General features: G+C 69.5%; 95 protein-coding genes and 2 pseudogenes (2 of these 97 running past the window's edge). 44 read left to right on the top strand and 53 right to left on the bottom strand.

Annotation, left to right across the window (positions count from 1 at the left end; genetic code table 11):
* The 6 genes from BLU81_RS14575 to BLU81_RS14600 form a co-directional block, all read right to left on the bottom strand.
* Positions 1 to 10,441 carry the 5' portion of a LamG-like jellyroll fold domain-containing protein gene (locus BLU81_RS14575; RefSeq protein ID WP_172890550.1) on the bottom strand. The gene continues 623 nt to the left of window position 1, outside the view, so 10,441 of the gene's 11,064 nt are visible here — the first part of the coding sequence; the start codon lies at positions 10,439 to 10,441; the stop codon falls past the left edge of the window.
* A gap of 280 nt (positions 10,442 to 10,721) precedes the next feature.
* Complete coding sequence (locus tag BLU81_RS14580) at positions 10,722 to 11,204, bottom strand: type 1 periplasmic-binding domain-containing protein (protein WP_157751574.1); 483 nt, start codon at positions 11,202 to 11,204, stop codon at positions 10,722 to 10,724.
* 51 nt (positions 11,205 to 11,255) lie between these two features.
* The gene (locus BLU81_RS14585) at positions 11,256 to 13,709 is read right to left on the bottom strand and encodes an FtsX-like permease family protein (protein ID WP_092545120.1); all 2,454 of its coding nucleotides are present in this window, start codon (positions 13,707 to 13,709) and stop codon (positions 11,256 to 11,258) included.
* Positions 13,706 to 14,464 (bottom strand): ABC transporter ATP-binding protein, encoded by a 759-nt coding sequence (locus BLU81_RS14590; protein WP_092545122.1) that lies wholly within the window; start codon positions 14,462 to 14,464, stop codon positions 13,706 to 13,708. Before BLU81_RS14590 ends, BLU81_RS14585 begins: the two co-directional genes overlap by 4 nt.
* Positions 14,465 to 14,557: 93 nt before the next feature.
* A complete protein-coding gene (locus BLU81_RS14595) occupies positions 14,558 to 15,211 on the bottom strand; it encodes a response regulator transcription factor (RefSeq protein WP_092545124.1) in 654 nt (217 codons plus the stop codon).
* Positions 15,199 to 16,419, bottom strand: coding sequence for a sensor histidine kinase (locus BLU81_RS14600; protein WP_092545126.1), 1,221 nt, complete (start codon positions 16,417 to 16,419; stop codon positions 15,199 to 15,201). The genes BLU81_RS14595 and BLU81_RS14600 overlap by 13 nt, the downstream gene beginning before the upstream one ends.
* A gap of 111 nt (positions 16,420 to 16,530) precedes the next feature.
* Between BLU81_RS14600 and BLU81_RS49200 the strand changes: the two genes are divergently transcribed.
* On the top strand, positions 16,531 to 16,704 hold the full coding sequence (locus BLU81_RS49200; protein WP_172890551.1) for a hypothetical protein: 174 nt from the start codon (positions 16,531 to 16,533) through the stop codon (positions 16,702 to 16,704).
* Here the strand turns inward: BLU81_RS49200 and BLU81_RS50640 are convergent.
* From BLU81_RS50640 to BLU81_RS49205, 3 genes are read right to left on the bottom strand one after another with little or no spacing between them, the layout of a single operon-like run.
* Entirely contained in the window at positions 16,689 to 16,835 is a 147-nt protein-coding gene (locus tag BLU81_RS50640) for a hypothetical protein (protein WP_231954527.1), read from the bottom strand. The genes BLU81_RS49200 and BLU81_RS50640 overlap by 16 nt on opposite strands.
* A 21-nt stretch (positions 16,836 to 16,856) precedes the next feature.
* Positions 16,857 to 17,333, bottom strand: a complete 477-nt coding sequence (locus BLU81_RS14605; protein ID WP_231954529.1) for an alpha/beta hydrolase — start codon at positions 17,331 to 17,333, stop codon at positions 16,857 to 16,859.
* 9 nt (positions 17,334 to 17,342) lie between these two features.
* Complete coding sequence (locus BLU81_RS49205) at positions 17,343 to 17,489, bottom strand: hypothetical protein (protein ID WP_172890552.1); 147 nt, start codon at positions 17,487 to 17,489, stop codon at positions 17,343 to 17,345.
* A 195-nt stretch (positions 17,490 to 17,684) separates the two neighbouring features.
* Here BLU81_RS49205 and BLU81_RS14615 point away from each other — a divergent pair, with 195 nt between their 5' ends.
* Positions 17,685 to 18,605, top strand: coding sequence for an alpha/beta hydrolase (locus BLU81_RS14615; protein ID WP_092545130.1), 921 nt, complete (start codon positions 17,685 to 17,687; stop codon positions 18,603 to 18,605).
* 141 nt (positions 18,606 to 18,746) lie between these two features.
* Here BLU81_RS14615 and BLU81_RS48270 read toward each other — a convergent pair whose 3' ends face one another.
* Positions 18,747 to 18,938 (bottom strand): hypothetical protein, encoded by a 192-nt coding sequence (locus BLU81_RS48270; protein ID WP_157751575.1) that lies wholly within the window; start codon positions 18,936 to 18,938, stop codon positions 18,747 to 18,749.
* 891 nt (positions 18,939 to 19,829) lie between these two features.
* Complete coding sequence (locus tag BLU81_RS14620; protein WP_307833775.1) at positions 19,830 to 20,489, bottom strand: ion transporter; 660 nt, start codon at positions 20,487 to 20,489, stop codon at positions 19,830 to 19,832.
* Here BLU81_RS14620 and BLU81_RS50650 point away from each other — a divergent pair.
* Positions 20,379 to 20,612, top strand: coding sequence for a hypothetical protein (locus BLU81_RS50650; protein ID WP_231954530.1), 234 nt, complete (start codon positions 20,379 to 20,381; stop codon positions 20,610 to 20,612). The two genes, BLU81_RS14620 and BLU81_RS50650, sit on opposite strands and share 111 nt — an antisense overlap.
* Before the next feature lie 34 nt (positions 20,613 to 20,646).
* Here the strand turns inward: BLU81_RS50650 and BLU81_RS14625 are convergent, their stop codons facing one another.
* The 4 genes from BLU81_RS14625 to BLU81_RS14640 are packed head-to-tail and all read right to left on the bottom strand — an operon-like array spanning position 20,647 to position 25,429.
* A complete protein-coding gene (locus BLU81_RS14625) occupies positions 20,647 to 21,468 on the bottom strand; it encodes a carbohydrate ABC transporter permease (RefSeq protein ID WP_231954531.1) in 822 nt (273 codons plus the stop codon).
* Positions 21,465 to 22,337: a carbohydrate ABC transporter permease gene (locus BLU81_RS14630; RefSeq protein WP_092545134.1), complete on the bottom strand. Its 873-nt coding sequence runs from the start codon at positions 22,335 to 22,337 to the stop codon at positions 21,465 to 21,467. Before BLU81_RS14630 ends, BLU81_RS14625 begins: the two co-directional genes overlap by 4 nt.
* Positions 22,337 to 23,740, bottom strand: coding sequence for an N-acetylglucosamine/diacetylchitobiose ABC transporter substrate-binding protein (gene ngcE / locus BLU81_RS14635; protein WP_172890553.1), 1,404 nt, complete (start codon positions 23,738 to 23,740; stop codon positions 22,337 to 22,339). Before ngcE ends, BLU81_RS14630 begins: the two co-directional genes overlap by 1 nt.
* Before the next feature lie 15 nt (positions 23,741 to 23,755).
* The gene (locus tag BLU81_RS14640; RefSeq protein WP_092545136.1) at positions 23,756 to 25,429 is read right to left on the bottom strand and encodes a serine hydrolase domain-containing protein; all 1,674 of its coding nucleotides are present in this window, start codon (positions 25,427 to 25,429) and stop codon (positions 23,756 to 23,758) included.
* A gap of 109 nt (positions 25,430 to 25,538) precedes the next feature.
* Between BLU81_RS14640 and BLU81_RS14645 the strand changes: the two genes are divergently transcribed.
* The gene (locus tag BLU81_RS14645; protein WP_092545138.1) at positions 25,539 to 27,221 is read left to right on the top strand and encodes a glycoside hydrolase family 3 protein; all 1,683 of its coding nucleotides are present in this window, start codon (positions 25,539 to 25,541) and stop codon (positions 27,219 to 27,221) included.
* On the top strand, positions 27,218 to 28,450 hold the full coding sequence (locus BLU81_RS14650; protein WP_092545140.1) for an exo-beta-N-acetylmuramidase NamZ family protein: 1,233 nt from the start codon (positions 27,218 to 27,220) through the stop codon (positions 28,448 to 28,450). The genes BLU81_RS14645 and BLU81_RS14650 overlap by 4 nt, the downstream gene beginning before the upstream one ends.
* Here BLU81_RS14650 and BLU81_RS14655 read toward each other — a convergent pair.
* Positions 28,429 to 29,406: an N-acetylglucosamine kinase gene (locus BLU81_RS14655; protein WP_092545142.1), complete on the bottom strand. Its 978-nt coding sequence runs from the start codon at positions 29,404 to 29,406 to the stop codon at positions 28,429 to 28,431. The two genes, BLU81_RS14650 and BLU81_RS14655, sit on opposite strands and share 22 nt — an antisense overlap.
* Positions 29,407 to 29,454: 48 nt before the next feature.
* Between BLU81_RS14655 and BLU81_RS14660 the strand changes: the two genes are divergently transcribed.
* The 5 genes from BLU81_RS14660 (at position 29,455) to BLU81_RS14680 (ending at position 33,915) form a co-directional block, all read left to right on the top strand.
* Positions 29,455 to 30,348, top strand: a complete 894-nt coding sequence (locus BLU81_RS14660) for a MurR/RpiR family transcriptional regulator (RefSeq protein ID WP_092545144.1) — start codon at positions 29,455 to 29,457, stop codon at positions 30,346 to 30,348.
* Positions 30,345 to 31,313 carry an N-acetylmuramic acid 6-phosphate etherase gene (murQ, locus tag BLU81_RS14665; RefSeq protein ID WP_092545146.1) on the top strand — a complete coding sequence of 323 codons (969 nt, stop codon included), beginning with the start codon at positions 30,345 to 30,347 and terminating at the stop codon, positions 31,311 to 31,313. Before BLU81_RS14660 ends, murQ begins: the two co-directional genes overlap by 4 nt.
* A gap of 97 nt (positions 31,314 to 31,410) precedes the next feature.
* Positions 31,411 to 31,818: a YciI family protein gene (locus BLU81_RS14670; protein WP_092557086.1), complete on the top strand. Its 408-nt coding sequence runs from the start codon at positions 31,411 to 31,413 to the stop codon at positions 31,816 to 31,818.
* Positions 31,815 to 32,948 (top strand): RNA polymerase sigma factor, encoded by a 1,134-nt coding sequence (locus BLU81_RS14675; RefSeq protein ID WP_092545148.1) that lies wholly within the window; start codon positions 31,815 to 31,817, stop codon positions 32,946 to 32,948. Before BLU81_RS14670 ends, BLU81_RS14675 begins: the two co-directional genes overlap by 4 nt.
* Positions 32,949 to 33,066: 118 nt before the next feature.
* Complete coding sequence (locus BLU81_RS14680) at positions 33,067 to 33,915, top strand: CAP domain-containing protein (RefSeq protein WP_231954532.1); 849 nt, start codon at positions 33,067 to 33,069, stop codon at positions 33,913 to 33,915.
* A gap of 170 nt (positions 33,916 to 34,085) precedes the next feature.
* On the opposite strand, the gene BLU81_RS14685 is transcribed toward BLU81_RS14680, so the two are convergent.
* The 3 genes from BLU81_RS14685 to BLU81_RS14695 all read right to left on the bottom strand — a co-directional run bounded on the left by BLU81_RS14685 (position 34,086) and on the right by BLU81_RS14695 (position 37,050).
* Positions 34,086 to 34,994, bottom strand: a complete 909-nt coding sequence (locus tag BLU81_RS14685; protein WP_092545150.1) for a LysR family transcriptional regulator — start codon at positions 34,992 to 34,994, stop codon at positions 34,086 to 34,088.
* Between the two features lie 13 nt (positions 34,995 to 35,007).
* Entirely contained in the window at positions 35,008 to 36,015 is a 1,008-nt protein-coding gene (locus tag BLU81_RS14690; protein ID WP_231954533.1) for a YeiH family protein, read from the bottom strand.
* A gap of 219 nt (positions 36,016 to 36,234) precedes the next feature.
* Positions 36,235 to 37,050, bottom strand: a complete 816-nt coding sequence (locus BLU81_RS14695; RefSeq protein ID WP_231954534.1) for an SAM-dependent methyltransferase — start codon at positions 37,048 to 37,050, stop codon at positions 36,235 to 36,237.
* A 54-nt stretch (positions 37,051 to 37,104) separates the two neighbouring features.
* On the opposite strand from BLU81_RS14695, the gene BLU81_RS14700 reads away from it, so the two are divergent.
* The 5 genes from BLU81_RS14700 (at position 37,105) to BLU81_RS14720 (ending at position 43,839) form a co-directional block, all read left to right on the top strand.
* Positions 37,105 to 37,998, top strand: coding sequence for an aldo/keto reductase (locus BLU81_RS14700; RefSeq protein WP_231954536.1), 894 nt, complete (start codon positions 37,105 to 37,107; stop codon positions 37,996 to 37,998).
* Between the two features lie 124 nt (positions 37,999 to 38,122).
* Entirely contained in the window at positions 38,123 to 39,442 is a 1,320-nt protein-coding gene (locus tag BLU81_RS14705; protein ID WP_092545158.1) for an acetamidase/formamidase family protein, read from the top strand.
* A 25-nt stretch (positions 39,443 to 39,467) separates the two neighbouring features.
* On the top strand, positions 39,468 to 41,066 hold the full coding sequence (locus BLU81_RS14710; protein WP_231954538.1) for a xylulokinase: 1,599 nt from the start codon (positions 39,468 to 39,470) through the stop codon (positions 41,064 to 41,066).
* Positions 41,067 to 41,209: 143 nt separating this feature from the next.
* Entirely contained in the window at positions 41,210 to 43,189 is a 1,980-nt protein-coding gene (locus BLU81_RS14715; protein WP_157751576.1) for an IPT/TIG domain-containing protein, read from the top strand.
* 86 nt (positions 43,190 to 43,275) lie between these two features.
* Entirely contained in the window at positions 43,276 to 43,839 is a 564-nt protein-coding gene (locus BLU81_RS14720; RefSeq protein ID WP_157751577.1) for a hypothetical protein, read from the top strand.
* Positions 43,840 to 43,885: 46 nt separating this feature from the next.
* On the opposite strand, the gene BLU81_RS14725 is transcribed toward BLU81_RS14720, so the two are convergent.
* The 3 genes from BLU81_RS14725 to BLU81_RS49210 are packed head-to-tail and all read right to left on the bottom strand — an operon-like array spanning position 43,886 to position 46,760.
* Positions 43,886 to 45,064, bottom strand: coding sequence for an ABC transporter permease (locus tag BLU81_RS14725; RefSeq protein ID WP_092545166.1), 1,179 nt, complete (start codon positions 45,062 to 45,064; stop codon positions 43,886 to 43,888).
* Positions 45,061 to 45,726 carry an ABC transporter ATP-binding protein gene (locus BLU81_RS14730; protein ID WP_172890554.1) on the bottom strand — a complete coding sequence of 222 codons (666 nt, stop codon included), beginning with the start codon at positions 45,724 to 45,726 and terminating at the stop codon, positions 45,061 to 45,063. The genes BLU81_RS14725 and BLU81_RS14730 overlap by 4 nt, the downstream gene beginning before the upstream one ends.
* On the bottom strand, positions 45,723 to 46,760 hold the full coding sequence (locus tag BLU81_RS49210) for an RND family efflux transporter (protein WP_172890555.1): 1,038 nt from the start codon (positions 46,758 to 46,760) through the stop codon (positions 45,723 to 45,725). Before BLU81_RS49210 ends, BLU81_RS14730 begins: the two co-directional genes overlap by 4 nt.
* A gap of 99 nt (positions 46,761 to 46,859) precedes the next feature.
* Between BLU81_RS49210 and BLU81_RS14735 the strand changes: the two genes are divergently transcribed.
* Genes BLU81_RS14735 through BLU81_RS14745 form a run of 3 tightly spaced genes read left to right on the top strand, consistent with a single transcriptional unit; the run spans position 46,860 to position 50,279 of the window.
* The gene (locus tag BLU81_RS14735) at positions 46,860 to 47,531 is read left to right on the top strand and encodes a response regulator transcription factor (protein ID WP_092545168.1); all 672 of its coding nucleotides are present in this window, start codon (positions 46,860 to 46,862) and stop codon (positions 47,529 to 47,531) included.
* Entirely contained in the window at positions 47,528 to 49,303 is a 1,776-nt protein-coding gene (locus tag BLU81_RS14740; RefSeq protein ID WP_092545170.1) for a sensor histidine kinase, read from the top strand. Before BLU81_RS14735 ends, BLU81_RS14740 begins: the two co-directional genes overlap by 4 nt.
* Positions 49,304 to 49,322: 19 nt before the next feature.
* Positions 49,323 to 50,279 carry a pyridoxal-phosphate dependent enzyme gene (locus BLU81_RS14745; RefSeq protein ID WP_092545172.1) on the top strand — a complete coding sequence of 319 codons (957 nt, stop codon included), beginning with the start codon at positions 49,323 to 49,325 and terminating at the stop codon, positions 50,277 to 50,279.
* Here BLU81_RS14745 and BLU81_RS14750 read toward each other — a convergent pair.
* Positions 50,276 to 50,662 carry a hypothetical protein gene (locus BLU81_RS14750; protein WP_157751578.1) on the bottom strand — a complete coding sequence of 129 codons (387 nt, stop codon included), beginning with the start codon at positions 50,660 to 50,662 and terminating at the stop codon, positions 50,276 to 50,278. The genes BLU81_RS14745 and BLU81_RS14750 overlap by 4 nt on opposite strands.
* Positions 50,663 to 51,112: 450 nt before the next feature.
* On the opposite strand from BLU81_RS14750, the gene BLU81_RS50655 reads away from it, so the two are divergent.
* Positions 51,113 to 51,550 carry a YunG family protein gene (locus BLU81_RS50655; RefSeq protein ID WP_231954540.1) on the top strand — a complete coding sequence of 146 codons (438 nt, stop codon included), beginning with the start codon at positions 51,113 to 51,115 and terminating at the stop codon, positions 51,548 to 51,550.
* 237 nt (positions 51,551 to 51,787) lie between these two features.
* On the top strand, positions 51,788 to 52,225 hold the full coding sequence (locus tag BLU81_RS14765; RefSeq protein WP_231954541.1) for a TrmH family RNA methyltransferase: 438 nt from the start codon (positions 51,788 to 51,790) through the stop codon (positions 52,223 to 52,225).
* Position 52,226: 1 nt separating this feature from the next.
* Here the strand turns inward: BLU81_RS14765 and BLU81_RS14770 are convergent, their stop codons facing one another.
* From BLU81_RS14770 to BLU81_RS14815, 10 genes are all read right to left on the bottom strand, one after another.
* On the bottom strand, positions 52,227 to 52,796 hold the full coding sequence (locus tag BLU81_RS14770; protein WP_092545178.1) for an SMI1/KNR4 family protein: 570 nt from the start codon (positions 52,794 to 52,796) through the stop codon (positions 52,227 to 52,229).
* Between the two features lie 58 nt (positions 52,797 to 52,854).
* Positions 52,855 to 53,802: a hypothetical protein gene (locus BLU81_RS14775; protein ID WP_092545180.1), complete on the bottom strand. Its 948-nt coding sequence runs from the start codon at positions 53,800 to 53,802 to the stop codon at positions 52,855 to 52,857.
* Between the two features lie 10 nt (positions 53,803 to 53,812).
* Positions 53,813 to 54,427: a hypothetical protein gene (locus BLU81_RS14780; protein WP_092545182.1), complete on the bottom strand. Its 615-nt coding sequence runs from the start codon at positions 54,425 to 54,427 to the stop codon at positions 53,813 to 53,815.
* An 11-nt stretch (positions 54,428 to 54,438) separates the two neighbouring features.
* Positions 54,439 to 57,510, bottom strand: a complete 3,072-nt coding sequence (locus BLU81_RS14785; RefSeq protein WP_092545184.1) for a family 43 glycosylhydrolase — start codon at positions 57,508 to 57,510, stop codon at positions 54,439 to 54,441.
* A 13-nt stretch (positions 57,511 to 57,523) separates the two neighbouring features.
* Positions 57,524 to 61,966, bottom strand: a complete 4,443-nt coding sequence (locus tag BLU81_RS14790) for an Ig-like domain-containing protein (protein ID WP_092545186.1) — start codon at positions 61,964 to 61,966, stop codon at positions 57,524 to 57,526.
* A 59-nt stretch (positions 61,967 to 62,025) separates the two neighbouring features.
* Positions 62,026 to 64,626: a beta-L-arabinofuranosidase domain-containing protein gene (locus tag BLU81_RS14795; protein ID WP_092545188.1), complete on the bottom strand. Its 2,601-nt coding sequence runs from the start codon at positions 64,624 to 64,626 to the stop codon at positions 62,026 to 62,028.
* A gap of 166 nt (positions 64,627 to 64,792) precedes the next feature.
* Positions 64,793 to 66,655: a glycoside hydrolase family 127 protein gene (locus BLU81_RS14800; protein WP_092545190.1), complete on the bottom strand. Its 1,863-nt coding sequence runs from the start codon at positions 66,653 to 66,655 to the stop codon at positions 64,793 to 64,795.
* A gap of 25 nt (positions 66,656 to 66,680) precedes the next feature.
* A complete protein-coding gene (locus tag BLU81_RS14805) occupies positions 66,681 to 67,487 on the bottom strand; it encodes a carbohydrate ABC transporter permease (protein ID WP_092545192.1) in 807 nt (268 codons plus the stop codon).
* Between the two features lie 3 nt (positions 67,488 to 67,490).
* Entirely contained in the window at positions 67,491 to 68,330 is an 840-nt protein-coding gene (locus tag BLU81_RS14810; RefSeq protein WP_092545193.1) for a carbohydrate ABC transporter permease, read from the bottom strand.
* Between the two features lie 60 nt (positions 68,331 to 68,390).
* On the bottom strand, positions 68,391 to 69,710 hold the full coding sequence (locus BLU81_RS14815; protein WP_231954542.1) for an ABC transporter substrate-binding protein: 1,320 nt from the start codon (positions 69,708 to 69,710) through the stop codon (positions 68,391 to 68,393).
* A 183-nt stretch (positions 69,711 to 69,893) separates the two neighbouring features.
* Here BLU81_RS14815 and BLU81_RS14820 point away from each other — a divergent pair, with 183 nt between their 5' ends.
* From BLU81_RS14820 to BLU81_RS51790, 3 genes are all read left to right on the top strand, one after another.
* A complete protein-coding gene (locus BLU81_RS14820) occupies positions 69,894 to 70,241 on the top strand; it encodes a hypothetical protein (protein ID WP_092545194.1) in 348 nt (115 codons plus the stop codon).
* Positions 70,242 to 70,327: 86 nt separating this feature from the next.
* On the top strand, positions 70,328 to 70,603 hold the full coding sequence (locus BLU81_RS14825; RefSeq protein WP_092545195.1) for a hypothetical protein: 276 nt from the start codon (positions 70,328 to 70,330) through the stop codon (positions 70,601 to 70,603).
* An 8-nt stretch (positions 70,604 to 70,611) separates the two neighbouring features.
* Positions 70,612 to 70,983 (top strand): helix-turn-helix transcriptional regulator, encoded by a 372-nt coding sequence (locus BLU81_RS51790; RefSeq protein WP_307833774.1) that lies wholly within the window; start codon positions 70,612 to 70,614, stop codon positions 70,981 to 70,983.
* Positions 70,984 to 71,034: 51 nt separating this feature from the next.
* Here the strand turns inward: BLU81_RS51790 and BLU81_RS14835 are convergent, their stop codons facing one another.
* Positions 71,035 to 71,544 carry a GNAT family N-acetyltransferase gene (locus tag BLU81_RS14835; protein WP_092545197.1) on the bottom strand — a complete coding sequence of 170 codons (510 nt, stop codon included), beginning with the start codon at positions 71,542 to 71,544 and terminating at the stop codon, positions 71,035 to 71,037.
* Between the two features lie 53 nt (positions 71,545 to 71,597).
* Here BLU81_RS14835 and BLU81_RS14840 point away from each other — a divergent pair, with 53 nt between their 5' ends.
* The 3 genes from BLU81_RS14840 to BLU81_RS14850 are packed head-to-tail and all read left to right on the top strand — an operon-like array spanning position 71,598 to position 73,394.
* Entirely contained in the window at positions 71,598 to 72,188 is a 591-nt protein-coding gene (locus tag BLU81_RS14840) for a TetR/AcrR family transcriptional regulator (RefSeq protein WP_092545199.1), read from the top strand.
* Positions 72,185 to 72,403: a hypothetical protein gene (locus BLU81_RS14845; RefSeq protein WP_157751579.1), complete on the top strand. Its 219-nt coding sequence runs from the start codon at positions 72,185 to 72,187 to the stop codon at positions 72,401 to 72,403. Before BLU81_RS14840 ends, BLU81_RS14845 begins: the two co-directional genes overlap by 4 nt.
* Before the next feature lie 31 nt (positions 72,404 to 72,434).
* On the top strand, positions 72,435 to 73,394 hold the full coding sequence (locus tag BLU81_RS14850) for an NAD-dependent epimerase/dehydratase family protein (RefSeq protein WP_092545204.1): 960 nt from the start codon (positions 72,435 to 72,437) through the stop codon (positions 73,392 to 73,394).
* Here the strand turns inward: BLU81_RS14850 and BLU81_RS14855 are convergent.
* Complete coding sequence (locus tag BLU81_RS14855; RefSeq protein ID WP_092545206.1) at positions 73,389 to 74,300, bottom strand: pectate lyase family protein; 912 nt, start codon at positions 74,298 to 74,300, stop codon at positions 73,389 to 73,391. The genes BLU81_RS14850 and BLU81_RS14855 overlap by 6 nt on opposite strands.
* Complete coding sequence (locus BLU81_RS14860) at positions 74,300 to 75,850, bottom strand: pectate lyase family protein (RefSeq protein WP_092545208.1); 1,551 nt, start codon at positions 75,848 to 75,850, stop codon at positions 74,300 to 74,302. The genes BLU81_RS14855 and BLU81_RS14860 overlap by 1 nt, the downstream gene beginning before the upstream one ends.
* Before the next feature lie 221 nt (positions 75,851 to 76,071).
* On the opposite strand from BLU81_RS14860, the gene BLU81_RS14865 reads away from it, so the two are divergent.
* A complete protein-coding gene (locus BLU81_RS14865) occupies positions 76,072 to 77,250 on the top strand; it encodes a right-handed parallel beta-helix repeat-containing protein (protein WP_092545210.1) in 1,179 nt (392 codons plus the stop codon).
* A 45-nt stretch (positions 77,251 to 77,295) separates the two neighbouring features.
* On the opposite strand, the gene BLU81_RS14870 is transcribed toward BLU81_RS14865, so the two are convergent.
* Both BLU81_RS14870 and BLU81_RS14875 read right to left on the bottom strand, forming a co-directional pair.
* Positions 77,296 to 77,715, bottom strand: a complete 420-nt coding sequence (locus BLU81_RS14870; RefSeq protein ID WP_092545212.1) for a DUF6188 family protein — start codon at positions 77,713 to 77,715, stop codon at positions 77,296 to 77,298.
* A gap of 87 nt (positions 77,716 to 77,802) precedes the next feature.
* Positions 77,803 to 78,687 carry a LysR family transcriptional regulator gene (locus BLU81_RS14875; RefSeq protein WP_092557096.1) on the bottom strand — a complete coding sequence of 295 codons (885 nt, stop codon included), beginning with the start codon at positions 78,685 to 78,687 and terminating at the stop codon, positions 77,803 to 77,805.
* Between the two features lie 84 nt (positions 78,688 to 78,771).
* On the opposite strand from BLU81_RS14875, the gene BLU81_RS14880 reads away from it, so the two are divergent.
* Positions 78,772 to 79,944 carry an MFS transporter gene (locus BLU81_RS14880; protein WP_092545214.1) on the top strand — a complete coding sequence of 391 codons (1,173 nt, stop codon included), beginning with the start codon at positions 78,772 to 78,774 and terminating at the stop codon, positions 79,942 to 79,944.
* Here the strand turns inward: BLU81_RS14880 and BLU81_RS14885 are convergent, their stop codons facing one another.
* Positions 79,945 to 80,907, bottom strand: a complete 963-nt coding sequence (locus tag BLU81_RS14885) for a hypothetical protein (RefSeq protein WP_157751580.1) — start codon at positions 80,905 to 80,907, stop codon at positions 79,945 to 79,947.
* A gap of 206 nt (positions 80,908 to 81,113) precedes the next feature.
* On the opposite strand from BLU81_RS14885, the gene BLU81_RS14890 reads away from it, so the two are divergent.
* Entirely contained in the window at positions 81,114 to 86,255 is a 5,142-nt protein-coding gene (locus BLU81_RS14890) for a diguanylate cyclase (protein WP_092545216.1), read from the top strand.
* A 40-nt stretch (positions 86,256 to 86,295) separates the two neighbouring features.
* Here BLU81_RS14890 and BLU81_RS14895 read toward each other — a convergent pair whose 3' ends face one another.
* The 3 genes and pseudogenes from BLU81_RS14895 to BLU81_RS14905 all read right to left on the bottom strand — a co-directional run.
* Positions 86,296 to 87,339, bottom strand: a complete 1,044-nt coding sequence (locus BLU81_RS14895) for a M15 family metallopeptidase (protein ID WP_231954543.1) — start codon at positions 87,337 to 87,339, stop codon at positions 86,296 to 86,298.
* 151 nt (positions 87,340 to 87,490) lie between these two features.
* Positions 87,491 to 88,729 (bottom strand): glycoside hydrolase family 16 protein, encoded by a 1,239-nt coding sequence (locus BLU81_RS14900; protein ID WP_092545217.1) that lies wholly within the window; start codon positions 88,727 to 88,729, stop codon positions 87,491 to 87,493.
* Positions 88,730 to 88,867: 138 nt separating this feature from the next.
* A pseudogene (locus BLU81_RS14905) lies at positions 88,868 to 91,267 on the bottom strand (ATP-dependent Clp protease ATP-binding subunit); the annotation flags it as partial.
* Between the two features lie 211 nt (positions 91,268 to 91,478).
* Here BLU81_RS14905 and BLU81_RS14910 point away from each other — a divergent pair.
* A complete protein-coding gene (locus tag BLU81_RS14910; RefSeq protein ID WP_157751581.1) occupies positions 91,479 to 92,306 on the top strand; it encodes a hypothetical protein in 828 nt (275 codons plus the stop codon).
* Between the two features lie 93 nt (positions 92,307 to 92,399).
* On the opposite strand, the gene BLU81_RS14915 is transcribed toward BLU81_RS14910, so the two are convergent.
* Positions 92,400 to 92,894: an NUDIX hydrolase gene (locus BLU81_RS14915; protein WP_092545220.1), complete on the bottom strand. Its 495-nt coding sequence runs from the start codon at positions 92,892 to 92,894 to the stop codon at positions 92,400 to 92,402.
* Positions 92,895 to 92,913: 19 nt separating this feature from the next.
* Between BLU81_RS14915 and BLU81_RS14920 the strand changes: the two genes are divergently transcribed.
* Positions 92,914 to 93,582, top strand: a complete 669-nt coding sequence (locus BLU81_RS14920; protein WP_092545221.1) for a hypothetical protein — start codon at positions 92,914 to 92,916, stop codon at positions 93,580 to 93,582.
* A gap of 71 nt (positions 93,583 to 93,653) precedes the next feature.
* On the opposite strand, the gene BLU81_RS14925 is transcribed toward BLU81_RS14920, so the two are convergent.
* Complete coding sequence (locus BLU81_RS14925) at positions 93,654 to 94,406, bottom strand: SIMPL domain-containing protein (protein ID WP_092545222.1); 753 nt, start codon at positions 94,404 to 94,406, stop codon at positions 93,654 to 93,656.
* Positions 94,407 to 94,501: 95 nt separating this feature from the next.
* Between BLU81_RS14925 and BLU81_RS14930 the strand changes: the two genes are divergently transcribed.
* Positions 94,502 to 95,272: an aminoglycoside adenylyltransferase domain-containing protein gene (locus BLU81_RS14930; protein ID WP_092545223.1), complete on the top strand. Its 771-nt coding sequence runs from the start codon at positions 94,502 to 94,504 to the stop codon at positions 95,270 to 95,272.
* On the opposite strand, the gene BLU81_RS14935 is transcribed toward BLU81_RS14930, so the two are convergent.
* Positions 95,220 to 96,128, bottom strand: coding sequence for a LysR family transcriptional regulator (locus BLU81_RS14935; protein ID WP_092545224.1), 909 nt, complete (start codon positions 96,126 to 96,128; stop codon positions 95,220 to 95,222). The genes BLU81_RS14930 and BLU81_RS14935 overlap by 53 nt on opposite strands.
* 78 nt (positions 96,129 to 96,206) lie before the next feature.
* On the opposite strand from BLU81_RS14935, the gene BLU81_RS14940 reads away from it, so the two are divergent.
* The 10 genes from BLU81_RS14940 (at position 96,207) to BLU81_RS14985 (ending at position 104,248) form a co-directional block, all read left to right on the top strand.
* Positions 96,207 to 97,382 carry a thiolase family protein gene (locus tag BLU81_RS14940; RefSeq protein ID WP_092545225.1) on the top strand — a complete coding sequence of 392 codons (1,176 nt, stop codon included), beginning with the start codon at positions 96,207 to 96,209 and terminating at the stop codon, positions 97,380 to 97,382.
* On the top strand, positions 97,379 to 98,065 hold the full coding sequence (locus tag BLU81_RS14945) for a 3-oxoacid CoA-transferase subunit A (protein ID WP_092545226.1): 687 nt from the start codon (positions 97,379 to 97,381) through the stop codon (positions 98,063 to 98,065). Before BLU81_RS14940 ends, BLU81_RS14945 begins: the two co-directional genes overlap by 4 nt.
* Complete coding sequence (locus BLU81_RS14950; protein WP_092545227.1) at positions 98,065 to 98,676, top strand: 3-oxoacid CoA-transferase subunit B; 612 nt, start codon at positions 98,065 to 98,067, stop codon at positions 98,674 to 98,676. Before BLU81_RS14945 ends, BLU81_RS14950 begins: the two co-directional genes overlap by 1 nt.
* A 92-nt stretch (positions 98,677 to 98,768) precedes the next feature.
* Entirely contained in the window at positions 98,769 to 99,437 is a 669-nt protein-coding gene (locus BLU81_RS14955; protein WP_092545228.1) for a SprT-like domain-containing protein, read from the top strand.
* Between the two features lie 51 nt (positions 99,438 to 99,488).
* Positions 99,489 to 100,187 (top strand): HEAT repeat domain-containing protein, encoded by a 699-nt coding sequence (locus tag BLU81_RS14960; protein ID WP_092557100.1) that lies wholly within the window; start codon positions 99,489 to 99,491, stop codon positions 100,185 to 100,187.
* 102 nt (positions 100,188 to 100,289) lie between these two features.
* Entirely contained in the window at positions 100,290 to 101,441 is a 1,152-nt protein-coding gene (locus BLU81_RS14965; RefSeq protein ID WP_092545229.1) for a MerR family transcriptional regulator, read from the top strand.
* A gap of 85 nt (positions 101,442 to 101,526) precedes the next feature.
* Positions 101,527 to 101,904, top strand: coding sequence for a hypothetical protein (locus BLU81_RS14970; RefSeq protein WP_092545230.1), 378 nt, complete (start codon positions 101,527 to 101,529; stop codon positions 101,902 to 101,904).
* Positions 101,901 to 102,803 (top strand): hypothetical protein, encoded by a 903-nt coding sequence (locus BLU81_RS14975; protein ID WP_157751582.1) that lies wholly within the window; start codon positions 101,901 to 101,903, stop codon positions 102,801 to 102,803. The genes BLU81_RS14970 and BLU81_RS14975 overlap by 4 nt, the downstream gene beginning before the upstream one ends.
* A 129-nt stretch (positions 102,804 to 102,932) precedes the next feature.
* Positions 102,933 to 103,226, top strand: a complete 294-nt coding sequence (locus tag BLU81_RS14980; RefSeq protein WP_092545232.1) for an ArsR/SmtB family transcription factor — start codon at positions 102,933 to 102,935, stop codon at positions 103,224 to 103,226.
* Between the two features lie 20 nt (positions 103,227 to 103,246).
* The gene (locus BLU81_RS14985) at positions 103,247 to 104,248 is read left to right on the top strand and encodes an LLM class flavin-dependent oxidoreductase (RefSeq protein ID WP_092557102.1); all 1,002 of its coding nucleotides are present in this window, start codon (positions 103,247 to 103,249) and stop codon (positions 104,246 to 104,248) included.
* A gap of 41 nt (positions 104,249 to 104,289) precedes the next feature.
* On the opposite strand, the gene BLU81_RS14990 is transcribed toward BLU81_RS14985, so the two are convergent.
* Entirely contained in the window at positions 104,290 to 107,553 is a 3,264-nt protein-coding gene (locus BLU81_RS14990) for a PAS domain S-box protein (RefSeq protein ID WP_092545233.1), read from the bottom strand.
* A gap of 63 nt (positions 107,554 to 107,616) precedes the next feature.
* On the opposite strand from BLU81_RS14990, the gene BLU81_RS14995 reads away from it, so the two are divergent.
* Complete coding sequence (locus BLU81_RS14995; RefSeq protein WP_092545234.1) at positions 107,617 to 108,276, top strand: SDR family oxidoreductase; 660 nt, start codon at positions 107,617 to 107,619, stop codon at positions 108,274 to 108,276.
* A 51-nt stretch (positions 108,277 to 108,327) separates the two neighbouring features.
* Positions 108,328 to 108,780, top strand: a pseudogene (locus tag BLU81_RS15000) (aquaporin); the annotation flags it as partial.
* A 282-nt stretch (positions 108,781 to 109,062) separates the two neighbouring features.
* Here the strand turns inward: BLU81_RS15000 and BLU81_RS15005 are convergent.
* From BLU81_RS15005 to BLU81_RS15035, 7 genes are all read right to left on the bottom strand, one after another.
* Positions 109,063 to 110,271, bottom strand: a complete 1,209-nt coding sequence (locus BLU81_RS15005; RefSeq protein ID WP_092545235.1) for an ABC transporter ATP-binding protein — start codon at positions 110,269 to 110,271, stop codon at positions 109,063 to 109,065.
* Positions 110,272 to 110,283: 12 nt separating this feature from the next.
* Positions 110,284 to 111,114 carry a carbohydrate ABC transporter permease gene (locus tag BLU81_RS15010; RefSeq protein ID WP_092545236.1) on the bottom strand — a complete coding sequence of 277 codons (831 nt, stop codon included), beginning with the start codon at positions 111,112 to 111,114 and terminating at the stop codon, positions 110,284 to 110,286.
* On the bottom strand, positions 111,114 to 112,019 hold the full coding sequence (locus tag BLU81_RS15015; protein ID WP_231954547.1) for a carbohydrate ABC transporter permease: 906 nt from the start codon (positions 112,017 to 112,019) through the stop codon (positions 111,114 to 111,116). Before BLU81_RS15015 ends, BLU81_RS15010 begins: the two co-directional genes overlap by 1 nt.
* A 9-nt stretch (positions 112,020 to 112,028) precedes the next feature.
* Complete coding sequence (locus tag BLU81_RS15020) at positions 112,029 to 113,327, bottom strand: extracellular solute-binding protein (protein ID WP_157751583.1); 1,299 nt, start codon at positions 113,325 to 113,327, stop codon at positions 112,029 to 112,031.
* Positions 113,328 to 113,491: 164 nt separating this feature from the next.
* Positions 113,492 to 114,127: a fasciclin domain-containing protein gene (locus BLU81_RS15025; RefSeq protein WP_092545238.1), complete on the bottom strand. Its 636-nt coding sequence runs from the start codon at positions 114,125 to 114,127 to the stop codon at positions 113,492 to 113,494.
* 81 nt (positions 114,128 to 114,208) lie between these two features.
* Positions 114,209 to 114,922: an anti-sigma factor gene (locus BLU81_RS15030; protein ID WP_092545239.1), complete on the bottom strand. Its 714-nt coding sequence runs from the start codon at positions 114,920 to 114,922 to the stop codon at positions 114,209 to 114,211.
* Positions 114,876 to 115,343, bottom strand: the 3' portion of a protein-coding gene (locus tag BLU81_RS15035; RefSeq protein ID WP_092545240.1) for an RNA polymerase sigma factor. 111 nt of this gene lie beyond the right edge of the window; the window shows 468 of its 579 coding nt (coding positions 112-579); the start codon falls outside the window, past its right edge; the stop codon is at positions 114,876 to 114,878. Before BLU81_RS15035 ends, BLU81_RS15030 begins: the two co-directional genes overlap by 47 nt.

Here is a 115,343-nt window from a genome sequence, read left to right on the forward strand (position 1 = left end):
GCAGGGTGGACTTGCCGGGTTCCAGGTCTCCCGCGCCGACCCACTGCTTGGCGGTGTCGTCCCAGAACGGGTGGTTCCCGGTGGTCTTGAGGACCGTCGGGCCTCGGGTGGAACGGCCGCCCTTGCCCTCGCCGGTCTCCGCAGTGACGTTGGAAGGAGTGTCGCTGACGGTGACATCGGCGAGCTCGGTGTCCAGGTTGTGGTGCAGCACCGTCACCGGCTGGGACGTGGTCTCACCGGTTTCCGGGTCGGTCGTCTTGACCTCGTCACCGAGTTCGACCTCGGCGATCGGCTTGGTCGTGCCGTCGGCCATCAGCACCCGGGTGACGGGGTCGAAGCTGTGCCCGGGGCAGGTGCCGTAGTCGGTGCGGTTGTCGTAGCCGATGTCGTTGCCGTCGAGGACCCGGGCGGTGGGCAGTTCGAGGCGCGGCTCGGGGGCCGTCTCCTTGACGGGGGTCGACTTGACCGGGGTCTTTCCGGTGCCCTTCGGCTTGGTCGTGGTCTTCTTCGGGGTCTTGGTCTTGGCCTTGGTGTTCTTCTTCTTGCTCTTGGTCTTCTTGGTGCTGTTCGAACTCTTCTTCTTCTTGGTGCTCTTCTTCGTGCTGTTGGAGCTCTTCTTCTTGGTCTTGGCCTTCGTCTTCTTCTTCTCGGACTTCGGCTTGCTGGCCTTCTTCGGCTTCTTGGTGCCGCTGTTGCCGCTGCCGCTGCTGCTCTTCTTGCGCCGGTCCGGTAGGCCGAACCGTTTCAGCAGGCTGGTGATCCGGTTCGCGACTCGGGAGACGACCGCGCCGGCCCCGACCGTGACCAGGGCTTTCACCGCGTCGGCGAGGAGGCCGCCGACGGCTTCGGCGCAGCCGTTCTTACCGCCACTGTTGTAGTTCAGACAGTCGTAGATGATTTGGCAGACGCCGCTGAGGGCGCAGGCCCAGCCACCGACGGTGGCCACCTTGCTCACGATGTTGTTGCACGTCGACTCCCGCATCGGCACCCACCAGGCGCCGCAGTCGAACTTGTCGTGAATGACGTTGCTGATCGTGGTCTTCCAGTTGTTGGCGTCGGTGACCATGCCGCCGATGAAACGGTTGATGGTTCCGCTCAGGTCACCGAAGGCGTCGATGACACTGCTGGCCATGCCGATCACGTCGAACGAGTTCACGAACCCCTGTACCAGGCAGGTCCACGTGGTGTTGCAGCCGCTGATCGACATCGACCAGTGGCCGGTGGGGTCGATGTTGGAGAGCGGGTTGGCGTTGCCGTAGCCGTAGCGGTTGGCGTTGCCGGAGTTGCCGACCGGGCTCAGGCCGGCGGTGTCGCGGGTGTCGAACTGGCCGGTCTCCGGGTTGTACCAGCGGGCGTGCATGTTGACCCGGCCGGTCGACTGTTCGGTGTATTCCTGCTGGAAGCCGAGGTTGCCGATGACACCGGCCCGGGTGACCACGTTGCCGAGCGGGTCGTAGGTGGTGGAGCCGGAGAGGCTGGCGCCGGTGGCGGTGAACTGGGCGACCAGGTCGGTGTGCCGGTCGGTCCAGGCGTAGAGGCCCTGGACGCCGAGCAGGCCGCCGCCGGGGTCCCGGGTGTAGGTGGAGGTGCCGTCGGTGGCCAGGTCGTTCTCGAGACCGGTGTAGGCGAAACCGGTCTTCACCACGCGGCCGAGACCGTCGTACTGATAGTTCTCGAAGGTATTGTCGCCGGACTGCTGACGGATGATCTGCCCGAACGCGTCGGCGGTCGTCTCATAGCCGACGGTGCCCGACAAGGTGCGGCGCAGGGTGCCGCGGGCGGTGTACTCGTAGCTGTCGCCCTGCGACGAGGTGAGCAGGCGGTTGCGGTCGTCGTAGGTGAACGTCTTGGTTCCGGCCCGGGTCCGGTTGCCGGACCGGTCGTACTCGTACCCGACCGTGGTCGTCCCGTTGTTCCAGCTGGTCAGCCGGTTAGCCAGGTCGTAGGTGTAGGAGTTGGCGGTCGCTCCGGCGAACCCGGTGGTGGTCTTCGACGTCAGGTTCGAGTTCTGGTCGTAGCCGTAGGAGATGCGGGCGACACTCGCGCCGGCCGTCGTCTTCAGTTCGTCGGTGGTCAGACGGTGCAGGCTGTCGTACCCGAGGTTGCGGGTGTTGCCGTTCGTCCCGTAAGTGACCTTGGTGACCTGGGACAGCGCGTCGTAGCCGACGGTCTCCTGGATCCCGGTCGACGGGTTGGCGATCGTGGACAGCCGGCCCGCCGGGTCGTAACCGTAGGTGGTGGTGCCGGCCGCGTCGACGCGGGTCTTGGTCTGCCCGTCACCGGTGTAGGTGAACGAGCTGTTCCCGGACGGGCCGGTGACCGAGGTCAACAGGCTCCGGTCGTCCCAGGCGAGCGTGTTGTCGCCGCCGGGACCGGACAGTTCGGTGACCCGGCCGGCGAGGTCGTAGGCGTACTCCCGGTCGGTGGTCTGCGCCTCGGCCCCGCTGCCGGACGAACGGGTCACCTGGCCCATCTCGTCGTAGGTGTTGACCACCTCCACCCCGCCCGGCTGGATCTGCCGGACCGGCAGCCCGGCCAGGTCGTAGACGGTGGTGAAGGTGCGGTCCGCCTCGGCCGGGTGCGCGGTGGTGGCCGGCTCGATCGTGGACTCCGGCAGACCCCATGTGTTGTAGGTGGTCCAGAACGCGTTGCCGCGGCCGTCGGTGAACCGGGTCGGCCGGCCCGCCGCGTCGTACCCGAACGAGGTGCCGATCGACGTGGTACCGGCGACGACCGGCTCGTCCTGCGCGGTCAGCAGACCCGCCGCGTCGTAGGTGAACTTGGTGGTAGCGCCCCGGGCGTCGGTCGCGGCGACCACGTTGCTCGCCCGGTCGTAGGTGACCCCGGTGCTGGTCAGCAGCGTGCCCGCCGCGTCGTAGCTCTGCGCCGCGGTCGGCCGGCTGGCCAGGTCGTACGTGGTGGTCTGGTAGGTGTTGTCGGCCAGCGTGGTGCGCAGCAGATCACCGGCGCCGCCGTACTGGTAGGTGGTGGTCGCGTTCGCGCTGTCGGTGCTGGTCAGCGTCTCGCCGAGGGCGTTGTAGGTGTACTTCTCGGTCGCCTTGTCCGGGCTGGTCGCCTGAGACAGCCAGCCACCCGGGCCGTACGTGTAGGTGCTGGTGTGGGCGGCGCCGGTCTGCCGGACGATCTGGGTCTCGGTCTCGGTGCGGCCGAGGTAGTCGTAGGTCGACGTCTGCTTGGCGCCGGTCGGATCGGTAACCGACAGGACGTTGCCGAGCCGGTCGTACGTGTACCGGACCAGTCCGCCGTCCGCGTTCGTCACCTTGGTGACCCGGCCGAGGGCGTCGTAGGTCAGCGACGTCTCGTTGCCGGCCGCGTCGATCACCTTGGAGACCTCACCGGTGACCGCGTCGTACTGGGTGGTCTCCTCCGGCCACAGCGCCGTGGCCGAGCCCTTGGCGGTGTAGGACGGGTAGATCGTCTTCACCGGCCGGCCACCGGCGTCGTACCGGGTGGTCGTGGTGTTGCCGGTCGGGTCGCGCTCCTCGGTCAGTTCACCGAACGTGTTGTAGCCGGCGTAACTGATCGACCGGGTGGTGACCGGCGCGCTGTCGTACCGCTCGGTGGTCGTCGGCGGGTCGATGGTGAGGGCCATCCGCCCGGCCTCGTCGTACTGGTAGTAGGTGCGTTCGCCGTTCGGGTCGAGTTCCGAGGTGATGGTGCCGTCGGTGTCGCGTTCGAACGACTCGCGGATCAGTTTGGCGCCGGCCCAGGTGGAGCTGCCGTCGTAGACCGCGGTGACGTCGGCGTCGGAGAGGACCCGCTGGTACGCCTGGACGTCGGCGAGGTTGCCGGCCCATTCGGCGGTGAGCCAGCCGTCCCACTTGCTGCCGCCGATCGCGAAGGTGCCGTTGACCGTGTTCGCGGCGCAGCACCAGGCGACGGTGTTCTGCAGGGTGCCGTTGACGTAGAGCTTCACCGTCTTGGCGGCGGCGTCGTAGACCCCGGTCAGGTGGGTCCAGGCGTCGGTGGCCGCGGTCTGGGTGGACTCGGCGGAGGTGCAGTTGACACCACCGTTGTCGCAGACCGCCATCCACCACGACTTGCTGTCGTGGGTGTAGCCGAGCACGAACGCCGACGACTGGCCGCTCTCCTGCGAGACCGCGGCGTGGTTCTGGGTCGGGTTCTTGAGTTTCACCCAGGCCGAGACGGAGTAGGAGCGGGCCGCGTCCACCACCGGGACCGGCGTGGTGAGCTGCTCGTACGTGTCCGCTTCGGTCATCTGCACGGAACCGGTGAGGTCGGTGCGGGACGCGGGTTTGTCGGTGGACCACTGGGTGGCCGCCCAGCTCGGGAACTCCGCCGGGGTGTTGCCGGCCGTGTCGGCGCCGACGGTACCGGTGGTCTCGCCGAGTTTCCAGCGGCCGGCCGGACCGTTCGTGGAACCGGAGAAGGTGGTGTTGACCAGGTCGTTCCCGGCCGGGTCGTAGATCGTCTCGTTCTGGGCGACCACGGTGCCGGCGCTGTCGCGCACGGTGCTGGCGAGGACCAGGTCGTCCGGGCTGAGCACGTTGGTGACCTTGCGGTTCACTCCGGTCGGGTCGACGGTGACCTGGTAGGGACGGGCCGCCGCGTCGATGGTGTACGCCGTGGTGGTCCGGCCGTCGTTGGTCACCTGCTTGAGCAGGTTGCCGGCGAGGTCGTAGGTGTTGTCCTCGAGGACGAACCGGGTCGCCGCCGTCGCACCGATCTGGGTCGCGGTCTTCAGCAGGTTGTTGCTGGTGTAGGCGTACTCGGTCGACCAGCCTTCGGCGTCGGTGCTGCGGATCAGCCGGCCGCCCGGGTCGTACGCCCGCGATTCGGTGACGACGTCGGCCGCGGCCTTCGGGTCGTCGGGATCACCGGTGTAGTTCTTGAACCGTACCGACAGGATCTGGCCTTCGCTGTCGTACTCGGTGGCCACGGTGGTGCCCGCGTCGTCGGTGGCGGTCAGCACCTCACCGAACAGGTCGTAGGTGTAGGCGGTGGCCGTACCGTCCGGTTCGGTCTCCCGTTTGACCTGGCCCAGTGTGTTGTATTCGGTGGTGGTCTGCCGGGCGGTGTCACCACCGGTGGTGTCCGTGACGCTGATCGCCGTGGACTGGCCGTCGACGTTGTACTGGTAGGTGGTGACGGCCGTGTGGGTGGCCCCGGTGACCCGGTTCAGCACGCCGGGCTGGGTCAAGGTCAAGATCCGACCCAGCTTGTCGTACGTGTAACCGCTGGTCAGCCCGTTCGGGTTGGTCTTGGAGACCTCGGTGCTGGTGAGGACCCGCCCGAGCTGGTCGTACGTCAGCCGGGTGATCTTGCCGGCCGGGTCGGTCACCGCGGTGATGTCCCCGTTGGCCGCGAACTCGGTGGTGGTCACCGACCCGCCCGGGCTGACCTGCCGGGTCGCCAGGCCGGCGGGCGCTCCCGTGGTGCCGTCGGAGTGGACCGTGGTGGTGACCCGGCCGAGCGGATCGGTCACCGCCGTGGTGTTGCCGCGGGTGTCGTAGGTGTACGTCGTGCGGTAGGTGCCGTCGGTCCGGCCGTCCTGCACCGTCAGGATCTTGTCGTTGCGCGGGTCCGGGGCCGGGTTGGTGCTGGTCGCGTCCGGGAAGTAGGTGAACCGCGTGGTGGACCTGGTGGCGGTGTCGGTCTGGTCCGGCCAGGTGGTCTGCGACAGGACGTTGCCCCGGACGTCGTACGCCAGCTCGGTCTTGTTGCCGTTGGGGTCGACCTTGAGCGTCATCGCGCCGGTGGTGCCGTCGTACCCGAACTGGGTGAGGTTGCCGAGGGTGTCGGTGTCGGCGATCTGCTGCCCGGTGTACAGGTTGAACAGCTGGGTGCTGTTCTTCGCCGTCGGCCCGGTCACCGCGATCGACTTCGCCGGCATGGCCACGCCGGTGGCACTGCGGTCGGCCGAGTTGAACTGGGCGAGGATCTCGGCGTCGGTGAGTCTGGCCTGGTAGGTGGCGATCTCGGCGACGCGGCCCTTCCACAGGTCGCAGTTCACCGCGTTGTGGAAGCAGTGACCGGCGACCAGGGTGGAACCGGCCCACAGCGTGTGTGTCAGAACGGCCGTCTTCTCCAGCACGCCGTTGACGTAGAGCCGCATCGTCTTGGTCGGGGCGTCGAACGTCGCGGCCAGATGCGTCCAGGTGTTGGCCACCGGTGTGCTGGTGGACGCGGTCCGGGGACACGTCGAGCCGGTGACGTCGGCGGAGCACATCACCGCCGCCCACTTGTTCGTGGCCTTGTCGTAACTGAGCATGAAGGCCGTCGACTGGGCCGCGCCGGTGATCGCGACGGCGGCCCGGTTGACGGTCAGGTCGGCGGCGTTCAGCCAGGTCGAGACGCTGAACGACTGGGCGGTGCTGACCGAGGCGGTGTCGCCGGTGATCTCGCTGCCGGCCACCCCGCTGAACAACGGGGCGGTGGTGTCCTTGAACGGTCCGTCGGTACCGGGGGTGCCGCCGAGGGTGACGCTGGAGTAGGTGGCGGTGTTGCCGTTGACCTCGTTGTACGGCTCGGTGGTGCCGGGCAGGTCGTTGAGACGCCAGTAGTCGACCGGATTGTCACCGAGCACCGCGGACGCGTACACCTGCGACGAGCCCTTGACCTGCGGGTCGGCGAGCGTCCAGGAACCGTTGTCGCCGTCGGTGACCTTGCGGACCCGGCCGGAGACCGGGTCGTAGGCGACCTTCGCGGTGACCGCGCCGCTGGGCCGGGTGATCTGTGACAGCAGCTTGCGTGAGGCGCGGGCACCGTAGAGTTCGGTGACCCGGTCGGCGGTCAGCGGCTGGTCGAAGACGGCGACGTCGCTGAGCGCGCCGCTGTAGTAGTCCGGGGAGCCGTTGTTCTTGTAGGCGACCGCGTTGTCCTGGGCGGTCCAGGTGCCACCGAGGTGACCGGCGCCGAGGTACTGGTAGCGCGGCTGGATGTCGGTGACCACCACCCCGGTCTGGGTGGCCTTGGCGACACCGTCGACGTAGAGGGTCTGCCGGTCACCGGCGGCCGAGAGCACCGCGTGGTGCCAGTTGCCGTCGTTGACCGCGGTCGCCGAGGCCAGCGTCGAATGGTTCTGGGTGGAGAAGGTCTGGACCGCGGTGTACGGGCGGCCACACGGCCAGATGGTCATCACCGTGCCGTTCACGGTGCCGTTGCCGTACGGGTTGACGCACATGCCGGATTCCTGCGACACGATCCGGCCGTCGCCGGTCAGGCGCCACTTCTGGTTGGCCGCCGTCGCGCTGCAGTCCTGCACGTCGACGCCGGAACCGGCCTCGGTGCCCTCCTCCCGCATGCAGCGGGTGGCCAGCCCGTTCTGGTGCAACTGGCCGGCGGCGGTCAGCTTCCAGATCTGCTTACCGGCGCCGGTGCAGTCCTGCAGGATCACGTTGGAGCCGTTGCTGAGGCCGTCGTTCTCGGCGTCGAGACACCGGCCCGAGGCGCTGCCGAGGAAGGAGCCGAGGGTGGTTCCGGCGGCCGGCAGGGTCGGGAAACTGCCGTAGAGCTGGCCGTTGGTGCCGACATAGAGCACCGGCTGGTACGGGTTGGCGGTGCTCGCCGTCGTGATCGGATCCCAGCTCTGGCTGTAGAGCACATGATCGCCGGCGGCCGACGTCTTGAACCACATCGACACCGACTGGTAGCCGGCCTGCGACACGGTCTTGGCCGGCAGCGCGGTCCGCGAGGTGGTGCCGTTGTAGGTGGCGGCCGTCGCGGTCGAGCCGGGCAGCGCCCCGGAACCGGCGGTGCCGAGCGTGACGTTGGTGTGGGTGCCGTAGTCGGCCTTCATCCGCTCGGTCGCGGCGCTGGCGGCCTGCGCGACACCGGACGCCTCGCCGAGACGCCAGTACGAGTAGGCGTCCAGGTTCTCCACCGTGGTCGGGTAGAGATTGCCGTCGGTGTAGGTGTACTGGGTGCAGGCGGTCGCCGAGGTCGGCGGGCACACCTTGGCCAGCTGGTCGCCGCTGTAGGTGTAGGACCAGGTGGCCGCGGTGGCCGCGTCACCGGCCACGGCCGGGTCGGTGACGACACTCGCGACGTGCGCACCGGACCAGGTCAGGAACAGGTTGCGCTTGCTCGCCGCCGACGTCACCTGGGTGACCTTGCCGCCGGTCCAGGTCAGGTTCAGCGGTCGGCCGTTGGTGTCGGTGACCGAGGTCAGCCCGTACACCCCGGTCGTGCCGGTCGCGCTGGTGAACAGGTAGCCGACACCGGACTTGTCGGTGAGCTGGTAACCGCCGGTGACCGCGGCGAACTTGGCGTACCGGCCGAGTCCCGCGGACCAGGTGCCGTCGGCGTTACGGCCGTAGGCGACCGTCTGCCCGGTCGGGTAGGTGACCTCGGCGACGGTCAGCGCGCCGGTGGCGTCCTTGCGTTCGGTCACCTTGGCGTCCACCAGCGACGACCAGCCCGCGCCGAACGCCCCGGACAGCCGGGTGTCGACCGAGTTGTAGGTGCGGGCGATCTCCAGCGCCGGGCCCACCGAGCTGACCTGGGCGTCGACGGCCGAGCTGGTGTAGGTGCCGGAGCCGGGCGCGAAGCCGGCGTCACCGTGCTGTTCCAGGCTCGCGGTCAGCGGTGACTGTGGCACCGGTGTGGTGAGCAGGAATCGCCAGGACGGTGACCAGGTGTAGGAGGCGACGCCCTCGTTGTTACGGCCGTCGTTGAGGGTCACCTGCCAGCGATAACGCCCGCCCCATTTCAGGGTGCCGGCCGGCACGGTCCACGTCTTGTCGGTGCGCCACCCCGACTCCTTGATCTTCGTCTGGGTGCCGGTCGCCGACTCCTGGAAGACCTCGAAGTTGTACTCCAGGGTCGCCGGGAAACCGTCCGGGTCGTAGCCGTCCGCGATCAGCTGCGGCGTCAGTGACGGCGACTGCGTGCCGGACGGCGGGAACAGCGTGTTGACCTGCGGCGCGACGTTGTTCGCGTAGGTGACTTCCAGGTACGCCTTGTAGGCGTCGCTGTAGTTGCCGGAGGTGAACCGCTTCCACGAGTTGGTCGCCACCTCGTCGCCGGTGATCGCCAGGCCCTGGTCCCAGTTCGCGCTGCCCCGGTTGGTGGCCCAGTCGTGCAGCGTCGTCGGGTCCAGGGTGACCGCGTGCCACTGGCCGACCGAGCGGTCCTTGACCGTGTTGGTGCAGCCCGGCGTGTGGTCGGTGATCTTCAGGGTGCCGATCGGCGCGGTCACCGACGGCCCGGCTGCCAGGGCCGCGGTGTCCAGGTCGCCGACCAGCCACGGGGTGGTGACCTTACGGACGTAGATGTTGCTGTAGACGTCGCAGGTGTACGCGTACGTCAGGTACGCCCACAACTTCGCCCCGGTGATCCGCTTGCCGACGAACCCGTCGGTGTCGAAGTCCTGGAACTTCATGTACGAGCGGGCGATGACGTTCTCGTACCGGCCGACCGCGATCGAGCTGCCGTTCTGCTCGTCCGCGCCGGTGGTCGTGTCGTTGTCGACGTAGACGTCGCCCTCGTTCATCGTCTTCGCGGTGTAGACCGTCGGGTCGATCTCGATCGGCCAGACCCGCTTCGGGTCGTCGATCCACGCGTCGTCGGCGGTGACCTTCAGCGCCGGAGTCCCGTCGACGTCGATCAGGGAGTACCCGATCGCGTACGACTTGGGCCGGCTGCCGGTCCCGTCGAGCGGGCTGGAGTCCTCCATGAACGGCCGCGGCACCGTCAGCACGACCTCGTTCGCCGCGTCGCGCAGTGCGAGCCCACCGTCGGCGGTGAGGTCCGCGGTCAGGCCCGTCAGCTCCAGCGGGAACACGAACTCCCGGGTCGCCGCCGGGCTCTTCAGGACGATCGTCTCCTTGACGCTGTTCGTCAGCGTCTGGAGCCGCACGTCGACACCGGGAAGGATCTCGGCGTAGGTGCTCTTGTCGCCGTCGACCGCCGGGGTCACCGCCAGCGCGTCCTGCAGCCGGTAGGCGAACACCTCACCGGTCGGGAGCGTGATCCGGGCCAGGTCCTCGGCGGCCTGCCGGGCGGCGCTCTTGGCTTGCGGCGCCGCGAGGGAGACCCCGAAGGAGTTCGCCTTGGTCTTCAGCCGGCCGTCGGTGCCCCGGCTCAGCGAGGTGTCGATCGGCCGCCACTTGCCGTCCGCACCCCGGTAGTTGACCCGGCCGGTGGAGACCTTGGCGGTCTGCGAGCCGTCCGGGTTCTCGAACACGTCCGTCGTGGAACTCGACCGGCCGGTGACCTTCTTCGAGTCCGCCGGGTCGAACGAGTCCGCGCCGACGGCCTCGTCCGCGGTCCAGGGCTTGCGCTTGACCGGTTCCGGCTGGGTGAACCCGGCCTTCTTCCCGCCGTAGTGCCCGTCCGCGCCGGGGCCCTGCTTCTGCACCGGGAGACTGACGTACGCTGCGGCGGCCTGCGTCCAGGACAGCCGGAAATCCAGCCAGCCCAGGGGGAGGTCACCCTTCAGCCCGCTGGGGATCCCCATCGAGGCGACGAGTGTGAGGACGAGAAAGACCGCGAGGCGACGGGCGTGGCGACCCACTGTTCCCCCAAGATCGAGCGACAAGATCCTGAGGAACATAGGTGAAGATCATCGATCTCCGATATACCCGTTCTCCACACTGGATGCGCCGGCCGAGACACTGGACGACCGAGCCGAGCGCAACCTCACAGCATCTCCACAGCCCAAGGCCCTTGCAGGTCCAAGCTGGAGCCCGTCGATCCCGGCCAGAATATGACCGAGATCACACAGCGTTCCGGGTTTACTACTCCTCGAACTGGTCGGTCAACAGCGCGTAGACGGCCCCTTCCGCTCCGTCGACCACGGCGACGTTAGCCGCCGTAGCCGCACCGCCGACCACCACGAACCGCTGCTTCGGGTACTTCGCCGCCACCGCGGTCACCGCGGTCACCGGCGCCTCGTCGACCGCGATCAGCAGATCGCACTGCTGCTGCAGCAGGCCGCCGAGATACGTGGCGGCGTTCTGCGCCGTCGGGGCACCGATCGCCGCCAGGTACGTCACCTGCACCCGCGTCTGCGCCGACGCCCGTTGCATCCCGGCCCACACCGGCACCGCGGCCGGGCCCCGCAGCCCCTGATCACCGGTGAACAGACAGGCCGACTCGGCGCGGTACCGCCGTTCCCGCACCGGGTCGTCCTCCGGCCCGAAGACCAGCCACCCGGCCGTACCCAGAATCCCCAGCCCCGCCACCGCAGTCGCGGCCCAAACCATCCAGCGCTTCCGCACGCTCACCCCTCTCAAGCCGCGACAGCCTACCGACGTCGATGTCGCCGCGGGTCACTCCTTGATGCCCATGTGTTCGATCGGCGGGATCCGCAGCAGACGGGCGACCGGCAGGATCGTGGTGGCCAGGGCCAGGATCGTGGTGCCGCCGAGGACGGTCAGCCAGCCGAGCGGTGGCACGTACGGCAGGAAGCTTCCGGTCAGAGCCCGGACCACACAGCTCAGGGTGAGTGCCGCGATCGTGCCACCGAGGAGGACCGCGGTGCCGAGCAGCCCCACCTGTTCGGCGTTGATCATGCGCTTGACCTGGCGGCTGGTGACGCCGGTCAGGCGCAGCACGGCCAGTTCGCGGCGGCGGGCCAGGGCTGCCATCACCATCGTGTTGGCGGCGGCGACCGCCGTGTAACCGACCATCACGGCGATCAGCAGCCGGTTCAGCCAGGCGCTCAGGGCCAGATCCTCGGCGAGGCCGCCGGTCAGGGCATCGGTGCCGACCAGAGTGGCGCCGGGGATCTTGCGCAGCACGGCGTCAGCCGACGGGGACGCGCTGATCAGCATCTCGTCGTCGAGGCCGCTCGCGGTGTGACCGTCGACGGTGGCACGGGACAGGATGACATCACCGAAACCGAGGCCGCGCTGGTAGACGGCGACGATCCGCAGGTCCACCGGAGTGCCGTCGCCGAGCCGGACGGGGACGCTCGCACCGATCTCCCCGCCGAAGGTCTCCGAGACGGCCATCGTCGTGGCATCCAGGGCGGCCAGGTCACCGGCAGTGACCCCGAGGTCGAGGGTGTCCGCCAGGCCGGCCGGGTCGACGGCTCGGGCGCCGACGACCTCACCGTCCCCCATCGTGGACACCACGATGCTGGTGTGCCGGACGGGAGTCGCCGCCCGTACCCCAGCGATCGCCCGGACCTGAGCCACCGCCGACTCGGGCAGCCCGGCGACCGAGACCAGGGCCCGCGTCGCGAGAAGCCCCTCCCGGGTCTGCGTGACCGCTTGTCGTTCCAGGTTGTCCTGCAGGAACCAGACCGAACCGCCGAAGCCGACCGCGAGAACCAGCGAGGTGAGCACGGTGGCGGTGCCACGGGCGTTGGCCCGCAGGTTGGCGGCGGCCAGGTACCCGCTGACGCCGAAGACCGCCCGCAACGGCCCGGCGAGCAGCCGGGCGGCGGCGGTGATGATCCAGGGGGCGAGCAGAGCGACCGCGAGCACGAACAGGTAGAGCATGCCGAGGGCGGCACCGAGCGCGGTCTGCCCGCTGACGGAGACCGCCGCGCCCGCTGACGCACCGGCCGCGACCAGGGTGATCAGACCACTGATCAGGCGGCCTCTGCCGGCGGTGCCGGGTTCGATCGCGGCCTCGCCGAGGGCTTCGGCGGGCCGGATGGCGGTGACCCGGCGGGCGGCGAGGAGCCCGGCGAGGACGGCCGACACCACGATGATCGCGGCGGCGGCCGGGGCGGCGAGGGCTCCGGGCCGCATCGGGAAGGCGCCGGGCAGGAAACCGCGGCTGGTCAGTTCACCGGTGAGCCAGCCGGCGGCGGCCAATCCGGCGGGCACACCCAACCCCGAGGCGAGCACGCTGAGCAACGCGGACTCCACCATGATCATGCGGCGGACCTGGCCGGGCGTGGCGGCGACGGCCCGGATCAGGGCCAGATCGCGGCGGCGGTGGCGCACGCTGAGGCCGACGGTCGCGGCGACCACGAAGACGATCAGCATGATCACATAGCCGCCGAACGACGCGCCGACCTGTACCAGCAGGGTCGCGGCGGCCCGATCGGCGGAGCGTTCGGCCACGCCGCTGCCGGCGCCGGTCAGCACTTGCGCGTCACCGGCGAGCCCCTGGATCCGGCTCTGCAACGCGGCTAGATCGGTACCGGGCTCGGCGATCACGCCGATCGCGCGGACCGTGCCGCGATGCGGCGAGAGAGCGGCGGCCTCGGCGTCGGCGAAGAAGGCCACGGCCGGACCCCGGACCACACCACTGACTGTGTACGACCGCAGCGTCCCGCCGATCAGAAACTGCACCGTCTGCCCGGCCTCGGCGGGGCCGGCACTCAGCACGACCTGCCCGGCGGACTTCGGCGGCGTACCGGAGACCAGCTCGTAAGGGGTGAGCACCGCGCTCCCCCAGCCCCGGCCCGGCACGGTGACGCCGGTGGTGGTGACGACCGGGATGTCCTCGTCCACCGCGACGGTGGCGACCCCGTCGACGCCGAGGATCTCGCCGGTCAGGTCGAGCGGCACGGTGCCGCCCTCGGGCAGCGCGACCGTGCTGGTGTAGACCTCGCCGTCGAACTCCTTACTGGTGAACGTGGTGTCGGGCCGGGCCACCACCAGGTCGGCGGCGGTGTACCGGACCGGCGCCGGGTGATATCGGAGCCCCGACTCGACGAGGATCCCCATCGCGGTCAGGATCAGCGCCCCGAGGGCGAGCGCCAGCACTGTCGCGATCGACGAGCCGGGCCGATGGCGCAGCAGACGTGCGGCGAGCGCGGTCATCGGACGGCCCCCGCCGGGCGGCGGCCGAGAGCGGCCAGGTGTTCGGCGATGCGGCCGGCGCCCGGCTGTGGCATGTCGTGCACGAGGTGCCCGTCGGCGAGGACCAGGACCCGGTCGGCGTACGAGGCCGCAACCGGATCGTGGGTGACCATCACGACGGTCTGCCCGTGGTCGTCGACGATGCCCCGCAGCAGGGTCAGCACCTCGGCGGCCGTGGTGGTGTCGAGCGCGCCGGTCGGTTCGTCGCAGAAGATGACCTGTGGGCGGGCGGCGAGGGCGCGGGCGATGGCGACCCGCTGCTGCTGACCGCCGGACAGTGCCGACGGCCGGTGCCGCAGCCGCTGACCGAGGCCGACCCGGTCGACGACCGTGGCGATCCACTCGCGGTCCGGGCGTACTCCCGCCAGTTTCAGCGGCAGCAGGATGTTCTCCTCGACGGTGAGCGCGCCGATCAGGTTGAACGCCTGGAAGACGAAACCGATCCGGTCGCGGCGCAGCTCGGTCAGTTTCGTCTCGGACAGCGTCGACAGTTCGGTGTCGCCGATCCGGACGCTGCCCTCGGTGGGCCGGTCCAGTCCGGCGGCGGCCTGCAGCAGGGTGCTCTTGCCGGAGCCGGACGGGCCCATGATCGCGGTGAAGGTGCCGCGGTGGAAGGTGGCGTCGACTCCGGCGAGGGCCCGAACCGGTTCACCGTCGGCTTGGTGGACACGGGTGAGCCCGTGCACTCGGACCGCGGGTTCGCTCTGGACGGACATCTATCGACCTCTCTGCCGTGGATGCACAGAAGTCTGCTGCTCAGAGGCGGTCGCCGAAATGAAGGCTGCTGGACGATCGAGGTACAGCCAGCACTACTTCCGCTGGTCGTCGAGGTAGTGCAGGACGGCGGTGACCCGGCGGTCGGCGCGGTCGTCGGGGGCGAGATCGAGCTTGGCGAAGATGCTGCGGATGTGTTTGTGGACGGCGCCGTCGGTGACGAACAGCTTCTCGGCGATCGCCGTGTTGCCGAGCCCTTCGGCCATCAGGGCGAGCACGTCGCGTTCGCGGGCGCTGAGCCGGCTGACCGGGCTGTCCGGGCGGGTCCGGGCCAGGAGCTGGCCGATCACCTCCGGGTCCACGGCGGTGCCCCCATCGGCGACCCGGTGCAGGGCGGTCAGGAACTCGTCGACCCGGCCGACCCGCTCCTTGAGCAGGTACCCGAGACCGGCCGAACCGCGGGCCAGCAGATCGGTGGCGAAGGCCTGCTCGACGTAGGCGGACAGCACCAGAACCGCCAGCCCCGGCTGCCGCTTACGGGCCTCGACAGCGGCGACGATGCCCTCGTCGGTGTGTGTCGGCGGCATCCGGACGTCGACGATCGCGACGTCCGGCCGGTGCTCGTCGATCGCGGTGAGGAAGGTGCCGGGCGCGTCGGCGGTGGCCACCACGTCCAGGCCCTCGGCCCGCAGCAGCAGTGCCAGCCCTTCCCGCAGCAGTGCGTCGTCCTCGGCGATCACGATCCGCACGGCAGCTCCACGTCCATCCTCGTCGGCCCACCGGCTGGGCTCGACATCACGAAACGGCCATCGTAGGCGGCCACTCGCTGCCGGATCCCGCCCAGCCCACTGCCGCCGGTCTCGTCGGCACCACCCTTGCCGTCGTCGGTGACGCTCAACAACAGACGATCACCCGCCCGCCGTACGACCACCCGCGCCGAGCTGGCACCACTGTGCTTGGCGATGTTGGTCAGTGCCTCGGCCACCACGAAGTAGGCGGTCGCCTCCACCGACACCGCACACCGCCCCGGCACGTCCACCTCCAGCTCACAAGGCACCACGCAGGTCCCGGCCAGTCCGGCGAGCGCCCCGTCCAGACCACGGTCGTCGAGCACCGGCGGAAGAATGCCGCGAACCACCGACCGCAGTTCGGCGAGCGCCTGCTCGGTGGCCTCCTGAGCCCGGTCCAGGATGTCGGCGACCACGGCGGGATCACGCTGCTGGGCCCGGCGGGCGGCACCGATCAGCACGTTCACCGCGACCAGGCGGTTCTGGGTGCCGTCGTGCAGGGACCGTTCGATGCGGCGCAGTTCGACGGCGTGCGCGTCGAGGGCGGCGGCCCGGGTGAGGGTCAGCTCGGCCACCCGCAGGGACAGGTCCACGTCGCCGGACGGAGCCAGCAGGCGCCGCCCGGCGAAAGCTTGCAGACGGGCGATGCCGGGACCGAACCCGATGGTGATCACGACGAACAGCACCCCGATCAGCCACACCACCGCCGCGTCGGCGAACCCGTCGATGCGCCACATCACAAAACCGGGGCCGCCCTCCTCGGGGTCGAGCGCCCGGTACCACAGCGGGAACGACGCGTACTCCACCGCGTAGATCGGCAGCGAGATCCCGACGGCACCGAGCAGGAGACCGGCGGTGCCGTGCACACCGGCCCAGGCCGCCTCCCGGCGCACCGACGGGTCCCGCAACGCCTCCCGGGTGGTGCCCGGCAGCGGCGGCGGCCCGACGACGGCCGGTCCCCAGCGGGTCAGCCGGGCGCGCTCCCGGTCGGCGACCGCCCGCAGCACCCGCGGAACGGTCGGCGCCAGCAGCAGACCGACCCCGAGCACAGAGGCCGCGGCCACCAGCAGCGACCAGGCCAGGGCGACCACGGCCAGCAGCGCGGTGCCGAAGCCACCGACGATGTGTTCCAGCCCGTCGACGGCCATCCGTAGTCGTTGGATCCGCATCCGTCCGACGATAGTGAGCAGGTCTGCCGGGCGCAGTAGCGCTGGCTGTACCTTCAGAAGTGCCCCTGGCGGGATGGTCGCGGCCGGTGCCGGATTCCTAGCGTCGAGCCCATGAACGACAACCTTCGCCCGGTCCTGTGGCTTCTGCTGATCGTCGGCCTGGCCGCCAACGCGGTCACCTCGGCGGCCGGTGTCAACGAGTTCGTCAGCGCCGGTTTCGGCCTGCTGGCCCTGGTCAGCGGCACCGGCCTCGCCGTCCACCACTACCGTCACCGCAGGCAGTGAGCAAGCGTGCGGGGGCGGCTCAGGGCCGGGGTGTGCCCGCCGTCGATCTCGACCGGGGTCACCCCCAGCCGCTCCCGCACGACCCGGCGCAGATAGGCGGGCGGAAACAGCCGGTCATCACGACAGATCAACACCTGCGTGGGTACGGCGGGTCACTCCCGCATCGGCGTCGCCTCCCCCATCCGCACCTCGGACTGCGCCCGCCCCCGCCGGCGCGCCTCAGCGGCCAGTTCCGGGGGCACGTCCTGATAGAAGGGGTCACCGGTCGTCTCGTGGCGGTTCCCGGTGTTCGCCTCGTCGCGGTACCCGGTGTTCGCGAAGTACTCGGTGACCGCCTCACCCGGCGCCGGGATCATCGGCGCCACCAGCACCAGCCGGTCCACCGGCACCCGCTCGCAGACCAGCGGCGCGACGAACCCGCCGAGCGACTGCCCGACCACCACCAGCCCCGTCCGGTCCCCGATCGCGGCGACCACGGTGTCGGCATACTCCACCAGCCCCGCGGAGTCGTCGTCACACGGCAGGTCCGGCGCGACGGTGTCATGCCCGAGGGCCCGTAGCTCGGCTTCGACGAGATGCCAGTACCACCCGACGTCCCCGGCCCCGTGAATCAGCACAAAGGCGGCCACCCCACCACCCTAGAGCCCCCACAGCGCGTCCAGGTGGAGTGCCGCCCGGGACTGGGCACAGTGGTCGATGACAGATCCGGTCACCGCCGTGATCGCGGCGCCGACCCCGATCCCCTGCCAGAACGGCGCACTGACCAGGCAGCGCCACCTCCTCACGCCGCAGCCCCGGAATCCGGCGCCGCCCACCATCCGGAAGCCCCGCAGCCGCGGGACTCACCTGACGGCGCCGGGCCTTCAGGAAGTCCCCCAGTTCGCTACTCATGGGATCGAGTGTCGCACCGCGGCCACCCCGGCGCCTGGGCCAGTTCTGTCCCCTTTTCCCAGCGTGCAGCGTTGGAAAGAGTCAAGGCCATGAAGACACACGTGACCTTCCTCAGCAGCGGCCTCCAGCTCGCCGGCATCCTCTTCCTGCCGGAGACTCCGCCCACCCAGCGGCTGCCGGCGGCCTTGCCGGACACTCCGGCCGCCCAGCGCCGGCCCGCCATCGTCGTCGGCCATCCGGGCAGCGGCGTGAAGGAACAATCCGCCAGCCTGTACGCCGAACGCCTGGCCGATGCGGGCTTCGCCGTGCTGGTCTACGACGCCGCTTACCAGGGCGAGAGCGAGGGCGAACCGCGCGGTCTGGAGAACCCGTTCCAGCGCGCGGAGGACATCAAGTCCGCGGTGAGTTTCCTGACCACCCGCCACGAGATCGACGCCGACCGGATCGGTGCCCTGGGCATCTGCGCCTCCGGCGGTTACGTAGCCTGGGCCACCCAGACCGACGTGCGGATCAAGGCGGTCGCCACGATCAGCGCGAGCGACCTGGGCGCGGTGATGCGCGACGGTCTCGGCGGTGGCCAGGACCCCGAGGTGCTGCGCACGATGCTCGCACTGAGCGCGGCCGCCCGAACAGCGGAAGCACGCGGCGCGGGCGTCCAGCGCCAGGAGTGGATCACCGAGGCAGTGGACGACGAGACCCGCGAGTACTACCGCACCCCGCTCGGACAGCACCCCCGAGCTGGCGGAACCTGGCCGGTCCGCAGCCTGGACCAGGTGATCCAGTCCGACATGTTCGCCATGATCGAACTCATCGCACCGCGCCCACTCCTGATGATCATCGGATCGATGGCGAACACGGCCTACATGAGCCGCAACGCGATAGCGAGGGCGGCCGAGCCCAAGGAACTGTTCGTGGTCGATGGCGGCACCCACATCTCGATGTACCACCAGAACGACCACGTGACCCAGGCCGTAGCCAAACTCACGACCTTCTTCGGACAACTCGCCTAAATATGCCCAGGCGGTGTGCGTTCAGCGCGAAGTCAGGAACTCCCGCTGAACGACAGCACTCCCTTCAAGCGATCGATCAATTCCGTGGGTAAGATCCACTTTCACGAAGAGAGGAATCGGCGGTTTGGCATGATCATCCGCTTACACTTCTCTGAAGGGGTGCGGAAGAATCAGCGCATGAGTCAGCCAGCGTTGTTCAGCATTTCCGGAATGCGTGACCGAACCAAGGCAAAGAACCACTCCCCCAGCCGCGACGCATTTCGCCGCGACCACGAGATCCGTCGCGCTTGGGGCCTTCAACGCCGCCACGCCGAAAAACTCCGCCGCATCCACGAACGCGACTCCATGCCCCTCTTCCAAGAGGACCGAGAATGGCTGGCCTCCCTCGCACCCCAACCCCGACCCACGCCGGCGCCACCCCAGACTCCACCCACACCGCAACTGCCAGCACCAGCACCGAGGCCTGCACCCGCACCTACACCTGTGCAGCCTTTGTCCGTACCTCCGGCCTCCGACGCGGCAGGTGCTCAGCCGACACCGACGACTCCGGCCTCGCCGTCGCCGCTCGGCGCCTCCATTCGCCGATCCGCGAGCACAGACCAGCGAACAGGTCCCACTCTTATCCCCATCGACCATCAGCTGGTGATGCCTCTGTTCCAGTCGAGCCGGGGCGGACTCTTATTGAATTATCATGGTGCTGGTCGAGCGCCAGTCACGGTGACACTCGGCGTGCTTCCGGACGACCGTGTCAGCGGTGGTCACCGTGCGATGGCCGAGGAATATCCATGCAGAACTTCGTCGGATTCCCTGTGTTTTGCGTGGGGATCACCGAGGATAATTCTGCCGAAGGAAATCGGACATCGCGGTCGCCGACGTGAGGTCGGCAGTGTCCGAGCAATCGGTACCTCCGCTGTTCCGGGTCAGGCCTCCCGAATTCACCTTGTCGCGCCGGTGAGGAAAATCGTCATCGCAATAGCGATGGGTTCGGGAAATACCTACGGCCGAACCCAAACCCGAACGCATCGCCACCGGGCCACGGGCCACCGGGCCACCGCTTCTCGAGCCCAGAGGTCCAGGCTCTCCGCCCACCGACCACATCCGACTCACCAACCTCAACCACCCATGATCGGGTCCGAGGAAGACAACCGCCCAGGCCAGCGCCCTCGTCGGGCAACCCGCGCGGCTCGGCTCGGCGGATCGCGTGTTGGGTGATCGCATGGTTCTCTATGGGCGGCGGTCGATCTTCAGGTCTCGTTCGAGGTCGGTTATTGCGGAGCGTAGGTCGTCCAGGCGTTGGCTGATCATGATGCGGTCGATTTCGTCGGGGATGCCGTCGTGGTCTTCGTCGGTGGCCATGTGGGTGGTCATCTCCAGGCGGCGGGCTTCCTCCATCGAGTTCACGATGACCGCTATCAGGATGTTGACCAGCACGTTCACGGTGATCAGTACGTAGCTGACGTAGTAGACGAGCGTCCACGGGGACAGGTCCAGGCCCTGGCCGATCAAGTCGGGCAGGGTTTCCAGGGAGAGTAGGACGAAGAGGGTCAGGACTGCCGCGCCCAGCGTGCCGTACTCCTCGGGGTAAGTGGTGCCGAAGATCAGCCAGCCGGCCATGCCGTAGACGTAGAGGGTGACCAGGGCCAGGGCCAGGAAACCGCCGACGCCGGGCAGGCTGCGCAGCAGGGCCGTGACGATGGTTCGCAAGCCGGGTGAGAAGCGCACCAGGCGGATCACCCGGGCGATTCGGATCACCCGCAGGGCGGCCGTGTCGCCGTGCAGGCCGGGCAGGAAGACGGCGGCGATGACGATGAAGTCGAAGACGTTCCAGCCGTGCCGGAAGAACTCTCGTGGGGTGCGGCCGTGCGCCAGGATCCGGACGGTGATCTCCGCTACGAAGAAGGCCCGGAAGACGTACTCGACACGGCGATCTCGAAGGCGCGGGATTCGGCGATCCGGTGGCAGCGGTGGGCTACCGGGCTCAGCCGGCCGACAGCAGTTGATCTTTGAGGGCTCGGCACCGTCACAGCCTACGAAGCCGGCGTCAGCGGAGTTGACCCGCTGCGAGGCCGGACTGGACCTGGCGGTGGAAGAGCAGGTAGCCGAACAGGACCGGGAGCATGGCGATGGTCATGCCGGCGAACAGGCCGCTGAAGTCGCCCCGGTAGCCCTCGCTCACGGCCAGGGCGGTCAGGCCTTGGGCCAGAACCCAACGTTGCTCGGCGTCCGAGCCCTGCATGAGGACGATCGGCAGGACGTACTGGTTCCACTGGAACAGGAAGTTGAAGATGCCGACGCTGATCAGGCCGGGGCGGGCCATCGGCAGCATGACGCGGAAGAACAGGCCGAAGTGGCCGCAACCGTCGACCATCGCGGCTTCGGCGACCGTGGTGGGCAGGGTGCGGAAGAACGCGGTCAGGAAGAAGACCGTGAACGGCAGCGAGTAGGCCGCATAGACCAGGGTCAGGCCGGGCAGGGTGCCGAGCAGGCCCAGATTGCGGACCACGAAGAACAGTGGCACCAGGGCCAGGAAGACCGGGAACATCATGCCGCCGACGAATGTGTAGTAGACGATCCGGTTGCCGCGGAACTTGTAGCGGGCCAGCACGTACGCGGCCATCGCCCCGAACAGCATGGTCAGGGTGAGGGCGCCGGTGACGACGACGGCACTGTTGAGGAAGTAGCGGCCGATGTGCGCGGACGTCCAGGCTCGGGCCCAGTTCTCCCAGCGCAGGCGGGAGGGCAGGCTCCACGGATCGGTGAGGATCTCGTCGTCGCTCTTGAACGAGCTGAGCACCGCCCACACCAGCGGCAGCGTGGTGAGCAGGGCCCAGCCGATCAGGAAGACGTGCGGGAGGCGTTTCACCACTCGACCTGTTCGCGGCGGGTCACCTGGAGGAACATCGCCGCCACGGTGAGGGTCAGAAAGAACATGGCGACGCCGATCGCGGAGGCGTACCCGAACTGGCCGTCGCCGAAGGCGGTCTTGTAGAGGCGCAGGCCGACCACGTCGGAGGAGGAACTGGGGCCGCCGTCGGTGATGATCTGCACGATGGCGAACCCGTCGATGGCGATGATCGCGAGGTAGACCCAGGCGACCTGGATGGTGTCCCACAGCAGTGGCACGGTGATCCGGACCAGGGTGGTGAGCCGGTCGGCGCCGTCCAGAGCCGCGGCCTCGTACAACTCCCGGGGTATCGCCTGCATGGCAGCACTGAACAGGACGACGTAAAAACCGACGTTCATCCAGATCAGTACGACCAGAACGCACCAGAACGCGAACCGTGGATCACCCAGCCAGGCGACCGCCAGACCGTCCAGGCCCACGCCCCGGAGCAGACCGTTGATCATGCCGGTGTGCGGGGCGTACATCTCCTTCCACAGCACTCCGATGATCGCCACCGACAGGACCTGTGGAAAGAAGTAGACGACCCGGTAGAACCCGGCGCCGCGTACACCATGCACAGTGATCATCGACGCCAGGAACAGCCCGAACAGGATCGTCACCACCGGCAGGAACAGCAGCAGCAGTCCGTTGTGGCGCAGCGCGTTCCAGAAGTAACCGTCCCCGAGCAGCCGCCGGAAGTTGTCCAGCCCGGCGAACTCGAACGTCGGCGACAGCCCGCTCCAGTTCGTACCGGCGATCTGGAACGCCTGCGCGTACGGCGAAACGACGAACAGCCCGTACAGCAGCAGGGGCGGGACCAGGAACGTGAGGATGAACAGTCGCCGCATCAGACCCGCTTGTACTTCTTGATCGCCGGATCCTTCGCGAACTCGTCGGCGGATTTCTGCACCTTGTCGCACCATTGCGTAGCGTTGAGGCGTTTGGCGTACAGCTCGGCACTGGCCCCGTCGACCCGCTCACGTTCGAGCTTGCGGTAGTACGACGAGTACAGCCAGGTGAACGCGCCACCGCCGGAGGCGTCGATGAGTTCGGTGACCGAGGTGAGGCCGGGCCCCAGCGAGAGGCCGGAGGCAGAACCCTGCACACACGTCAGGCTGCTGACTCGGCGGGTGAAGTCGGAAGCTGCGGCCCGAGACAGCATGACCCGCAGATATTCCAGTCCACCGCGCGTGTTCTTGCCTCGGGACGGGACGATGAACGGCTCACTCCCGGTGCCGCGGAACGTCTCGTACGGCAGCTTGTCCGATTTTGTCAGTGCCGGTGTGGGGGCGACTGCCATCCGGAAGTCGGCCGGGGTGACCGCCTTCTGCTCGTTCTCCAGCCAGGAGCCGCACGAAAGGAACGCGGCGTTGCCCCGGCACCACTCGGTCTGTGACTGCACGTGGTCCATGCCTTCGGCGCCCGGCTGCAGGAAACCGTCGACGGCGAGCTGGTAGTACGCCTCGGCGGCGGCCACCACGGCCGGATGCTTCCACGCGTTCGGTTCCAGATTGTCGATCGCCAGGATGACTTCGTGGCCGCCGAGTTTCGCCGCCGACGCGAGGATCGGCCAGCTCATGTAGCGGGAGTGTTTGCCGGGATAGGTCCACGGCGCGATCCCGGCCGCCTTGATCGTCCGGCACAGGGCGATCATGTCGTCCCAGGTCTTCGGATACTCCCAGCCACGGGACTCGAAAAGTTTGCGCGAATACCAGATGCCGTAGGCCGAATAGGCGTAATTCAAGGACAGGAACTTGCCGTCGTACGAGCCCACGTCCACGATTCCGGGCAGCAATGTGTCCCGGACCTTCTTCGCCGGGTCGTCGAGACTTGGCGCGTCGAGGAGTTCATCCAGGTCGGTGAGGGCGCCCTGGGAGACGAGACCGTTGAAGTCGATCTGGCTGCCGCCGGAGTTGTTCACCACGTCCGGCGGATCCCCGGCGACGAACCGGGGCTGCAGCGTCTCCGCGATCTGCTGAGTGGCCGAGTGTTTGATCGTCGCTTTCGGATAGCGCTGCCGGTACATCGCTTGATGCGCCTTGGCGTAGTCCTCACCGAACCCGCCGTTGAAGATGACCACTTCGAGGGCGGCGTCCTGTTTGACCCCGAGCGGATTGTTCGCACTGGTCTCGCCCTTGGCGCCCTCGCCGGCCGGACCGCCGCCGCCCATCGCGCAGCCGGCGAGACCACTTGCCGCCGCAGCACCCGCGGCTCCCTGGAGGAGGCCGCGCCGGCTGATCGCAGATGTCATCTTCGACTCCGTCCGTCATAACTGTTGAGGGGTCCACCCGTCGGCGGCGTCGACATGACCGATTCCGGCGACGAGCACGCCGCGACCCTGCGAGGCGGCGTCGGTGCGGTAGGTGAAACGAAGAGCCGACCCCGGCGGTACGGCGGAAGTCACCGTCCACCAGTGCCGGCCGCCGAAGCCGCTGACCACTCCGTCGCTGGTGGCACGCTCGTAACCGGAGCGCAGCGTGAGTGCCACAGGCTTCCAAGCGGCCTCGGCGGCCGGGGCCGAACCAGCGGAGACCGAACCGGCGAAGGACTCGACGGTCAGCGTGTCGAGGCCGGGCTGGGTGTCGTACCAGAGCTGGAACGGACCCTGACTCGCGCTCGCGGTGAGTGTCATGACCGCGCCGTCGCGAAGTTCGGTCCGCCAGACCTCTCCCCCGCCGGGCGGCGCCCCGATCGGACGGGCCGCGGCGAACGCCCTGGCCAGCGCGCGCCGGGCCACCGTGTTGGTGCCCCACGCGCGGTCCGGGTGGACCCGGTTGCTGAGCAGGACGAGGAACGACTGGTCGAGCGGGTCGATGACGACCGAGGTGCCGGTGAATCCGGTGTGCCCGAACGTGACCGGCGAGGTCATGCCGTCCATGTACGAGTGTTTGGCCAGTTCGAACCCGAGTCCGCGGCTGCTGTCCGGATACTGCGGCAGCAGGTCGGCGTTGTAGTTCACCAGCGCGGCACGGACCGTCCGTGCCGACAGGATCCGGGTTCCCCGGTAGATGCCGCCGTTGAGCAGGGTCTGGCACAGGATCGCCAGGTCGTCGACGGTGGAGAAGATTCCGGCGTGCCCGGCGACACCACCGAGCGACCAGGCGTTCTCGTCGTGCACCTCACCACGGACCAGGCCCCGGCCCGCGTACGGCTGGAACTCGGTCGCCGCGGTCCGGTCGACGATCGTGGGGCGATAGCCGGTGTCGCGCATCCGCAGCGGCTCGGTGATTCCGGCGCGAACGGCGTCGGCGAGTGGTTTCCCGGTGACCCGTTCGGCAAGCACTCCGAGTGCGATCAGTCCGATGTCGGAGTAGGTGTACTGCTTGCCGGGGGTGGTGCCGGCGTCAGCCGGGGTTGCCTGAGCTACGGCTAGCCGTAGCTCAGGTGTGGAATCGGTGGAGTAGAACGGGCGAAAGGCGGGCAAACCTGATGTGTGCGTGAGCAGGTGCCGGGCAGTCACTCCGGCAGCCGCGAATCCCGGCAGATACCTGGTGACCGGGGCGTCCAGATCAACCCGGCCCGCCTCGACCTGCTGAAGCACCACGATCGTGGTGAACAGCTTCGAAATTGAAGCCAGATCCCACAGCGTGTCCACCCGAGCCGGAACACGCCGCTCCACCGGCAGTTCCTCAGTGGGACTGGCATACCGAACCGCGTCCCCGACGGCGAACCGCGACACCACGATCCCGTGCCGAGCGGCCAGCACCGCAGCCCCCGCATACGCCGGATGCCCCGGATGGTCCGCTGTCGGCGTCAGGTAGGAGGCCGCGATGACCGGAAGTGACTCGATCGGGCCGGGCAGTAGACCCGCTTGACGGGGATTTCCAGGGCGCAGCACGTCACTCCGAAAGGTGATTTCGTCCGGGCTGACGGCTCGCACGGGTGAACCGATCAGGAGACCGGTAACCACGCCGAACAGCACGAACCGAAGCTTGATCATCAACGCCCCTCAATACGCCGACTTGTCGAGGATGAATGTTTCCTTCACGACTCGCAAGAGGAGTGAAGGTTATTGCCATCCGTCGACCACACGGCTACCTTCCGACATCATGCGAACGCGTACGGTCGCTTTCCTTGCTGTCGCCGCTTTGGGGATCGGGTTGCCCACCCCAGCGGTGGCGAAGCCGCACCCGATCAACGCCCTGATCGCCCGGATGACACTGCCGGAGAAGGTCGGGCAGCTCTTCACCACCTATGTGCACGGCACCGCCGCGACCACGCCTTCGAGCGACAACAAGCGGCTGTACGGGGTGGACACGCCCGCCGAGGTGGTCGCCAAGTACCACCTCGGCGGAGTCGTCTACTTCTCCTGGACGAACAGCCTGCAGAACCCGCGCCAGATCACCACGCTCAGCAACGGACTCCAGGCGGCGTCGAAGAAGGTGCCGCTGATGATCTCCACCGATCAGGAGCACGGCGTGGTCACCCGGATGCCGGCGCCCGCCACCCGGTTCCCCGGCGCGATGGCCCTCGGCGCCGGTCGTGACCCGGCCGGCGCCTACCGCACCGGGCAGGTCACCGGCGTCGAACTGCGCGCGGTCGGCATCCGCCAGGCCTGGGCCCCGGTCGCCGACGTCAACGTGAACCCGGCCAACCCGGTCATCGGCGTCCGCTCGTTCAGCAGCGACCCCACCTTGACCGGCACCCTGGCCGCGAACCAGATCCGCGGTCTCCAACAGGGCGCCGGTATTTCAGCGAGCGCCAAACACTTCCCCGGGCACGGCGACACCGCCACCGACAGTCACACCGGCCTGCCCGTCATCAACCACACCCGGGCGCAGTGGCAGCGGATCGACGCGCCACCGTTCCGGGCCGCGATCGCTGCCGGCGTCGACACGATCATGAGCGCGCACATCGTGGTCCCGGCTCTCGATCCGACCGGCGATCCGGCCACTCTGTCGAACCCGATCATCACCGGGCTGCTGCGCGGGGAATTCGGTTATCGCGGTGTGATCGTCACCGATTCTCTGGAGATGCAGGGCGTCCGGGAGAAGTACGGTGACGCGCGGGTGCCGGTGCTCGCCCTGAAAGCCGGCATCGACGTACTGCTGATGCCACCGAACCTGGACGTGGCCTACAGAGCGGTGCTGAAGGCGGTGGCCGACGGGGAACTCACCGAGTCCCGCATCGACGAGTCGGTGCGCCGGATCCTCACCCTCAAACAGAAGCGTGGCCTGCTGCGATGGACACCGGCCGACCCGGCCGCGGCACAACGGATCGTCGGCTCGGCGGCCCACCGGCGTACCGCGCAGTCGGTCACCGACCGCACGGTGACCGTGATCCGCAACGACGCCCGGCTGCTGCCACTGGCGACGAAGGGCAAGAGGATCCTGGTCACCGGATGGACCTCCAGTACGTACGACACGATCGGCGTGCTGGCCCGGGAACTCACCGCGACTGCTCTGCCCACGACCGTTCCGGATCAGGCGGCAGCCGCGGCCCGTGAACACGACCTGACCGTGGTGCTGAGCAACAACGGTCAGCAGCAGGCGCTGCTCGCGGCACTACTGAAGACCGGGAAGCCGATCGTGGTGGTGGCGGTGCGTAACCCCTACGACCTGACCGCGCTACCCGGCGTCACCACCTATCTGGCCACCTACAGCTACACGGATGTCTCGATGCGCGCTCTCGCCAAGGTTCTGACCGGTGTCACGCCACCCCGCGGGAGACTGCCCGTGGCGATACCGGGGCTCTACCCGTACGGCCATGGCCTGTCCTGGGGTGTGAAATGAACCGGCGGGGCCTGCTCGCCGGCGGGGCGGGAGTCCTGCTGCCGGTGCCGGTCAGCCTGGGCACGCCGCTGCGGACCGGCCTGGAGAAGCTCGCGGACGACGGATGGGCCGCCGTCCGCGGGGAACGAATCGGTGTCGTCTCCAACCCGACCGGCGTGGACCGTGACTACCGGCATCTCGTCGACCGGATGCACGCCGACAAGGTCACCATCGGCGGCGTCTTCGGCCCCGAGCACGGTTTCCGCGGGTCGGCGCAGGCGGGCGCCGCCGAGGGCACGAGCACCGACGCCCGCACCGGCGTGACCGTCTACGACGCCTATCTCGCCACCGCGGCGAAGTGGGAGCAGATGTTCACCGCGGCCGGGGTGCGCGTCATCGTCTTCGACATCCAGGACGTGGGCGCGCGGTTCTACACCTACATCTACACGCTGTACGACTCGATGGCCGCCGCCGCCCGCCTCGGCCTGCGTTACGTCGTGCTGGACCGGCCGAATCCGGCGGGCGGGAGCGCGTACGGGCCGATGATGACCGGCGGGTTCACCTCCGGGGTCGGCCGGCTCGAGATCGTGCAGCAGCACGGCATGACCGTCGGTGAACTGGCCCGGTTCTACAACGGCGAGTTCCTGGGCGGCAAGGTCGAGCTGGAGGTGATCGGCTGTCAGGGCTGGCACGGGCGGATGTTCGGCCGGGACCTGGACCTGCCGTGGGTGCTGCCCAGCCCCAACATGCCCACCCCGGACACCGCCCTGGTCTACCCCGGTACCGGCATGTTCGAAGGCGTGGCCGCGCTCTCCGAGGGCCGCGGCACCACCCGCCCGTTCGAACTGATCGGCGGCCCCGGCTTCGACTACCGCTGGTGTGACCGGGTGGCCGCGCTCGACCTGCCCGGAGTGCGGTTCCGGGAGGCCTACTTCACGCCCACGTTCAACAAGTTCGCTGATCAGTTGTGTGCCGGCATCGAGGTCAAAATCGTCGACCCGCGGCGGTACGACCCGATCCGCACCGCCGTGGCCATGCTCGTCGAGGCGCGTAAGGAGAAGGCGTTCGGCTGGCGTGCCGACAACGGCACCCGGTACTTCATCGATCTGCTCACCGGCTCGTCCCGCCTGCGCACGATGATCGACGCCCGTGCCTCGGCCCGCGAGGTGGTCGAGGCGTGGTCCGGTGAACTGGCCGCTTTCGACCGGCGGCGACGGCCGTACCTGCTCTACTCCCGGCCCGGCTCCTGATGGGTGAGCTTGGCATGGATCACCGGCGCCACGGGGGCGCCGGTGATCCGGGAGATCGCCAGAGCCGCGGCGCCGGCGGCACCGTCGAGCGCGCTCCGGGGCTGCACTCCGGTGCGGGCCAGCAGACCGGCGCGCACCTGCCGCGCGATCGGGCCGGGCGTGAGCAGCACCGATCCTGCGAGCACCACGACCGCGGCGGATGGCGGGCCGACCCGGTCGAAGGTGTGCAGGAGGCGACCGGTGGCCGCGGCGCAGATTCGCGCGGCCACCGCGTCGTCCTGCTCGGCGGCGGCACTCACCGCGGGCGCGAAGCCGCCCAGCAGCGCGGGCGGCACCGCGAACGTGGCGGCGACCAGCCCCTGGGCCGCCTCCTCGGGATCAGCCGGAGGCACCCGGAAATGAGTGCGCGCGGCCTCCACCAGCACCGTCGGCTCACCGCGGCCGTCCAGAGCGGCCAGCACCGCGCGCAACGCCCGCACCCCGATCCACACCGCGGAACCCTCGTCGCCGAGCAGCCACCCGTAGCCGTCGCACCGGCGATCCAGCACCCCACCGGCGAACCGGGCGGCCAGCGCGCCGGTGCCGGCCAGCAGCAGCACCCCGTCGCGGTCCGGGGTGCCGGCCGCGAACGCCACCTCCAGATCGGTCACCGTGCCCATCTCACCGGTCAGTCCGGCCGCCCGCCAGGCCCGCCCCGCCTCCGCCCGGAACGCGTCCCGGCCGAGGCCCGACGATCCCGCGGCACCGAGGACCCCGGCTGTTATCGCGGCCCGGTCGACCGACCGCAGCGCCCCGGTCAGGGCCGTCTCGATGCTCGCGCTCACTTCGCCGCCACTGCTGTTACGGTTCGCTCCGCCGCCCGCGCCCCGGCCGACCACCGTGCCGTCGACCGTCGCGACCACACATCGCGTGGTCGTGGCGCCCGCGTCGACGCCGATCACCATCCCCGTACCCATGGATGAAGGATATTGACGATCTGTGCCGAGCAAAGGAAAGATTTCTCCATGACAGAGCGGAAGCGCGGCACAGCCGAAACGGTGGTCCGGGCCCGGGGCCTGCTGCCGTCGCTGTCCCCGGCCGAGCAGCGGGTCGCGCGGGTGATCATCGAGGAGGCGGCCACCGCGTCCCGGCTCACCATCACCGACCTCGCCGAGCGGGCCGGTTCCAGCGAGACCACGGTGATCCGGTTCTGCCGGGCGATGGGCTTCGCCGGCTACTCCGAGCTGCGGCTGACCCTGGCCGCCGAGTCCGGCCGCCGCGACGACACCACCGAAGCGATCGGCAGCGACATCAGCCCCGGTGACGACCTCGCCGAGGTGGTCAAGAAGATCGCCTTCGCGGACGCCCGCGCCGTCGAGGAGACCGCCTCCCAGATCGACATCGCCGTGCTCGGACAGGTCGTCGAGCTGTTGGCCGAGGCGCGCCGGGTGGACATCTACGGCGTCGGAGCCAGCGCCTTCGTCGCCACCGACTTCCAGCACAAACTGCACCGCATCGGCCGGGTCGCGTTCGCCTGGAGCGACACCCACGTGGCGATGAGCAGCGCCGCCCTGCTCGACGAGCGCGACGTCGCCTTCGGCATCTCGCACACCGGCACCACCAGCGACACCATCGACGCGTTCACCGAGGCCAAACGGCACGGGGCTCGCACGGTGGCACTCACCAACTTCCCCCGGTCGCCGATCACCACGCTCGCCGACCTGGTGCTCACCACCGCGGCCCGGGAGACGACGTACCGGTCCGGGGCCATGTCCAGCCGCTTGGCCCAGCTCACCGTCATCGACTGCGTGTTCGTCGGCGTCGCGCAGCGCACGTACCAGCAGACCCGGACCGCACTCGACGCCACCTACGCGGCCGTGCGCGACCGGCGCATCAGCACTGACCGGAGGCGCACATGACAACCAGCCCGTCGCAACTATCCCTGGCAGCGCCGCCGACTTCGCCGCAGCTCTCCGCGCCGCCTTCGCCGCTGTCCCGGACCGAGGAGCGTAATCCGCGCAGTGCCGGGATCGACCGGATGTCCACCCTCGAACTGCTGCATCTGATCAACAGCGAGGACCGGCACGTCCCGGAAGCCGTCGCGCAGGTGCTGCCGCAGCTCGCCGCCGCCGTTGAACTCGCGGTGACGGCCCTGTCCGGCGGCAACCGGGTGCACTACGTCGGGGCCGGCACGTCCGGCCGGATCGCGGTCCTCGACGCGGCCGAGCTGATCCCCACGTTCGGCCTGGAACCGGACCGGGTGATCGCGCACATCGCCGGTGGCCCGCCCGCGCTGACCCGGCCGTCCGAAGCCGCCGAGGACGACGAGACCGCCGGTTCGGCGGTGGTCACCGCAGTCGAGGCGGGCGACGTCGTCGTCGGCGTCACCGCCAGCGGCCGTACGCCGTACGTCCACGCCGCCCTGACCACCGCCCGCACGCTGGGTGCCCACACGGTGCTGATCTCGGCGAACCCGGCGTCCCCGATCTCGGCGGCCGCGGACGTCCACATCGCCCCCGACACCGGCCCCGAGGTGCTGACCGGATCCACCCGGATGAAGGCCGGCACCGCCCAGAAGCTGATCCTGAACGCGTTCTCCACGGCGACGATGGTCCGGCTGGGCCGCACCTACTCCAACCTGATGACCGACATGCTCGCCACCAACGCCAAACTGAAGGACCGCCGCCTGCGCATCCTGGCCGAAGCCACCGGCGCGGACCTGACCGAATGCGGTCACGCTCTGCGATCCGCCGACGGCAACGCGAAGGTCGCCCTGCTCACGCTGCTGGCCGGGAGCAGCCCCGACACCGCCGCACGAGCGCTGGCCGTCACCGAGGGCCACGTGACCCGGGCCCTGCGCCTGCTGGCGGTGAACGGAACCTAGATTTCTCCGGCGATCGTGTCGAGAACGGTCCGGCGGCTCCGTCCTTGGTGTGAACGCGACGACAATGGGTCGTACCAGCATCGAGGAGAAGCACATCATGGCCAAGTACCTGCTGCTCAAGCACTACCGCGGTGGCCCCGAGCCGCTGTTCGACCTGCCGATCGACAAGTGGGCGCCGGAGGAGATCACCGCCCACGTCCAGTACATGAACGACTTCGCGGCCCGGCTCCAGGAGAACGGCGAGTTCGTCGACGCGCAGGCGCTCGCCCCGGGTGGCACGTTCGTCCGCTACGACGGTGAGGGCCAGCCGCCGGTCACCGACGGCCCGTTCGCCGAGACCAAGGACCTGATCGCCGGCTGGATGGTGATCGACGTGGACACCTACGAGCGGGCCGTGGAACTCGCCGCCGAACTGTCCGCGGCTCCCGGCGCCGGTGGCGAGCCGCTGCGCGAGTGGCTCGAACTGCGGCCGTTCCTGACCGAGCCGCCGACCGTCACCGAGTGAACGACGCGCTGCTCCGGGGCCTGACCCCGGCGGTGCTGGGCATTCTCGTCCGCCGCGGAGCCGACTTCGCGGCGGCCGAGGACGCCGTCCAGGACGCCATGGTCGAAGCGTTGCGCACCGATGCCCGGCCGGCCGACCCGAAGGGGTGGCTGATCACGGTGGCGTGGCGGCGCTACCTCGACGCCGTCCGGGCCGACACGGCCCGCCGGCGGCGTGAGGAGTCGCCGTCGACGCCACCCGGCCCAGTACCGTCCACCGACGACACCCTGCAGCTCTACTTCCTGTGCGCGCACCCGTCGCTGCCGCCCGCGTCGGCGGTCGCGCTCACGCTGCGGGCCGTCGGCGGGCTGACCACACGGCAGATCGCGGCGGCCTACCTGGTGCCCGAGACGACCATGGCCCAGCGGATCAGCCGGGCGAAGAAGACGATCGCGGGGGTACGTCTGGACAAGGCGGCCGACGTGTCCACCGTCCTGCGGGTGCTGTACCTGGTGTTCAACGAGGGCTACAGCGGCGACGTCGACCTCGCCACCGAGGCGATCCGGCTGACCCGTCAACTCGCCGCCGTGATCGACCATCCCGAGGTGTCCGGGCTGCTCGCACTGATGCTGTTGCATCATGCGCGGCGCTCCGCCCGTACCGCCGCTGGGGTAGGTCTCGTGTCCCTCGCCGACCAGGACCGCAACCGGTGGGACACCGCCCTGATCGCCGAAGGCGTCACGATCCTGCAGACCGCCCTCGCCCGGGACCGGCTCGGCCAGTTCCAGGCCCAGGCCGCGGTGGCGGCCCTGCACGCCGACGCGCCGTCCACGGCGGAGACCGACTGGGTGCAGATCGTCGAGTGGTACGACGAGTTGGCCCGCCTCACCGACAGTCCGGTGGTCCGGTTGAACCGGGCCGTCGCGGTGGGTGAGGCCGACGGCCCGCACGCCGGACTCGCCGCCCTGGCCGGGCTGGACCCGGCCCTGCCCCGCTATCAGGCGGTCGCCGCTCACCTGCACGAACGCACCGGCGACCCGGTCACGGCGGCCCGGTTGTACGCGGTCGCCGCGAGCCAGGCCACCAACACCGCCGAACGCGACCATCTGCACCGGCAGGCCGCCCGGTTGAACGCTCTCCGGGGGCCGTGAGGCTGCAACCGTTCGCGAACGATCACGCACCAGATCTGCGATCATCGCGCCCCGGTGCCCGTCGAAGTCAATGGTGAGCCCGCAGACAGCGGGTACCGCACTTCGAAAGGGCCACCTCTTGCGCCAGCTTCTTCGCCGCCTCGCTGTCTCCGCCCTGCTCGCCCCGGTCGCCGCCATCGGCGTCACCACGCTGATCACGAGCCCGGCCCAGGCCTCCGCGTCGAAGCCCGGCCCGTCGCAGCCCGGTTCGTGGCTGCCCGGCTCGGCGCAGGACGGCACCTGGCTGCTGAACCCGGCGCAGCCGGGCACCTGGTTCCCCGGCACGTCGATCCCCGGCACGTCGCAGCCCGGTTCGTCGCAGCCCGGCTCTTGGATGCCGGACTCGGGTCAGTGGAAGTCCAACCCGTGGAAGTCGCAGCCCGGTTCGCGTAAGCCCCGCCCGTGGACCCCCGGATCGTCGTCGCCGACCCAGCCCACCCAGCCGACCACGCCTGTCCCGGCCCAGCCCACGCCGGCTCAGCCGACCCCTGCGCAGCCCGCCCCGACCACGCCCGCCCCCAACGGCGGCACCCCGGCGAAGTCCAACGAGCAGACGCTGCAGACCGAGATCAACCGGCTGATCAACGTCCAGCGCACCAGCAACGGCTGTGCCGCGCTGACCGTCAACGACCAGCTCACCACGGCGGCCCGCGATCACAGCGCGTGGATGGCCCAGACCGGCACGTTCTCGCACACCGGCAGTGGCGGTTCCTCCTTCGTCACCCGGGCGAAGGCCGCCGGTTACGCCAAGCCGTCCGCCGAGAACATCGCCATGGGCTACCGCTCCGCCGCCCAGGTCGTCGACGGCTGGATGAACAGCCCCGGCCACCGCGCCAACATCGTGAACTGCCAGTCCAAGACCGTTGGTGTCGGCGTCGTCTTCGCCGCGGACGGCTCCCCCTACTACACCCAGGTCTTCGGCTACTGACCCACCGGAACGCCGTGACGCCCCGACAGCTCCCCGAGTTGTCGGGGCGTCACTGTCGGGCCTGGTTCAGGTTCGACTGGTGGGCACCGGCGTCGGTGCCGTAGCGCGGCACGTCACAGAACCGGGAATGCCAGAGCCGGATGCGACCCGCCACACGTGTCCGGCCGACGTCAGCGGACGGCGATTGCCAGCATCTCGGCGGCCAGCGCGGTCGGGGTCCGGCCCAGCCAGAGGGCGTGCAACGGCCGGGTCAGGGGCAAGCCGTCGACGTGTAGTTCGACCAGTTCACCGGCGGTGACCGCGGCGGCGGCCGCCCGGGAGCTGATCACGCCGATGCCGCCGCCGGCCCGGACCGTGGCCAGGATCGTGGTGGTGGAGCCGAGACTGATGGCGTGCGGCAGCACCGGCGCGTACCCGAGTGCCTGTTCGAGGCGGCTGAGGAACGTGTCGCGAGTGCCGGAACCCGGCTCGCGCAGCAGCAGTGGCTGGTCGGCCAGGTCGGTGGGGCGCAGCGCCCGGCCGGCGCGGGCGGCGAGCGGGTAGCCGGCGTCGACCACGAGCACCAGCCGGTCCTCGCCGACCGGGCGGGACCCCAGGTCGGCGGGAATGTGCGGGGACTCGACGAACCCCAGGTCGGCGGTGCCGGAACGGACCGCTTCGACGACATCGTGACTGTTCGCCACGTGGGCGGAGATGTCCAGGCCGGGATGGGTGCGGCGCAGCGCCAGTAGCCAGGCCGGGAGCAGGTGCTCGGCGACGGTGAGGCTGGCCGAGACGTGCAGCCGGGCCTGCCGGTCGGCGCGCAGTGTCAGAACCCCGTCGGCGAGGGTCCGCGCGGCGTCGACGACGCCGTGCGACCACGCGACGACGGCTTCCCCGGCCGGGGTGAGCAGGCTGCCTTTCCGGGACCGGACCAGCAGCGGTACGCCCAGCCGCCGCTCCAGTTTCGTCAGCCGGGCGCTCGCGCTGGGCTGGGTGATGCCGTGCGCGTGCGCCGCGCGCCCGACACTGCCCGTCTCGGCCACCGAGATCAGCAGGTCGAGCGCCGGCAGATCGCTGATCCAGGGCGGCAGTGGCATCGCCCGCAGTCTGTCACGGACCGATCGGCAGTAGGTGTTGCAGGGCCAGGCTGGTGGCGACGACCGCGACCCAGAGCAGCAGGCCGAGCAACAGTGGGCGGGAGCCGGTTCGCCGCAGCGCGGCCACGTCGGTGCGCAGCCCGATGGCGGCCATCGCGACCGCGATGAACAGCAGCGCCACCTGGTGCAGTACCGGCTGGGCGGCGGGCGGGATCAGCCCACCGGTGTTGAGCGCGGCCACGGCCAGGAAACCGACGAGGAACCAGGGCACGAGCCGGGCCCGCTGGACCTGTGGGCCACGGTTGCGCAGGGACAACACCAGCACCACCGGGATGATCATCAGGGAGCGGGCGAGTTTGACGACCACGGCGTGGCGTACCGCCTCGGGTCCGTAGGCTCCGGCGGCCGCCAGCACCGAGCTGGTGTCGTTGACGGCCGTCCCGGCGAGCAGCCCGAACGCCTCCTGGCTGAGCCCCAGCACGTGCCCGATCTGCGGCAGGAGCAGCACGGCGGCCACGTTGAAGAGAAAGATCGTCGAGATGGCGTACGCCACGTCGTCGCTCTTGGCCCGGATCGCCGGGGTGGCCGCCGCGATCGCCGAGGCGCCGCAGATGCCGGTGCCGACGCCGATCAGGGTTCGCAGGTCGCGAGGGACGCCGAGCCAGTGCCCGGCCGTCCACGCCAGCAGCAGGCAGACACCGAGGGTGCCGAGCATCACCGGTAACGATCGGGCGCCGACCGTCAGCACCTCCCCCAGTGACAGCTGGGCACCGAACAGGACCACGGAGAGTTGCAGCACCGGCCCGCCGGCCAGGTCCAGGCCGGGGCGAAGTTCGGCGGCGCGGCGGCGGGCGAGCGGGCTGAGCAGCACTCCACCGACAATCGCGAAGACCGGCGCTCCGACCAGTGGAAACAGCAGTCCGGCGGTGGTCGCGACGAGGCCCAGCACCACCGCCGCCGCGATCCCGGCACTGTGGACGGGCCGGCGATTGCGGGACGGGTGAAGAGCGATGGCGGTCACCGTTCCAGGTTTCGCCCCGGGCGACTTCACCGGTAGTGACCAATACCGGTCCAGGGTCATAGGCGATGGCTATGACCGGCGGAACGGGACAGTGACAGGCTCCGATTGCCCCGAAGCAGCCGGACGCGCCGGAGCAGGACCCGGCCGCCCCAGCGCCCCCGGCCGTCTGAGGCCAGATCTCCCGGCCGGGTGCGATTCGCGCCCGGCCGGCACCGGCGATCAGGGCTTGCGGCCGACGGCGGTCCACAGGTTGATGTCGGTGCGGGGCGGGATCTCGCTGCCCGGCTCGGGGCGCCACTCGCTGGCCGGGACCACTCCCGGTTCGACCAGGTCGAGACCTTCGAACAGGGCGGCGAACTCGTCGTACGGCCGGGTCCACACGTCGGAGCGACCGGTCTGTACGAGCTGCTGGTAGAGCGCCTGCTGCTCCGGACTGCCGAAGTCAGAGGTGGCGTGCGTGGCGACCAGGTAGCTCCCGGGCGGCAGCGCGTCCAGCAGTCGGCGCACGATCGGCTGGGCAGCCCCCGCACCGTGTAGGAAGTGCAGCACCGCGATCAGCATCAGCCCGACCGGCTGTGTCAGGTCCAGGGTGTCGGCCAGCACCGGGTGCTTCAGGATCGCCTCGGGGTCGTTCAGGTCGGCCTCGATGTAAGAGGTACGGCCTTCGGGGCTGCTGTTGAGCAGGGCCCGGGCGTGCACCATGACGAGCGGGTCGTTGTCGACGTAGACCACCCGGCTGTCCGGGGCGAGCCGCTGCGCCACCTGGTGGGTGTTGTCGGCGGTCGGCAGGCCGGTGCCGATGTCAAGAAATTGGCGGATGCCCGCTTCGGCTGCCAGGAAACCGGTGGCCCGCTGCAGGAGGGCCCGGTTGGCGAGCGCACCCAGCCGTACTTTAGGGAAGTGTTTCTCCAGCTCGTCGCCGGAGGCGCGGTCGGCGGCGAAGTTGTCCTTGCCACCGAGCCAGTAGTTGTAGCGCCGGGCCGGATGCGGCTGCGTCGGGTCGATTCCGTGGGGGGCTGCGCTGCTGTCGTCCACGCGGCTATCCAACACCGACAGTGAAGATCGCGCCAGATGGTGTTGGATCATCTCGTGGATCTCTTCGACGACTTCACCGGCGTGGCCCGGATCGGTCTGGGACTGGCCGCGGTGGGCCGCCCCGGCTACATCAACCTCGGCCGGACCCGGGACCTACCGCCGGACCGCACCACCGAGGCGATGCGGGACCGGGCCCACGACCTGATGGACCGGGCGTACGCCGCCGGGGTCCGCTATTTCGACGCGGCCCGCTCGTACGGCCGGGCCGAGGAGTTCCTGGCGAGCTGGCTACCCGGCCATGATCGCGCGGTGGCCGGCAGCAAGTGGGGTTACACCTACACCGCGGACTGGCGGGTGACCGCCGACGTGCACGAGGTCAAGGACCACGGGGTCGCCGCGTTCGACCGGCAGATCACCGAGAGCCGGGCCCTGCTCGGCGACGGTCTGGCCCTCTACCAGATCCACTCGGTCACCCCCGACAGCCCAGCGCTCACCGACCGGGAGTTGCACCGTCGGCTGGCCGGTCAGGGTGCCGTGGTCGGCCTGTCCACCAGCGGCCCCGCGCAGGCCGACGCGATCCGGGCCGCCCTGGCGATCGAGGTCGACGGCCACTCCCTGTTCCGCAGCGTCCAGGCCACCTGGAACCTCCTGGAACCCAGCGCCGGTCCCGCCCTGGCCGAGGCTCACGCCGCCGGTGTCGCGGTGATCGTGAAGGAGGCGATGGCCAACGGCCGCCTGGCCGACCGCGACACGACAGCACTGGCCGCCGCCCTGCACCAGCCGTGGGCGACGATCGTCCTGTCCGGCGCCGCCACCACCGCCCAGCTCGACTCCAACCTGCAAGCCGCCACCGTCACCCTGAGCGACACCGACCTGGAGCAGCTGAACACCCTCGCCGAACCGGCCGCCGACTACTGGAAGACCCGGTCCGGCCTGCCCTGGACCTGACCCGTCCCGCCTCTGTTCTCCGGTGGCCGCGGTGTGGCGAACGGAAGTAACAGGGTTGTCATGTGGGGTAAACGGCGTCCCCATAGGAACGTTGATCATCGATGTTCTTTCGAGGAGGCCGGACATGCACAAGGTCAGGGATGCGCTGATCGCGGCGCTGGGGCGGCGGACCTTTCTGCGGGCGGTGGCCGCGGTCGGCGCCGGCGGTGCCGCAGCCGGGACGATCGCGGCTCCGGCGATGGCCGGGACCTCGCCGGGGGCGATTCTGCAGCCGGGGAAGGGGCCGATCCACGGGCGGCACTATCTGCGGTCGCGGCCGGATCAGGTGCGGTGGGGGTATGTGCCGTCGACCGGGAGTGCGCCGGTGCTGCGGATGCGGTCCGGGGAGACGGTCACCGTGGACACCGTGTCGCACGAGGGCATCCTTGAGGATCAGGGGCGGGATCCGGTCACCTGGTTCGCCGAGCGCGGGGTGAAACGGGGTGACGTGCTGACCGACGCCGTCGACATCGCGCGTGGCTACACCCGTACGACACGCAATTTTGACGTTGATGGTCCGCATGTGGTGACCGGGCCGATCCATGTCGACGGGGCGGCTCCGGGCGACGTGCTCAAGGTGGAGATCCTGTCGGCGCTGCCCCGGGTGCCGTACGGCGTCATCTCCAGCCGGCACGGGAAGGGTGCCCTGCCGCGCCTCGCCGGTGGGGCGGTCCCGGCGGGCATCGCGGAGTCCGAGATCATGCCGCCGGTGGCCACCGACGGCCGGGCCACCGGTGATCCGCGCCGGTACGGCAACGTCTCGGTCTTCACTCCGGTCCGCACTTCGCGTCGTGGTGACCTGACCGGGGTGCTGCCGCGCGGCCGGGGGAAACAGGTCACGTTCCCGCTCAATCCGTTCATGGGGATGATGGGAGTGGCTTTCGCGGACGCGGCGGCGCTGACCGATCCGGCCCTCAACTCGATCCCGCCGACGCTCGGCGGCGGCAACATCGACATCAATCTGCTGGGCCGTGGGTCGACGTTCTACCTGCCGGTCTTCGCCGAAGGTGCACTGTTCTACGTCGGCGACCCGCACATGGCGATGGGTAACGGCGAGGTGGCCCTGACCGCGATGGAGGGGTCGCTGCGGGCCACCTACCGGCTGACCGCGGTCAAGAAGGGCGCGCCGTCGGTGGCGTTCCGCTATCCGTTCGCGGAGACGCCGGACGCGTGGGTGCCGATCGGGCTCTCCGACCCGGACGGCTCGCAGGGTGGCCAGGGCAACGACCTGGACGTCGCGATGCGGCGGGCGGTGGTCAACGCGCTGGACTTCCTGGAGCACGACCTGGGCATGAATCGGGCGATCGCGTACGCCTACCTCTCCGCCGCGGCCGACTTCCACGTGTCGCAGGTGGTGGACCGGACGGTCGGGGTGCACGCCGTCATCCCCAAGACACACTTCTGACACCGCCCGGTGTAGAAACATGTTCATGAGCGACACGGATGACTTGCGCGAGGCGATCGACCAGGGGCGGACCGCGCTCGGGATCGAGCTGGGGTCGACCCGCATCAAGGCGGTGCTGACCGGGCCGGACCACTCGGCGATCGCGGTCGGCAGTCACGACTGGGAGAACCAGTTCGTCGACCGGACCTGGACGTACTCCCTGGAGGCCGTCTGGGAAGGGCTGCAGGGCTGTTTCGCCGCGCTGGCCGCCGACGTCAAGGCCAAGTTCGGCACCGAGCTGCGGACCACGGGGGCGCTCGGCGTCTCCGCGATGATGCACGGCTACCTGGCGTTCGACGGTGACGGTGAGCTGCTGACCCCGTTCCGGACGTGGCGCAACACCAACACCGGTGACGCGTCCGAGCAGCTCAGCGAGCTGTTCGGGCACAACATCCCGCATCGGTGGTCGATCGCGCACCTCTACCAGGCGGTGCTGAACAGTGAGGAGCACCTGCCCCGGCTGGCACACGTCACCACGCTCGCCGGGTACGTGCACTGGAAGCTGACCGGCCGTCAGGTGCTCGGTGTCGGCGACGCCAGCGGGGTGTTCCCGATCGACGTGACGACCGGTGGTTACGACACCCGGATGCTGACCCAGTTCGACGAGTTGGCCGCCGGGCGGGTGCCGCGGAAGCTGGCCGAGTTGCTGCCGGCGGTGCTGCCCGCGGGTGAGGCGGCCGGCACCCTGACCGAAGCCGGCGCGCGGCTGCTGGACCCGAGCGGCACTCTGCAGCCGGGTGCGGTGCTGGCCCCGCCGGAGGGCGACGCCGGGACCGGCATGGTGGCCACCAACTCGGTGGCCCGCCGCACCGGCAACATCAGCGCCGGGACCAGCATCTTCGCGATGATCGTGCTGGACGGGCCGTTGAGCCGGGTGCACCCGGAGGTCGACCTGGTCACCACCCCGGCCGGGGATCTGGTGGCGATGGTGCACTGCAACAACGGTGCCAGCGAGCTGAACGCGTGGGCGGGCCTGTTCGGCGAGTTCGCCACCGCGCTGGGCGTGCAGGCGGACAGCGGCACGGTGTTCGAGACGCTGTTCCGGTCGGCGCTGGACGGGGCTCCGGACGGTGGCGGGCTGCTGGCGTTCAACAACCTGGCCGGCGAGCCGATCACCAGACTGCACGAAGGGCGACCCCTCTTCCTGCGTACGCCGGGAAGTGCTCTGAATCTCTCCACCTTCATGCGGACCCAGCTGTACGCCGCTCTGGCCACGCTCCGGATCGGCATGGACGTGCTGCAGAAGTCCGAGTCGGTGCGGTTGGACAAGATGTTCGCGCACGGCGGCCTGTTCAAGACCGAGGGTGTGGCGCAGAAGCTGCTGGCCGCCGCCATCGACACGCCGGTCACGGTCGGCGACTTCGCGTCCGAGGGCGGCGCGTGGGGCATCGCGGTGCTCGCCGCGTTCGTGGCCGAGAGGCAGCCGGGCCAGAGCCTGGACGACTTCCTGACCACCCGGGTGTTCGCCGGTGCCGAGCTGAGCACCGCCGAGCCGGAGAAGACCGACGTGGAGGGCTTCAACGCCTTCATGCAGCGGTACGTAGCAGCACTGCCGGTCCAGGAGGCCGCGATTTCCCACAGCTGACCCGCCAGGGCCGGATTCCGCCTGATCAGGTGGGGTCCGGCCCGATGCGGGGTTGCAGCGTGGTTGCCAACATCCCGGTTTCCGCATCCGGCCCTTCAGCCACCCGTAATGGTTTTGCGTATCAGGAAAACCAGGGAGGCATCATGCAGGGAACGTCAAGCATCGTGAGAGTGTCGGCGGCGCTCGTCCTCGGAGCGGCGAGTGTCCCGTTCCTGGCCTCGCCGGCGTGGGCCGCGGCACCGGCCATCACCTCGTTCTCACCGGCGAACGCGGCTGTCGACGACACGATCACGGTGACCGGAACCGGCCTGAATCAGGCCAGCGCGGTCGTCAAGGTCAACGGCATCACCGCGACGGTGACCGGCACGCCGACGGCTACCAGCCTGACTTTCAAGGTCCCACCCGATACCAGCGGCGGGAAGATCGCCTTGACCAATGTGGGCGGTACCGGGACCAGTTCCACCGATCTGTTCATCGCGCCGCCGTTCACCACGGTCGCCGACATCTCCGGGACCGCGCGGACCACGGTGGCGACGAAGCTCTCGCTGAGCATCCCGGCCGGTAAGAAGGTGCTGCGGGTCTTCGACACCACTGTGGGTGACCGGGTCGCGGTGGTGACCGAGAACGCGACACCGGGCGGCTGCACCTTCGAAGCCGCCGTGTACGACGTCGGCATGGTCAATCTGGGTACTGGTGACTGCCGCCGGGTCAACGCCGGCTGGGTGGAGACACTGACCCCCACCTCGATCACCGGCACCCAGACACTCCAGGTGAGCAACCTGTCGGCCTCGGCCGGTTCGGTCGACGTCACGGTCGTCAAGATCCCGGCGGACGCGAACCTGGGCGTCCTGCCGCTGGACGGCACCACCAAGGTCGCCACGATCACCAACCCGGGGCAGAACGGCTATCTGACCTTCACCACCGTCGCCCCGAACCAGAAGGTCTCGGTGAAGACGACCGACGCCTCGGCGATCTTCGCCTGCTGCGGGCTGCGCTGGGGCATCTACAACTCGGCCGGCACCAAGCTCGGCTCGTCGATCGGCAACGCCTACCTGGACGGGCTGCTGCTGGCCACGGCCGACACCTACCAGCTGCGGATCGACCCGCTGGACGCCCGGACCGGCTCGGTCACCGTGGCCGCCTCGCTGACCCCCGCCGACGCCAACCTGGGCGCCCTGACGACCGACGGTGTCACCAAGACCGTCAGCATCAGCTCGCCCGGCCAGAACGGCTACCTCACCTTCAGCGGCACCGCCGGTCAGAAGGTCGCGCTGCGGGTCAGTGACGTCGCCACCTCGCTCGGTGTCCGGGACCTGAAGTGGGGACTCTACGGCCCGACCGGCACCCGGCTGAGCAACTCGGCGGGCAACGCCTACGCCGACAACATCACCCTGCCGGTGACCGGCGCCTACCAGGTGCGTTTCGACCCGGTCGGCACCAAGACCGGCTCGTTCACGGCGGCTGCCTATCTGCTGCAGCCCGACCTGGACCTGGGTGCCATCACGCTGGACGGCGTCACCAAGGTCGCCACGATCAGCAACGCGGGACAGAACGGCTACCTCTCCTTCACCGGCACCGCCGGTCAGCGGATCGCGGTGCAGACCACCGCCGCGTCGAGTGTCTTCGGCTGCTGCAAGCTCAGCTGGGGCCTGTTCACCTCGGGAGGCACCCGGCTCGGCGGCGCGACCGGCAACGGTTACCTCAACGCGGTGACCCTGCCGTCGAACGGCACCTACCAGGTGCGGATCGACCCCACGGAGAGCCTGACCGGTTCGATCACGGTGGCCGCCTGGGACGTGCCGGCCGACGTGAACCTGGGTGGACTGACCACCGACGGCACCACCAAGACGGTGACGATCAGCAACTCCGGGCAGAACGGCTACGTCACCCTCGTCGGCACCTCCGGCCAGAAGCTCACGTTGAAGGCCACCCGGGCTTCCGCGGCCTTCGGCTGCTGCTACGTGGCGTGGACGCTGAAGCGCCCGGACGGCACCGCGCAGAAGCGCTGGACCGGCAACGCCACCGGCAAGGTCACCCTGTCCGCGACCGGCACCTACCGGATCTACGTCGACCCGATCGCCCACCGCATCGGATCGATCACCTTCGCGGCGACCGTCAGCTGAATCTGACGATTACCTGACGTCCGCTCGTCAGGCTGGCCGTCCGGCACAGGGAACCCTGTGCCGGACGGTTCTGTGAGAGGACGGTTATGCGGAGTCGAGTGCTGGTGGTGGCCACGATCGCGCTGGCGGCGATGTCGGGCTGCGCGGCGGAGGAGAAGCCGCAGGCGTCGGGCACCGGTGGCGCGAAGGTCGCCACCCTGCAGAGCGCGGCTCCCTCGGCGGCGCCGTCGAAGGCGTCCCAGCGGCCCCGGGAACGCCTGGACACCACGCCCGAGGAGTGGGAACTGCTGATGGCGCCCTACTACAAGTGCCTGCGGGAGCAGGGGGTCATCAAGGAGGAGAACGGCAACGCGGCCAAGATGGTGGCGGTGGACCCGAAGACCGCTGCGGCGTACGAGGCGGCCGACAAGATCTGTGAGCCGCAGTTCATGCCGCTGCCGCCGTGGGAGAAGGACCCGGCCAACCCGGAGGCGCGGGACTTCGCGGTCGGGGTGGTCAAGTGCCTGAAGAACAAGGGCGTCGAGTACGTGGAAGTCAGCGAGGACGGCATCAGCATCGCGATGGGCGGTGACGACAACGACGCGAAGTCGATCCGGCTCGGCATGCAGTACATGTCGGAGTGCGAGCGTCAGGTCGCGGCGAAGAACTAGCGGTTCCTCGACGAGGGCGCGACGGCACCGGCCGTCGCGCCCTTTCTCACGTGGTGGCGAGCGCCTGCGTGGGGGTCAGACGAGCCGCGCGTACGCAGGGATACACGCCCGCCAGCACCCCGATCACGACGGCCCCGGCCACTCCGGCGCCGGCCGACTCCATCGGCACCACCAGCGGCCACCGCTGCCAGTACGCGTATCCGACGGTGGCCGCGAGGCCCAGCCCGGTGCCGGCCACCCCACCAGCGAGGGCGAGCACCACCGACTCGGTGAGGAACTGCCCGCGGATCTGCCCACGGGTGGCGCCCAGGGCCCGGCGCAGGCCGATCTCGGAGCGACGTTCCAGCACCGAGACGACCATCGTGTTGGCCACCCCGATGCCGCCGACGATCAGCGCCACCCCGGCCAGGGCCAGGAACAGCACGGAGAAGTTGCTCTCGGTGGCCCGTTTCGCGGCGAGGGCGTCCGACGGCCGGGTCACCGCCACCTGTCCGGGGCGCTCCGGGTAGATCGTGGTGGCGAGCACGTCCCGGACCGCCTCCAGCTGGGCTTCCTCGGCCTGGACGTAGATCACCGTCGGGTGGCCGTCGAAGTCCAGTGCGGTGCGGGCCGCCTCCCAGCCGACCAGCACCGATCGGTCGATGTCCGGGGTGAGCGGGGTGGTGTCGAGGATGCCGACGACGGTGAACCAGCTCTCCTCAATGATCACCAGGGGCGCCTGCTGCCCGGCCGGCAGCGCGGTGATGCCGAGGCGTTCGGCGGCGACCGAGCCGAGGACCACGGTCGGGTAGTTCGCGGTCGCGGCGTTCAGCCACCGGCCGGCCCGGACGTGCGCGTTGATCACCTCGGGCAGGTCGAGCCGGGCGGCCAGGACGGTCAGCCCGGCGCCGTTCTCGACGGGGGTGCGGTCGTTACGGCGTACCAGGGTGCGGGTGTTGGCCACCGCGCTCGCCCCGGTGACCGGCCCGATCCGGTGCACCATCGCGACCGCCGCCTCCGGCAGCAGCGCCGGCGGTTCCTGGCTGGCCAGCGCGGTGGCCTGCAGGGTGTTGGTGCCCAGGGCGGAGAGCCGTGCGAGCAGGGCGGCCTGGCTGGACGCGGGGATGCCGGTGACCACGATCATCGTGGCGATGCCGATGGCGATGCCCAGTCCGGAGAGCAGCGCCCGGCCGGGCCGGGTCCGCAAGCCGATGACGCCGAGGGAGAGCAGGTCGAGCGGGTTCACCGGGTCACCATCCGGCCGTCGCGGATCTCCACCCGGCGTGGCATCGACGCGGCGATGTCCCGGTCGTGGGTGATCAGGGCGATCGTGGTGCCGTCGGCGTTCAGGTCGCGCAGCAGGTTCAGGACGGTCTGGCCGGTGGCGGTGTCCAGCGCGCCGGTGGGTTCGTCGGCGAGCACCAGGGACGGCCGGTTGACCAGGGCGCGGGCGATGGCGACCCGCTGCCGTTCGCCGCCGGAGAGTTCGTGCGGGCGGTGTCCGGAGCGGTGTGCCAGGCCGACCCGGGACAGCGCGGTCAGCGCTCGTTCCCGGCGGTGCCGGCGTGGGACTCCGGCGTAGAGCAGGCCGGTGGACACGTTCTCGGCGGCGCTCAGGCCGTCGGAGAGGTGGAACTGCTGGAAGACGAAGCCGATCTCGCGGGCCCGCAGTGCCGACAGCTTCCGGTCGCTGAGGGTGGCGACGTCCTGGCCGGCGATCCGGACCGTGCCGGAGGTGGGCCGGTCCAGGGTGCCGATGATGTTGAGCAGGGTGGACTTGCCGGAGCCGGACGGGCCGACGATCGCGACCATCTCCCCGGGCATGATGTCGAGGTCCACCCCGGCCAGGGCGGTCACGCCGCCCTGGTAGACCATGCTCGCGCCGCGGACCGACAGCACCGGCGTCATCCCGGCACCACCACGGACGTGCCCTCGTCGAGCCCGGTGACCTCGACCCATCCGGTGGCGAACATGCCGGTCTCGACCGCGGCCAGGGATCCGTCCGGCAGTTGCAGGGCGTATCCGCCTTCGGCGAGCGCGATCAACGCCTCGACCGGCACCGCGAGGATGTCCTTGCGGACCTGACCGGCGAATTCGATCTCCACGTCGGCCGAGTCGATCTTGGCGATGGCGGACGGGTCGTCGACCACCACGGTCACCGACAGCCGGGGGCTGTCGTTGCCTTCCGGCGGAGCGACGGTGCGCCCCACCGCCAGCACCTTCGCCGGGATCCGTTTCTCGTCGGGCAGCACCACCGTCACCTTCTGCCGGCGCTCGATCGACGAGGCGTGCGACAGTTCGGCCGGCACCGAGATCACCTTGCGGGTCGACGTGACCGTCATCAGCTCGCCGTTCGCGGGCGCGCCGGGCTGCACCATCACCGAGTCCACGCGTACCGCGCCGGAGAGCACTTCGACGTCGCCGACCGCGATCGTTCCGGAGTCCGGCAGGCCGAGGTCCTTCTGCCAGCGTTTGATCCCGGCGATCAGATCCTCGGTCAGCTCGGCTTCCTCGCCGCCCTTGACCGGTCCGGTCCGGTAGCCGAGGGCCCGCAGGTTGTCGGCCACGATCCGGACGTCCCGGCCGAGCAGGCCCTTGCCGGTGATCGGGCGGTAGAGCGGCATCGAGCCGTAGAACAGCGGCACCGGCAGGTCGTCGGCACGGTAGAGCTGCTTCCCGCGCTTGATCCTGGTGCCGGGAGTGGGCAGCCACGTGACCGTGGCCTGCCGGTGGCCGGCGAACGGGCGTGCCGTGCCGTACCCGATGGTGCCGTCCAAGGTTTTGCTGGTGGCCAGGTCGCGGCGCTCGATCTTCGTCGTCGCGGCGACCGGAGCGGGCGGCGGCGTTTCGGGATCCGCTCGGTGCCGGGTCACGGCGACTGCCGCCGCCCCGGCCCCGGCCAGGGCGAGAACGAGGCCCGTGGCCAGCCACCATCTTCTCATCGGGGTCATTCGGCAGAGCGTGGTGGGAGATCATCAGAAAGCTGTCAGGTCTGCCCGGAGAACGACCGGATCGTTGACTGCGCTCCTATAGTCGCTGCCATGTGTGCAAAGGTCCTGGTAGCCGAGGACGATCCCCGCCAGGCCGAAGTGATCCGGCGATACCTCGTCAATGACGGCCACGAGACGACGGTGGTCCACGACGGGCGCGCCGCGCTGGAGACGGCCCGGCAGATCGAGCCGGACCTGATCGTGCTCGACGTGATGATGCCGGAACTGGACGGGCTGCACGTGTGCCGGACCCTGCGGGCCGAGTCGGACGTGCTCGTGCTGATGTTGACCGCGCGGCGCACCGAGGACGACCTGCTGCTCGGCCTGGAGCTGGGAGCCGACGACTACCTGGTCAAACCGTACAGTCCCAGGGAGTTGATGGCCCGGATCAGGACTCTGCTGCGGCGGCGGCCCGTGGTGGTGACGACGGCCGAGATCCGGGAGATCGGCGGTGTCACCGTCAACCAGACCAGTCATCAGGTGACCGTCGACGGTGCGGCGATCGAATGCACCCGCGGGGAGTTCGCGATCCTGTCCGCGATGGCCGGGCAGCCCGACCGGGTGTTCAGCCGCGCCCAGCTGCTGCACCACACCCGCGGCATCGACCGCAGCTCCACCGAGCGCACCATCGACATGCACGTGATGAACCTGCGCCGCAAGATCGGCTCGCAGCGGCTGGTCACCGTCTACGGCATCGGGTACAAGCTGGTAGCCGAAGCATGAGCCCCAGCCGCGTGCCGGTGCGGCACAGCCTGGTCACCCGGCTGCTGGCCACCTCGGTGCTGATCGCGGTCGCGGCCATCGCCACCACCGCCTGGCTGGCCACCCAGACCGCGACGCGGGCGATCCGCCAGGAGCAGGGGCGGTCGCTGACCGACGACAAAGGCGTTTACGACATGCTGATCGGGTACGCCGCCGCCCACCCCGACTGGTCCGGGGCGCACGACCTGATCGCCTCCCGGGCCGCGGAACTGGGCCGCCGGATCACCCTGATGACCCCGGACCGGCAGGTGATCGTCGAGTCCGGGCCGGGGCCGTCGCTGCGGAACGCCCGGCCGTCGGCCGTCGTCGACCCGCTCGACCTGGACCTGGGGCTGACCGGTGGCACCTCCCGCATCGACGAACGGGTGGTCGGCCCGTTCCAGCTGCCGGATCGGGAACGGAACACCTACCTCAAGTGGGCCTCCGACCAGGTCATCTGCATGGCGGCGGCCGGGGTGGCGGCAGCCGTGGTCGAGACACCCGGTGGCCGGGCCGCCGCGGAACCCAGCGGTGACGACCCGGCCGGCATCGGCCCGCAGTGCCTGGAGAAGTACGCCGACAACACCACCGCGACCGAGCGGAAGGCGTTGCGGGCGCTGGCGAAGCTCACCGGCCGGTGCCTCGACCTCCCCGCGGACAAGCAGTTGTACCTCCGGCCCGACCTGCGGATGTTCCTCGTGCCCCGCAGCGAGTCGGAGAAGGTCGCGCCGGCCGAGCCGATGAAGGCCCCGGCACGCGCCGCTTCCTGCCTGGAGAAATCGCGAAAGATCCAATTTCAGCCGTACGTCGCGCCGGCGGCCCTGCTGTTCGTCACCGACCCCGACACCGGTGACGATTTCACCACGTTCACCCTGTCCCGCGACAACGTGGTCCGGATCGCCGGAGTGACCGCCGCCGTGCTGCTCGCCACCATCCTGGTCACCGTGCTGGTCGGGCGCCGGCTGATCCGCCCGTTGCGGGCGCTCACCGAAGCCGCCGACGGGCAGGCGCCGGTGCCGTCCGGCCGACGCGACGAGATCGGCCGGCTCGCACAGGCCCTCAACGACTCCGCCGGCCGCCGGGACCGGGCCGAAGCCCAGCGCCGGGCCATGGTCAGCGACGTGGCCCACGAGCTGCGGACCCCGCTCACCAACATCCGCAGCTGGCTGGAGGCCGCCCAGGACGACCTGGCGCCCACCGACGGCCAGTTGCTGACCCTGCTGCACGAGGAGGCCGTCCAGTTGCAGCACATCATCGACGACCTGAGCGACCTGGCCGCCGGGGACGCCGGCACGCTGCGGATGCACCGGTCCTTGTCGGACGTGCGGGAACTGCTCGGGCAGGTGGTGGAGAGCCATCGGGGAACAGCGCAGGCTGCGGACGTACGGCTGACCCTGGACGTGGCCGGCGACCCGGTGATCGACGCCGACCCGGTGCGGCTGAAACAGATCGTCGGGAACCTGGTGTCCAACGCGATCCGCTACACCCCCTCCGGCGGTGCGGTGACCGTCGCCGCGTCGGGCACCACCATCACCGTCCAGGACACCGGAGTCGGCATCCCCGCCGACGACCTGCCGAAGATCTTCGACCGGTTCTGGCGTGCCGACCAGTCCCGCAGCCGTGCCACCGGCGGCAGCGGCCTCGGCCTGGCCATCACCCGCAAGCTGGTCGAAGCCCACGGCGGCACCGTGGCCGTGCACAGCACCCCAGGTCAGGGCACCGTGTTCACCGTCGACCTGGGCTTACCGTCATGATCCACATACGATCTTCGGCATGGTGACACTGCAGGACGTCCGCGACGCCGCCGTCCGCCTCGACGGCATCGCCCACCGCACGCCGGTGATCCGCTCCCGGACCCTGGACGCCCTGGTCGGCGCCTCGGTGTTCCTCAAGGCGGAGAACTTCCAGCGCGGCGGCGCCTTCAAGTTCCGCGGCGCCTACAACGCCGCCTCCCGGCTTTCCGCCGAGCAGCTGGCCAGGGGAATCGTCGCCTTCTCCTCCGGCAACCACGGCCAGGCAGTCGCCATCGCCGCCCGGGAACTCGGCAGCAGCGCGGTGATCGTGATGCCGTCCGACAGCCCTCAGGTCAAAATCGAGGCGGTTCGCGGGTACGGCGCGGAAACCGTCTTCTACGACCGCTACACCGAGGACCGGCTGGCGATCACCGGCGACCTGGCCATCTCCCGTGGCCTGGCCCTGATCCCGCCGTACGACCATCCCGACGTGATCGCCGGTCAGGGCACCGCCGCCCTGGAACTGCTCGACGAGGCCGGTCAACTGGACGCCATCGTCACTCCGGTCGGCGGCGGCGGCCTGATCGCCGGCAGCGCCACCGTCGCGAAGACCATCCACCCCCGGATCCGCGTGATCGGCGTCGAACCCGCAGCCGGCGACGACACCAGACGGTCCCTCGAAGCCGGCCGCCCGGTCCGCATCGACGTCCCCCGCACCATCGCCGACGGCCTGACCGTCCCGATCCCCGGCGACGTCACGTTCCCGCTGAACCAGCACCTGGTCGACGACATCGTCCTGGTCAGCGACGACGAACTGCGCGACGCGATGCGTTTCGCCCTGGACCGCCTCAAGATCGTCCTGGAACCGAGCGGCGCCGCCGGCCTGGCCGCCCTGCTCACCGGACGTCTGACCCCGGCCCCCGCCCGCATCGGCGTGATCCTGTCCGGCGGCAACGTGGGCGCGTCCCGCCTCGCTGAACTGCTCGCCTTAGGCTAATCGCCAGCGAACCGGGTGTGCACGGCGATCCGCCCGGTCACCGCCACACCGTCCGGAACATGCCGCAGCTCAGCGGGCCGCCGCTCATCACCCGGCGAGGTCACCTGATAGCGCGGTGATCCATCGAAGTCGACCACCATGTCACCCACTTCGTTGGTCACGTAGTCGAGCTTCACACCCGCAGCCGGACCGTCAAGACACACACCACCGGACGGGCTCAACACCAGACGACCACTGTGTACCAGCAGATCAAGGCCGAACTCCGCCTTGATCTCGTCGTCGGTGGCCTGCCCCGACACCAGAGTCACCACTTGACCGGGAAGGATCAGGCGCCTCCGCCCGGCCTCGTCCACCGGCCCCAACGTTCCCCTGCGCTCCACCACACCCGGATTCTCCCACTCCGGTCAGCCGTTAGGCGTGGGCGCAATCGGTGGGAGGCCGTGAAAGGCCCGGACGAACCGGTATTGCTCATCCATGCAGACGACGTGGCCCTGCGAGGCGACGTCGAGCAGGTCGACGGTTTCGAAAGGCGCCTGGACGCCGGACCGGCGGGCTTCGGTGAGGACATGTCCCTGCCGTCCGTTCGAGAACTGCCGCAACTGTCCGGACGGCCAGACGTTCCTCCACGCTGTTTGGCAGCACAGCCTCAGACCCCCTGCCTCCAGCCGCCGCCCCATCTCGATCAACCGTCTCCAGATGCCGTTGTTCGGTCACTGACCACTCGCCTTCCGCTCGCGTATCGGGTGAGTCTGAACGCCCGTCTTGACTCTCGATCAGGTCGAGGGCCCATCGTTCGTGGTGAGAATTTCGCGGTGAGACTAGGAGGGCATTCGATGCTTGATCTGGAACTGTTGCGCCCCGCGATCGAAGCCGGGTGGGGAGTGGACACCTGCGACCCGCATGACCTGCCGGAATGGCGCGCGGACAATCCCGCTCGGGGGCAGTGTGGGGTGACCGCGCTGATCGTCCAGGACCTGCTCGGCGGGGAGCTGATCGTCGGCGAGGTGCAGGTCGAGGCTGCGAAGGTCGGCCATCACTACTGGAACCGGCTGCCCGACGGGCAGGACGTCGACCTCACGGCCGGGCAGTTCCATCCCAGCGAGGTAGTCGTCGGTGGCCAAGTCCAGCAGCGGCCGCCGGGGCCACCTCGCCGATGCCGCGAGCAGTATGAATTGCTGAGACACCGGGTGCTCAGCGTGATCGGCGACGGCGCCGGGCCCTCACCGGAGGACGGCGGTCCGCTACACGTCGACACACCCGCAGCAGTGTGATCCCAGACGCGCCCGCACCGCGTAATCGCTCGCCTGATCGCTCCGGAAGGTTGTAGCCTTCGCTGGTAATCACCTGGTCTCGTCGATGGCCCGCGTGCGCCGCCAAGCGCGCTTCACCATGATTCCTCGTAACTGGAGCGTTTTCGCTCCCCGGTGGTGACGGCCGGGATCCGGGTCCGGACTCCACGGGAGATCCGGTCCGAACGACGTCCTCGCCGGCACAGGTGCTGGGGTCACTTGATCGCGGCACCGCTCTGGCCGATGCACGGCGCCAACCTCGGCACGCTGCTGCGCACCTGCGACGCGGTCGGGGCCTGCCTGGCGGTGCCGCCGTTCGGCTGGGTGGACGAGGCGCTGGCCCGTGGCAACACGCTGCGGCAGCCCACCTGTGTACACCGGATCGGCAATCCGCTGCGCTGGCTAGCCGACGAACGCCGCACCGGATCGCACATCCTCGGCGTGGAACTGGCCGACGAGGCGGTCCGTCTCGCCGACCTGCCCCCGGCCCGGCGCCGAACCGTCATGGTGCTCGGCCACGAGGCCACCGGCATCCCACCGGAGGCCTTGGACCTGCTGGACGGCGCGGTCGAGATCCCGATGGTCGGCACCGGCTCCAGCCTCAACGTGTCCGTCGCCGCGTCCCTGGTCCTCTACCGCTTGGCCGGTCTGCTGTAGGTCAGGCGGACCGGCCTCTCAGAGCTTCGAAACAGGCCCGTTCGCTGTCGACGAGCGCGGCGAAGGAGGCATGCCGCTCGCCCAAGCCGGGATACCAGCTCGCCCAGATGTAGGCGGCCCACTCACCGTCCCGCGAGATGTCGCCGGAGTCGAGCAGCCAATACTGGGCATCGCCTTCTCTGGAGACGAGCAGGACCCGGTCGGCGAGTGACGACTCCAGCAGTTCGGGGTACTGACCGAAGATGTCCCACAGGTGAGGCTCGGCGTCTCGGAGCCAGTGGACCTCAGCGGCCGTCCGCATGATCCACATGAAGGGGCCGAGGTTGAGCCAGCCGTCGGAGACCGTCAGGAACGTTCGGTAGCTCGGCGGCAGCGGGATGCAGAGGCGCTGTTCCAGGGCAGTGAGATGTTCGGCATCGGCACCGTCGAAACCCAGCCAGCCGAGCAGCCGATGGGCGTCACTGATCCCGGCGAGATCGTCGTCGTCGGTGACTCGCAGCACGTCAGCGCTGTACTCGGCCAGATACCGCCGCCATTCGTCAGCGGAACGCGCGCCGTCAGTCGTTGTCATTCGGCATCCTGCTCCCCGATTACCGGAATGGGATCATCGTAGGGCGGTGAGGTTGTGCTCAGACGGCCGAACGGCGGCCCTCCTCGCGGGCTCTTTCCAGCATCGTCGCCAGGTGGCCGCGACGCAGTCGCCAGGCGAGTAACAGCAGAGCCACGGCCAGGATGGTGAGCAACTGCGGCCACGGCATGACCCAGGTGGTTGCCGTGACGGTCGACGGTTCTCGGGGGGTGGGCTCGCCGGGGATTGTCGGTAGCAGGGTCACCGTGGTGCGCACCGGGCCGAAGGCCCACACTCCGTCGATGTGGGACTGCACCTGGCGGGTGCCGCCGGGCAGTAGTTCACCCACGGTGGTGGCGGCGGATCCGGCCTGGGCGGTCACCTCGAGGCGGGTGTTGCCGGTGTTGGTTACCTGGTAGGAGACGTGCAGGGTGCCGGGGCGCCATGGGTACCAGGTTCGGGCGTACGACAGGTGGATCTTGTCGGTTGTCAGGGACGGGATCAAGGTGCCGGAGGCTCGTAGCAGGACTCGGAAACCGACCCGGCTTTCGACCTGGACCGTGCCCTGGCTGCCGGCTATCGATGCGGCGATTCCGGCCGGATGGTCGCCGGGGAGGGCGTCGGCGGGGACGGTGATCGTGAACGGGACCACCGACGTCTTACCGGGTTGGACGGTCACCGTGGCCGGGACCTTGATCCAGGTTCCGCCGTCGGTCGACTTCTGGTCGGAAGGGAGCATGTTGAAGCGGCCCTTGGCGGTCAGGTAGCCGTCGGCGGCTTTCAAGGTGAAGACGGCGGGGGCGTCGCCCAGGTTGCGGACCGCCAGGTGTTCGGTGAGCTGCTGGCCGGGGTCGAGGGTGCGCTCGATCCAGCGGCGGCCGTCGGGGCCGGCTTGCGTGGCGGGCTGGACGGTCCAGGTGACGGTGGCGGGCGCCGGGTGCGCGGCCGCCGCCGGGGCTGCGGGAGACAGGACGGCTAGAGCAGCGAGAACGGCGGCGGCACGGCGCATCTGGAAGGCCTTACTCGAAGAGGGACAGGGTCAACGTGGAGCGGTAGGAACCGGCGGTCACATCTGCGGGAGTACGTAGGGTCAAGCCCGCGTCGACCGTGTACGCGCCGCCGGTCACCTCCGCCGCGTCGTATGTGGAGACCAGGAGTTCCTGGTCGACGAGGCCGACGTTGTTGCCGGGCTGGGTCGGGCCGTCGAGGACCGTCACCACCTCTTCGCCTTCGGTGACCAGGCCGGTGTCGCCGCCGTCTACGAGGCGGGGCTTCCAGCCGAGGTGGGCGGCGCTGATCGGGGTCTGACCGGCAGTTCCGGTGAAGTCGCTGCTGCTACCCAGCACCGCCCACGACGCGCCGGCCGGAATCTCCGTGAGGGTGCGGGTGTCGGTGACGGTGACCCGCGGAAGGGTGCCGGTGAACTGGCGGATCAGCAGGTCGGAGCCGTTCTCCCGCAGTGTCGTGGCGGTGCCGGCGACGGTGAGGGCGAGGATGCCGGGTTCCTCGATCTCGGTGATGTCGACGGTCACCTCGACCTGGGCGTCATTCGGATCGGCCAGGGCCGGTGCCGGGATCGCGGCGATCAACATCGACCCGACGACGGCCACACCCAGTCGTGTTCGGTTGTCCATGTGCACTCCCATCAACAGTTGATTGCGGGGTAGTCCGCATTGACGACGCCAGCGCCTACCGCGGCGGAGGCCGCGCCGGCGGGCAGGGATGTCAGGCGGGTGTTGAAGGACTGGTAGGCGCTGCTACCGGGGGCGACATTCGAAACCTTCCGATTGCCGTACGGGGTGGCGAGCTCGATGTCGACCGCCGCACTATGACCGTTACGTGCTGTGACGGCCACGTAGGCCTTCCCGGCGAGGCAGCGCGCCTGTGCGGTGGCGGTGATCGGCACGGTGGCCTGCTCGTCGGCGATGGCACGCCATTCGGTGACGGCCACCGCGGAATAGGTGGTGCCGTTGCCGTTCGCGGTGATGACCGCCCGCAGCCGGGACGTGACGACCGGGTCGAAGGTGACCTTGTTGACGGCTGTGCTGCTGGTCCCGTAACCGGAAGCGCCGGTGACGTCCTGCCACGCCGAGCCGTCCCAGGACTGGAGTCTCCAGGAGTCCGGTTCGGCCACTCCGTCGCCGGTGCCGGGGGCACTGTCCCGCCAGAACCTGATCTCGGCGGCGGTCAGGCGGATCGGGCGGGACCAGTCGTACTGGATCCACTGTGCCGACGGCCGGGTTCCCGACCAGGTGCCCCAGATCTGAGCCTGGCCCGGTGACGCGGGGTCGCTGTCGTCGTTGAGCGCGGTCACGCTGTTCCACCCGGCCGTGTAGGAGGCGGTGGGCACCCCGATCGGAGCGACGTTGCCGGTCAATGGCGCGGACAGGTCGGCCGGGATCACCACGCTGCCGACCGTCGAGGTGTTACCGGCCTTGTCGACGGACCGGTACGAGACGGTGTGCTTGCCGGTGTCGGGTGCACTGACCGGACCGGTGTAGGTCGTCCAGGCCCCGCCCCCGATGGTGTACTCGATCCGGTCCAGCCCGGAGGTGGCGTCCGCCCCGGTCACGGTCACTTTCCGGTCGGCGACGGTGCCCGCCGCGGCCGGCACCATAGCGTCGATTTCCACCGAGATTTCGGAGATGTCGGAGACGTTCCCGGCGCGATCGGTCGCCGTCGCGGTGACCGCATGCCGGCCGTCCCCCGCCACCGCAAGGTCAACGAACCGCACCGGCTCCGCAACTGATGACGACCCGTCAACTGTTGATCGAATCGTCAACCGTCCGCCCCGGTCGTCAACAGCGGACGCCCGCACGGTGACCGCCGACCGGAACCACCCGTTGCTCCCCGCACTACCGCGGGGAGCGAGAGTCACCGTCGGCGCGCTCTCATCCCCTTCGGTGTCCCCCGGCGAGATCACGGTCACCAGGGCGTCGACACGCCCCGCCGCATACCCGAGAACACTGCCCCCGACGGTGAACGTCCCCGGCTGGGCCACCTCCGCAGCACTGACGGCATCCCACCGGACCGGCACCTGAAGCGTCGACGGCCCGAAGGCGACCGGCCCCTGACGCGTCGACCCACCGACGACGACCGGCGCCTGAAGCGTCGACCCACCGAAGACGACCGGCACCGACTCGGGCAGCGCGGTCTCCCCCACCTCCACGGTGAACCGCGGAGATGCGACCGACGACGGCTGTTCGGCAAGCACCTTCCACTCCTCGACGGCCACCGCGGAGTAGGCGCTCCCGTTGGTGGAAGCGTCGAACAGCGCCCGTACCTGAGTGGTGGTCACGGCGTCGAAGGTCGTGTTCTGGAACCCCTGCGTCCCGGTCGGATACCCGCTGGGACCGGGCACGTCCTTCCACTGCCCGTCCCAGTACTGGATCCTCCATCGGGCCGGAACAGCCACCCCGACCCCGGTCCCCTGCGGCTGGTCGTTCCAGAACTCGATCTGCGACCCGTTGATCCGCATGGGTTGATCCCAGGTGTACTGAATCCACTGTTGAGGTGGATTGCTGCCGGTCCACGTCCCCCACATGTCCGGTGGCAGCGGATTGGCGCGCACGATCTCGTCGTTGAGCGCTTTGACCCAGTACTGGGTCGGCACCGGATCGTTGGAGACGGTGACCGATGCCGCCTGGGCGATGTTGGCGCGCGGCGTCCGGTCGGCTTCCCGCACCGGCGTCGGCGCGACCGGGCGGATCCGCGGCGGCGACGCGGTGTCGTCCCAGGAGACCTTGTCGATCGCCACCGACCTGCGGAAATGACCTCCGTCCACGGCGTCGGCGGTGTGGTAGACGAGGTACCACTGGCCGTTGAACTCGACAATGCCCGGGTGGCTGGTGGTCGAGGAGACCGGCGGCAGGATCGTCCCGCGGTAGGTCCACGGCCCGGCCGGTGAGGTGGCCGTGGCGTAGGCGATGCACGCGTGATAGTTCGCCGGGGTGCAGGCCGAGGCGGGCCCGGCGTTGTTCCCGGCATACGCCAGGTAGTAGGTGCTGCCCCGTTTGAACAGCCACGACGCCTCGAAGAACCCGGTCAGCCCGGTGACCGTCTGCTGGGTGCCGACGGGTGTCTTCATGTCGGCCTGGAACTCCAGCATCCGCAGTTGACCGAAGGTGCCCCAGTAGACGAACACCCGCGAGCCCTCGACCAGGATCGTCGGGTCGATGTTCTCGATCGTGTTGACGGTCGGGACCCGCTGTGAGATCAGCGGCCCGCCGATGTGGTCGGTCCACGGCCCGGTGGGACTGTCCGAGACGGCGACGCCGATGGCGAACCTGTTGGAAGCGGACGAGTCACGTTCGCTGACCGGGACGTACCAGAAATAGCGTCCGTCCGGTCCTTTGACGACCTGTCCGGCGTAGGCGCGTCCCGGCGTGGCCCAGGTGAAGACCGCCTCGGGCCGCATCAGGGACGGGAAGTGGGTCCACTCCCCCGCCGCGACGTCGCCGGTGCGGAACGCGCCCCACTCGTTCATCACGAAGTCGTTGACGGCTGGACCAGCTTGATCATGTCCAGTGAAGACGTAGAGCTGCCCGTCGGCGACCAGCGGCGCGGGGTCGGCGGAGAAGTAGGAGCCGTCACCGAGGATCGGGTTGACGGTGTTGATGAAGGTGTACGAGTCGGCCGCCCGGGCCGGGGCGGCGGGTGCTGTGATCAGCAAACCCGCCGCAACCAGCCCGGCGACCGCAACCTTGAGCGGTCTCACCGGTTCTCCTCGACTATCCGCAGCTCAGCGCCGGATAGGGCGCATCGGAAGTGGAGTCGCCGACGCGTACGGTGGCGCTTCCGGCGGGCAGGATCGCCAGGCGGCTGTTGAAGGCCTGATAGGCCGATTTGCCGGGGGCGACGTTCAAAACCGTTCGGGTGCCGTACGGGGTGATCAGCTCGATGTTCAGCGGCGAATCACCGGTGTTGCGTACGGTGATCGCGACGTAGACCTTCCCGGCGGTGCACTGCGACTTGGCCTGGACCTCGACGTCGGACTCACCCGCACCGACGGTGATGGTGGCCGTGGCGGTCTTGTCGGTCCCGGCGACCTGCCCGAGGACCGTGAAGGTGCCCGCAGCCGCGTAGGAGGCCGGGTCGATCGGTGACCAGGTGACGGCGACACCACTCTGCCGCGACCCGTCGTTGTAGCCGACGGTGACAGTGGCCGGCAAAGCAGGTGCGACACCGACGGCCGTGCTCACCGCTACCGGGTCGATCGTGTTGATCTGTACTGGATCACCACCACGCACCCATACATGTGCACGGGCCGTCAACGTGGTCCCGGCGACGAACCCGGAGACCGTGAAGTCACCCACCGACGCGACACGGTCCGGGTCGATCGCACCCCACGCCACCGCGACCGGCAGCCGCGTGCCATCGGCATAGGTCACGTCGACCGAGGCGGGAAGCGCGGGGACGACTCCGACTCGGGTACGAACGTCGACGCCCTGAATCGACGACGCCGCAGCCGCGAACACCCGCCACTCGGACACCCCGACCGCGGAGTACGCGGTACCGGCCGCGTTGGGCAGCGCGTTGAACGTCGCCCGCAACCGGCTGGTGGTGACCGCGTCGAAGGCGACCTCGTTGGTCCGCCCCCGAACCGCCGGATCGAACCCGCTCGTACCGGTCACGTCCTGCCAGGCGACCCCGTCCCACCACTGCACCTTCCACGACTTCGGCACCGCGACACCGCTGCCGCCGGTGGTGCTGTCCGACCAGAAGTCGACGGACGCCCGGTCGACCCGGACCGTGGACGGGAAGTCGTACTGCAGCCAGCGGGTGGCCGGCTCGTTGCCGGTCCAGGTTCCCCACAGATCGGTCTGCACACCCCCGGTGAACAGGGCAGGTTTTCCGTCGTTGACGGCGTTCACGCTGTTCCAGCCGGCGGTGAAACCAGCCGAGGCGGTGGCCGTGGACGCGACGTTGATCTCGCCTTCGGCCAGCGCGGTCGCGTCGACGACCACGTCTTTGTGGGACGCGCCGACGGTCAGCCGCAGCGTGTAGCGGCCGGAGTGGGTGAACCGGGCGACGGTGTTCGCCGCGTTCGCCGGGTCGAAGGCGACCGCTCCGCCGTTCGGGGCGTCCACCACCGTCCACTGCGCGGCCGGTGCGGTGCCGGACTGGCCGTCGTCCTGGGCGAGACCCAGCAGGCGCACCGATCCGGCCTCCCGGTAGGTGGAGTCGACCCACGCGTCCGCCAGCGGCGCCGCGTCGGCAGGTGCGGGCGCGGCCACTTCGCTGTCGAAGGCCTGGATCTCCTTGATCCCGGTCTTCGCTCCGGGGGTGTGCTGCACGGTGATCCGCAGCTTCTGCGCGGTGACGGCCGGGAACCGCACCTGGTTGAGATTGCCTTGCGGGTACGCCGGGAACCGGCTCTGCCCCGGCACGCTCTGCCAGCCGTCACCCGCGTCGTACTCGACCAGGAACTGTGCGGGCGGCTGGTAGCCCTGGACCGTGGCGGTCGTGGACGTCTTGTAGAAGTGCACACGAACGTCGTCGATCCTCCGTTCCCCGGCCAGGTCCACCACGATCGCGTCCGAGGCGGTCGGCGACCCGGCCGTACCCCAGAAAGGCTCGTTGATCGTCGTGCCGTTGACCGCCCCCGCCGGGGTCCGTCCGGACGCGGAGTAGGTGGCGGTGACCGGCCGGCCCTCGGCGAGGTTGGTGGTGGTGTGGACGCCGGCCTTGGCGAGCACGCCGGTGATCCGGGCGTCGGCGGCGAACGTGACCTCCTGCGGCGCCTTGACCGGGGTCACGGCGTTGAACAGAACGTTCGTTCCAGGGGCCGCGACCTCGCCGGTAGCCGGGTCGAAGACCACCTTCGCCAGCGACGAGACGGTGAACGCGCGCTCCCCGTCCAGGTAGACCGAGTAGCCCTCGGGCACGTCACCGTAGTACCGCTGGCCGCCCGGGGCGTCCCAGACGATCGTCAAATCCTTGTCGCGATACTTGACGTTGTTGACGGTGAAGTGGTCCCAGTCAACATTGATCGGGTCGAGTTCGATCTTCGCGTCGGATCGGGGCCGCAGACCCATCGCGTCCTCGATCACGGTGAAGTTCGTGGCGCCGAGGATGGTGTGGTGGATCCAGGACCGGTAACCGATGTTCTGGTTCGCGGCCGAGCCGTCGGCCCAGAACTCGTTCTGGTCCGGGTACCGGTTGTCACCGTTGTTCTGGTAATGCGCCCAGGCGTTCCAGTACAGCAGCTTCTTGTACCACTCGGCATCAACATACGACGTCGGGTAGTTGCGCAGCACCGACGACAGCATCCGGAACGTCACCGTCGAGTTGATCACCGAGAAGTTGTTGCTGCCCGGATCACCCTGCGCGGCAGCGGCGGCCTTGTCGGCCTGGTTCGCCGTGGTGAACGGGAAGATCGGGTACTGCGCGTCGTCGGCGAACAGCCGCAGCGCCTCCCGGTACTCGGCGGTGTTCGGCATCAGCCCCACCGAGAACGGGTAGTAGTTGTTGATCTCCTTCCACGGCACCAGGTCACCGCTCGCCACGTTCCGGTGTTTGAGCAGGTTGCCGCGCAGGCCCATCTCGTCGGGGGTGTCCCGGGCCGGTTCCCACAGGTACTGCAGCACCGCCGTTTTGATCCGCTCAGCAAACGCATCCATCTCGGTCGCTTTCGCGGTGTCACCGGCGGTCCGGTAGGCAGCGGCGGCGGCTTTCGCGTTGGAGTACAGGTAGGCGCTCTCGGTGCGGTCCATGTTCTGGTTCTTGCGCCAGTCGAACGACACCGCGTCGGCGTCGTTGCCGGTCATCGCGCCCCAGCTGTACTCGATCAGCCCGTTACCGTCGAAGTCGTAGGCGTCGAGCAGGCCCTTGACGTCGTACTCGGCGTACTCGGCCAGGTTGCGGGCCACCGACGACGGCCCGCCGTGCAGCTGGTAGGAGCGCCAGGCCGCCTCGGAGATGTACTCGGTGTAACTGTTGGACCAGTTCGCCGGGTCACCGGGGTTGTCGATGTACTTGCTGCTCCTGGCGGTCTCGCCGGCCGAGATCCACGGCCCGTAGGAGTAGACCGGGTCCCGGAAGTACTTCAGGTCGTCAACGAACATGCCGGTGGTCAGCACGATCGCGTTGTTGTAGCCGAGCACACCCTCCATCGACGTGGGGAACTGGTAGTCGTTGCCCGGGATGTCGGCGTCGAGGAAGTTGTACCGCATCAGCCACCAGCGATAGAACAGCGTCTTGTCGATGTTGTCCTCGGGCGTGTCCAGGTAGGGCACGTTCTGCGCCCACCACCGGTTGTAGGCGGTGGTGTGGTCCTGGAACGCGGCCGCCGGGGTCAGCCCGCGGACCTTCGTGTACTCCGCAGCCGAGGCCGGGATCTCCTTGGCGAGGAAGCCGAGCTGCACCTTCGTGCGCACCGGTCCGCTGGCCGGCACGGTCAGGGTCTGCCGCAACCGGCCTTCGGCCGCCGCGAAACCATCACCGGAGAAGCGCGGGAACAGGTCGGTGAGTTTGTTGAAGGCCCGCACGGCCCCGGTCAATTCAGGGTCCGACCCGATCACGGTACGAGCAAACGGTGACGTCGCGGTCAGAGTCACGTCCTTGGCCGCCCCGTTCGTGCTGGTCAGCTCCAGGTTCGTGACCGCCACGTTGGCGTCGGTGATGAACTTCGTCTGCACCACCCGCAGCCCGGCGGCGCTGTTGGTGAACACACCCCGCCAGTAGCTGGGGGTCTGCTTACGCTGTGCCGCGTCCTCGGTGAGGGTGACGTCGGTGCCGGCCACCGAGGCGGTGATCGTGTAGGCGCCCTGGCCACCCTCGATCGACTCGATGTAGGCGACCTCGCCGCCGAACCCGATCACGCCCGGCTGGTGGGTCTTCATGAACAGCGCTTTACCGCGGCTGAACAGGTACTGGTTGGCGTCGCCGTTGGAGCCGCCGGGCTGGTTGCCGGTGCGCGCCAGCATCCGGTCGATCCAGAAGTCGTCATCGGTGCTGCTGCCGGCCCCGGCGGCCACGTCGGCGTCGAAGACGGCCTGGAGCTGGTTGTGCGGGGTGTATCCGGTGCGGTCGTCCGGGACCGGGTTGGCGTCGCCCTTGAAGACCGGGTAGGGCGTAGCGGAGTTCGGGGCCGCTTGGGCGGCCACCGGGGAGAGAACGGTGAGGATGAGAAGGGCGGCGGTCGCCCCGGCTATGGAACGGGAAGTCGGCATGGACCTCTCTATTCAGTCACTTCAGGAACGTCAGTTCCGTTCGGGAGCGTCAGTCACGTTCAGGAACGGCGCAGATAGGTGTGATAGGCGGCGGTGTCGCCCAGGAAGAACGGTTCGAAGGTGAGACCGCCGGGAGCGGTGAAGGTCAGCGGACGGTCGCCGGGGTGGACGTCGGCGAGGTTCGCGGGCAGCGGCAGGGTCTGGGTGCTGTCCGACTTGGCGACCAGGGTCAACGGGCCGTAGAGCAGCGACTGCAGAGTGGGGTCGTCGATCGCGCTCTCGGTGTGCAGGCGGTAGGGGAAGGCGATCTCGACCCTGTCCCGGGTACGCCAGTGCCGATCGACGGCGGCGTAACCGTCCTTGCCAACCCGTACCGCAAGCCTCTTGCCGTTGACCTTGATCGTGAAGGTGTCCCAGGCCCAGGACGGCACCCGCAGCCGAAGCTCGAACCGGGCGTCGCCGGTGACGGTGAGCGTGCTCGACGGGGTGCGCGGATAGTCACCGGTCTGGGTCACCGTCACCTTGCGCTCGGTCCAGCGCAATGTTGACGGGATGTACATGTTGACGTAGAGCACGTCATGTCGAGACGACCGGAAGTAGACCGAGTCCTGGTACTTGGTGTGGTTCTCCAGCCCGGTGCCACCGCAGCAGGTGCCGGTGTTGCCGTAACCCCGGCGCGACCCCGGGCCGACCGGAACCATGTAGGTGACCAGCGGATCGGTGGTGCTGTCAGCGTCCCGGCGTGACGCCAGGATCTGGTTGACCAGGGTCTTCTCGTAGTATTCGAAATACCGCGCGTCGGGTGTCAGGGAGAACAGGTTCCGGGCGACCTTGATCATGTTGTACGCCGCGCACGACTCGGCGTTCGTGGTGCCGACGATGCTGCCGGCGATCACGTCCCGTTTGCGGAACACCTCACCCTGGCCGGTGCCGCCGTGCGCGTAGGTGCGGTGCGGCACGACCATGTCGTAGAAGTTCGCGGCCGCCGCCCGGTACCGGGTTCCGGCGCCCAGCTCGAACATCCGCAGATAGCCGAGGAACTGTGGGATGTGCTGGTTGGCGTGCTTCCCGTCGAGCGTGTCGGTGCCGGCCACGCAGTCCGCGAGCAGTTGCGTGTTGTCGAAGAAGGCGGCCGTCGTCAGGAACGTTCGGTCGCCGGTGAGCGCGGCCAGATCGGCCATCACCTCGTTCATGCCGCCGTACTCGCCGGCGATGTAGAGCGCCCACATCCGGTCCAGTTGCGCACGCGGCAGTTTCGACAGCCGGGAGTGCACCCACTCCCCCATGCGGCGGGCCACCGCGAGCGCGGTCGGGTTGCCACCGAGGGTGTGCGCGTCCAGCAGCCCTCGCATGATCTTGTGGCAGGTGTAGTAGGGCGCCCAGATCGCCGGGTACGTCACGTATTGTTCGAGCTGGATGAACTGCGTTTCCGGGTACGCGGCCAGGAAGCCCGCATGGCTCGGGCCCGGTGCTCCGCCGACGCCGGTGACGACGGCCGCGTCCCAGCTCCGGCCGGACGAGTCGGCGACCGTGGTTCCGGTGGCCTCGTCGAAGTGATAGGCGACCAGGTTGCCCGCGGACGGCCCGGCCGCGATCTCGGCCTCGGTCAGCGCCCGGTCGAAGAGGTGGAACTCGCCGACCGTGCCCTTCAGTCCGGCGTCACCGTATTGGGAGCGACCGATCCAGTTGTTCTTCGGCGCGCCCAGAGCCGCCGGTGTCAACGTCATTGACGTGTTGACTCCGGCCGGTACACCGTTGACGTACAGCGTTCCGACTTGACCAGTCAACGTGACGGTCAAGTCAACCCATTCGCCGACCGGCAGCTGGGTGGACGACTGGATGCGCTGCTCGCCGCCGCTGCCCGCAGTGGTGATGGCGAACCGCGGGCCGCTACCGGTGTCGATCGTCAGGAACATGTTGACACCGGTGCCGACGCCGAAGTCGAACGCCCGCGACCAGGTGCGCAACTCGTCGATCCGGAGCCGGATCACGATGGTGGCCGCGGTCAGGCCGTCGACGGTGGCGTCCGGCAGGCCGACGTACTGCCCCTCGCCGTCCCGGTTGAGCACCAGGCCACCGTCGGCCCAGGTGGCGGGCGGCGGCGGGGTGCCCGGATCGCCGACCTGTTCCGCCCACGCGTCCTGGCACTGCCTGAGCCCGGTGACGACGGCGTCCAGCTTGTCCTTGAACACGGTCTCGCCGGTGCCTGCCCACGCCTGCGCCAGCATCGACAGGAAGTGGCCGCTGTAGTGGCCACGCAGGTTGCCGGTGGCGTCGTCCCAGCCGCCGGGCGGTTGCGCGCCGAGGTTGTCCAGCCCGGCCGCGGTCCGGAAGTTGCTGAGAATCCGGTCGGCCGGATAGGCACGGGCGTAGGCCAGAATGCGGTCGCGTTTCTCGGTGAAGACGCTGGGCGCCAACTCGACCTCGTTCAGGTCGAAGGGCACGGCTTTCCAGGACTTCGGCACGGGCAGCCCGTTGACCGTCCCGCCTGCGGGTTCGTGGCCGGACGAGTGGCCCGGTTCGTGACCCGGTTCGTGGCCGGGCCCATGACCGGGCTTATGGCCGCCAGCGAAGGCCGGGGCAGGCAGCGCTAGGGACGCACCCGCAGCGACGGCCCCGATCTGGAACAGCCGACGGCGGGGGATGGCGTTTCCGGACATGTCTGGCGCTCACTTCCTGTCGGAGGTCAGGTGTGATCGCCGGTCACCGACTAAGCGGCGACCGGTGTTGAAACAGATGGCGTCAGTCCGTCGTAGGCGCCCAGAGGCGCAGGTAGAAGGGGTGGGATGTCGTGGGCACCCAGAGGCGCAGGGTGACGGGATGGGATCAATCCGTCGTGGGCACCCAGACGCGCATGGTGGAAGGCCCTCGGCGAGCCCAGCGGTGGTAAGGACGGAGCGGGATCTCGACGGCCACGCCCGCGCCGTCACCCCGTGTCCCGTAGGGCCAGGAGCCGTCGGCCGGGACACCGGCGCGGCCGGTAACCACCACGACGCCGTCGCCGTCGCCGTCGCCGTCGCCGTCGATCAATGTTGACCCTGAATCAATGTGTATCGACTCGAAGTCAACATTGACGAGATCGACTGACTCCAGGCAGTACACGACCGGCCCACGTTCGACGGCCACGCATCCCCGTACACCATCGATCCGGGAATCGGGGAAGGTCAACCGCGGGCGGACCGCCAGGTCGAGAGTGACGCTCTCCCCCGCCGTGAAACGGCGCCGAACAGGCACGTATCCGGCAGCGACCGGCGCCCCGTCGACCGTCGCGCCATCGGCCCAGTGCGGCACCCGCAGCGTCAGCGTGAACGGCGTCTCCGGTGCCCGGACGATCCGCACGGTGACCCGCCCGTCCGCCGGATACGCGGTGTCGATCTCCAGCGCGATGTCACCGGTGTCGATCGACGCGGCCGTGTACTGGTGGATCTGGACGCCGTCGTCATCGGCGGTGGCCAGATAACCGGCCAGGCTGGCGAACGTGCGGGCCAGGTTCGTCGGGCAGCAGGAGACCGCGAACCAGGGCGCCCGCAGACTCGACGCGGCCCGTGGCACGAGCTGGCCGGCCGGTGGTTCGGCGCCGGGAACCCGCTGGTGCAGCGTATTGGTGTAGAAGAACCGCCGCCCGTCGTCGGCCGGCGAGGTGGCGATCACGTTGAACAGGGTGCGCTCGATCAGGTCGGCATAGCGGGCCTCGCCGCGGGCCAGCAGCAGCCGCCAGGCCAGCATGATCGACCCGACTCCGGCGCACGTCTCGGAGTAGGAGCGGTCCGGCGACAGCATCCAGTCCTCACCGAACGCCTCGTCCTGGTGCCGCGAACCCATCCCCCCGGTGAGATAGGTGCGCCGCGCCACCGCGGTCGCCCACTGCCCGGCGACCGCGTCGAGCAGTTCGTCGTCGCCGGTCTCGACGGCCACGTCCACCGCACCGGACGCCAGGTAGGTGGCCCGGACCGCGTGCCCGCGCAGCGACTTCGCGTCCCGGATCGGCACGTCGTCCTGGAAGTATGCGCGCCCGAACTCGATGTCGCCGAGCACCTGGTGGCCGCGCCGATCGATGAACAGTTTCGCCTGGTCCAGGTAGCGGCGGTCACCGGTGACCCGGTACAGCTCGGCCAGCGCCGGTTCGATCTCGGCGTGCCCGCAGACCGATGCGATGCCACCCGGCCCGAAGACGTCGCAGACGTGGTCGGCGGCCCGGATCGCCACCTCGACCAGTTCGTCCCGCCCGTGCGCCCGCGCGCGGGCCACACCCGCTTGAATGAGGTGCCCGAAGCAGTACAGCTCGTGTCCCCACTCCAGATCGGAGTAGCGGGGCGCCTGGCCGGGGCGGCCGAAGTTGGTGTTGAGGTAACCGTCCGGGTCCTGGGCGTTCGCCAGTGTGGCGACGATCGCCTGGAAACGGTCCTCCAGGGCGGGGTCGTTGGCCCAGGCCAGGGCTTCCAGGTATTTGTAGATCTCGGAGTCGGAGAACTCCCGGCCCTGTCTTGCTGTCGCGTGCTCGAAATTGCTGAGCCAGCCCGAGGTGGTCAGCCAGTGCTCGATATGGTCGAACGAGGCAGCCCGGTTCGTCTCCTGGCGCTGCTGCCAGAAACCCGGCCGCAGCGTCACCTCTTTGAGGCCGAGCGGCTTCAGCCGGCCGCTGCTCGGTGCCGCCGGAGTTCCCCCACGCCGGACCCATTCTCCGGTCACGATTACTTCTTCGATCGTCACGTGATCAACCCTTGAGTGCGCCGGACATGAAACCGCGGACGTAATGCCGTTGAAGGATCAGGAAGAGCACGATGCACGGCAGCGCGAGCACCACCACACCGGCTTCGGTGGCGCCGAAGTCGACGATGCCCATCACCTGCTGGCGCATGTTCGCCACCGCGAGTGGCAGCGGCGCCTTGTCGGAATCGCTGATCAGCACCAGTGGGGTGATGAAGTCGTTCCACGCGGCCAGGAAGGCGAACAGGCCGACCGTGATCAGGCCCGGTTTCACCGCCGGGAGCAGGATGTAGAGCAGCGCCCGGAAACTGCCACAGCCGTCGACCAGCGCCGATTCGGGTAGTTCCTTCGGCACCGCCTCGAACGAGATCCGCATCATGAACGTCGCGAACGGCAACTGGAACATGGTCAGCACCAGCGACAACCCGACGAGTGAGTTCTGCAGGCCCAGTTCGTTGAGGAGCACGTAGAGCGGAATGAGCAGGGTCGCGTACGGCACCATCAGGATCGCCAGCGTCACCAGGAACAGCGCGTCCTTACCGGGGAACCGGAACATCGCGAACGCGTACCCACCGAGTAGCGAGACGACCAGGGTGAACAGCACCGTCATCAGCGACACCATGGTGGAGTTGAGCAGGTACTGCCCGATGCCGGCCTGATAGTCCACCAGGGTCTGGTAGTTGCCGAAACCCCAGCCGTGGGTCTGCGCGGTGCCCGCCTGCGGACTGACCGACGCGACACTCGCCCACAGCAGCGGAAAGAGGAAGAGCAGGGCCAGGCCGCCGGTGACCACCCGTTGCGGGGTACGGAACACGCGTCACCCCTCCTTGTCGCGTAGGCCGCGGAACTGCAGCACGTTGACGATGAGCAGGGTGGCGAGCACGAGAAGCGACAGAGCCGCGGCACGGCCGAGGTTGTTCTGGCCGTAGAACGCCATGTTGTAGATGAGCTGGACGACCGTGATCGTGCTGTTGTCCGGGCCGCCCTTGGTGAGGATGTAGAACTGGTCGAACGCCAGCATCGACCCGGTGACGCAGAGGATCGCGCACAGTGCCAGCGACGACCTGAGGAGTGGCACGGTGACGTACCGGAAGGTTTGAAAACGGCTCGCGCCGTCCAATCGGGCCGCCTCGTAGACGTCACCCGGAATGGCCTGCAGTCCGACCAGCAGCAGAAGCATGTAGAAACCGGCGAAACGCCACACGATCAAGGCGACCGTCGACCACAGTGCCGCGTTGGGCGTACCCAGGAAGGATTCGATCCCGAGAAACTCCAGCGGGGTGCTCTGCGGCGAATAGAGCGCGTAGAAGAGCAGCGAGGCGGAGGCCAGGCCCAGGGCGCTCGGGACCAGGAACGAGGTCCGCAGGAACCCGGTCCACCGGCTCGACTCCTGCACGATCAGGGCCAGGATCAGCGCCAGTGCGAGCAGGATGACCGTGGTGACCACGGTGTATTTGAGAGTGAACCAGATCGCCGGCCCGAACAGCCGGTCGTCGAACACGTCCTGGAAGTTCTCCGGCGCGTTGAAACCGCGATTGCCGGTGAGCAGGCGCCAGTCGGAGACCGACATCCGGGTCACCATGGCGATCGGCAGGACGAAGAAGATCAGCACGAACAGGGCGGTCGGTGCCGCGTAGGCCCAGCCCTTGAATTTCACTGTCTGTTACTCCGCATTCGGATCGGCCGGTGGCGCTTCTTGCAAAGCGCCACCGGTATCTCATTGACCCAGTACCTGGCTCAGCGCCTCGTTGTCCTTGGCCAGACCCGCCGGGTCGCCGTAGACCTGATTGCGGAACAGGGTCACCCACGGGCTGCCCGGCGCGTTGAACGCCTGCTGGAAGTTGACCGCCACCGGTGTCCGGCTCTGCGCGGCCCCGGCCACCTTGTTGATCGTGGCGACCCGCGGGTCCTTGGCCGAGTACTGGTTCTCGGTCAGGTCCGAGCGGGCCACCGTGCTGTTCCCGGCGGCGAGCACCTCCACCTGGGCGGCCTCCGACGTCAGCCAGGACAGGAAGTTCCACGCCTGCTGGGTCTTCGTGGAGTCCTTCGAGATGCCGATGCCGTCGCCGCCGACGAAGGTCGAGCCCTCGCCCGCCGTCACACCCGGGATCGCGGTCACGCCCACGTCGACGGTCTTGGCGGCGGTCGGCAGGAGCGTCGCCGGGTACGGCATCACGCCGACCTTGCCCTCCTGGAACGCGGCGACCCAGGTGGCCCCGGTCTCGTCCTTGGCACCCGGCGCGATCGCACCGGCGGTCTGCAGGTCACGCCAGGTGCTGTAGACCTTCTGCGCGGCCGGGCCGTCCAGCAGCGACTTCTTACCCCCGTCGGCGGTCACCTCCTCGCCGCTGGCCCAGATCATCGGGAACCAGGTGAACACGTTGCAGCCGCCGCAGTTGCCACCGAAGTAGGTGCCGTAGGTGTCCCTCTTCTTCAGCTTCTGCACGGCCAGGGCCTGCGCCTTGAACTCGTCGAGGGTGGCCGGGCCCTTCTCCGGGTCCAGGCCGGCCTCCCGGTACAGATCCTTGTTCCAGAAGATCACCGAGAGGTCCAGCACGAACGGGAGGACATACTTCTTGCCCTCGTACGTACCCGCCTCCAGGTGTCCTTTATTGATCTTGTCGGCATACGACAGCTGGCCCAGTGACTCGGTCAGGTCGTGGAAGAGTCCCGCCTCGGTCCAGTTCGGCACGTAGACGATGTCCGCCGCGAACAGGTCCGGCAGGCCACCGCCCCCGGCCGCCGCGCCCACCTTCGCCACGTAGTCGTCGTTCGGGACGATGGTGAGCTTGACCTGGTTCTTATGAGCTTTGTTGTACGCGTCGACAAGGGATTTCGCCTGCAGTTCCAGCGGCGCCCGGGTCCACAGGGTCAGTTCCGAACCGTCGTCGACACCCTCCGCACCGGCCCCGGCGACCGGCGCGGCCGTCCCCTCGTCACCACTGGACGAACAGGCGGCGACGGCGGTGGTCATCAGGGCGGCCAGAGCGGTCCACACGACCGCCCGGTGTACGCCACTCAACAGGTTTCTTCGCACGAAGCACCTCCATGGGCACTTGTTTCGGCAAGTTTCGCTACCCGGTGGCAGGTAGCGGTCATATATGCAGCTCAGATGGCTGCAGCAGGTAATCCAAGAAGGACCGAAAAGGTTTTCAGAAACGTAATACTCCGGGAATTGCCCTGTCAAGGCTTTCGATCCCCCCGCCGGCCGAGGCGGGCTGTGCGGGCCGGATGTCGCGGCGTCCCCACCGAACTCGACATCAGGCTGGTCCTGCCGCCCCTGCTGTCCGGCACCGCCTGGAGCACCGGCTACTGGCGGGGCATCGTCACGCTCACCGCCGTCGCCCTGGCGCTGGCGCTGATCCGGGCCCGCGCGCTACGGCTGCGGGAGCACGCGGCGGATCAAGTGGCGGGGCGGCGGGGCGGCGGGCCGGAACCGGTCACCGCGATGCCGGCGGGCGCCACCGAGCCGACCGGCGGGATGTTCCTGCTGTTCGTCACCGTCACCTATGTGAGCCTGACCCTCCTCTCCCCGCTGTTCGTGCTGGCCGGCCACCTCACTACCTGACCCGTCGGCGCAGCTCCTGCTGCTCCTGTTGATCGTGGTGATACCGCTCCCGTCATGAACCGTCTCCGGACGGCACCGATCTCATCGTGACGTCGACGACCGAGATCCCCCGCCGGTGGTACTCCACCGTGTTCCAGCGACGCCAGCGCTGCATGGCCGTCGGGCGCAACGAGATCTGCGTGCAGTGGACTGCCGAGGCCGTCAACGCCCTGCCCCGCCGCCGAACCGGCCGACTCGACGAACTGGGCGACACGGCGCTGGCGGCAGCCCTGGCCGATCTGCGCCGGAGGCGAGGTTGGCACACCCGAGAGGCGTACACGTGTCCGTATCTGGTCGCGAATCACCTAGTCTCGGGCCTATAGTCTCGCGCATGACTTCGTCGTTGTACCTGGTCGGCAACCGGGAGATCCGTCAAATGCTTGGCGACATCAGCCGTCAGCGCGTCTACCAGCTCACCTCCCGGCCGGACTTCCCCTCACCCGTCGCCAGCCTCTCCCAGGGCAAGGTCTGGCGGGGTGAGGACGTCGAAGCGTGGATGGAGCACAAACGCCGACCACGCTTCCCCACGCCACTCGATCCATCGCAGCCGGACGACCCGACGGCACCGGAGATCCCGCGGGTTCCCGGCGACTGGGCCGGTGCCGCCGCGAGGCCCGGGTTCACCGCCCCGGCACCCCGCCCCTACGACCGCTCGACACTGATCCCGTGCTGCCTGCACGCGCTGGAGCACCGCACCTCCTGAATCGTCCCGGTGACGCCGCTTCGCCCGGCCTTCCCCGGCGAAGCGGCGTCCTCACCGGACCATCGAGTGCCGCCGGGCCGCCAGTTCGAGCACCCACGTCTGCCCGGTGACCGGATGCCCGAACCCAGCGTGCGGCTCCGCACCGGCGAGCACGAAACCCTCCGCCTGATAGATCTTGCGGGCCGACTCCAGCCCGTCGACGGTCCACAGGACAACCCGCCGATAACCCCGATCAAGGGCGAATTCCAGCGCTTGCCGTACGAGTCGAGCACCAGCCCCGAGCCCACGGGCCGCCGGACTGACGAGCAGAACGCGCAGTCGAGCGACATCGGGCATGTCATCCGCGACCAGGGCCACGCTGCCGACCCGTTCGCCGTCCCGCTCAGCGATCCACAGTGCTTCCCGCGCCGGGTCGTGCCCTGCGGCGAAGTCGGCGACGATCCGGGCGACCATCGTCTCGAACGCGGTCGTCCACCCGAACTCCCGGTGGTAGACCTCCCCGTGGACCATCACGACCCAGCCCAGGTCCCCGGCCCGGTCAGCCTGCCGAACGGACAGCATCACGCACCCCCAGCCACTGAAACAGTCGTTTCAGTGCCAGGTACGCTACCCGTGTGCCCGACGAACCGACAACCGTGTCCCCCCGGCAGGCCGAACTACTGGAGGCCGCCTACCGGTACGCACTCGACCACGGCCTGACCGACCTGTCGCTACGCCCGCTGGCCGCCGAGATCGGTTCCAGCCCCCGGGTGCTGCTGTTCCTGTTCGGCAGCAAGGAGGGCCTGGTCCGGGCCCTGCTGGCCCGGGCCCGCACCGACGAACTGACCCTGCTGAACCGCCTCGGCCCACAGGCCGGCCTGACCGAGGCGGCCACCCGGATCTGGGAATGGCTGTCCGACGACCAGCACCGCCCGCTGCTACGACTGTGGGTGGAGGCGTACGCCCGCTCGCTCGTCGACCCGACCGGCCCGTGGGCCGGCTTCGCCCGCACCACCGTCGAGGACTGGCTCGACGTCCTGGCCGCCTGCCAATCCCCGGCGACCCGCTCCACCCCACAGGCCCTGACCCAGCGAACCCTGACCCTGACGATCCTGCGAGGTGCCCTGCTGGACCTGCTGGCCACCGGCGACCACGCCCGCACAACCGCCGCGGTAGCCCGAGCCTTGACCCTCGGCCTACTCGACCCCGCAGACTCGAAGCCATGACGATGGACCTCGACAACCACGGCTTTCTGCTGTTCGACGACACGCTGGCCGTCGCTGACCTCTACAACACCGGGCTCATCTCGAGCGGCCGGCCGGACGTGACCAGCTACCACCGGGTGTTCGCCCTGCTCGCGGAGCATGCTGTCGACATCGGGCCCGCACTGGACGAATACCAGAACAAGTATGTGGACCTGCTGCAGAGGCGCACGCATTGAACAGCGGCGATATCCGCTCTACCGTCGGGCGATGCGTGTCTTCGTCACCGGTGCTGACGGGTTCATAGCCAAGGCCGTGATCAGGCTCCTGCGCGACGGCGGGCACACCGTGCGCGGGATGGATCTGCGGGCCGGGGTGGATGTGGTCGCCGGGGACATCACCGCGGACGGTGCGTGGCAGGACGCGGTTCGGGGCTCGGAGATGGTGGTGCACACGGCGGCGGTGGTGTCGAACGCGGTGGGGCCGGCGGGGCAGTGGCGGGTCAATGTGGCCGGGACCCGGCGGGTGCTGGATGCGGCGGTGCGGGCGGGGGCGGAGCGGTTCGTGCATCTGTCGTCGGTTCGGGCGTTCTCCGACCTGGGGTTTCCGGACGGGGTGACCGAGGATCATCCGGTGCGGCCGGACGGCAATCCGTATGTGGACACCAAGATCGCCGGAGAACAGGTGGTGTTGCAGGGGCACGCCGAGGGCCGGATCGGGGTGACCGTGGTACGGCCCGGTGACGTCTACGGGCCGGGTTCCCGGCCGTGGACCGTGTTACCCGTACAGCTGATCAAGAAGTGGCAGTTTCTGCTGCCCGCCGGCGGTGCCGGGATCTTCAGCCCGGTTCACGTCGACGACCTGGCCGACGGGCTGCTGCGGGCCGCGACACTGCCGGAGGCACGGGGGCAGATCTTCACCCTGACCAGCGGGTACGGGGTGACGTGCCGGGAGTTCTTCGGCCACTACTATCGGATGCTCGGCAGGCGCGGCCCGCTGGTGGCGCCCACTCCGGTCGCGGTCGGAGCGGCCCGGCTGGTGGGCCGGGCCGTCACGCTGACCGGGGCGGTGACCGAGGTGAACGCCACGTCGATGCGCTATCTCACCCGCACCGGCACCTACTCGATCGCGAAGGCCCGCCGGATGCTGGGTTACCAGCCCGTGGTGGAACTGGCCGACGGCATGGCCCGCACCGAACGCTGGCTGCGTGACCAGGGGCTGCTGTCATAGTTTTCCGGCGCCCGCCCCGGCCTGCACCAGTGCCGGGACCGAGGCCGCCGGGTCCAGGGTGTAGGAGTAGTAGGTGGACGGTTCGGTGACCGTTCCGCCGGACTCGCACACCCCGGACGTGGTGAAGACGTTGTTGCGCTGGACCAGGCGGCCCGGCCCGCTGTCGGCGTAACCGCTGGTGGAGAAGCACGGGTAGGGGACGCCGGCGAAGTTGTTGCCTTCCAGGAGCACCCCGGCGTTCATGGTGGAGGCGACGCCGTAGAGCGCGTTGCCGTCGAAGTAGTTGTTGTAGACGTGCACCGGCTCACCGAATCGGACCCGGGGATGGCGCTGCCGGGAGCCGTCGAACCAGTTGTGGTGGATGGTGACCTTCAGGTGGCCGACGTCGGTGGAGGACGCGCCGTCGGAGTGGCCGATCAGCATGCTCTTGTCGGTTCCGGCGAAGTGGTTCCACGACACGGTCACGTAGTCGGCGCCGCGCACGATGTCGATCGACCCGTCGACCGGGCTGACGAACGTGTTGTGGTCGATCCAGATGTGGTGCGACTGCTGGCCGACGTTGATCGCGTCGTCCTCGGCGCCGACGAAGGTCAGGTTCCGCACGATCACGTTCGACGACTTGTAGAAGTCGAAGCCGCCGCCGGTGATCGTCGGAGCGCTGCCGACCCCGATGATCGTCTTGTTCGGGCGGATGCCCTGTTTACTGGTGATCGCGATGGTCCCGGACACCTGGATGATCAGGGAACCGACGGTGTCGATGGCGGTCAGCAGCTCATCGGTGGTGTCGACGACCACGGTCGGCCCAGCGACACCACCGGTGGTTCCGGTCGCGAAACCGTCGGCGGTGGCGGGAGCGGCCATGACCAGGGATGACGAGGCCAGCAGCAGGGACAGCAACGAATGCATCAGAGCCTCCCGACCCCGGCGCCGGCGGTGACGATCGATTTGACCGAGGCCGCCGGGTCCAGGGTGTAGCTGTAGTAGGTGGACGGCTCCTGCACGGTGCCGCTGCAGACGGGCGCTCCGGACTCCCCGGTGAAGACGTTGTCGCGGGCGACACAACGACCGGCCGGACCGGCGTACGTGTTGGTCACCGGCTCTTCGACGTCCTCGAAGTAGTTGCCCTCGACGACACATCCGGCGTTGTTCTGGCAGGCCACTCCGGTGTCGGTGTTGTAGACGTAGTAGTTGTTGTAGACGTGCACCGGCTCGCCGAAGCGGACCCGCGGGTTGCGCTGCGGGGTCCGGTCGAACCAGTTGTGGTGGTAGCTGACCTTGAGCCGCCCGGTGTCCTGAGCGCCGTTGTCGTCGTCGTGCCCGAGCAGCATGTTCTTGGTGTGCTGGTGGGTGTGGTTCCACGAGACGGTGATCAGTGACGAGCCGCGTTTGATGTCGATCAGCCCGTCGTACCCCAGGGCCAGGTCGTTGTGGTCGATCCACACGTGGTGCGAGAACATCTGCACGTTGATCGAGTCGTCGCTGGCGTTGCGGAACGACAGGTTCTGCACGATCACGTTGTGCACCGCGTCGGCGGGCGGTGCCGTCACCTCTGAGACCGGCAGGCCGATGTTGAGGCCGCCGCCGGTGATCCCGGCCGTCGACCCGACACCGACGATCGACTTGTCGCTGGTCACGTCGTACATACCGGCCGGCAGGGTGATGGTGCCGAGCACGCAGATGGTCAGCGGGCCGGGCGTGGCGATCGAGGACAGTAGTTCGGCGGCGGTGTCGACCTGCACGGTCGGGCCGCCCGCGCCTCCGGTGGTTCCGGCGGCGAACCCCGAGGCGGTGCCGGTGACGGCGCATCCGCCGGGCGGCGGCGGAGTGGTGGGGGTGGCGGAGGGCCCCGGTCCGGGTGCGGTGGTGTCGACCGAGACGTCGTCGAAGACCGCGCTGGCGTACGACGTGACCAGGCCGATCCGCCCCGACCCGAAGGTGGCGTCGGTGGCCGTGACGACCTGGACGCCGTCGACCCGGCCGGTGAGGGTGCCACCCTGCACGGTCAGGGCCAGGGTGCGCCAGACGCCGGTACCGGCACCGGCGGTTCCGGTGGCCAGGACGGTGGCCGTGCCACCGGAGACCCGTTGCAACTGGGCCGCGCCGCCGCCGGTGAGCACGAAGGTGTAGTACTGGCTGGTGGACTGGGCTCGGGCGGCGATTCCGGCTGTCCGGTCGCCGGCGCCGAAGGCGATGGGTTTGACCCTGGCCCGCACGGTGTAGTCGGTCCAGCTCGCGGTGCCGGCCAGGGCGCGGGCCAGGGCGCTGACGCTGGACTGCCGGTAGGCGGGGGTGCCGTCGGTGACGACCGACCAGGAGCCGCCGTTGCGGGTCCACCCGTCGGTGCTGCCGTCGTCGAAGGTTTCGCCGAAGAGGGCTTCGGCGTGGGCCGGGACGCTGATCAGTGCGGTGAGCAGTGCGGCCGACGCGGCCACGGTGAACCAACGGATTCTCTTCATGGGGATCCTCCGGGGGAATGGGCTGCGAAATCTCCGCGTAACCTGGAGCCGACCATAAAATTGCCATCGTGCACGGTCAATGCTTTCGCGTTTGCAGGAATGTTGCAGTCGCACCCACCGCGAAGCGTGACGGATTGACTTGTTTCGAAGACTGTCGTACCGTCCGGACGGGAAAGCGCATTCCCCCACGTCGGCGCTGTCCCTACAAGGAGTGAATCCCCATGAGAAATCTGCTGGCCGCAGCCCTCGCCGGTGTTGCGATATCAGCGGTAATGCAAGCCCCGGCCGCAGCCGCCGCGACCACGCTTTATGTGGCGGTGAACGGCAGCGACGGTAACGCCGGGACGATCTCCGCACCGTTCGCGACGATTCAGAAAGCGATCACCACAGCGGTCGCCGGGGACACGATCGCGGTTCGCGGCGGCACCTACGGGCTCGCGGCCAACATCCCGATCACCAAGAGCGGGACGGCGGCGGCGCCGTACACGCTCACCGCCTACGGCACCGAGCGGGTGATCATCGACGGTGAAGCGCTCGGGTACACGCCGGGGGCGGTCGGTTCGACGATTCCGGCCGGGCAGCGCGGCGCGATCCACATGGAGGCGTCGTACTGGAGGCTGATCGGTCTGGAGATCGTGAACGGGCCGTACGGCATCTACTGCGCCGGCTGCAACAACAACACGTTCGAGCGGCTGTCGACACACGACAACTACGAGACCGGGTTCCAGTTGCAGGGGGCGTCGGCGAACAACCTGATCCTGAACCTGGACAGCTACGGCAACCGGGATCCGCGCAAGAACGGCGAGAGCGCCGACGGCCTCGGCATCAAGGAGGGCACCGGCACCGGCAACGTGGTCCGCGGCGCCCGGCTGTGGAACAACGTCGACGACGGTTTCGACGCGTGGCTGTTCACCTCGCCGATCACGATCCAGAACACCCTGGCGTACGGCAACGGTTACAACCGCTGGAGCATCCCGAACTTCTCCGGTGACGGCAACGGCCTGAAACTGGGCGGCAGCAGCGGCACCGGCCCGGCGGCCGCGCACGCGGTGAGCAACGCGTTCGCGTGGGGCAACGCGGCGCACGGTTTCACCGACAACGGCAACACCGGGGCGATCACGATCAACCGCAGTACCGCTTACCAGAACGTGAAGACCGGTTTCGACGTGGACGGCGGTTCGACCACCCGGCTGACCGCGAACCTCGCACTGGGTAACGCCACCGCGGTCGCACTCGGTTCGTCGACCGCGTCCGGCAACTCGTGGAACATCGGCGGCACGTGGACGGTCCTGAGCACCGATGCGTCCACCATCACCGGAGCCCGCAACACCGACGGCTCGATCCGGACCTCGAACTATCTGGTCCCGTCGAACGGCAGCGCGGTCGGCGCGAAGATCTGAGGGAAGACCCGGCCGCCCGCGCCCCTGTGGGCGGCCGGGGTTCCACTACCGGCGGGCGGCCTCCCCCCAGGAGGCCAGCTCGCCGCGAGCGAGACACACGATCAGATATCCGCCGGGCCCGACCACGGCCCACGACTCGGCGTCCGGGTCGACGTCGACGACCAGGCGGGCGCCGCTGCCGAAGTCGATGCACAGCTCACCGTCGGCGGCGCTGCCGGCCGACCGGACGGTCTCCCCGAGCAGGGTCGCCATGATGTCGTCGGGGTTGTCGCCCGGTTCCACGTCGGTCCGGCCGCCCGGCCCGTCCAGGTGGGTGATGGTCTCGATCAGGACCCGGCAGCCGCCGCTGAACCCGAGCGCGATCGAGTGCCCCAGCTGCACGTACTCCAGTTTCCGGCCGACCAGCACGCCGAGCGGACGCGAACGCCGGCCGGACTCCGGGCCGGCTGCCGTGGCTGGCACCATCGAACACTCCCGATCGGTTCGTCGGATTCTCTGACTGGCAGGAACGTATTGCGCGCCACCATAAGAGAGCCTTAAAGAAGCGAACCGTTATCGATCGGAGTCATACGGACCGGCGTCGGCGACGATCGACCGGAACCGCTCGGCGGCCGGCCCCAGCGGACGGTCGGTGCGCCAGGTCAGGCCGACCACCCGCTCCGCACCCGGCGTGGCCAGGGCGATCCCGATCGTCCCGGTGGCTCCGGCGAACTGTTCGGGCACCAGCGCCACGCCGAGCCCGGCACCGACCAGGCCCTCGATGGTCGCCAGGTCGCCGATCTCCAGGGCGACCCGCGGTGTCACAGCGGCCGCCGTGAACAGGGTGTCGACCAGGGCCCGGAAGCCGAAACCGGGCGGGATCGTGACGAAGTCCTCGCCGGACACGTCGGCGAGGCGGGCGCGGCGCCGTCCGGCGAGACGATGGCCGGGCGGCACGATGAGGACGAGGGTCTGGGACTGCAGAGCCAGCCAGCCGTACGGCCCGTCGGGCTCGGGAGAGGTCAGCGCCAACTCGGCGGCACCCGTGGCCAGGTCCGGCAGGATCACGTGCCCCGGTTCCTGCCGCAGTTCGACCCGCAGGTGCGGGGCCTGTTCCCGGACGTCGTGCAGGATCCGGGGCACCAGCGAGGTGGCCATCGAGTCCAAGAACGCCAGCCGCACCGTGCCGGACTCCGGATCGAGCAGCCCGGCCAGGTCACGGCGCAGCCGGTCGTAGCGCCCGACCAGGTCACGGGCCGCGGCCAAGGTCAGATCACCGAGCGGATTCGGGTGTACGCCTTTGGCGTCCCGTTCGAACAGGCGCACGCCCAGTTCGGCCTCCAACCGGGCGAGCAGCCGGGACAGGCTGGGCTGGCTGGTGCCGAGCGCGGCCGCCGCCTCGGTGACGTGGTGGTGATCACCGAGCGCGAGCAGGCTTCTCAGGTCGTCGAGCTGCATCACCCTGATCATACGTACCGCACATGGGTCTGATGATTTTCATGCATTGGACGCATGGAATCGGGCGGCGCAGAGTGACGTCCCGTGAGCACCTATCGCCGGGCCGGCCTCGCGCTCTTCGCCGCGGGCGTGGCCACGTTCGCCCTGCTGTATAGCACCCAGGCCCTGCTGCCGGAGCTCTCCGCCACGTTCGGTGTCACCCCCGCACAGAGCTCCTGGTCACTGTCCGTGGCGACACTCGGGCTCGGGGTGACGTTGCTGATCACCGGGCCGTTGTCCGAGCGACTCGGGCGCACCCCGCTGATCCACCTGTCGCTCGGGCTGTCCGCGATCGTCGGGCTGACCTGCGCGATCGCACCGAACTGGCACACCCTGCTCGGGCTACGGCTGCTGCAGGGGATCACGCTCGCCGGGCTGCCCGCGGTAGCCACCGCCTACCTGCGGGAGGAACTGCCGCCGAACACCCACGCGCGGGCGGCCGGGCTGTACATCGGCGGCACCGCGCTCGGCGGGATGAGCGGGCGCTTGATCACGGCCGCGGTCGCCGAATCGTACGGCTGGCGCTGGGGTCTGGCCGCGGTGGCCGTCGTCGGCCTGGGGTGCGCCGCCCTCGTCCTGGTCCTGCTGCCCGCCTCGAAGAACTTCGTCGCCCACCCAGCGGCGACGATGTCCCGCCGCGCCTTCACCGACCCGGCTCTACTGAGCCTGTACGGCATCGGCGCGCTGTCGATGGGCGCGTTCGTGGCCGTCTCCAACGTGCTGGGGTTCCGGCTGACCAATGCCCCGTTCCTGCTCAGTGCGGGCGCGGCCGGAATGATCTTCCTGGTGTACCCGATGGGCGCGGTCAGCTCCACGGTCTCCGGGCGACTCGCGGACCGGTTCGGGCGGCGCGCGGTGATGCCGTTCGGGTGCCTGCTCACCGCGGCCGGGCTGCTGCTCACACTGCCCGACAACCTGGTGATCACGGTGGCCGGGCTGGCCGTGATGACCGCCGGGTTCTTCTGCGTGCACGGCGTCGCCAGTGGCTGGGTGCCGGTCCGCGCCCACGCCGGTGGGGTTCCCGCGGCTCAGGCGGCCTCGCTGTACCTGTTCGCCTATTACGCGGGTTCGTCGCTGACCGGCAACCTGGCCGGTGCGGCGTGGTCGCACGGCGCGTGGCCGTCGGTGGTGCTGCTGGCCGCGGTCTGCGTGCTGGCGAGTGGGCTGCTGGCCGCCTCGCTGCGCCGGATGCCGACCCTGGTCCCGCAACACCACTGATCAGCCGTCGATGCTCCGGGACAGATTGGCGACGCTGTTGACCAGGGCTTTCAGGTAAGCGTCGACGCGCCATGCGGTCGCCACCACACTGCCGAGACGGGCGGCGAGGACCGGCAGGGGCACGACCACCGGGTCGGTGGACCACACGATCACCCGGGCCACCAGGTCACCGATCACCCCGCGGACGATGTCGCGGGTCAACAGGACCAGGTCGCCGGCGGCCCGGGTCACCATGGTCATCGCCGTGGAGATCGCGGACAGCCCGCGCAGCGCCTCCACGTTGTTGGCCATCATCGCCAGGTAGGCGCGCACGTCCGCCCGGTCGACGCCGCCGAAGTCCTCGTCCAGGCAGCGTTCCAGCTCGTCGCCGATCTGCTGGAGTTCGGCGGCCATCGCACCCCAGTCACCGGCCTGCTTGGCGACCACCTCGGGCATCCCGGTCAGATCGTCGAGCATCCGCCGCAACGCATCGATCGTGTCGAGCGCGCAGTCCAGCCCGGTGGCCCGCAGCAGCGCGAACCCGTCCGGCACCGGCAGCACGAACTCGGCCACCGGAACGGTCTCCAGCTGCGGTTCCACCCATTCCCGCATCTCCACTGTCTCCAGCACGTCCGCGATGATCGCGGCGGCCGGCCGGGACTGCGGCTCGGGTTCGGGTTCGGCGCCGTCCTCCGGCACCCCGATCAGCTCGGACAGCCGCTGCCGTCCGTCGGCCACCCGGTGCAGGCCGCTCACGAAGAGGCCGAGGGTCTCCGCGACGTAGGCGATGAGTTCCCCGTGCCGGACGTGCCGCTCACCCAGCCCGGTGAGGATCCACCCGACCAGCCGCCCGAACGCCGCCTGGTCCTGCTCGAACTGGGCGACGGTCTCCCCGATCCGGCCGAGCCGAAGTCGCAGCACGTCGAGATGCCCGGCGTGCGCCCGAATCCACTCCGGATCAAACCGGCCTCCCCCGCTGCCCACAACGGCACCGTAACGTCCGTGCGCTTCCCCTCACGTGGCAGGGCACCCGCGATCATCACCCGGTTCCCGGTCCGCACCCCGCCGGACAGCGCGGGCGGCTACCCTGGCGGCGGCGGTGAGCTCGACAGGTTCACCCTTACTTCACCCTGACGAGGAACCCGGCCGAAAGATTCAGGTCGCGGGGGAAGCAACCGATCGTCCGGCATGTGACAGAACCCAGTCCCGTCGTTCCGGGACTCAGCGCGTTCCAGGCGATCGGCCGGGGCGGGCAGAGCGTCGTGCATCGCGCTCGTCGTGCCGACGGCACCGACGTGGCGGTCAAGATCCTGCTGGATCCCTCCGGACGTGCCCGGCTGCGCCGTGAGGCGACGTGGATGGCCGCCTGCCGGCACCCGGGCCTGCCCGAGGTGTACGACACCGGGGAGACCGACGGCCAGCCGTACCTGGTGATGGAGTTCGTCGCCGGGGACCGCCTCGGTGACCTGCTGCGTTCCGGCCCGCTCGCTCCCGAACGGGCGGCCGCCATCGCGGCCGACATCGCCGAGGCGCTGACCGTCCTGCACGTGACCGGTGTGGTGCACCGCGACATCAAACCGGACAACATCATCGTCGGCCCCGACGGCGCGGCCCGTCTGGTCGACCTGGGTTTCGCCACGTGGTCGGGACAGCAGAGCGGGGAGGCGGTCGCCGGTACCCTGACCTATGCCCCGCCGGAGCAGAACGGCACCCTGCAGCGTCCCGTCGACGCCCGCAGCGACCTGTACGCCCTCGGGATCGTGCTCTACGAGAGCCTGACCGGCCATCCGCCGTTCCAGGCGTCCGATGCCGGTGAGCTGTTGCGCCAGCACACCGTCGCGGTGCCGAAACTGGGCCCGGATCTGCCGCCGACGCTCTCGGCGGTGGTGGCCCGGCTGCTGGCGAAGGACCCCGACGACCGGTACGCCGGAGCGCCGGGTCTGGTCGCCGACCTGCGTCTGCTCGCCGACGATCCGGACGCGGTGTTCGAGATCGGTGCCACCGACGCGCCGGTGCACCGGCCCGAGGCGCCGATGGTCGGCCGGGACGCCGAGATCGCCGAGCTGGCCGCGCTGTGGGGCGAGACCTCCGACCAGTGCCGGGCCGCCGTCATCCGCGGTGGTGCCGGATCCGGGCGTACCAGGCTGCTGCGGGAGTTCACCGGCCGCCTGGAGAACGCCGGGGTGACCGTGCTGCGCGGCGACTGCCGTCCCGGTGACGCGCCGCTGGCCGTCCTGTCGCGGATCTTCGACGCGCACCTGGAGCAGTCCGGACCGGACCTGGTCCGGGCGGCGGCCGGTGACGCGGCGGCCTACCTGGGCCGGCTCTCGCCCGCGTTGCGGGACATCTTCGGAGCCGGGGACGGTGGTTCCGCCTTCATGATGGCGGTCACCGCCTTCCTGGGTGACCTCGCCGAGCAGACCGGCGGGCTGGTCCTGGCCCTGGACAACGCGCAGTGGCTGGACGTGGCCACCTTGCAGATGCTGCGCCAGCTCACCCAGAGCAGCTCCACCCCGCTGCTGATCGTCGCCACCCTGGACGGCATCCCCGGCACCGACGACGACACCGAGAAGCCCACCGTCGAGGGGCAGCTCCCGAACGACGCCGCCTGGGCCGGCTCGGAAGCGCTCACACTGCAACTGCGGCCCCTGGATCGGTCCGCGCTGGCGCAACTGCTCGCCACCTACACCGGCGGGTACCCGCTCGCCACCGAGCTGCTGGACCGGCTCGGCGCCCGGGCCGGCGGCCTGCCGCTGACCGCGCTGATGCTGTCCCGGGCCGCGATCGAGGCCGGGCTGCTCTACCCCCGCGACGGCCACCTGGACCTGGACGTCGACGGTTTCCAGCGCATCACCATCCCCACCGACCTGGCCGGCCTGATGCTGGAACGGATCGACGCTCTCGGCAGCGAGGGACGGGAACTGCTGGCCACCGCGGCGGTCACCGGCTTCCACTTCGACCCGGAGAAGGTCGCCCGGATCGCCGCGGCCGACCCCGACCAGGTGCGGGCCAGCTGCGAGGCCGCCGTCGGGCAGGGCCTGCTGGAGCGAAACGGTGAGGGCTACGGCTTCGTCCACGAGCAGGTGCACCGTACCCTGCTCGCCGGGCTGTCCCCGGAGCTGCTGCGAGACCTGCACCAGCGGGCCGCGGACGAGGCGTCGTCGAGTTACGCCGAGGCACGGCACCTGCTGCAGGGCCACCCGGAGCTCGACGCCGCCCGTACCACCCGGGTCTGTCTCGCGGCGGCGCACGCCGCGCTGGAGGAGCACGCCGGGACCGACGCGATCGGTTTCCTGGAGGCCGCCGAGCCCTACCTGTCCGCGGACGCCGACACCGAAGCCGACGTGGCCTGGACCGAGGCGCTGGGCATGGCCTACGCGCAGACCGGGCGGATCGACGAGGCCAGGCAGCGGTTCGCCGTCGCCCTGGCCGCCACCGCCGACGCCACGGTCCGGTCCCGGCTGCACGGGCGCCTGGCCCAGCTGAACCTGGGTGGCTGGCAGCTCACCGCCGCGATGGAGGAGACCGGCCGCGGCCTGGCCGCTCTCGGGCTCTCCACCATCCCGGGCGGGGTGGTCGGCCTGGTCACCGCGATCGTCTACCTGCTCGCCGCGGTGCTGGTGGAACGTACCGGCCTGGGGTTCGGCACCGCCGACGAGGAGCGTCTGGCGCGCTACCGGCAGCGGTACGCCCTGTACGCGGCCGGCTCCTACGCGGCGCTGCTCGCCACTCGGCGGGACACCCTGACCGGGTACGAGATGCGGGCCCGGTACGTCGCGGCCCGGATGGGACTCTCCCCGGAGTACGCCCGGCAGGCCGCTCACAACGCCGCGATCCGGCATGCGGTCACCCGGCGGCCGGTCGCACGCGCCTTCGTCCGCGCGCAACGGATCGCCGAACAGGTCGGGCAGCCGGCCGCCCTGGTCTACGTCGAATACCTGCGGCGTCTCTGCGAGACCCAGAGCGGGCATCCCGACCTGGACGAATATCAGCGCTGGCTGCAGCGGCACGGTCCGCTGCTGGACACCACCGAGAACCTCAACTTCGCGCTGGCCCTCAGCTCGCGCTGGTACCTGCAGGGCCGGGTGATCCCGATGCGCGCGGCGTTCGCCCAGGGCATGGACCACCTGTGGAGCGGCGACCGGTCGGACCACCCGACCGGCCGGGTCCGCGGGCTGTCCTGGATCGGCGGCCGCCCGCCGACGATCGACGACGCCACCGCGGTGCTGGAGCAGGACGACCCGGCCGGCCACGACGCGGGATCACGGCTGATGAGCCTGGCCGGCGCGTTGGAGATCTGCCGGGAACTGCACGACTACGGCACGACCTTCGACCGGGCCGCCACCGAGTTGTCCGGGCTGATGCTGCGGCCGGCCCGGATCGCGGCCACGATGCGGGTCGTCTATTCGACGGTGGCCTTCGGCCGTCTCGAGCAGCTACGGACCGCGACACCCGAGCAGCGGCCCGCCGCACTCGCCGCGGCCCGGCACGCGGTGCGGCAGTTGCGCGCCGCCGCCGGCCCGGGCCGGGGCGTCGGCCGGCAGCTGACCGCCCACCACGCGGTGGCCGCGGCCCATCTGGCGTGGCTGTCCACCGGTGACGTTCAGCGGCAACTGGCCGAGGCCGACCGGCAGCTCGCCGGCGAGGACCTGCCCGGCATGACGATGTCCCTGCTCCTGCTGCGGGCCCGGATGGCCGTCGCCGGCACGAAGACCGAGGAGGCGACGACACTGGCCGAGGCCGCCGGCCGGCTCGCGGATCAGCTCGGCCAGGCCCGGTACGCCCGGGCGGTCCGCCAGGAGTTCGGGCTGACCATCGGGCAGACCAGCCAGGCGTCGGTGATCGACGGCGGTGCTGCCGACCGGCGTCGGCTGGGTGCCCTGGAACGGCTCAGCCGCACCCTCTCCGGTGTGGTGAGCCTCGACGCGCTGAGCCGTGCCGTCCTGGACGAGACGGTGCTCATCCTGAACGCCGAACGGGCCTACCTGTTCCTGATGGACGAGGCCGACAGCCTGCAGCCGCACAGCGGACGCGACGCCGGCGGCAGTGACCTGGAGGTGCTCACCGACTACGGTTCGACGATCGTGGACCGGGTGCGGCACACCGGGAAGCCGGTCGTCGTCACCGGCACCGAGGAGGGCGCGGCGCTCGGCTCGCAGAGCGTGGTCCTGCACGGGCTGCGCAGCATCATGGCCGCCCCGCTGGTCATGGACGGCCGGCTGCTGGGCGTGGTCTACCTGGACAGCCGGGTCGCCAAGGGCATGTTCACCAGCGCCGACGTCGGTATCCTCACCGCGATCACGCAGTACGTGGCCGCCGCGGTCGAGACCGCCCGGGCCGCTCAGCTCGCCGTCGCCCTGGGGGCCGCCGAGCAGCAGCGGGACATGGCCGAGACGCTGCGCGAGTCGCTGATCCGGTTCAGCCGGCTGCTCGAACCAGCGGCCATCCTCGACGAGCTCCGGGACACGCTCGCCCGGGTGCTGCCCGCCGAGCACACCTATCTGATCACGGCGTCCGACGACGGTGACCTGACCGGCCCGGCGCACGGCGCGCAGGGGCCGCTGGAGCGGACCCCGGTGCTGAACCAGCTCCTCGCCGCGCCGGGCCCGCTCGTGGTGGGTCACCTGCACCTGCCGTTCCTCGACCCGGCGAGCAAGCACCTGGTGGTGCCGCTGCACCGGCAGGAGACGCAGGTGGGGCTGGTCGTGCTGGCCGGGCCGGAGCCGTTCGGGCCGACCGAGATCACGCTGGCCGCGGCCATCGCCGAGGAGGCGATGATGGCGTACCACAACGCCGATCTGTTCGCCCAGGTCCGGTACATGGCCACCACCGACGCCCTCACCGGTGTCAGCAACCGCCGGCACTTCTTCACCGTGGCGCACCAGGCGCACGCGGACGCCCGCGAAGCGGGCCGGGGGTTCGTGGCCGTGATGATCGACATCGACCACTTCAAGCAGATCAACGACCAGCACGGCCACCAGGCCGGTGACCAGGTGATCGCCACCGTGGCGGCCCGGCTGCGCGACGCGTTGCCGGACGACGGTGAACTGGGCCGGTACGGCGGTGAGGAGTTCGCCGCGGTCTGGTCGGTGGACGGTGACCGGGCCACCGCTGCCGAGCGGCTGCGCCGGGCGGTCACGAGCACCCCGATCGAGACCGACGCCGGCCCGCTCACGGTGACCGTGAGTGTCGGTGTCTGCCCCGCGGATCCGTCGTCGATCCCGCTGGACACCGCTCTGGGTTCCGCCGACGCGGCGCTGTACCGGGCCAAGGCGGCCGGCCGTAACCGGGTGGTGCTGACCGACACTCCGCAGGCGGCCGGCAAGGTGTGAAGGCGAAGAAGGGGGACACCGTTCGGTGTCCCCCTCGAGATCAGCCTCCGGTGATGGACCAGTGCCAGGCTTCGGACGGCAGGTTGACGTAGCCGTACTTCGCGGCGTTGGCCCGCAGCCACGTGAAGGCCTTGGTCTTGCGGCTGATGGTCTTGCCGCCGGAGCTGATGTCGACGGCGAGACCGATCTCGTGCAGTGAGCGGCCGGGGATCGCGGTCGGCACCCGGCACGAGGAGGCCGGGGCGGTCCAGACGTCGGGGCAGCCGTTGATCGTACGCAGTTCGATCTGCCGTTGTCTGGTACGGAACCCGCCGCCGGAGATCTGCACCCCGGCCGCGGCGGCGTCGTCGACCATCCGTTTGAAGGCGAAGGCGACGTTGCGGTGCACGGTCACGCCGTAGACGGCGGTGGTGTCGGTGATCGCGAAGGTGGGCCGGACCTGGTCCACGACTGTCTTGCTGATCGTCGAGGCCTGGGCGGCGAGGCTCGCGGCGGTTGCGGCGGTAGCGATGCGGCGCCGGGTCTGCTCGGTCGCGGTGGTCGCGGCGCCGTGCGCGGTGAGCGCGGTGGTCAGCTCGGCGGCGGCGGTCTTCGCGTTGGTGCGGGCGGCCGTCAGCAGGGCGGCGGCGTCGTGCAGCTTCTTGCGGCGGATGTCGCGGCTGGTGGTGGCGCTGACGACGGCCTTCTGGGCCAGGTCGAGGGCGGCCTTCTTACGGGGGCGCTGCTTGGTGACCACGCTCAGGTCACCCTTGGCCTCGTTCAGGGCCTGCTCGGCGGCGGCGAGCCGGTCCCGGGCGTCCTGATGGGCGACGGTCACGGCACTGAGCCTGCGCTGGACGGCGGCGTCGTTGCGGGTGGCCGCGGCGACCTCGGTGTCCCGTACGGTCACGGTCTTCTTCTGCTCGGCGAGCGTCGCCCGCAGCTTGGCCATGGTCGCGTCGGCGGTGAGACTGCGATACATCAGGGTCGAGTAGTTGCGCGCGGCCTCGGGAACGGCGGCCTGCGCCGCGGTGGGGACGGCGAGGATCGGCGCGGCCGTCGCGAGGGTGAGGGTGACAGCGGCGGCAAAACGTCTGCTAGGCACCTTTTCGTACGCTCCTCAGCTCCAGTCGGCGAAGCGGCCTCCCGGCCGTTCCGTTAGTTGTCCGACTGTGCTGTGCGCGAGGTGCCGGCCTGGGCTCGTACGAGTGCGAAAAGGTTGCGGGAAGCCGTGTGACACGGCTTCCCGCGGGGCGTCAGGCCACGGCCCACTTCTGGTTGGGCGTGCCGGCGCAGTCCCAGAGCTGCAGCCGGGCGCCGTTGGCGCTGTTGTTCTCGACGATGTCCACGCACCGGTTGGCGGAGATGTTCACCAGGTCACCGGCTCCGGAGAGGGTGAACCGTTGCACCGGGTTGCCGTTGCAGGTGACCAGCTGGATCGGGGTGCCGTTGGCGAGAGCACCACCGGCCGGGTCCATGCACTTGCCCATGGCGCGCAGGGTGCCGTCGCTGTTGAAGGTCCACTTCTGCGGGGCGAGACCGTTGCAGTCGTACATCTGGAGCCGGGTCCCGTCGGCGGTGTTGCCGGCGGGGATGTCGATGCAGCGGCCGTTGAGGTTGCTCTTCAGCGCGTTGCCGGTCGGTGCGGGGGTGCTGTCGTTCCAGGCCGAGACGCGGACCCAGTCGACCAGCATGGTCTGCGGGAACGAGGTGGAGGCGTCCGGGCTGCCCGGCCAGTTGCCGCCGACTGCCACGTTCAGGATGATGAAGAACGGGTGGTCGAAGACCCACTGGCCGTTGGCCTGGGCCGGCGTGACCCGGAAGAACTCGACGCCGTCCAACTGCCAGACGATCAGATTCGGCGACCATTCCACCGCGTACGAGTGGAAAGCGTCCCCGAGAGGCGCGCCGAGAGTCTTCTTGCCGCTGACCCCCGCACCACCGCTGTAACCGGGGCCGTGGACCGTGCCGTACAGGTTGTTGGGTTCCTTGCCGACGTTCTCCATGATGTCGATCTCGCCGGACTGCGGCCAGCCGACACTGCCCAGGTTGTCGCCGAGCATCCAGAACGCCGGCCAGATGCCCTGACCCTTCGGGACCTTGATGCTGGCCTCGAACCGGCCGTACTTCTGGGTGAACTTGCCGGAGGTCAGGATGCGGCCCGAGGTGTACTGGCACGTGCCGTACCAGCACTGGAAGTTGCCCGGGTTCTCCTTGCGGGCGGTGATCGCCAGGCGGCCCTGCCCGTCCTGGCGAACGTTGTTCGTCGAGTTCGTGTAGTACTGCAGCTCGTTGTTGCCGAAGCCACCACCGCCGACGTCGAAGTTCCACTTCGATCCGTCGACCGTGGCGCCGGCCGCACCGTTGAACTCGTCGGACCAGGTGACCGGCCCGACCGCGGCGTCCGCGGTGTCGCCACGGGAGGCGACGGTCAGGGCGCCGGCGAGCGTGGTCGCGACCACGGCCATACCTAGCAGCATGCGTATTCTGCGCATTGGGGGATCCTCCGGGGGAAAGGGTGCCGCTACTCGAAATAGTCTTTACATTTCAAGTGGCGCCGGTCAATCCCGACGAGTTCCGGAACCTCAGATAACAGCTTTCTCCTCGGGAATCCGGACCGTGAAGGACAGCCCCTCCCCTTCCCGGTCCACCACCACGGTCTGGCCGGGGCGCAGCTCGTTGAAGAGGATCCGCTCCGACAGGGTGTCCTCCAGCTCCCGCTGGATGGTCCGGCGCAGCGGGCGGGCCCCCATCACCGGGTCGAAGCCCTTGGACGCCAGGAACAGTTTGGCGTCGCCGGTCAGCTCCAGGCCCATGTCCTTGTTCTTCAGCTGCTCCTCGATGCGGGCGGTGAAGATGTCGACGATCTGCAGGATCTCCTCCATGCGCAACTGGTGGAAGACGATCGTGTCGTCGATACGGTTCAGGAACTCCGGGCGGAAGTGCTGCTTCAACTCGTCGTCGACCTTGGACTTCATCCTCTCGTACGACGACTCCTCGGCCTCCGACGCCTGGAAGCCCAGCGACACCGCTTTCGCCACGTCCCGGGTGCCCAGGTTCGTGGTCAGGATGATGACCGTGTTCTTGAAGTCCACGATCCGGCCCTGGCCGTCGGTCAGCCGGCCCTCCTCCAGGATCTGCAGCAGCGTGTTGAAGACGTCCGGGTGGGCCTTCTCGATCTCGTCGAACAGCACCACACTGAACGGCTTACGGCGGACCTTCTCGGTCAGCTGGCCACCCTCGTCGTAACCGACGTAACCGGGCGGCGCACCGACCAGGCGCGACACCGTGACCCCGTCGTGGAACTCCGACATGTCGAGCTGGATCAGCGCGTCCTCCGACCCGAACAGGAAGTCGGCCAGCGTACGGCACAGTTCGGTCTTGCCCACGCCGGACGGCCCGGCGAAGATGAACGATCCGGACGGCCGCTTGGGGTCCTTGAGCCCGGCCCGGGTCCGCCGGATCGCCTTCGCGACCAACTGCACCGCGTCCACCTGACCGATGACCCGTTTGTGCAGCTCGTCCTCCATCCCCAGCAGACGGGACGTCTCCTCCTCGGTCAGCTTGAAGACCGGGATGCCGGTCCAGCTGCCCAGCACCTCGGCGATCTGCTCGTCACCGACCTCGGTGACCACGTCCAGTTCGTCCGGCACCGGCTCGGCCGAGATGGCCCGCTCCCGGTCCCGCAACTGCGCGGCGCGCTCGTAGTCCTGCGCGTCGATCGCGGACTCCTTGTCCTGCCGCACCTGCGCGATCCGCTGCTGCAGGTCACGCCGGCCGGGTGACGCGGTCATCCGGCGGATCCGCATCCGCGCCCCGGCCTCGTCGATCAGGTCGATCGCCTTGTCCGGCAGGAAACGGTCCGAGATGTACCGGTCGGACAGCGTCGCCGCCGCCACAATCGCCGCATCGGTGATCGTCACCCGGTGATGGGTCTCGTAGGCGTCCCGCAGCCCTCGCAGGATCTCGATGGTGTGCGCGAGGGACGGCTCGCCGACCTGGATCGGCATCAGCCGCCGTTCCAGGGCCTTGTCCTTCTCCAGGAACTTCCGGTACTCGTCCAGGGTCGTCGCGCCGATCAACTGCAACTCGCCGCGGGCCAGCATCGGCTTGAGGATGCTGGCGGCGTCGATCGCCCCCTCGGCGGCCCCCGCTCCGACGAGCGTGTGGATCTCGTCGATGAACAGGATGATGTCGCCCCGCGTGCCGATCTCCTTGAGCACCTTCTTCAGGCGCTCCTCGAAGTCACCGCGATAGCGGGAACCGGCGACCAGCGACCCCATGTCCAGGGTGTAGAGCTGCTTGTCCTTCAGCGTCTCCGGCACCGCGCCCTTGACGATCAGCTGCGCCAGGCCCTCGACGGCCGCGGTCTTGCCGACCCCCGGCTCACCGACCAGCACCGGATTGTTCTTCCGGCGCCGCGACAGCGCCTGCATGACCTGCTCGATCTCCCGTTCCCGGCCGATCACCGGGTCGAGCTTGCCCTCGCGGGCGCTCTGGGTCAGGTTGCTCCCGAACTGCTCCAGCAGCGGCGAGGCGGCCGTCGCCGTGGCTTTCACGGTGGCCTTCCCGCCGGTCTGCTCGGTCGCCTCCGCCGCGAAACCGGAGATCAACTGGATCACCTGCTGGCGCACCCGGTCCCGGTCGGCACCCAACTTGACCAGCACCCGCGCGGCGACACCCTCACCCTCACGGATCAGGCCGAGCAGGATGTGCTCGGTCCCGATGTAGTCGTGCCCGAGCTGAAGCGCCTCCCGCAGCGCCAGCTCCAGCACCCGCTTGGCACGCGGCGTGAACGGAATGTGCCCGGCCGGCGTCTCCTGCCCCTGCCCGATGATCTCCTCGACCTGCCGTCGGACGGCTTCGAGCGAGATCTCCAGACTCTCCAGGGCCTTGGCGGCGACGCCCTCGCCCTCATGGATCAGGCCGAGCAGGATGTGCTCGGTCCCGATGTAGTTGTGGTTCAGCATCCGGGCCTCTTCCTGGGCCAGGACGACGACTCGGCGGGCACGGTCGGTGAAACGTTCGAACATGACACTCACGTCCTCGCAGCGAGGCCCCACGCACCCCGCCCAAGGAATCGCACGTGGACGTGCGGAAGCCGTCAGGGAGTAACATGCGCTGAGTCTGAGCCTCTTGGCGTCGACGCTCGGCCCACGTGGGTGGCCTCGCTACGCTCGTGCAGGCGCGCTGCCCCCCGAGCGTACAACGAATCCATTTACGATGGTCGAGGGAGGAAGCAGCATGAGCGTTACCCGCGGCCGTCGAGCCGTGCCCGACCGGTCCCGCAAACGTGCGATCCGAGCCCTGGCCGCCGAGCTGGGCGTGGCGTATTCGGTGGCCGCGCGCCTTCTCGAAGCCCGCACGCTGCGGTCGGAGGCCGATTCACTGCGTCCATCGGCCGGTTCGTTCCGGCCGGGAGCCGACGAACACCGGGCGTGGATGTTCGCTGCCCGCGAACAACGCAGCTTCCTCGCCCGGGTCACCGACACCCGCCTCGCCGCCGACCTGCCGATCGGCCGGGCCACCCACCTGACCCGCCGATTCCCCCCGGTGTGCGGCGTCGACCCGCGTTTCCACGGCGAGGGGCGAGAGACGACCATGGCGATGTTGTACGGGGTACTGCTCCACGAATCACCCGGACTCCGCCCCGCCGCCGCCGAACTGAGCTGGGCCGCCGAACTGGGCGAGGAGTCCGCGGTCGACGTCGCGTGCGCGGCCCTGGACCGGGCCGCCCGCCTGCTGCTCGACACCGACCGCTGGCGCCTGTGGGCCCGCGTCGAGACGGCCCTGACCGCCGGCGAGTCCAGCACCGACCGCCGCCACCGCGACGCGGCGATCCTGCTGGGCCGCGAACTGCGCACCACCAGCCTCCGCGGCTTCCTCGACGGCGCCCGGCACACCCTCGACGCACTCCTGGTGGAGCCCTACCAGGGCCACCCGCCGGGCACCCGGCTCCCACCCGGCACCGTCGTCAGCGCCCGCTGGACGCGGTCCGGCCCACCGGTCGCCTACGACGTGTGCCCCGACGGCTCCCCCACCGTCGTCACGATCCCGGTCCTGCCCGGCTGACCTCCCTCACGCCGTCCGCTCACCCGGCCGCCGAACCCGGCCGAGCTCCCCCAAGCCGTCCACTGACCGGCCGCCGCGCCCGGCTGACTTCCCTCAGGCCGTCCACTGACCGGCCGCCGTGCCCGGCGTCATCGCCCGGCGGTCGCCGGAGCGCGCGTGCGTCAGGCATCGCTGCTGGTGGGGTGGCAGCGGCGGAACCTCGTCCGGTGCGAACCAGCCGACCTCCACCGATTCGTCGTCGTTCACCCGGGCCTGCCCGCCGACGACCCGGCACAGCAGACCGATCGCGAGCCAGTGGACCTGGTCGCCGTTCGGCAGCACCTCCAGGTCCAGGGTCTCCACCGACAGCAGCCGCTCCACCACGACGTCGACGCCGGTCTCCTCCCGGACCTCCCGGACGGCACCGGCGGCCGGCTGCTCCCCCGGCTCCAGGCATCCGGTGGTCAGCGCCCACTCACCGGTGTCCGAACGCCGGACCATCAGCACCCGCCCCTGTTCGTCGAGCACCACGGCGACGACGCCGGGCAGCGGTAACGGGTCGTGCCCGATCTTGTTTCGCAGGGCGATGATGAATTCCGGTACGGGCATGGCCCGTACTGTAAAACGGGTGAGCTACGACGTGGCGGCGCGAGAGTTGAAGCCGTTGATGGCCACGTTCTGGTCGGCTCACGGATGGCGGGACCCGCCGGCCTGGCCGGACCCGGCCACGATGGCTCGGGCGGTGGCGGCCGGAGTGATGTTCGAGCGGGCGCGCGACGACACCCACGACGGCTGGATCGAAGCGGCGATCACCGCGGCCGGGGCGGTGACTCCGGCTGAGGTCGGTGACGCTTTTCTGGAGAGTCTGGGCAGCCGGCGGCTGGATCTGCGGTCGGCGCTCGGGTCCTACGCGACTGCTTCCACCGTACGGCCGCATCCGATTTTGATCGGCTCTGGGCAAGTGTTCTGTGCGGTGTGCGGACAGTTCCCGGATGCGCCGGGCGAGGACCTGAACGTGCTGAATTTCGAGCGTTTCAAGTGGGGCGGGGTGCGACACGACTCGGTGCGGTACGCGGCCTTCGACCTGGAGCAACTTCAGCTCGCGCCCCGGAACGGAGCGTCCGCGGCCGATCGTGAGCTGGGCCGGGCGGTTCTCGAAGCGCTGGGTGCGCTGCCGCCGCGGTCTTCGATGGCCAAATCGGTGGACGCGATCCGGATGGTGCCGGGCAGCCGCGCGGAACTACGGGCCCTGGTGGAGATCCTGCGCCGCCACGATGATCTCCGCGAGTTCTGGTAGCCGCGCGGTCAGGTCGCGTGGTGACTTGGGGTGCGATTCGCACCCCAAGTCACCACGGCGAACGACGCTCTCTAGTTCGACGGGACGGGGCCGAGCGCCCACTCCACCGAGACGGTCGCGGTCAGCTTCTGGCGGCCCGGTTCGAGCGGCACGGCCTTGTCCGCGGCCATCCCGGCGTATGTCCGGAACTGTTCACCGGGGTAGCCGAATCCGGGTGACGATTCGCTGATCCGCAGGACCCGGCCGAGTGGACGGCCGGCCTCGCGGGCGTACAGTTCGGCCTTCCCGCGGGCCTCGGCGATCGCCTTCTTACGGGCCTCGGCGAGCAGTTTGCTGTCGTCGCCGATCGCGAACGCCACTCCGCTGAGCCGGGCCGCGTCGCCACCGGCCCGGACCGTGTCGGTGATGAGTCCCCCGGCGCGGGTCAGGTTCCGGATCGTCGCGGTGAGCCCCTGATTCACCGTGTAGCCGGTGATCTTTCCCTTGTCGTCGGTCTTGGGGTTGATGTCAACGTTGGACGTCTGCAGGTCGATCTTGGCGATGCCGCCACCGACGAGCGCGTTCCGCATCTTGGTGGCCGCCGAGGTGGCACCGCTGAGGGCGGCTCCGACGGTGTCGGCACTGCTCTCGGCCGCGAAGTTGGCGGTCAGGGTGTCCGGCTCGCCGTACACCTGGCCGACGCCGCTGACCTGCACACTCTCCCAGGGCACGTCGACGGTCGCCGCGGCCGTGGTCGGGGCCGCCGTCGCCGGGGCGCCGCCGAGCAGCGCGGTGGTTGCCGCCAGCGCGACGAGCGCCGGCATGGAGACAAATGACCGATTCATTGTCCTATTTAATACACAAAGTACCTTAAGTTACTCGTACGCCAGGCGCGTTTTGTCGCTTTTTTGACGTTGCCGACGATGACTATCGTGCCCTCGTGGATGTCGCCCGTACCTTTCTCGCCGAGATCGACGCCCGGCAGCCGGCCGCACTGACCGGGCTGTTCCTGCACGGTTCGCTCTGCTGGGGCGAGTTCTTCCCGGGCAGCGACGTGGACTTCGTCGGCGTGTGGGCCCGACCACCTGACCGCACGGCCCTGGCCGGCGCCCACCACGCGGCCAGGAGACGCCATCCCGAGGTCACGTTCGACGGCTTCCACTGCTCGCCGGGCGACCTGGCCGTCTCCGCGCAGACCGTCGGCCGCCGCCCGGCCTTCTTTCAGAGCACTTTCGAGCCGGCCGGTACGGTCGACATCAACCCGGTCACGTGGCACGAACTCGCCGAACGCGCCGTGGTGATCCGTGGCGAACTACCGCCGGTCCACACCGACCGGGCTGAGTTGCGCGCGTTCACCCACCGGAACCTCGACACGTACTGGCGGTCCATCGCCGCACAGATCGAACAGGCCGGACCCACCGCACGCGACGCACCGGACCCGTCCGTCGCGTGGGTGGTCCTCGGCGTCGCACGACTGCATCACCTGCTGGTCAAGGACGAGCTGACGTCCAAGAGCGGGGCCGGGCGTTACATCGTCGACGAACTGGATCCCCGCTGGCATCGGCTGGCCCTGGACGCCCTGCGCATCCGCGAACGCCCCGCCGATCCGCCGGTCTACGACGACCTGGCGGAGCGGGGCCGGGATACGTACGAGTTCCTCACGTGGACGATCCGGGACGGTCTGCGCCGGTCAGGGCCAGGATCAGCGTGAGGGTTCTGGCCAGGTGGGGTTCGGTGCGGTCGGAGCGGTGAGCCAGCGCCAGGTCGACGGTCGCGGACGGGCCCGTCAGCGGGCGGTAGACGACGCCCTCCAAGGCCAGGGCCGTGACCGGCGCGGGGACCACGGCGACGCCCAGGCCGCCGGCCACCAGGGTGATCAAGGTGGACGTCTCGCCGACCTCGTGACGGATGCGCGGTTCGATCCCGGCGTCGTGGAACAGGCCGAGCACCACCCCGTACATCGTCGAACGCCGGTCCGCGGAATGCACGATCAGCGGCTCGTCCCGCAGATCGGTGATGCCGACCGACGGTGATCCGGCCAGCGGATGCGCGGCGGGCAGGGCGACGACCAGCGGGTCACTGCGCAGCGGGGTGACCGTCAGGGCCGGGTCGGCGACCGGTGGGCGCAGCAGCGCCACGTCGATCTCCCCGGAGCGCAGCGCCTCGACCTGGTCCGGGGCGAGCATCTCGCCCCGGAAGGAGAAGTCGACTCCGGGCAAGGCGACGGCCAGATGACGGGAGAGAGCGGGCAGCAGGCTGTAAGTGACCGACCCGACGCAGCCGATCGTCAGGTGGCCGACGGCTCCGGCGGCGACCCGGCGGGCCTCGTGACCGGCGTCGTCGACGTCGGCGAGGATGGCGCGGACCCGGATCAGGTAGGCGTGTCCGGCATCGGTCAGGGCAACCCGCCGCGTGGTCCGATGCAAGAGCTCGACACCCAGCGAGGCCTCGAGACGCCGGATGGCCTGCGACAACGGAGGCTGGGCCATGTGCAGGCGGGCGGCGGCCCGGCCGAAGTGGCGTTCCTCGGCGACGACCATGAAGTACCGGAGCTGCCGAAACTCCACCGATTGAGACCTCGAAACTCTGAATGGCGCAGGATTTTGATACTTCAACGTATCAAGCCGAGCGCTTACCGTAGCGGTATGAGAGCCTTCGTCTACCAGGCTGTTCGCACTCCGTTCGGCCGGTTCAACGGCGCACTCGCCGGTGCCCGCCCCGACGATCTGGCCGCCGGGGTGATCCAGTCGCTGCTGGAGCGCTCGCCGGGCCTGGACCCGGCCGTGATCGGCGAGGTGATCTGGGGCAACGCGAACGGTGCCGGTGAGGACAACCGCAACGTCGGCCGGATGGCCGCGCTGCTGGCCGGCCTGCCCACCTCGGTCCCGGGCACGACCGTGAACCGGCTGTGCGGCTCCGGCCTGGACGCCGCGATGATCGGCTCGCGGGCGATCGAGACCGGCGACGCCGACGCGGTCGTGGCAGGCGGTGTCGAGTCGATGACCCGCGCGCCCTGGGTGCTGCCGAAGCCGGCGAAGGGCTTCCCGGCGGGCAACCTGACGGCGGTGTCGACCACGCTCGGCTGGCGCCTGGTCAACCCCCGGATGCCGGAGTCCTGGACCGCCTCTCTCGGTGAGTGCAACGAGCTGCTGGCGGACCGCTTCAAGATCGATCGGTTACGTCAGGACGAGTTCGCCGCCCGTTCCCATCGACTCGCGGCCCAGGCCTGGAGTGACGGGTTCTACGACGATCTGGTGACACCGGTCGACGGACTTTCACAAGACGAGGGTGTACGGCCGGACAGTTCACCGGAGAAGCTCAGCAGACTGAAGCCCAGCTTCCGGCCGGACGGCACGATCACCGCTGGAAACGCCTCCCCGCTCAGTGACGGCGCCTCGGCGGTATTGCTCGGATCCGAGCAAGCCGCCGACGTGATCGGTCATGATCCGGTCGCCGCGATCGTCGGCCGGGGCGCGTTCGCCCTGGACCCGCAGGACTTCGGCTACGCCCCGGTGGAAGCCGCGAACAAAGCCCTGCAACGAGCCGGCATCGGCTGGGATCAGGTCGGGGCCGTCGAACTCAACGAGGCGTTCGCCGTACAGTCGCTCGCCTGTGTCGACGCCTGGGGCATCGACCCGGAGATCGTCAACACCCGGGGCGGCGCCATCGCGATCGGCCACCCGCTGGGTGCGAGCGGCGGCCGGATCCTCGGCACCCTCGCCAAGGTGCTGCACGAACGCGACGCCCGGTTCGGGGTCGCCGCGATCTGCATCGGCGTCGGGCAGGGCCTGGCCGTCGTACTGGAAAGGGTCTCGAAGTGAAGCATCGCGAGAGCGTGGACGAGGCGGTCGCCGGGATCGCCGACGGCAGCACCGTGCTGGTCGGCGGGTTCGGGCTGGCCGGGATGCCGTTCGACCTGATCGAAGGGCTGATCCGGCAGGGCGCGACCGATCTGACGATCGTCAGCAACAACGCGGGCAACGGGGACGTCGGCCTCGCGGCGTTGCTGAAGGCGGGCCGCGTACGAAAGGTGATCTGCTCTTTCCCGCGGCAGTCGGATTCTTACGTCTTCGACGACCTGTACCGCACCGGCCGCATCGAACTGGAGGTCGTCCCGCAGGGCAATCTCGCCGAGCGGATGCGCGCCGCCGGAGCCGGGATCGGCGCGTTCTACTGCCCGACCGCGGTCGGTACGCCGCTGGCCGAGGGCAAGGAGGTCCGGACCATCGACGGCCGCGACTACGTCCTGGAGTTCCCGATCAAGGGGGATGTGGCGCTGATCAGCGCGTTTCGCGCCGACCGCCTCGGTAATCTGGTCTACCGCAAGACCGCCCGCAACTTCGGCCCGGTGATGGCGACGGCCGCGACCACCACGATCGCGCAGGTCAGCGAGGTCGTCGCGGCCGGTGACATCGACCCGGAGACGGTCGTCACGCCGGGCATCTTCGTCGATCGGGTGGTCCGTGTAGAGGCCCGCAGCTACATGGTCCAGGGAGCGCGCTGATGCCACTGTCCACCGACGAACTCGCCGCCCTGGTCGCCCGGGACATCCCGGCGGACTCCTACGTCAACCTCGGCATCGGCCAGCCCACCAAGGTCGCCGACCATCTCACCCCGGAGCAGGGCGTCATCCTGCACACCGAGAACGGCATGCTCAACATGGGCCCGGCCACGACCGGCGACGACATCGACCCGGACCTGACCAACGCCGGGAAGGTGCCGGTCACCGAACTGCCCGGTGCCTCGTATTTCCACCATGCCGACTCGTTCATGATGATGCGCGGTGGTCATCTTGACGTGTGTGTGCTCGGTGCTTTCCAGGTCTCGGTGCACGGCGATCTGGCGAACTGGCACACCGGCGCGCCGGACGCCATCCCCGCGGTCGGCGGGGCGATGGACCTGGCGATCGGGGCCAAGCAGGTATACGTGATGATGACGCTCTTCGACAAACAGGGCCGGCCGAAGCTGGTGCCGGAGTGCACCTATCCGCTGACCGGGCTGCGGTGTGTCAGCCGCGTCTACACCGACCTCGCCGTCTTCGACGTGGGGCCGGGCGGAGTGGTGGTCCGGGAGTCCTTCGGCATCACCCGCGAGCAACTGCAGAAGATAACGTAGCCTCTCGTCGCTGTTGTCGTTCGCATCGTTCGGTTGCGCCGCTCGTTTCGCGTCGCTCGTTCGTTCGCGTCGTTGTCTTAGGAGCCGCTGGGTTGGAACTGGGTGAGGCGCGGGAGCTCGCGGCCGGGCTGATGGCACGGCACGGGCTCAAGGGCTGGCGGTTGACGTTCGACAACGCCAAGACCCGTGCGGGAGTCTGCCGGCCCGCCACCAAACAGATCGGGCTGTCCCGGCCGCTCATGGGCATCTACACGATCGAACAGGTCACCGACACCGTGCTGCACGAGATCGCGCACGCCCTGGTCGGCGCCAAACACGGGCACGACGCGGTGTGGCGGGCCACCGCCCAGCGGATCGGCTGCTCCGGAACACGGTGCGTACCGGAGGGTGTGCCCCGGGTCGAAGGCTCCTGGGTGGGTTTCTGCCCGGCCGGGCACAGCACCACCGCGCACCGGCGACCGACCCGGGTGCGGTCGTGTTCGCGTTGCTCCCGGGCGTTCGACCGGAATGCGGTGTTCGCGTGGACCTATCGGGGGCAGGCGGCGCCGATGCAGGCCGCCTACGCGGCCGAGATGATCCGGGTGCAGGGTGGGCGGACCGGCGTCGCGTTCAAGATCGGCGATCGGGTACGTCTCAAGGGCGGCGGAAAATACGGCGGCCTCGTCGGCACCATCGTCAAGCAGGGCCGCAGCCGGTACCACGTGCAGACTCGCGCCGGACTGCTCAACGCCACGTTCGCAATGGTGGAACCGCTGGCTTGACCTTCACACGGTGACAACCCTTTGACTGGGACCCGAAGAAGGGTGGTCCTGATGAACACGACCCGAGTCCGTCAAGGGTTGGCGAACAGCAGTTCGTCGGTGCGACTTCAAGCCGCACTGGCAGCCGGCACGACACCGGACCCGCACCTGATCGACACACTCGTCGAGCAGTGCGCCGTCGAGCCGGACTTCTACGTCCGCGACATGCTGACCTGGGCACTCACCCGGCACCCGCCGGCCGCGACGGTCCCCCGGTTGATCAGCGAGCTGGGATCGTCGCGGGCCCAGGCCCGGAGTCAGGCGCTGCACTCACTATCCAAGATCGGTGAGCGATCCGCGTGGCCGTCGGTCACCCCGGAGCTGCTGACCGACCCCGACGACGAGGTGGCCCGAGCGGCTTGGCGCACGGCGGCCGGGCTCGTCCCCGACGGTTCGGAGCCCGAGCTGGCCGGGATCCTGGTGACTCAGCTCGGTCGTGGCGAGCGGGAGACCCAGCTGAGCCTGAGCCGGGCACTGATCACCCTCGGCGAGGTGATCCTGCCGCTCCTGGCCACCGCGTCGGCCCACCCCGACCCTGTTGTGGTCCGGCACGCGACAGCCACCGAGCAGCTGTTCCACGACCCCGACGCCGGTTTCGACTTCGCCGTCGACCAGGCGAAACGCATCGTCGCCCTCGGCCCCGACGGTCCGCCCGCCCAGCCCTCATCCGCCCTTCCCACCGTTGCCGAGCAGCCAGGCGTCCTTCCCTGAGTAGGACAAGACGCTGGCTGGACTGTCGGGGACGGGCACGCTGGGAACTTCTCTCTCGCGAGCGGTGACCGACATCAGAGGGACGGGGAGGACGATGGCGCAGTGTTGATCGGGGATGTGGCACGACGGTCGGGGGTCAGTGCTCGCATGCTGCGGCACTACGACTCGATCGGTCTCGTTCGGCCGACCGGGCGCACCGGGTCCGGCTATCGGGAGTATTCCAGCGACGACATCCGCCGGATCTTCCACATCGAGAGCCTGCGATCGCTGGGGCTGTCGCTGAAGGAAGCCGGGCGGGCGCTGGACGATCCCGCGTTCGACCCCGCCGAACTCGTCGGCGACCTCATCGACCGCACCCGCGAGCGCATCGCCGACGAGACTCGGCTACTCACCCGGTTGCAGCAGATCGGCGTCGTCGGGGCGGCCGGTTGGGAGGACATCCTCCAGATCGTGTCGCTCCTGCAGGCTTTGAGTTCGGACAACGCCGGCCGGCGCCAGCAGGCCGCTCTGGCCGCGGCCGACGACGTCCCGATGCCGGTGGAGGCCTTGGTCGAGGCGGTACTGAGCGAGGCAGACCCGAACGTCGCCGGAGCCCTCCGCTGGACGCTGGTCCAAACCGGCATCCAAGCAGAACAACACCCGAAGCTTCAGTCTGGTGAGGATGTGCTGGCGATGTTGGCGGCTGGGCTTCGTGCGCCCTCGGCTGAGGTGCGGAAGCGGGCCGTCCGGACGATCGCCGAGTTTCCGACCGATGCGGCGACCGCTCAGTTGCAGGATGCTCTCACCAACTCCGACGAGACGGTTCGGCGGATCGCGGCGGTGGCTCTGGGTTCGCGCGGAGCGGCCGGGGCGGTCCCGACCTTGGTCGGCATGATCGTCGCGAACACGAGCGACGCCAATGCCGCCGACGCGCTCAGTGCCCTGGCCGGCGATCCGGGCGATCCTGCCCTGGCGGACCGGATCGCCACCGTTCTGGCCGGTCGCATCGCCGATATCAAAGCCCGGATCGCGGAGCAACCAGTCGATGAAGCCCTGGGTGCTGGCCTCGCGGCTGCCCGGCAACGACTCACCCAGGCGCTGGCGGACATCCCGGGAAAGGCCGCGACCTGGGCCCTGGCTGAACTGACGACCGACGACGATCGTGCGGTCGCTCTGACCGCCACCTATGTCCTCACCCTACGAACCGGCGGCCCGACCGGTGACCGGGCAGATCTGAACGGCGACCCGGACGGTGCGGGATTTTCGGGCGGCTGATCGAGCGGGTGCGTTCAGTCACTACAGTGGAGCCTCGATCGGCTGAACCGGAGCGTCAGTGAGCGACCTCGTCGATATTGCCCGCATGATCCGTCTCTACTTGAAGTACCTGGTCGACGAGCCGGATCTGGCTCGCTGGGATCAGCAGATCGGTGATCTGGTGCGGGCCGCGCACGCTGGTGAGGATGTCGACGGGCGGCTTCGGGCGGTGTTCGCGCGGGACCCGGAAGTGCAGGCCTGGGTGGCGGACACGTTGAGTCACCCTGATCTACTTCCCCGCGACATCGCTGATCAGCTCACCACGCGGTCGGAGTCGCCGGACGGTGACCGGCTCGGTGCTCGGCTTCAGATCTACACCTGCCCGGTCAGCCAGTGTGTGAAGTGGCCTCGGCTCTATCCGTCGGAGGTCGTGCCGCGCTGCCCGGATCACCACGAGGTCCTGGTCGAGGTCTTTCCGCGATGATTGACGCGTTGGGTGAGGCGGTGGCCGGTCACGTCGTCGAGCGGCTGTTGACCCGGCTCGGGGCGGCTCTGGTGTTCGCCGTCGGCGGGGCGCTGGCCTGGCTGTCGGCGCACGGTGGATGGGGGCGGCTCGTTGCGGTGGGTGAGCAGGTCGCCGGGCTGCCGACTCTGGTGGTAATGGCCCTGGTGGCGGCACTGCTGGCCGTGGCGTTCGCCGGCACCACCCTGGTCCGGCTGCTGACCCGGCCGGTTCTCCGGTTTCTGGAGGGCTACTGGACCTGGCCTCTGCAGCCGTTACGGGTCTGGCTGGTCAAACGGGAGCGGTCCCGGCGTACGGCGCTGGAGAAGGAGCTTCGCACGGTCGCGTTGCGGGGTGAGCGGTCCCGGCAGGGGCGTCCGGAGCAGTTGCTGCATCGGATTCCGGCTGATCCGTGGCTGATGCCGACCCGGCTGGGCAACATGTTGCGGGCCGCCGAGACCAGGCCCCACGGGAAGTATGGTCTGGACGCCGTCGCGCTCTGGCCGCACCTGTGGCTGGTGCTGCCGGAGCAGGCCCGCCTCGATCTGGGTGCGGCTCGGGCGGCGCTGGATCGGGCGGTGGCCACTGCGATCTGGGCGCTGGCGTTCCTGCCGTTCGGATTCTGGAGCCCGTGGGCCCTGGTCGCGGGGCTGGTGCCGGTGGTCTTCGTGGTCCGGCTGTGGATCCCGCATCGGGCGGCCCGCTACGCCGACATGCTGGAGGCGGCGTACGACATGTACCGGCGGCGGCTGTACGAGCAGGTGCGCTGGCCGTTGCCGACCGACCCGGACGATGAGCGGGTACAGGGCGAGCGGCTGACGACGTACCTGGTCCGTGGTCTGGTCGGTTCGGCCCCGGTCTTTGAAGAACGGGCATCCTGAGGCCCGGCACCGATCCCAGCGCAGGGGAACACCGCTGACACGGTGAGGCGCGTCATGCTCGGTGGCAGGATCCACGTTGGGTGACGTAATTTCGTTATTCAGCGAAATAACGAAGGGCGGTGCGCCGACATGCTGGAGGAGTGCAAGGCGCTGTCGAACGAGACGCGCCTGGCGATCCTGGAGTGGCTGAAGGACCCGGCCGCCCAGTTTCCCGAGGCCGGCGCCGAGACCGGGGACATCGGTGTCTGCGCGGGCCTGATCCAGCGCCGGGCCGGCTGCTCCGCCTCCACCGTCTCCGCGCACCTGGCGATTCTTCAACGGGCCGGTTTCCTGCTCGCGACCCGTCGCGGCCAGTGGATCTACTTCCGCCGGGACGAGGACCGGATCCGCGCCTTCACCGAACGCCTGCACCACCACCTGTGACATTGGAAGGCGGCACGTCCATGCCCACCGCACTCTCCCTGCTCGACCTGGCGCCGATCTCCGCCGGGCAGACCGCACGCGACAGCTTCCAGGCCAGTGTGGCTCTGGCCCGGGCCGCCGAGAGCGCCGGCTACCAGCGAGTCTGGTACGCCGAGCACCACAACATGGCCACCATCGCATCGTCGGCGACGAGCCTGGTGATCGGGCACGTGGCCGCGCACACCTCGTCGATCCGGCTCGGCGCCGGCGGCATCATGCTGCCGAATCACTCGCCGCTGGTGATCGCCGAGCAGTTCGGCACGCTGGAGACGCTCTTTCCGGGGCGGATCGATCTGGGTCTCGGCCGGGCGCCGGGCAGTGACCAGGTGACGATGCGGGCGCTGCGCCGCGATCACTCGTCCGCCGAGTCGTTCCCGCAGGACGTCCAGGAGTTGCAGGGTTATCTGTCGGGGCGGTCGGTGGTGCCGGGTGTGCAGGCGGTGCCGCGGGCCGATCAGCCGGTGCCGCTCTACATCCTCGGGTCGTCGCTGTTCGGTGCGCAGCTCGCCGCGCAGCTGGGCCTGCCGTACGCGTTCGCGTCGCACTTCTCCCCGGAGGCCCTGCACCAGGCGGTGAAGATCTACCGGGAGACGTTCGTCGCATCGGAGCAGCTCGCCGAGCCGTACGTGATCGCCGGGGTGAACGTGGTCGCCGCCGAGACCCATGACGAGGCGGTCGCGCAGATGAAGTCGGCGTATCGCGCGCGGACCCGGGCGTTCATCACGCGCGGGTCGGTCGGGCAGAACTTCACCGACGCCGAGATCGACGCGTTCCTGGCGTCGCCGAACGGGCGTCAGCTCGCGTCGATGACGAAGTACACCGCGGTGGGTACGCCGGACGAGGTGCGCGATTTCCTGACGGAGTTCGCCGCGTCGTGTCACGCGGACGAGCTGATCACCGCGCACCACGCCCAGTCGGTGGAGGACCGGATCCGGTCGATCACGCTGACCGGCGCGGCGATGGCTGCTCCCGTAGCGGCCTGAAAAACGGCTGCGGCCCGGTCGCCCGGGCCGCAGCCGAGGTGTCACTGTTGCAGCGGCAGGCTCAGGGTGAAAATGCTGCCGCCCGGCTGTCCGGGCTGGTAGCCGACGGTGCCGTCGTTGGCTTCGGCGAGCCCTCGGACGATGTAGAGGCCGAGTCCGTGGCCCTGGATCGACGGGTCGTTGGCGGTGTCCCGGGTGAACCTGTCGAACAGGGTGGGCCGCAGGTGCGGTGCGATGCCGGGACCGTTGTCGTGGACGGCGATGAGCGCGCGGTCGTCCCGGCGGCCGGCGGTGATCGCGGTGACTCCACCGGCGTACTTGGCGGCGTTGGTGCAGAAGTTGGTGACGATCTGCTGCAGGTGGCTGGGGTGCACCAGGACAACCAGGTCGGCGGGGCAGTCGACCGGGACGTCGAGGTCCAGCCCGGTCAGGGCGTCGGCGAGGGCCGCGGCCAACGGCACCGGTTCCGGCTCGGCCTGGAGCCGGTCGGCGTCGATGGTGCACATGGTCAGGATCTCGGCGCGCAGCTGGTTGAGCCGATGTGCGGACCGGGCGATGACGTCGAGTGGTTTGCGCTGTCCGGGGCTGAGGTGGACGGTGTCGGCGAGCAGTACGTCGGCGTACCCGGCAATGGTGTTGAGGGGTGTGCCGATCTCGTGCGAGAGCATGCCCATCAGGTCGAGTTTGAGCGCGTTCGCGGCGGCGAGCCGGCTGTTGGTGTCCTGTAGTTCGTCGTTGCGGACGCCGAGCAGGGTGGCGGCGGCGTCGCGGTCGCGTTCGGCGGCCAGCCGCGCGGTGACGTCCTGGATGACGGCGATGAAGCTGACCGGCTGGCCGTCGGTGTCGCGGACCAGGGACATGCCCATCTCCACGTCGACGATGTGCCCGGCGGTGTGTAGTAGTCGCAGGTAGCGGCCGGTGGGCAGGTCTTCGCTGAACATGTAGGCGGCGGTGCGGTCGTTCTCGGCCCGGTCGTCGGGGTGGGTGACCTCGTCGAGAGTGCGGCCTTCCAGGTCGGTGACCGTCCGGCCGAGGATCTCGGCGAAGGCCGGGTTGACCTGTTGCAGCCGCCCGTCCAGAGAGAGGGCCGCCTGCCCGACGGTGACCAGGGAGAACTGGGTGCGCAGCCGCTTCTCACTGTCGGCGAGTTGGCGTTCGGCCTGTTTGCGGGCGGTGACGTCGACGTTCACCTCGAGGTAGGCGATCGGCTGGCCGTCGTCGTCGTACTGCACGGCCTGGTGCGACAGCACGACGATGCGGGTGCCGTCGCTGCGCAGGTGGTCGAGTTCGCCGGACCATTCGCCGCGTTCGGCGAGCATCTGTTCGACGGTCTGCGGGGTGTCCGGGAACCGGGTGTCGAGGAGCCGGTGGATGGTGCGACCGGCGACGGCGGCGGCGTTCCAGCCGTAGACGTGTTCGGCGCCCCGGTTCCAGTGGACGATCCGGCCGTCGAGGGTGCGCACGATCACCGCGGTCGGTGCCAGGTCGAGGAGTTCGGCCTGCTGGCGCAGCCGGGCGTTGTCGTGGTGGCGGTCGGTGACGTCGCTGCACACGCCGTCGACGTAGAGCACGCCGTTCTCCCGGCGCGGCTGTCCGCGGGTCCATACCCAGCGGGTCACGCCGTCGCCGCCGATCAACCGGCAGGCGACCTGGGCGGGGACGCCGGTGGTCAGGGTGTCCCGGAAGTCGATGAAGACGTCCCGGTCGTCCGGGTGGATCATGGCGGCCATGGCGCGGCCGAGGTCGCCGCCGGACGGGGCGGGGCCGCCGAAGATACCGGTGTTGCCGGGGCTGGCGTAGACGAGGCGGACGGCGTTGTCGGAGGTGATCCGGACGGTCCACAGGAAGTCGCTGAGGTTGGCGACGATCTGGTCGAAGTGCCGCCGGGCGCGGCTGAGTTCGAGTTCCAGGTCGACGGCGCGGCGCCGGTGCACGTATTGGCCGATGTGTGCGGCGACCGAGTCGAGGGCGGCCATCAGGTCGGGTTCGGGGTCGACGATGCGCCGGTCGAAGATCGCGAGCACGCCGACGACGTCGGGGCCGTTGCGGACCGGGACAGCTACGACGGTGGTCAGGCCGGATGCTTTGGCCGCGGGCGCCCGGGGCGTGTCGGAGGTGGCCAGGTCGGTGGTCCAGCGGGCGGCCCGGGACTGGAAGACCGCGTCGACCACGCCGCAGCCCCGGCCGTACTCCCGGGTGTTGCGCATCGGCGCTGTCGACTTGCTGTCGCGGGACCAGTCGGCCACCCGGACCAGTTGATCGTCGCCGTCCGGGTCCAGGTGCCAGTATTCGACGTACGGCCAGACCAGCCCTTCGCCGACCCGGGCCACCACGGCCTCGGCGGCGTGTTCGGCGGTCTCGGCGGCGGCCAGGGCTCCGGACACCGCGTATTCGAGGCGGCGCAGTTGTTCCCGGCGCCGGACCAGGCTGATGTCGCGGACGAAGGCGTAGGTGGTGGGGACGCCGTTCTGGGTGCGGACGGCGGCGGAGATCTCGATCGGGAAGCGGCGGCCCTGCCGGTGGGCGCCGAGGAACTCGCGATGGGTCCAGTTGGCCCGGCCATTCAGTGCGGAGATCCAGTGGAGGAAGACGTCCCGCTGTTCCGGGGCGATGATCATCTCGACGGCCGGTTGCCCGGTGGTCTCGGCGGCACTGCGCCCGAAGATCCGTTCGGCCGCGGTGTTCCAGCAGGTGATCACGCCGCGGGAGTCGATCTGGACGAAGGCGTCGCCGGTCCCGTCGACCATCCACCGCACGTCACTCTGGCCGCGTTCGGTCTCGTCGGCGGCCATCCGCCGGGCCACCTCGGAGCCGGCGGCGGTGGCCAGCGCGGTCAGGGTCGCCAGGTCGGATTCCTGCCAGGAGCGCGGTGCGGTGCCGTAGACGCAGAGCGTCCCGACGACGTGGCCGCTCGGCGACCGGACCGGCACACCCAGGTAGGCGACGGCCTGGTAGGCGGCGACGGCCGGATTGTGCCGCAGCACCGGATGTTCCCGGGCGTCCCCGACGACCAGTGGTGCACCGGTCGCCACCACGTACTGGCAGTAGGAATGCGACCGTGGCACCTGCCGTTGCGCGGGGCCGACCGCCGGGCCGCTGAGGCTGACCCGGCTCTGCCGGTCCTCCTCCACCAGGTTGACCAGCGCCACGTGCCCGCCGATCAGGCGCATGGCGAGCCCGGTGATCTCGTCCAGCACGGGTGACGGCGCGCCACCGATCAGTCCGGTCGCCGCCACCGCGTCGAGCCGGGCCGGGTCGCGGACCACGTCGTGGTCCGGGTTCGTCGAGACAGCTGTGGTAGTCATCACCGCATCCGGTCGGCACCCTTCGCCCGGAATTGAGGCGGTTCACGGGTGCACAATGGGTTCATGGAAGATCGGATCGTGGTCATCGGTGGGCATGGCAAAGTGGCGCGGCTGTTGTTGCCGCTGTTGACCGGCGCGGGGCACCAGGTGACCGCCGTCATCCGCAATCCCGATCATGCCACCGCGGTCGGCGCGACCGGCGCGATTCCGCTGGTCACCGACGTGGAGCACCTCGGCACCGGCGCGCTGGCCGGTCATCTCGCCGGCCATGACGCGGTCATCTGGTCGGCCGGTGCGGGCGGCGGCGACCCGGCCCGGACCTTCGCGGTGGACCGGGACGCGGCGATCCGCTCCATGGAGGCGGCGGCCGAGGCCGGCGTGCGCCGCTATCTGATGGTCTCCTACTTCGGTGCCGGTCCCGACCACGGGGTTCCCGAGGACAACCCCTTCTTCCCGTACGCGGCAGCGAAGTCCGCAGCCGACCAGCACCTGACGGGCACCGCCCTGGCCTGGACGGTCCTCGGCCCGAGCCGCCTCACCGACGGCCCCGCCACCGGCTTGATCGAGACCGACACCCAGGGCGCTGTCCCCGGTGAGGTGCCCCGGGCCGACGTCGCCGCGGTCACGCTCGCGGCCCTGCACGACCCGTCGACGATCGGCCGCACGATCCGTTTCAACACCGGCACCACCCCGATCGCGAAGGCCCTGGCCGCGCGGCCCTGACGGGCCGTCCGGCCCTGCCGTCCGGGATCGTCGCGGGCCTACGCTGCGGACATGCAAGACCTTTCGCTGGTACGACGGTCAGTGGCCGAGTTCCTGGGTACCGCGCTGCTGCTGGTGGCGGTCGTCGGGACCAGCGCCACCGCGTCGTCGGTGTCCCCGGCCGACGCGGGCCTGCGCCTGCTGGAGAATTCGAGCGCGGTGGCCCTCGCCCTGGCCTCGATCATCTACACATTCGGCCCGGTGTCCCGCGCCCACTTCAACCCAGTCGTGTCGGTCGCCGACTGGTTCCTGGGTCGCCGCACCGGCACCGGCCTGACCACCGCCGAACTGGGCGGCTATCTGACGGCCCAGGTGCTCGGCGCGCTTGCTGGAACGGTCCTGGGCAACCTGATGTCCGGCCTGCCCGCGGCCACCGTCTCGGCCACCGCCCGGACAGGCTCCCACCTGCTGCTCAGCGAAACGGTGGCCACCGCCGGCCTGCTGGTCCTGATCGCCGCCCTGGTCCGCACCGGCCGAGGCGCGTCCGGCCCCGCCGCGATCGGCGCCTACGTCGGCGCGGCCTGCTGGTTCACCTCCTCGTCCGGCTTCGTCAACCCGGCAGTGACCCTGGGCCGGGCCCTGACCGGAACCGAGGCCGGGATAGCCGTCGGCTCGGTCCCGGCCTTCCTGCTGGCCCAGGCCGCCGGACTGGCTGTGGCGTGCGCGCTGATCCCGCTGCTCTACCCGGCGCCGGCCCGCTCGGTGCTCCGGTCCCTGCCCATCGAGGTGGCTGGCCGGGACAGCGGGTCAGTCCGGGGCGGCGGGCTCCGGCGGGGTGGCGTCGGCGGGGGTCTCGGTGCGGGTCAGGTTCTCGCCGGTGCGGGGGTCGAACAGGTGCATGCGGCGGGTGTCGGCCCAGAACTCGGCGTCCTGGTCCTCGCGCAGGCGGCTGGTCGCGTCGATCGAGACGATCAGCTGGGTGCGCAGGGCTTCGCTGTCGAGTTCGGCGGCCAGGTCGGCGAGTTGCCGGGTGATCTCCTGGTCGGCCTCGAACGGGATGTAGGCGTACTGCGAGTCGCCGAGCCATTCGGTGACGTCGACCCGGGCCCGGAACACCACTCCGGTAGCCTTCTTCGCCGGGTCGACCAGGGCGGCGTCCTCGAAGTGGTCGGGCCGCAGCCCGGCGATCAGCAGTTGCCCGTCGGTGACCTTTCCGGCGGCCGCGGACGGGACGGCGACCTCCAGGAACGGCAGTTTCAGCCGGTCCCCGGAGACGGCCGCGGGCAGGAAGTTCATCGGCGGCGATCCGATGAACCCGGCGACGAACATGTTGACCGGCTGTTCGTAGAGTTCCCGCGGTGACGCGACCTGTTGCAGGAGACCCCGGCGGAGTACGGCCACCCGGTCCCCGAGGGTCATCGCCTCGGTCTGGTCGTGCGTGACGTAGACCGTGGTGGTGCCGAGCCGGCGTTGCATGCGGGAGATCTCGGTGCGCATCTGGCCGCGTAGCTTGGCGTCCAGGTTCGACAGTGGTTCGTCGAACAGGAACGCGTTGACCGCCCGTACGATCGCCCGGCCCATCGCCACCCGCTGCCGCTGCCCGCCGGAGAGGTTGGCGGGTTTGCGGTCCAGGTGTTCGTTGAGTTCGAGCATGGCGGCGGCGTCGTGGACGCGGGTGCGGATCTCGTCCTCGGTGACGCCTTTCTGCAGGCGCAGCGGGAAGGCGATGTTCTCGAAGACGGTCAGGTGCGGGTAGAGCGCGTAGTTCTGGAAGACCATCGACAGCCGGCGGTCGCGGGGTTCCTTGTCGTTGACACGTTCGCCGCCGATCACCATGTCCCCAGAGGTGATGTCCTCCAGCCCGACGATCATGCGGAGCAGGGTGGACTTGCCACAGCCGGACGGCCCGACCAGGATCATGAACTCGCCGTCGGCGATGTCGAGGCTCACGTCGTTGACGGCTTTGAAACCGTCGCCGTACTCCTTGACGATGTTGCGCATCTCGATGGCTGCCATAACGGAGTCCTTTCAGCCCTTGACGGCGCCGTTGGTGAGCCCGGCCACGATCTTGCGTTGGAACAGCAGCACGAGGATGACGACCGGGATCGTGACGACCACGGCGGCGGCCGCGATGGGTGCGGTCGGCTGCGAGAACTGCGACGAACCCTGGAAGAAGGCGAGTGCCGCGGGCACCGGCCGGGCCGCCTCACTGGAGGTGAGGGTGATGCCGAAGACGAAGTCGTTCCAGACCGCGAAGAACGTCAGGATCGCGGCGGTGAACACCCCCGGGGTGGCCAGCGGCACGATCACCCGGCGGAACGCCTGCCAGGCGGTGGCCCCGTCGACCTGGGCGGCCTGTTCCATCTCCCACGGGATCTCGCGGAAGAACGCGGACAGCACGTAGACCGCCAGCGGCAGCGAGTAGGACAGGTACGGGATGATCAGGCCGAGCCAGGTGTCGTAGAGGCCGATGGTCCGCCACAGGTTGAACAGCGGGGTGGCGATCGCGATGACCGGGAAGACGGTGATGGCCAGTGCCACGCCGAGCACCAGTTTCTTGCCGGGGAAGTTCAACCGCGAGATGGCGTACGCCGCCAGGGTGGCCAGCACGACCGAGATGGTCGTGGCGATCAGCGACATGCCGACGGAGTTGCGCAGTGCCGTGGTGAACAGGTCGGACGCGAAGACGGTCCGGTAGTTCTCCCAGCTCCACACGGTCGGCAGGAACGAGTTGTTGCTGATGTCGTCGCCCTCCTTGAACGACAGCGACACGATCCACAGCACCGGGACGATCGCGTACGCGATGATCAGCAGTGCTCCGGCGATCCAGTAGACCTGTGTCCGGCGGCCAGCCGTCATCACCGCTCACCCCTCTGCTGCGACAGGTCGGTCTTGAAGACCTTCACGAACAACACCGCGATGAGTACGACCAGGATCGCCAGGATGACACTGACCGCCGAGCCGAGACCGACCATCACCCGGCTGATCGTCTGCCGGTAGGCCAGGAACGACAGTGTCTCGGTGCCCTGCGCGCCGGCGGTCATGATGAACACGCTGTCGAAGATCCGGAACGCGTCGAGGGTCCGGAACAGCAGCGCCACCATGATCGCGGCTTTCATGTTCGGCAGGATCACCCGTTTCACCCGCTGCCACGCGCGGGCGCCGTCGACCTTCGCCGCTTCCAGGTAGTCGTCGGGGATCTGCGCCAGCCCGGCGAGCAGTAGCAGGGACATGAACGGCGTGGTCTTCCAGATCTCCGCGACGCAGACGGTGAACAGGGCCGACCAGGTGCTGCCGAACCAGTCGAAGTCGCCGAGTGAGAACAGACCGTTGACGAAGCCGTAGGTGTCGCTGAACGCGTAGGCCCAGGCGTACGCGGAGACCACGGTGATGATCCCGTACGGCACCAGGATCGCCGTGCGCAGCGCCGTGCGCAGGTAGAGCGCCCGGTGCATGACCATGGCCAGCCCGAACCCGAGGACCAGTTCGACGCTGACGGTGACCACGGTGACCAGCGAGGTGACCCCGAACTGGGTCCAGAACAGGCCGTCGCTCAGGATCATCGCGTAGTTGCCGAGCCCGGTGAACTCGCGGTCGCCGGGGTCGGTGAGGCGGTAGTCGAACAGCGACAGCCAGACGGCGTTCAGGATCGGATAGCCGGTGACCGCGACCATCGCGATGAACGCCGGACCGGCCAGCAGCCAGCCCAGGTTGCGTTCGCGGCGGGCGCGGTCGGTCAACCGGGCCCGGACGGTTGTGCGCACGGCCGCCCCCTAGATCAGTCGCTGGTTGGACAGGACGGCTTCGAGCAGCTCGTTGGCCTCTCGTGGGGTGGTGCCCGGGTCGAGGGAACCGGGCGGGTGGAAGGCGGTCTGGACACTTCCGGTGACGTCGCCGTAGTAGGGGCTGACCGGCCGGGGTGTGGCCGCGTCGAGGCCGGTGCGGATCTGGTCGGCCATCGGGAACAGCTCGCGGATCTCCGGGTCGTCGAAGACCCTGCCGAGCGCGGCCGGGTTGCCCGCGGTCGTCATGAACTCCTTCTGGCTCTGTTCGGACGCCAGGCAGCGGATGGCTTCGACGGCCAGGTCCGGCTTACCGCTGAACGCGCTGATCGACAGGCCGAGCCCACCGGACGGGGACGCCGCCTCGGTTCCGGCCCGGACCCGGGGGTACGCGGCCCAGCCCACGTCGTCCTTGAAGTTCGCCGGGAGGGTGCCCTCCTCGATGGCCGAGTCGAAGGCCGCCCACACGTACGGCCAGTTGACCATGAAGCCGCCGTCCTCGGCCTGGAACGCGGACCGGGAGTCCTCCTCACCGGACGTGCTGAGCCCGGCGGGTGCGGCCGGAGACACCGCGAGGTCGTGCATGATCCGGGCGGCCTCCGCGCCGGCGTCCGTGTTCAGCCCGCCTTTGACCTGGCCGGAGGGCAGGTTCTCGGAGCCCGGCTGGAGGATCGAGCCGCCGGCCGAGGCGACCAGCGCGTTGACCCAGACCATCAGGCTCTCGTTGCGGCGGCCCTGGGCCGCCACCGTCACTCCGGCCCGGGTCGCGCCCTGGATCAGTTGGTCCCAGGTGACCGGTCCGGCCGACGGGTCGACACCGGCCTCGGCCAGGACCGACTTGCGGTACCAGAGCAGTTGCGTGTTGCCGTACAGCGGCGCCGCCCAGAGGACGTCGCGGAACGTCGACTGTTCGAGCGGGCCGTCGAGGACTCCGGCGGAGAACTCCTGCCGTTCCGGGGCGGTGAACGCGCGCAGGAACCCGGCGTTGGCGAACTCGGCCATGAACGGCGGGTCGACACTGACGATGTCCATCGACCGGTCCTCGGCGGCCAGCCGGCGCAACAACTGTTCCCGGCCACCGGCGGCGGTGTTCGGCAGCCGCTGGATGTCGAAGGTGTACGCCCCGCCGGATTCGGCCGCGCAGCGGGTTGCCACGTCCTCTTGGGCGGCGTCGGCGATGTAGTACGTCAGCGAGTTCGCGCCACCGTCCGCCGCACAACCGGTGAGGACCGAGGCGAACAGGATCAGGACGGTGCCTGTCGCGCCCCGGCGTGGTCTCCCGTCAAGCACAGTGCCATCCCTTCGACAAGGAAGGTGCATCTGAAATCGCTTGTCGAACTCAGCCTCTTTGTGATCTGCGTCTCACGTCAAGAGTCACAATGCACGTACTTTGCGTGATCGGAAACGCGCGGTACCCCCGCATCACAGGGATGCGGGGGTACCGGACGCTGGAATCAGGGCAGGTTGATCGGGCGCAGGACCCGGTCGATGCCGTGGGCGATCTGACGGTTGCCCTTGTTGAGATCGAAGCGGTTCACGCGCGGGTTGCGGTCGCTGCGGTCGGCGTCGATGAGCTGGATCCGCTTGTGCCAGCGGCCGTAGACGTCCACCTTGATCGGCGTACCGGCGGCGGTCTTCAGTTTGGCGCCGTCGGACTTGAACGCCGTCTTGCGGTTGATCGTGCTGCCCGGCACGACGTGGTAGAGCAGCACCGCCTCGACGGTGTTGATGCCGAGCCCGGCGACCGCGGTGAACGCCTTCTTCTCGCCGGGCAGCCGCTTGGTCTTCTGGATGTCGGCGACCAGCAGCTGGAATGCCCGGTCGTTGGGCAGGAACGCGGTGACCCGCGTCTTGCCGTCGGTGAGCACCTTGACCGGGCTGGCCGGTTTGGCCTTCAGCACGGCCAGCACCGCGGCGGTCAGGATGTCGTAGTCGTGGCCGTTGTGGTCGAAGCCGCTCTTGTCGGCGGTCAGTACCGCGGCCAGCGACTTGGTCTTGAGCGGCTTGGCGTGTGCCGAAGCCGGTGCGGCGGTCAGGGCGGAGGCGACGAGCGCGGCGGTCGCCACGGCGGTGACCCGGGTGATCCTCATGTCGTGCGTCCTTTCGGGACGGGGTGGCGGCCTCGGTGCCGCCACCCCGTACTTCGCCGCCACCCGGCGCCGTGGATGCAGTCAGCTGGTGAGAATTCCGCGCAGCAGGCTGTGACCCGAGTGGGTGGCGTCGCCGTCGTAGGCCTCGTCGCTGACGTCGACCAGGCGGAACCGGTTCAGGTCGGTCCCCGGCGGCACCGGCAGCACCACCTCGGTGCCGGCGGTGAGGTTGCCCAGCGCGATCATCTTGGTGAGGTCGTCCGGGTCGATCAGCCACACCTGCCGGAAACCGGTGGTCAGCGGCAGGTTCCGGACGTCGATCCGCAGCTCGCCGCCGCGCACCACCCGGGCGTCACCGCCGGCCGCGGCCGGAACCGTCGGCAGTGGGCTGAGGGTCGCCCGCGCGGTCACCTGTTCGGCCGGGGGCCGACCGGCGAACCGGATCACCACCGCCGTCCCGGCCACCGCGACGACCGCGGCGGCCGCGGCGGCCGCTGCCGCGATCGTGGGCATCAGCCAGCGCGGCCGGGCACGCCGGGGCCGGTCGCGCCGTTCGCCGAGATCGACGGGCGGAGCCGGGGTGATGCCGGCTTCGATCGCCTGCCAGATCCGTTCCGGCGGTGCGGGCAGATCGTGCAGGCCGTGGGTCTCGGCACCGAGTTCGGCGACGTCCCGCAAGGTGTCGAGTTCGAGCCGGCAGCCGGCACAATGCCGCAGGTGATCGGCTTCGACCGAGTCCTCATGTTCTTCAGAGAGCGCGAGTAGGACCAGCCGATCGGGTTCCAAATGCTGCACCGTCCACCTCCCAGCGCCGTCGCAGGTTAGCCATGCCCCGCCGGATATGGCTCTTGACCGTACCGAGCGGCAGTCCGGTGGCCGCCGCTATCTGCGGATGGGTGAGGTCGTCGAAGAATGCCATCTCCAGGGTGCGCCGCTGGTCCTCGGGCAGCCGGCCGAGTTCGTCGGCGACGATCAGCCGGTCCACGATCCGCTCCGGCGTCTCGGTGTCGTCGCCGGGCGCCGGCTGTTCCCGGACCGTGTCGGACACCCGTTCGGCACGCGCCGTCGACCGGATCCGGTCGACGGCCTTGCGCCGGGCGATCCCCAGCAGCCAGCTCGCCAGTGAGCCACGCCGCGGGTCGAAGGAATCCCGGCCGGTCCACGCCGCCACGAACGTGACCTGGGTGACGTCCTCGGCGTCGGCCCGGTTGCCGAG

Source organism: Actinoplanes derwentensis (genome assembly GCF_900104725.1).
GTDB classification, from domain to species: domain Bacteria; phylum Actinomycetota; class Actinomycetes; order Mycobacteriales; family Micromonosporaceae; genus Actinoplanes; species Actinoplanes derwentensis.

Coding starts and splice junctions, on each gene's coding strand:
- BLU81_RS14925 (WP_092545222.1), bottom strand. CDS start 94,406: ATGAATCGGTCATTTGTCTCCATGCCGGCGCTCGTCGCGCTGGCGGCA.
- BLU81_RS14685 (WP_092545150.1), bottom strand. CDS start 34,994: ATGCCACTGCCGCCCTGGATCAGCGATCTGCCGGCGCTCGACCTGCTG.
- BLU81_RS14835 (WP_092545197.1), bottom strand. CDS start 71,544: ATGCTGTCCGTTCGGCAGGCTGACCGGGCCGGGGACCTGGGCTGGGTC.
- BLU81_RS14985 (WP_092557102.1), top strand. CDS start 103,247: ATGCCCACCGCACTCTCCCTGCTCGACCTGGCGCCGATCTCCGCCGGG.
- BLU81_RS15010 (WP_092545236.1), bottom strand. CDS start 111,114: ATGACGGCTGGCCGCCGGACACAGGTCTACTGGATCGCCGGAGCACTG.
- BLU81_RS15025 (WP_092545238.1), bottom strand. CDS start 114,127: ATGAGGATCACCCGGGTCACCGCCGTGGCGACCGCCGCGCTCGTCGCC.
- BLU81_RS14660 (WP_092545144.1), top strand. CDS start 29,455: ATGACAGAGCGGAAGCGCGGCACAGCCGAAACGGTGGTCCGGGCCCGG.
- BLU81_RS14870 (WP_092545212.1), bottom strand. CDS start 77,715: ATGGTGCCAGCCACGGCAGCCGGCCCGGAGTCCGGCCGGCGTTCGCGT.
- BLU81_RS14960 (WP_092557100.1), top strand. CDS start 99,489: ATGAACACGACCCGAGTCCGTCAAGGGTTGGCGAACAGCAGTTCGTCG.
- BLU81_RS14720 (WP_157751577.1), top strand. CDS start 43,276: ATGCGGAGTCGAGTGCTGGTGGTGGCCACGATCGCGCTGGCGGCGATG.
- BLU81_RS14855 (WP_092545206.1), bottom strand. CDS start 74,300: ATGCATTCGTTGCTGTCCCTGCTGCTGGCCTCGTCATCCCTGGTCATG.
- BLU81_RS14705 (WP_092545158.1), top strand. CDS start 38,123: ATGCACAAGGTCAGGGATGCGCTGATCGCGGCGCTGGGGCGGCGGACC.
- BLU81_RS14990 (WP_092545233.1), bottom strand. CDS start 107,553: ATGACTACCACAGCTGTCTCGACGAACCCGGACCACGACGTGGTCCGC.
- BLU81_RS50655 (WP_231954540.1), top strand. CDS start 51,113: ATGCTTGATCTGGAACTGTTGCGCCCCGCGATCGAAGCCGGGTGGGGA.
- BLU81_RS14980 (WP_092545232.1), top strand. CDS start 102,933: ATGCTGGAGGAGTGCAAGGCGCTGTCGAACGAGACGCGCCTGGCGATC.
- BLU81_RS14650 (WP_092545140.1), top strand. CDS start 27,218: ATGAACCGGCGGGGCCTGCTCGCCGGCGGGGCGGGAGTCCTGCTGCCG.
- BLU81_RS14735 (WP_092545168.1), top strand. CDS start 46,860: ATGTGTGCAAAGGTCCTGGTAGCCGAGGACGATCCCCGCCAGGCCGAA.
- BLU81_RS51790 (WP_307833774.1), top strand. CDS start 70,612: ATGACTTCGTCGTTGTACCTGGTCGGCAACCGGGAGATCCGTCAAATG.
- BLU81_RS14600 (WP_092545126.1), bottom strand. CDS start 16,419: ATGCGGATCCAACGACTACGGATGGCCGTCGACGGGCTGGAACACATC.
- BLU81_RS14710 (WP_231954538.1), top strand. CDS start 39,468: ATGAGCGACACGGATGACTTGCGCGAGGCGATCGACCAGGGGCGGACC.
- BLU81_RS14630 (WP_092545134.1), bottom strand. CDS start 22,337: ATGCGGCGACTGTTCATCCTCACGTTCCTGGTCCCGCCCCTGCTGCTG.
- BLU81_RS14770 (WP_092545178.1), bottom strand. CDS start 52,796: ATGACAACGACTGACGGCGCGCGTTCCGCTGACGAATGGCGGCGGTAT.
- BLU81_RS14850 (WP_092545204.1), top strand. CDS start 72,435: ATGCGTGTCTTCGTCACCGGTGCTGACGGGTTCATAGCCAAGGCCGTG.
- BLU81_RS14715 (WP_157751576.1), top strand. CDS start 41,210: ATGCAGGGAACGTCAAGCATCGTGAGAGTGTCGGCGGCGCTCGTCCTC.
- BLU81_RS14915 (WP_092545220.1), bottom strand. CDS start 92,894: ATGCCCGTACCGGAATTCATCATCGCCCTGCGAAACAAGATCGGGCAC.
- BLU81_RS14970 (WP_092545230.1), top strand. CDS start 101,527: ATGATCCGTCTCTACTTGAAGTACCTGGTCGACGAGCCGGATCTGGCT.
- BLU81_RS14670 (WP_092557086.1), top strand. CDS start 31,411: ATGGCCAAGTACCTGCTGCTCAAGCACTACCGCGGTGGCCCCGAGCCG.
- BLU81_RS14645 (WP_092545138.1), top strand. CDS start 25,539: ATGCGAACGCGTACGGTCGCTTTCCTTGCTGTCGCCGCTTTGGGGATC.
- BLU81_RS14730 (WP_172890554.1), bottom strand. CDS start 45,726: ATGACGCCGGTGCTGTCGGTCCGCGGCGCGAGCATGGTCTACCAGGGC.
- murQ (WP_092545146.1), top strand. CDS start 30,345: ATGACAACCAGCCCGTCGCAACTATCCCTGGCAGCGCCGCCGACTTCG.
- BLU81_RS49200 (WP_172890551.1), top strand. CDS start 16,531: ATGAACGACAACCTTCGCCCGGTCCTGTGGCTTCTGCTGATCGTCGGC.
- BLU81_RS14640 (WP_092545136.1), bottom strand. CDS start 25,429: ATGATCAAGCTTCGGTTCGTGCTGTTCGGCGTGGTTACCGGTCTCCTG.
- BLU81_RS14910 (WP_157751581.1), top strand. CDS start 91,479: ATGAGCGTTACCCGCGGCCGTCGAGCCGTGCCCGACCGGTCCCGCAAA.
- BLU81_RS15005 (WP_092545235.1), bottom strand. CDS start 110,271: ATGGCAGCCATCGAGATGCGCAACATCGTCAAGGAGTACGGCGACGGT.
- BLU81_RS14975 (WP_157751582.1), top strand. CDS start 101,901: ATGATTGACGCGTTGGGTGAGGCGGTGGCCGGTCACGTCGTCGAGCGG.
- BLU81_RS14655 (WP_092545142.1), bottom strand. CDS start 29,406: ATGGGTACGGGGATGGTGATCGGCGTCGACGCGGGCGCCACGACCACG.
- ngcE (WP_172890553.1), bottom strand. CDS start 23,740: ATGACATCTGCGATCAGCCGGCGCGGCCTCCTCCAGGGAGCCGCGGGT.
- BLU81_RS14745 (WP_092545172.1), top strand. CDS start 49,323: ATGGTGACACTGCAGGACGTCCGCGACGCCGCCGTCCGCCTCGACGGC.
- BLU81_RS14590 (WP_092545122.1), bottom strand. CDS start 14,464: ATGTCCGTCCAGAGCGAACCCGCGGTCCGAGTGCACGGGCTCACCCGT.
- BLU81_RS14995 (WP_092545234.1), top strand. CDS start 107,617: ATGGAAGATCGGATCGTGGTCATCGGTGGGCATGGCAAAGTGGCGCGG.
- BLU81_RS14875 (WP_092557096.1), bottom strand. CDS start 78,687: ATGCAGCTCGACGACCTGAGAAGCCTGCTCGCGCTCGGTGATCACCAC.
- BLU81_RS14940 (WP_092545225.1), top strand. CDS start 96,207: ATGAGAGCCTTCGTCTACCAGGCTGTTCGCACTCCGTTCGGCCGGTTC.
- BLU81_RS14795 (WP_092545188.1), bottom strand. CDS start 64,626: ATGTCCGGAAACGCCATCCCCCGCCGTCGGCTGTTCCAGATCGGGGCC.
- BLU81_RS14615 (WP_092545130.1), top strand. CDS start 17,685: ATGAAGACACACGTGACCTTCCTCAGCAGCGGCCTCCAGCTCGCCGGC.
- BLU81_RS14865 (WP_092545210.1), top strand. CDS start 76,072: ATGAGAAATCTGCTGGCCGCAGCCCTCGCCGGTGTTGCGATATCAGCG.
- BLU81_RS14780 (WP_092545182.1), bottom strand. CDS start 54,427: ATGGACAACCGAACACGACTGGGTGTGGCCGTCGTCGGGTCGATGTTG.
- BLU81_RS14950 (WP_092545227.1), top strand. CDS start 98,065: ATGCCACTGTCCACCGACGAACTCGCCGCCCTGGTCGCCCGGGACATC.
- BLU81_RS14860 (WP_092545208.1), bottom strand. CDS start 75,850: ATGAAGAGAATCCGTTGGTTCACCGTGGCCGCGTCGGCCGCACTGCTC.
- BLU81_RS14790 (WP_092545186.1), bottom strand. CDS start 61,966: ATGCCGACTTCCCGTTCCATAGCCGGGGCGACCGCCGCCCTTCTCATC.
- BLU81_RS14900 (WP_092545217.1), bottom strand. CDS start 88,729: ATGCGCAGAATACGCATGCTGCTAGGTATGGCCGTGGTCGCGACCACG.
- BLU81_RS14845 (WP_157751579.1), top strand. CDS start 72,185: ATGACGATGGACCTCGACAACCACGGCTTTCTGCTGTTCGACGACACG.
- BLU81_RS49210 (WP_172890555.1), bottom strand. CDS start 46,760: ATGAGAAGATGGTGGCTGGCCACGGGCCTCGTTCTCGCCCTGGCCGGG.
- BLU81_RS14775 (WP_092545180.1), bottom strand. CDS start 53,802: ATGCGCCGTGCCGCCGCCGTTCTCGCTGCTCTAGCCGTCCTGTCTCCC.
- BLU81_RS14585 (WP_092545120.1), bottom strand. CDS start 13,709: ATGACCGCGCTCGCCGCACGTCTGCTGCGCCATCGGCCCGGCTCGTCG.
- BLU81_RS14740 (WP_092545170.1), top strand. CDS start 47,528: ATGAGCCCCAGCCGCGTGCCGGTGCGGCACAGCCTGGTCACCCGGCTG.